104 protein-coding genes and 4 tRNA genes (2 of these 108 only partly in view) are annotated in these 114,802 nt (G+C 56.9%); 64 read left to right on the top strand and 44 right to left on the bottom strand.

The window, feature by feature from the left end; translation table 11 throughout:
• Positions 1-950, top strand: the 3' portion of a protein-coding gene (locus ACR0JI_RS02260) for a PA0069 family radical SAM protein (protein WP_480493089.1). 118 nt of this gene lie to the left of the window's left edge; 950 of the gene's 1,068 nt are visible here — the last part of the coding sequence; its start codon lies off the left edge, out of view; the stop codon is at positions 948-950.
• Positions 951-1,043: 93 nt separating this feature from the next.
• Here ACR0JI_RS02260 and gltA read toward each other — a convergent pair whose 3' ends face one another.
• Both gltA and gltX read right to left on the bottom strand, forming a co-directional pair.
• Complete coding sequence (gltA, locus tag ACR0JI_RS02265; protein WP_480472976.1) at positions 1,044-2,339, bottom strand: citrate synthase; 1,296 nt, start codon at positions 2,337-2,339, stop codon at positions 1,044-1,046.
• 121 nt (positions 2,340-2,460) lie between these two features.
• Complete coding sequence (gene gltX / locus ACR0JI_RS02270; protein ID WP_480472974.1) at positions 2,461-3,861, bottom strand: glutamate--tRNA ligase; 1,401 nt, start codon at positions 3,859-3,861, stop codon at positions 2,461-2,463.
• 78 nt (positions 3,862-3,939) lie between these two features.
• Between gltX and ACR0JI_RS02275 the strand changes: the two genes are divergently transcribed.
• On the top strand, positions 3,940-5,988 hold the full coding sequence (locus tag ACR0JI_RS02275) for a ComEC/Rec2 family competence protein (RefSeq protein ID WP_480472972.1): 2,049 nt from the start codon (positions 3,940-3,942) through the stop codon (positions 5,986-5,988).
• On the opposite strand, the gene lexA is transcribed toward ACR0JI_RS02275, so the two are convergent.
• The 6 genes from lexA to ACR0JI_RS02305 form a co-directional block, all read right to left on the bottom strand.
• Entirely contained in the window at positions 5,982-6,680 is a 699-nt protein-coding gene (lexA, locus tag ACR0JI_RS02280; RefSeq protein ID WP_480493090.1) for a transcriptional repressor LexA, read from the bottom strand. The two genes, ACR0JI_RS02275 and lexA, sit on opposite strands and share 7 nt — an antisense overlap.
• A 78-nt stretch (positions 6,681-6,758) precedes the next feature.
• A complete protein-coding gene (locus ACR0JI_RS02285) occupies positions 6,759-7,931 on the bottom strand; it encodes a molybdopterin molybdotransferase MoeA (RefSeq protein ID WP_480472968.1) in 1,173 nt (390 codons plus the stop codon).
• Positions 7,928-8,401, bottom strand: a complete 474-nt coding sequence (gene moaC / locus ACR0JI_RS02290) for a cyclic pyranopterin monophosphate synthase MoaC (RefSeq protein WP_480493091.1) — start codon at positions 8,399-8,401, stop codon at positions 7,928-7,930. Before moaC ends, ACR0JI_RS02285 begins: the two co-directional genes overlap by 4 nt.
• Positions 8,401-9,213 carry an indole-3-glycerol phosphate synthase TrpC gene (gene trpC, locus ACR0JI_RS02295; protein ID WP_480493092.1) on the bottom strand — a complete coding sequence of 271 codons (813 nt, stop codon included), beginning with the start codon at positions 9,211-9,213 and terminating at the stop codon, positions 8,401-8,403. Before trpC ends, moaC begins: the two co-directional genes overlap by 1 nt.
• Positions 9,210-10,229: an anthranilate phosphoribosyltransferase gene (trpD, locus tag ACR0JI_RS02300; protein ID WP_480493093.1), complete on the bottom strand. Its 1,020-nt coding sequence runs from the start codon at positions 10,227-10,229 to the stop codon at positions 9,210-9,212. The genes trpC and trpD overlap by 4 nt, the downstream gene beginning before the upstream one ends.
• Positions 10,226-10,807 carry an anthranilate synthase component II gene (locus ACR0JI_RS02305; protein ID WP_480472961.1) on the bottom strand — a complete coding sequence of 194 codons (582 nt, stop codon included), beginning with the start codon at positions 10,805-10,807 and terminating at the stop codon, positions 10,226-10,228. Before ACR0JI_RS02305 ends, trpD begins: the two co-directional genes overlap by 4 nt.
• A 199-nt stretch (positions 10,808-11,006) precedes the next feature.
• On the opposite strand from ACR0JI_RS02305, the gene ACR0JI_RS02310 reads away from it, so the two are divergent.
• On the top strand, positions 11,007-12,434 hold the full coding sequence (locus tag ACR0JI_RS02310; RefSeq protein WP_480493094.1) for a divergent polysaccharide deacetylase family protein: 1,428 nt from the start codon (positions 11,007-11,009) through the stop codon (positions 12,432-12,434).
• A gap of 44 nt (positions 12,435-12,478) precedes the next feature.
• On the opposite strand, the gene trpE is transcribed toward ACR0JI_RS02310, so the two are convergent.
• From trpE to fabI, 5 genes are all read right to left on the bottom strand, one after another.
• Entirely contained in the window at positions 12,479-13,990 is a 1,512-nt protein-coding gene (trpE, locus tag ACR0JI_RS02315; protein WP_480493095.1) for an anthranilate synthase component I, read from the bottom strand.
• A gap of 11 nt (positions 13,991-14,001) precedes the next feature.
• Positions 14,002-15,843, bottom strand: a complete 1,842-nt coding sequence (locus ACR0JI_RS02320) for a peptidyl-prolyl cis-trans isomerase (RefSeq protein ID WP_480493096.1) — start codon at positions 15,841-15,843, stop codon at positions 14,002-14,004.
• Positions 15,844-15,923: 80 nt separating this feature from the next.
• Positions 15,924-17,099, bottom strand: a complete 1,176-nt coding sequence (locus tag ACR0JI_RS02325) for an aminotransferase (protein WP_480493097.1) — start codon at positions 17,097-17,099, stop codon at positions 15,924-15,926.
• 21 nt (positions 17,100-17,120) lie between these two features.
• Positions 17,121-17,630 carry a xanthine phosphoribosyltransferase gene (gpt, locus tag ACR0JI_RS02330; RefSeq protein WP_209503823.1) on the bottom strand — a complete coding sequence of 170 codons (510 nt, stop codon included), beginning with the start codon at positions 17,628-17,630 and terminating at the stop codon, positions 17,121-17,123.
• Between the two features lie 4 nt (positions 17,631-17,634).
• Entirely contained in the window at positions 17,635-18,441 is an 807-nt protein-coding gene (gene fabI, locus ACR0JI_RS02335) for an enoyl-ACP reductase FabI (RefSeq protein WP_267365343.1), read from the bottom strand.
• Positions 18,442-18,576: 135 nt separating this feature from the next.
• Between fabI and pdxH the strand changes: the two genes are divergently transcribed.
• From pdxH to ACR0JI_RS02355, 4 genes are all read left to right on the top strand, one after another.
• Positions 18,577-19,182 (top strand): pyridoxamine 5'-phosphate oxidase, encoded by a 606-nt coding sequence (gene pdxH, locus ACR0JI_RS02340; RefSeq protein ID WP_480472951.1) that lies wholly within the window; start codon positions 18,577-18,579, stop codon positions 19,180-19,182.
• Positions 19,183-19,324: 142 nt separating this feature from the next.
• Positions 19,325-19,831: a cold-shock protein gene (locus ACR0JI_RS02345; protein WP_245220458.1), complete on the top strand. Its 507-nt coding sequence runs from the start codon at positions 19,325-19,327 to the stop codon at positions 19,829-19,831.
• Positions 19,832-19,838: 7 nt separating this feature from the next.
• Positions 19,839-20,306 (top strand): DUF192 domain-containing protein, encoded by a 468-nt coding sequence (locus tag ACR0JI_RS02350; RefSeq protein ID WP_480493098.1) that lies wholly within the window; start codon positions 19,839-19,841, stop codon positions 20,304-20,306.
• 43 nt (positions 20,307-20,349) lie between these two features.
• Positions 20,350-20,426: transfer RNA gene (locus ACR0JI_RS02355), tRNA-Pro, on the top strand.
• Between the two features lie 14 nt (positions 20,427-20,440).
• Here the strand turns inward: ACR0JI_RS02355 and ACR0JI_RS02360 are convergent.
• Entirely contained in the window at positions 20,441-20,875 is a 435-nt protein-coding gene (locus tag ACR0JI_RS02360) for a hypothetical protein (RefSeq protein WP_480472949.1), read from the bottom strand.
• 541 nt (positions 20,876-21,416) lie between these two features.
• Here ACR0JI_RS02360 and ACR0JI_RS02365 point away from each other — a divergent pair.
• Both ACR0JI_RS02365 and ACR0JI_RS02370 read left to right on the top strand, forming a co-directional pair.
• A complete protein-coding gene (locus ACR0JI_RS02365) occupies positions 21,417-25,037 on the top strand; it encodes a vitamin B12-dependent ribonucleotide reductase (protein WP_480493099.1) in 3,621 nt (1,206 codons plus the stop codon).
• Between the two features lie 537 nt (positions 25,038-25,574).
• Positions 25,575-25,820, top strand: coding sequence for an EF-hand domain-containing protein (locus ACR0JI_RS02370; RefSeq protein ID WP_480472945.1), 246 nt, complete (start codon positions 25,575-25,577; stop codon positions 25,818-25,820).
• Between the two features lie 52 nt (positions 25,821-25,872).
• Here ACR0JI_RS02370 and ACR0JI_RS02375 read toward each other — a convergent pair whose 3' ends face one another.
• Positions 25,873-27,417, bottom strand: coding sequence for a trimethylamine methyltransferase family protein (locus tag ACR0JI_RS02375; protein ID WP_480472943.1), 1,545 nt, complete (start codon positions 27,415-27,417; stop codon positions 25,873-25,875).
• 414 nt (positions 27,418-27,831) lie between these two features.
• Here ACR0JI_RS02375 and ACR0JI_RS02380 point away from each other — a divergent pair, with 414 nt between their 5' ends.
• Positions 27,832-28,350 (top strand): outer membrane protein, encoded by a 519-nt coding sequence (locus ACR0JI_RS02380; RefSeq protein WP_480493100.1) that lies wholly within the window; start codon positions 27,832-27,834, stop codon positions 28,348-28,350.
• Positions 28,351-28,356: 6 nt separating this feature from the next.
• Here the strand turns inward: ACR0JI_RS02380 and ACR0JI_RS02385 are convergent, their stop codons facing one another.
• Together ACR0JI_RS02385 and ACR0JI_RS02390 are read right to left on the bottom strand one after the other, a co-directional pair.
• On the bottom strand, positions 28,357-29,541 hold the full coding sequence (locus ACR0JI_RS02385; RefSeq protein WP_480493101.1) for a pyridoxal phosphate-dependent aminotransferase: 1,185 nt from the start codon (positions 29,539-29,541) through the stop codon (positions 28,357-28,359).
• A 56-nt stretch (positions 29,542-29,597) separates the two neighbouring features.
• Positions 29,598-29,942, bottom strand: coding sequence for an MmcQ/YjbR family DNA-binding protein (locus ACR0JI_RS02390; RefSeq protein WP_480493102.1), 345 nt, complete (start codon positions 29,940-29,942; stop codon positions 29,598-29,600).
• A 219-nt stretch (positions 29,943-30,161) separates the two neighbouring features.
• Here ACR0JI_RS02390 and cysS point away from each other — a divergent pair, with 219 nt between their 5' ends.
• From cysS to ACR0JI_RS02405, 3 genes are all read left to right on the top strand, one after another.
• Entirely contained in the window at positions 30,162-31,736 is a 1,575-nt protein-coding gene (gene cysS / locus ACR0JI_RS02395) for a cysteine--tRNA ligase (protein WP_480493103.1), read from the top strand.
• A 72-nt stretch (positions 31,737-31,808) separates the two neighbouring features.
• Positions 31,809-33,443 carry a citramalate synthase gene (cimA, locus tag ACR0JI_RS02400; RefSeq protein ID WP_480493104.1) on the top strand — a complete coding sequence of 545 codons (1,635 nt, stop codon included), beginning with the start codon at positions 31,809-31,811 and terminating at the stop codon, positions 33,441-33,443.
• Entirely contained in the window at positions 33,440-34,222 is a 783-nt protein-coding gene (locus tag ACR0JI_RS02405) for a squalene/phytoene synthase family protein (protein ID WP_480493105.1), read from the top strand. Before cimA ends, ACR0JI_RS02405 begins: the two co-directional genes overlap by 4 nt.
• On the opposite strand, the gene ACR0JI_RS02410 is transcribed toward ACR0JI_RS02405, so the two are convergent.
• Positions 34,223-35,449 (bottom strand): MFS transporter, encoded by a 1,227-nt coding sequence (locus tag ACR0JI_RS02410; RefSeq protein WP_480493106.1) that lies wholly within the window; start codon positions 35,447-35,449, stop codon positions 34,223-34,225.
• 97 nt (positions 35,450-35,546) lie between these two features.
• Between ACR0JI_RS02410 and ACR0JI_RS02415 the strand changes: the two genes are divergently transcribed.
• The gene (locus tag ACR0JI_RS02415; protein ID WP_480472929.1) at positions 35,547-36,179 is read left to right on the top strand and encodes a DNA-3-methyladenine glycosylase family protein; all 633 of its coding nucleotides are present in this window, start codon (positions 35,547-35,549) and stop codon (positions 36,177-36,179) included.
• Positions 36,176-36,841: an alpha/beta hydrolase gene (locus ACR0JI_RS02420; RefSeq protein WP_480472927.1), complete on the top strand. Its 666-nt coding sequence runs from the start codon at positions 36,176-36,178 to the stop codon at positions 36,839-36,841. Before ACR0JI_RS02415 ends, ACR0JI_RS02420 begins: the two co-directional genes overlap by 4 nt.
• Before the next feature lie 43 nt (positions 36,842-36,884).
• On the opposite strand, the gene ACR0JI_RS02425 is transcribed toward ACR0JI_RS02420, so the two are convergent.
• Positions 36,885-37,310 carry a VOC family protein gene (locus ACR0JI_RS02425; protein WP_480472925.1) on the bottom strand — a complete coding sequence of 142 codons (426 nt, stop codon included), beginning with the start codon at positions 37,308-37,310 and terminating at the stop codon, positions 36,885-36,887.
• Positions 37,311-37,342: 32 nt separating this feature from the next.
• Positions 37,343-37,948, bottom strand: a complete 606-nt coding sequence (locus tag ACR0JI_RS02430) for an rRNA large subunit pseudouridine synthase E (RefSeq protein WP_480476745.1) — start codon at positions 37,946-37,948, stop codon at positions 37,343-37,345.
• 213 nt (positions 37,949-38,161) lie between these two features.
• On the opposite strand from ACR0JI_RS02430, the gene ACR0JI_RS02435 reads away from it, so the two are divergent.
• Complete coding sequence (locus ACR0JI_RS02435) at positions 38,162-38,749, top strand: HNH endonuclease (RefSeq protein WP_209503840.1); 588 nt, start codon at positions 38,162-38,164, stop codon at positions 38,747-38,749.
• On the opposite strand, the gene ACR0JI_RS02440 is transcribed toward ACR0JI_RS02435, so the two are convergent.
• Both ACR0JI_RS02440 and ACR0JI_RS02445 read right to left on the bottom strand, forming a co-directional pair.
• A complete protein-coding gene (locus ACR0JI_RS02440; protein ID WP_480472923.1) occupies positions 38,746-39,216 on the bottom strand; it encodes a disulfide bond formation protein B in 471 nt (156 codons plus the stop codon). The genes ACR0JI_RS02435 and ACR0JI_RS02440 overlap by 4 nt on opposite strands.
• On the bottom strand, positions 39,213-39,791 hold the full coding sequence (locus ACR0JI_RS02445) for a YqaA family protein (RefSeq protein ID WP_480472921.1): 579 nt from the start codon (positions 39,789-39,791) through the stop codon (positions 39,213-39,215). The genes ACR0JI_RS02440 and ACR0JI_RS02445 overlap by 4 nt, the downstream gene beginning before the upstream one ends.
• 145 nt (positions 39,792-39,936) lie before the next feature.
• Between ACR0JI_RS02445 and ACR0JI_RS02450 the strand changes: the two genes are divergently transcribed.
• From ACR0JI_RS02450 to ACR0JI_RS02465, 4 genes are all read left to right on the top strand, one after another.
• Positions 39,937-40,022 (top strand) — tRNA-Leu (locus ACR0JI_RS02450).
• A 466-nt stretch (positions 40,023-40,488) separates the two neighbouring features.
• Complete coding sequence (locus ACR0JI_RS02455; RefSeq protein WP_480472919.1) at positions 40,489-41,457, top strand: TAXI family TRAP transporter solute-binding subunit; 969 nt, start codon at positions 40,489-40,491, stop codon at positions 41,455-41,457.
• 108 nt (positions 41,458-41,565) lie between these two features.
• Complete coding sequence (locus ACR0JI_RS02460; protein WP_480493107.1) at positions 41,566-44,175, top strand: TRAP transporter permease; 2,610 nt, start codon at positions 41,566-41,568, stop codon at positions 44,173-44,175.
• Positions 44,172-44,603, top strand: a complete 432-nt coding sequence (locus tag ACR0JI_RS02465) for a universal stress protein (RefSeq protein ID WP_480472915.1) — start codon at positions 44,172-44,174, stop codon at positions 44,601-44,603. The genes ACR0JI_RS02460 and ACR0JI_RS02465 overlap by 4 nt, the downstream gene beginning before the upstream one ends.
• A gap of 58 nt (positions 44,604-44,661) precedes the next feature.
• Here ACR0JI_RS02465 and ACR0JI_RS02470 read toward each other — a convergent pair whose 3' ends face one another.
• Genes ACR0JI_RS02470 through ACR0JI_RS02480 form a run of 3 tightly spaced genes read right to left on the bottom strand, consistent with a single transcriptional unit; the run spans position 44,662 to position 48,750 of the window.
• Positions 44,662-45,702: a lipocalin-like domain-containing protein gene (locus ACR0JI_RS02470; RefSeq protein ID WP_480493108.1), complete on the bottom strand. Its 1,041-nt coding sequence runs from the start codon at positions 45,700-45,702 to the stop codon at positions 44,662-44,664.
• Positions 45,692-48,106, bottom strand: a complete 2,415-nt coding sequence (locus ACR0JI_RS02475; protein ID WP_480493109.1) for an FtsX-like permease family protein — start codon at positions 48,104-48,106, stop codon at positions 45,692-45,694. Before ACR0JI_RS02475 ends, ACR0JI_RS02470 begins: the two co-directional genes overlap by 11 nt.
• Positions 48,103-48,750 carry an ABC transporter ATP-binding protein gene (locus ACR0JI_RS02480; protein WP_480472909.1) on the bottom strand — a complete coding sequence of 216 codons (648 nt, stop codon included), beginning with the start codon at positions 48,748-48,750 and terminating at the stop codon, positions 48,103-48,105. Before ACR0JI_RS02480 ends, ACR0JI_RS02475 begins: the two co-directional genes overlap by 4 nt.
• 171 nt (positions 48,751-48,921) lie before the next feature.
• On the opposite strand from ACR0JI_RS02480, the gene ACR0JI_RS02485 reads away from it, so the two are divergent.
• The gene (locus ACR0JI_RS02485) at positions 48,922-49,356 is read left to right on the top strand and encodes an ion channel (protein WP_480472907.1); all 435 of its coding nucleotides are present in this window, start codon (positions 48,922-48,924) and stop codon (positions 49,354-49,356) included.
• On the opposite strand, the gene cls is transcribed toward ACR0JI_RS02485, so the two are convergent.
• The 3 genes from cls to ACR0JI_RS02500 all read right to left on the bottom strand — a co-directional run bounded on the left by cls (position 49,353) and on the right by ACR0JI_RS02500 (position 53,475).
• Positions 49,353-50,765 (bottom strand): cardiolipin synthase, encoded by a 1,413-nt coding sequence (cls, locus tag ACR0JI_RS02490; protein WP_480472905.1) that lies wholly within the window; start codon positions 50,763-50,765, stop codon positions 49,353-49,355. The two genes, ACR0JI_RS02485 and cls, sit on opposite strands and share 4 nt — an antisense overlap.
• Before the next feature lie 24 nt (positions 50,766-50,789).
• The gene (locus ACR0JI_RS02495) at positions 50,790-51,761 is read right to left on the bottom strand and encodes an HAD family hydrolase (protein WP_480493110.1); all 972 of its coding nucleotides are present in this window, start codon (positions 51,759-51,761) and stop codon (positions 50,790-50,792) included.
• 94 nt (positions 51,762-51,855) lie between these two features.
• Positions 51,856-53,475 carry an arylsulfatase gene (locus ACR0JI_RS02500; RefSeq protein ID WP_480472901.1) on the bottom strand — a complete coding sequence of 540 codons (1,620 nt, stop codon included), beginning with the start codon at positions 53,473-53,475 and terminating at the stop codon, positions 51,856-51,858.
• Positions 53,476-53,681: 206 nt separating this feature from the next.
• Here ACR0JI_RS02500 and ACR0JI_RS02505 point away from each other — a divergent pair, with 206 nt between their 5' ends.
• On the top strand, positions 53,682-54,350 hold the full coding sequence (locus ACR0JI_RS02505; RefSeq protein ID WP_480472899.1) for a Crp/Fnr family transcriptional regulator: 669 nt from the start codon (positions 53,682-53,684) through the stop codon (positions 54,348-54,350).
• 99 nt (positions 54,351-54,449) lie between these two features.
• On the opposite strand, the gene ACR0JI_RS02510 is transcribed toward ACR0JI_RS02505, so the two are convergent.
• Positions 54,450-55,538: an AI-2E family transporter gene (locus ACR0JI_RS02510; protein WP_480472897.1), complete on the bottom strand. Its 1,089-nt coding sequence runs from the start codon at positions 55,536-55,538 to the stop codon at positions 54,450-54,452.
• A gap of 171 nt (positions 55,539-55,709) precedes the next feature.
• Here ACR0JI_RS02510 and ACR0JI_RS02515 point away from each other — a divergent pair, with 171 nt between their 5' ends.
• From ACR0JI_RS02515 to ACR0JI_RS02525, 3 genes are all read left to right on the top strand, one after another.
• The gene (locus ACR0JI_RS02515; protein WP_480472895.1) at positions 55,710-56,576 is read left to right on the top strand and encodes a YihY/virulence factor BrkB family protein; all 867 of its coding nucleotides are present in this window, start codon (positions 55,710-55,712) and stop codon (positions 56,574-56,576) included.
• Positions 56,573-58,474, top strand: coding sequence for a multiheme c-type cytochrome (locus ACR0JI_RS02520; RefSeq protein ID WP_480493111.1), 1,902 nt, complete (start codon positions 56,573-56,575; stop codon positions 58,472-58,474). The genes ACR0JI_RS02515 and ACR0JI_RS02520 overlap by 4 nt, the downstream gene beginning before the upstream one ends.
• Before the next feature lie 87 nt (positions 58,475-58,561).
• Entirely contained in the window at positions 58,562-58,753 is a 192-nt protein-coding gene (locus tag ACR0JI_RS02525) for a hypothetical protein (RefSeq protein WP_480472891.1), read from the top strand.
• Positions 58,754-58,755: 2 nt separating this feature from the next.
• Here the strand turns inward: ACR0JI_RS02525 and ACR0JI_RS02530 are convergent, their stop codons facing one another.
• Both ACR0JI_RS02530 and ACR0JI_RS02535 read right to left on the bottom strand, forming a co-directional pair.
• Positions 58,756-59,472 carry an RlmE family RNA methyltransferase gene (locus ACR0JI_RS02530; RefSeq protein ID WP_480493112.1) on the bottom strand — a complete coding sequence of 239 codons (717 nt, stop codon included), beginning with the start codon at positions 59,470-59,472 and terminating at the stop codon, positions 58,756-58,758.
• Positions 59,472-60,584 carry a Ppx/GppA phosphatase family protein gene (locus ACR0JI_RS02535; protein WP_209503859.1) on the bottom strand — a complete coding sequence of 371 codons (1,113 nt, stop codon included), beginning with the start codon at positions 60,582-60,584 and terminating at the stop codon, positions 59,472-59,474. The genes ACR0JI_RS02530 and ACR0JI_RS02535 overlap by 1 nt, the downstream gene beginning before the upstream one ends.
• A 178-nt stretch (positions 60,585-60,762) precedes the next feature.
• Here ACR0JI_RS02535 and ACR0JI_RS02540 point away from each other — a divergent pair, with 178 nt between their 5' ends.
• From ACR0JI_RS02540 to ACR0JI_RS02570, 7 genes are all read left to right on the top strand, one after another.
• Complete coding sequence (locus ACR0JI_RS02540) at positions 60,763-62,649, top strand: PhoX family protein (RefSeq protein ID WP_480493113.1); 1,887 nt, start codon at positions 60,763-60,765, stop codon at positions 62,647-62,649.
• 249 nt (positions 62,650-62,898) lie between these two features.
• A complete protein-coding gene (locus tag ACR0JI_RS02545) occupies positions 62,899-63,195 on the top strand; it encodes a virulence factor (protein WP_480493114.1) in 297 nt (98 codons plus the stop codon).
• A 25-nt stretch (positions 63,196-63,220) separates the two neighbouring features.
• Positions 63,221-64,147: a methylenetetrahydrofolate reductase gene (locus ACR0JI_RS02550; RefSeq protein WP_480493115.1), complete on the top strand. Its 927-nt coding sequence runs from the start codon at positions 63,221-63,223 to the stop codon at positions 64,145-64,147.
• Between the two features lie 9 nt (positions 64,148-64,156).
• A complete protein-coding gene (locus ACR0JI_RS02555; protein WP_480472881.1) occupies positions 64,157-65,212 on the top strand; it encodes a methyltetrahydrofolate cobalamin methyltransferase in 1,056 nt (351 codons plus the stop codon).
• Between the two features lie 125 nt (positions 65,213-65,337).
• The gene (locus tag ACR0JI_RS02560) at positions 65,338-66,165 is read left to right on the top strand and encodes a polyphosphate kinase 2 family protein (protein WP_480493116.1); all 828 of its coding nucleotides are present in this window, start codon (positions 65,338-65,340) and stop codon (positions 66,163-66,165) included.
• Positions 66,166-66,234: 69 nt separating this feature from the next.
• Positions 66,235-66,308, top strand: a tRNA-Gly gene (locus ACR0JI_RS02565).
• A gap of 189 nt (positions 66,309-66,497) precedes the next feature.
• Positions 66,498-68,090 (top strand): trypsin-like peptidase domain-containing protein, encoded by a 1,593-nt coding sequence (locus ACR0JI_RS02570; RefSeq protein WP_480493117.1) that lies wholly within the window; start codon positions 66,498-66,500, stop codon positions 68,088-68,090.
• Here the strand turns inward: ACR0JI_RS02570 and ACR0JI_RS02575 are convergent, their stop codons facing one another.
• The 3 genes from ACR0JI_RS02575 to ACR0JI_RS02585 form a co-directional block, all read right to left on the bottom strand.
• Positions 68,091-69,629: an MFS transporter gene (locus ACR0JI_RS02575; RefSeq protein WP_480493118.1), complete on the bottom strand. Its 1,539-nt coding sequence runs from the start codon at positions 69,627-69,629 to the stop codon at positions 68,091-68,093.
• A gap of 126 nt (positions 69,630-69,755) precedes the next feature.
• Positions 69,756-70,976 carry an APC family permease gene (locus ACR0JI_RS02580; protein WP_480493119.1) on the bottom strand — a complete coding sequence of 407 codons (1,221 nt, stop codon included), beginning with the start codon at positions 70,974-70,976 and terminating at the stop codon, positions 69,756-69,758.
• A gap of 370 nt (positions 70,977-71,346) precedes the next feature.
• Positions 71,347-72,369, bottom strand: a complete 1,023-nt coding sequence (locus ACR0JI_RS02585; protein WP_480472870.1) for a LacI family DNA-binding transcriptional regulator — start codon at positions 72,367-72,369, stop codon at positions 71,347-71,349.
• 134 nt (positions 72,370-72,503) lie between these two features.
• Here ACR0JI_RS02585 and ACR0JI_RS02590 point away from each other — a divergent pair, with 134 nt between their 5' ends.
• The 11 genes from ACR0JI_RS02590 to ACR0JI_RS02640 all read left to right on the top strand — a co-directional run bounded on the left by ACR0JI_RS02590 (position 72,504) and on the right by ACR0JI_RS02640 (position 81,514).
• Positions 72,504-72,689, top strand: coding sequence for a hypothetical protein (locus ACR0JI_RS02590; protein ID WP_480472868.1), 186 nt, complete (start codon positions 72,504-72,506; stop codon positions 72,687-72,689).
• Positions 72,690-72,712: 23 nt separating this feature from the next.
• Positions 72,713-73,858: a TRAP transporter substrate-binding protein gene (locus ACR0JI_RS02595; RefSeq protein ID WP_480472866.1), complete on the top strand. Its 1,146-nt coding sequence runs from the start codon at positions 72,713-72,715 to the stop codon at positions 73,856-73,858.
• A 108-nt stretch (positions 73,859-73,966) separates the two neighbouring features.
• A complete protein-coding gene (locus ACR0JI_RS02600; protein WP_209503870.1) occupies positions 73,967-74,479 on the top strand; it encodes a TRAP transporter small permease in 513 nt (170 codons plus the stop codon).
• 11 nt (positions 74,480-74,490) lie between these two features.
• Positions 74,491-75,819: a TRAP transporter large permease gene (locus tag ACR0JI_RS02605; RefSeq protein ID WP_480472864.1), complete on the top strand. Its 1,329-nt coding sequence runs from the start codon at positions 74,491-74,493 to the stop codon at positions 75,817-75,819.
• 12 nt (positions 75,820-75,831) lie between these two features.
• Positions 75,832-77,139, top strand: a complete 1,308-nt coding sequence (hisD, locus tag ACR0JI_RS02610; protein ID WP_480493120.1) for a histidinol dehydrogenase — start codon at positions 75,832-75,834, stop codon at positions 77,137-77,139.
• A complete protein-coding gene (locus ACR0JI_RS02615) occupies positions 77,132-77,893 on the top strand; it encodes an SDR family NAD(P)-dependent oxidoreductase (protein WP_480493121.1) in 762 nt (253 codons plus the stop codon). The genes hisD and ACR0JI_RS02615 overlap by 8 nt, the downstream gene beginning before the upstream one ends.
• The gene (locus ACR0JI_RS02620; RefSeq protein ID WP_480493122.1) at positions 77,890-78,870 is read left to right on the top strand and encodes an alcohol dehydrogenase catalytic domain-containing protein; all 981 of its coding nucleotides are present in this window, start codon (positions 77,890-77,892) and stop codon (positions 78,868-78,870) included. Before ACR0JI_RS02615 ends, ACR0JI_RS02620 begins: the two co-directional genes overlap by 4 nt.
• Positions 78,871-78,893: 23 nt before the next feature.
• Complete coding sequence (locus ACR0JI_RS02625) at positions 78,894-79,304, top strand: universal stress protein (protein WP_480493123.1); 411 nt, start codon at positions 78,894-78,896, stop codon at positions 79,302-79,304.
• Positions 79,305-79,350: 46 nt separating this feature from the next.
• Positions 79,351-79,857, top strand: coding sequence for a sulfopyruvate decarboxylase subunit alpha (comD, locus tag ACR0JI_RS02630; protein ID WP_480493124.1), 507 nt, complete (start codon positions 79,351-79,353; stop codon positions 79,855-79,857).
• Positions 79,854-80,408 (top strand): sulfopyruvate decarboxylase subunit beta, encoded by a 555-nt coding sequence (gene comE / locus ACR0JI_RS02635; RefSeq protein ID WP_209503877.1) that lies wholly within the window; start codon positions 79,854-79,856, stop codon positions 80,406-80,408. The genes comD and comE overlap by 4 nt, the downstream gene beginning before the upstream one ends.
• The gene (locus ACR0JI_RS02640) at positions 80,408-81,514 is read left to right on the top strand and encodes an alpha-hydroxy acid oxidase (RefSeq protein ID WP_480493125.1); all 1,107 of its coding nucleotides are present in this window, start codon (positions 80,408-80,410) and stop codon (positions 81,512-81,514) included. Before comE ends, ACR0JI_RS02640 begins: the two co-directional genes overlap by 1 nt.
• A gap of 53 nt (positions 81,515-81,567) precedes the next feature.
• Here ACR0JI_RS02640 and ACR0JI_RS02645 read toward each other — a convergent pair whose 3' ends face one another.
• Positions 81,568-83,613 (bottom strand): ASKHA domain-containing protein, encoded by a 2,046-nt coding sequence (locus ACR0JI_RS02645; protein ID WP_480476741.1) that lies wholly within the window; start codon positions 83,611-83,613, stop codon positions 81,568-81,570.
• 217 nt (positions 83,614-83,830) lie between these two features.
• Here ACR0JI_RS02645 and guaB point away from each other — a divergent pair, with 217 nt between their 5' ends.
• The 3 genes from guaB to ACR0JI_RS02660 all read left to right on the top strand — a co-directional run bounded on the left by guaB (position 83,831) and on the right by ACR0JI_RS02660 (position 88,930).
• Entirely contained in the window at positions 83,831-85,279 is a 1,449-nt protein-coding gene (guaB, locus tag ACR0JI_RS02650) for an IMP dehydrogenase (protein ID WP_480493126.1), read from the top strand.
• Positions 85,280-85,372: 93 nt separating this feature from the next.
• Positions 85,373-86,530 carry an RsmB/NOP family class I SAM-dependent RNA methyltransferase gene (locus ACR0JI_RS02655; RefSeq protein WP_480493127.1) on the top strand — a complete coding sequence of 386 codons (1,158 nt, stop codon included), beginning with the start codon at positions 85,373-85,375 and terminating at the stop codon, positions 86,528-86,530.
• A gap of 108 nt (positions 86,531-86,638) precedes the next feature.
• The gene (locus ACR0JI_RS02660) at positions 86,639-88,930 is read left to right on the top strand and encodes an ATP-binding response regulator (RefSeq protein ID WP_480493128.1); all 2,292 of its coding nucleotides are present in this window, start codon (positions 86,639-86,641) and stop codon (positions 88,928-88,930) included.
• 4 nt (positions 88,931-88,934) lie between these two features.
• On the opposite strand, the gene ACR0JI_RS02665 is transcribed toward ACR0JI_RS02660, so the two are convergent.
• Positions 88,935-89,528: a sulfotransferase family 2 domain-containing protein gene (locus ACR0JI_RS02665; RefSeq protein WP_480493129.1), complete on the bottom strand. Its 594-nt coding sequence runs from the start codon at positions 89,526-89,528 to the stop codon at positions 88,935-88,937.
• A 192-nt stretch (positions 89,529-89,720) separates the two neighbouring features.
• Between ACR0JI_RS02665 and recA the strand changes: the two genes are divergently transcribed.
• The 4 genes from recA to ACR0JI_RS02685 all read left to right on the top strand — a co-directional run bounded on the left by recA (position 89,721) and on the right by ACR0JI_RS02685 (position 94,915).
• Entirely contained in the window at positions 89,721-90,788 is a 1,068-nt protein-coding gene (gene recA / locus ACR0JI_RS02670) for a recombinase RecA (RefSeq protein WP_480472844.1), read from the top strand.
• A gap of 169 nt (positions 90,789-90,957) precedes the next feature.
• Entirely contained in the window at positions 90,958-93,630 is a 2,673-nt protein-coding gene (alaS, locus tag ACR0JI_RS02675; protein WP_480472842.1) for an alanine--tRNA ligase, read from the top strand.
• A 1-nt stretch (position 93,631) separates the two neighbouring features.
• A complete protein-coding gene (locus tag ACR0JI_RS02680; RefSeq protein ID WP_480493130.1) occupies positions 93,632-93,919 on the top strand; it encodes a DUF1330 domain-containing protein in 288 nt (95 codons plus the stop codon).
• A gap of 372 nt (positions 93,920-94,291) precedes the next feature.
• Entirely contained in the window at positions 94,292-94,915 is a 624-nt protein-coding gene (locus ACR0JI_RS02685) for a transglutaminase-like cysteine peptidase (protein ID WP_480493131.1), read from the top strand.
• 218 nt (positions 94,916-95,133) lie between these two features.
• Here the strand turns inward: ACR0JI_RS02685 and ACR0JI_RS02690 are convergent, their stop codons facing one another.
• From ACR0JI_RS02690 to ACR0JI_RS02715, 6 genes are all read right to left on the bottom strand, one after another.
• Complete coding sequence (locus tag ACR0JI_RS02690; RefSeq protein ID WP_480493132.1) at positions 95,134-95,892, bottom strand: hypothetical protein; 759 nt, start codon at positions 95,890-95,892, stop codon at positions 95,134-95,136.
• A 301-nt stretch (positions 95,893-96,193) separates the two neighbouring features.
• The gene (gene typA, locus ACR0JI_RS02695; RefSeq protein WP_480472835.1) at positions 96,194-98,011 is read right to left on the bottom strand and encodes a translational GTPase TypA; all 1,818 of its coding nucleotides are present in this window, start codon (positions 98,009-98,011) and stop codon (positions 96,194-96,196) included.
• Positions 98,012-98,087: 76 nt separating this feature from the next.
• Positions 98,088-98,423 carry a DMT family transporter gene (locus ACR0JI_RS02700; protein WP_480472833.1) on the bottom strand — a complete coding sequence of 112 codons (336 nt, stop codon included), beginning with the start codon at positions 98,421-98,423 and terminating at the stop codon, positions 98,088-98,090.
• A gap of 362 nt (positions 98,424-98,785) precedes the next feature.
• Positions 98,786-99,955, bottom strand: a complete 1,170-nt coding sequence (locus tag ACR0JI_RS02705) for an HD domain-containing protein (protein WP_480493133.1) — start codon at positions 99,953-99,955, stop codon at positions 98,786-98,788.
• Entirely contained in the window at positions 99,952-100,197 is a 246-nt protein-coding gene (locus ACR0JI_RS02710; RefSeq protein ID WP_480493134.1) for a hypothetical protein, read from the bottom strand. Before ACR0JI_RS02710 ends, ACR0JI_RS02705 begins: the two co-directional genes overlap by 4 nt.
• Positions 100,197-100,850 carry an alpha/beta hydrolase gene (locus tag ACR0JI_RS02715; protein WP_170424714.1) on the bottom strand — a complete coding sequence of 218 codons (654 nt, stop codon included), beginning with the start codon at positions 100,848-100,850 and terminating at the stop codon, positions 100,197-100,199. Before ACR0JI_RS02715 ends, ACR0JI_RS02710 begins: the two co-directional genes overlap by 1 nt.
• Before the next feature lie 179 nt (positions 100,851-101,029).
• On the opposite strand from ACR0JI_RS02715, the gene iscR reads away from it, so the two are divergent.
• The 10 genes from iscR (at position 101,030) to ACR0JI_RS02765 (ending at position 108,881) form a co-directional block, all read left to right on the top strand.
• Positions 101,030-101,488, top strand: a complete 459-nt coding sequence (iscR, locus tag ACR0JI_RS02720) for a Fe-S cluster assembly transcriptional regulator IscR (RefSeq protein ID WP_209596301.1) — start codon at positions 101,030-101,032, stop codon at positions 101,486-101,488.
• A 51-nt stretch (positions 101,489-101,539) separates the two neighbouring features.
• Complete coding sequence (locus ACR0JI_RS02725) at positions 101,540-102,619, top strand: cysteine desulfurase family protein (protein ID WP_480493135.1); 1,080 nt, start codon at positions 101,540-101,542, stop codon at positions 102,617-102,619.
• A gap of 18 nt (positions 102,620-102,637) precedes the next feature.
• Positions 102,638-104,158, top strand: a complete 1,521-nt coding sequence (sufB, locus tag ACR0JI_RS02730) for a Fe-S cluster assembly protein SufB (protein WP_480493136.1) — start codon at positions 102,638-102,640, stop codon at positions 104,156-104,158.
• Positions 104,158-104,361 (top strand): hypothetical protein, encoded by a 204-nt coding sequence (locus ACR0JI_RS02735; RefSeq protein WP_480472825.1) that lies wholly within the window; start codon positions 104,158-104,160, stop codon positions 104,359-104,361. The genes sufB and ACR0JI_RS02735 overlap by 1 nt, the downstream gene beginning before the upstream one ends.
• A 48-nt stretch (positions 104,362-104,409) precedes the next feature.
• On the top strand, positions 104,410-105,165 hold the full coding sequence (gene sufC, locus ACR0JI_RS02740) for a Fe-S cluster assembly ATPase SufC (RefSeq protein ID WP_480472823.1): 756 nt from the start codon (positions 104,410-104,412) through the stop codon (positions 105,163-105,165).
• Positions 105,165-106,445 carry a Fe-S cluster assembly protein SufD gene (gene sufD, locus ACR0JI_RS02745; RefSeq protein ID WP_480472821.1) on the top strand — a complete coding sequence of 427 codons (1,281 nt, stop codon included), beginning with the start codon at positions 105,165-105,167 and terminating at the stop codon, positions 106,443-106,445. Before sufC ends, sufD begins: the two co-directional genes overlap by 1 nt.
• Positions 106,445-106,930 (top strand): YIP1 family protein, encoded by a 486-nt coding sequence (locus tag ACR0JI_RS02750; RefSeq protein WP_480472819.1) that lies wholly within the window; start codon positions 106,445-106,447, stop codon positions 106,928-106,930. Before sufD ends, ACR0JI_RS02750 begins: the two co-directional genes overlap by 1 nt.
• The gene (locus tag ACR0JI_RS02755) at positions 106,927-107,493 is read left to right on the top strand and encodes a YIP1 family protein (protein WP_480493137.1); all 567 of its coding nucleotides are present in this window, start codon (positions 106,927-106,929) and stop codon (positions 107,491-107,493) included. The genes ACR0JI_RS02750 and ACR0JI_RS02755 overlap by 4 nt, the downstream gene beginning before the upstream one ends.
• 13 nt (positions 107,494-107,506) lie before the next feature.
• Positions 107,507-108,727, top strand: coding sequence for a cysteine desulfurase (locus tag ACR0JI_RS02760; RefSeq protein ID WP_480493138.1), 1,221 nt, complete (start codon positions 107,507-107,509; stop codon positions 108,725-108,727).
• Between the two features lie 77 nt (positions 108,728-108,804).
• Positions 108,805-108,881: transfer RNA gene (locus ACR0JI_RS02765), tRNA-Arg, on the top strand.
• 273 nt (positions 108,882-109,154) lie between these two features.
• Here ACR0JI_RS02765 and mepK read toward each other — a convergent pair.
• Positions 109,155-109,724 (bottom strand): peptidoglycan L,D-endopeptidase MepK, encoded by a 570-nt coding sequence (mepK, locus tag ACR0JI_RS02770; RefSeq protein ID WP_480472813.1) that lies wholly within the window; start codon positions 109,722-109,724, stop codon positions 109,155-109,157.
• A 353-nt stretch (positions 109,725-110,077) separates the two neighbouring features.
• On the opposite strand from mepK, the gene ACR0JI_RS02775 reads away from it, so the two are divergent.
• Genes ACR0JI_RS02775 through ACR0JI_RS02790 form a run of 4 tightly spaced genes read left to right on the top strand, consistent with a single transcriptional unit; the run spans position 110,078 to position 114,319 of the window.
• On the top strand, positions 110,078-111,685 hold the full coding sequence (locus ACR0JI_RS02775; RefSeq protein WP_480493139.1) for a L,D-transpeptidase family protein: 1,608 nt from the start codon (positions 110,078-110,080) through the stop codon (positions 111,683-111,685).
• Positions 111,686-111,719: 34 nt separating this feature from the next.
• On the top strand, positions 111,720-112,811 hold the full coding sequence (locus ACR0JI_RS02780) for a UDP-3-O-(3-hydroxymyristoyl)glucosamine N-acyltransferase (protein ID WP_480493140.1): 1,092 nt from the start codon (positions 111,720-111,722) through the stop codon (positions 112,809-112,811).
• 32 nt (positions 112,812-112,843) lie between these two features.
• Positions 112,844-113,101 (top strand): acyl carrier protein, encoded by a 258-nt coding sequence (locus tag ACR0JI_RS02785; protein ID WP_480472807.1) that lies wholly within the window; start codon positions 112,844-112,846, stop codon positions 113,099-113,101.
• Between the two features lie 9 nt (positions 113,102-113,110).
• A complete protein-coding gene (locus ACR0JI_RS02790) occupies positions 113,111-114,319 on the top strand; it encodes a beta-ketoacyl-[acyl-carrier-protein] synthase family protein (RefSeq protein ID WP_480472805.1) in 1,209 nt (402 codons plus the stop codon).
• A 49-nt stretch (positions 114,320-114,368) separates the two neighbouring features.
• Here the strand turns inward: ACR0JI_RS02790 and ACR0JI_RS02795 are convergent, their stop codons facing one another.
• Positions 114,369-114,802 carry the 3' portion of an invasion associated locus B family protein gene (locus ACR0JI_RS02795; protein ID WP_480472803.1) on the bottom strand. 145 nt of this gene lie beyond the right edge of the window, so 434 of the gene's 579 nt are visible here — the last part of the coding sequence; its start codon lies off the right edge, out of view; it ends in the stop codon at positions 114,369-114,371.

Genomic DNA, 114,802 nt, shown 5'->3' on the forward strand with positions numbered 1-114,802 from the left:
CCTTGCGAACCGAGACGCGGGATGAGGTGGCGCGCAGTGCTATCACCTATAACCGTTCACCTGATTTGCCTTTTGATCGTTCGATCAACCCATATCGGGGGTGTGAGCATGGCTGTGTCTATTGTTTCGCCAGACCAAGCCATGCCTATCTGGGCTTGTCCGCAGGACTGGATTTCGAAACCCGCCTTATTGCGCGCCCCAACATGAGCATCGTTCTGCGCAAGGAACTGTCGGCAAAGTCCTACAAGGTCGCCACGCTCGCGATCGGGACAAACACTGACCCTTACCAGCCCATCGAAAAAAACCGCCTGATTACAAGGTCGTGCCTTGAGGTCTTGCAAGAATTCAACCACCCGGTCGCAATCGTGACCAAAGGAACATTGATCGAGCGTGATCTGGATATTCTGGCTGACATGGCCAGCCGGGGATTGGCGCGGGTTGGTATATCGCTCACCACGCTGGATGCAGGTCTGTCCCGGCGGATGGAGCCTCGCGCACCGTCTCCGGCGCGTCGGTTGCAGACGATCAGAGCGTTGACCGATGCGGGCGTTCCGGTTCGCGTGATGACCTCGCCTATTGTGCCTGGGCTGACAGATCATGAGTTGGAGAGCCTGTTGGACGCTGGAAAAGAGGCGGGCGCAGATGCGGCAAGCTGGATCATGTTGCGATTGCCCCGCGAAGTCTCTCATCTTTGGCAGGACTGGCTGGCAGAGCACGAACCCGCCCGTGCAGAAAAGGTCATGTCCAAGCTGCGTGAAATGCATGGCGGGCGCGACTATGATCCGCGCTGGGGGCACAGGATGCGGGGTGAGGGGGAATACGCCGAGCTCATCGCCCTGAGGTTTGCTAAAACCTGCAAAAGACTGGGGCTTTCGATCAAATCCGCTCCGTTAAGATGCGGCCTGTTTGCAGTTCCGCCGCAACCCGGGGATCAAATGAGCTTGTTCTGAAACCAAATACCCAACCGTCCGCTGCTTCAGTATCGAAAGCAAAAGACCCCGGTTTAACCGGGGCCTTCTGGATTTATTGCGTGCTTTGATGGATCAGCGGTTTTCGATGTCCACGTAATCGCGCAGCGTCTCACCCAGGTACAGCTGACGCGGGCGGCCGATCTTGTTCTGTGGATCTTCAATCATTTCTTTCCACTGGCTGACCCAGCCAACAGTCCGCGAAAGTGCAAAGATTGGTGTGAACATTGAGGTCGGGAAACCCATCGCCTCGAGGATGATACCCGAATAGAAGTCAACGTTCGGGAACAGTTTTTTGTCGGCGAAATACGGGTCTTCCAGCGCTTCGCGTTCCAGCTCTTTAGCAACTTGCAGTTTAGGGTTGTCTTCAATGCCCAGCAGATCCAGAACCTCGTCGGCCGACTGTTTCATCACCTTTGCGCGTGGGTCAAAGTTTTTGTACACGCGGTGGCCAAAGCCCATCAGGCGGAACGGGTCGTTCTTGTCTTTGGCACGGGCGATGAATTCGGGAATGCGATCTACGGTGCCGATCTCTTCCAACATTTCCAGACATGCCTGGTTGGCGCCACCATGGGACGGCCCCCACAAGCAGGCAATACCAGCGGCGATGCATGCAAACGGATTTGCGCCCGATGACGACGCCAGACGCACGGTGGACGTTGACGCATTCTGCTCGTGGTCTGCGTGAAGCGTTAAGATACGGTCCATCGCGCGGCTGAGGATCGGGTTGACCTCATATTCTTCGGCAGGAACGCTGAAACACATGCGCAGGAAGTTCGACGCATAATCCAAGTCATTGCGCGGATACACGAAGGGCTGCCCCGTGTGGTATTTATAAGCCCATGCGGCGATTGTCGGCATTTTGGCGATCAGGCGATGCGAGGCGACCTCGCGCTGATGCGGGTCCGCGATATCGGTCGAATCGTGATAGAAGGCCGACATTGCGCCGACAACACCGACCATAATGGCCATGGGATGCGCGTCGCGGCGGAAACCACGGTAGAAATACTGCATCTGCTCATGCAGCATGGTGTGTCGGGTGATCGTGGTTTCGAATTTCTCCAGATCTTTTGCGACCGGCAGCTCTCCGTAGAGCAGCAGATAGCAGACCTCAAGAAAGTGCGATTTCTCTGCCAGTTGGTCGATCGGGTAGCCACGGTGCAGCAACTCGCCTTTTTCACCATCGATAAAGGTTATTGTGCTGTCACAGCTTGCGGTTGAAGTGAAACCGGGATCATAGGTGAATACCCCTGCCTGACCGTAAAGCTTCCGAATATCAATGACATCCGGACCGGCGGTCGGGGTATGAACCGGCAACTCATACTCTTTGCCGTGAACGGTCAGAGTGGCTGTTTTGTTGCTGTCTGTCATGGTTATCCCTTCTTCATTCATACGCATGCCAAAGAAACCTCGGGCAGTGCGGGCAACGACTGCGCGCTTTCGCGCAGTCCGGGTGTTAGCGGAGCAGCGTTACCCGTTTATGAAATTCGGGTTATTTCGCTGCTTCTGAAAGCCGCGCCAGGGTTTCATCCCGTCCCAGCACAAGCATCATGTCAAAAACCGAAGGCGTGACGGCCCGACCAGCCAAGGCGGCCCTGAGTGGGCCAGCCAGCTTGCCGAACGTGAGCTCCTTTGACTCGGCAAAGGAATTCAGGGTCTCCTCCAGTTCGTCTCGAGACCAGCTAGCATTTTGCAACTGCGGCGTCAATTCTTCCAGTATACCGTCGGATACAGATGCCAGCGCCTTTGCGGCTTTCTCGTCGGGAACGATTGGGCGTTCCGTCAAGGCAAAGTGAGCCTTTTCAAGGAGTTCAGGAAAAGTCCGCGCCCGATCCTTGAGGCAATACATCGCACGTTCCAAATCACTCGATTGTGAATCTGTCAGGGGTGGTAAAGCAGCTGCGGCCAGGTAGGCTCCGATTTCATGCCGCAACGCAGCATCCTCAGAAATGGCGATGTGTTGACCACACAGGTTTTCCAGTTTTTTCAGATCAAACCGGGCAGGGCTTTTGCCGATGCCGTTCAGATCAAACCACTCCTTTGCCTGTGCATCAGTAAAGAATTCATCGTCACCATGGCTCCAGCCCAGACGGGCCAGATAGTTGCGCATCCCGGCGGCAGGATAGCCCATGGCCTGATACTCCTGCGCGCCAAGCGCGCCATGGCGTTTGGACAATTTCTTACCGTCTGGCCCGTGGATCAGCGGAATATGGGCCCAGACCGGAACATCCCAGCCCATTGCCTCATAGATCATCATCTGGCGCGCCGCGTTATTGAGGTGGTCATCGCCGCGAATGACATGGGTAACACCCATATCATGATCGTCGACCACCACTGCCAGCATGTAGACCGGTGTCCCGTCGGAACGCAGCAGAACCATGTCGTCCAGTTGGTCGTTGCGAATGGTCACGTCGCCCTGAACCTGATCGCGGATCACTGTTGTACCGTCCTGCGGAGCCTTGATGCGAATGACAAATGGCAGTTCGGGAAGAGCCGAAGGATCAGCGTCACGCCAGGGGCTGCGGAACAGGGTCGACTTGCCCTCGGCCCGCGCCTGTTCCCGAAAGGCGGCAATTTCGTCCTGCGTCGAGAAGCATTTATATGCCTTTCCCTCGGCCAGAAGCTGGTGCGCGACTTCGGCATGCCGGGCAGCTCCTTCGAACTGGCTGATTACATCGCCATCATGATCCAGTCCCAGCCATTCCATACCCTGAAGGATCGCGGTGGTTGCCTCGGGGGTCGAGCGCTCCCGGTCGGTATCTTCGATCCGCAGCAGGAACTTTCCACCACGTCCGCGGGCATAAAGCCAATTGAACAATGCGGTGCGTGCGCCACCGATGTGCAGAAAACCTGTGGGCGAGGGGGCAAAACGTGTGACGACCTGTTCGGACATGTTGAGGATTAACCTTTTGGTAACCGTATCTGGCATAGTTTGACGCCTGTCTAACGAGCCCGAAGGACGGGGGCAACCATGCGTGTTCTTGCACGGGTCGAGGCCGCGCTGCTGCACCAGACAGGGTACCTGTTTCCGTGGACGCCAGTCATGCTGGCAACGGGGATCGGTCTCTATTTCGGTGCCCGGAGCGAGCCTGGCTGGCCGGTATACGCTGGTCTTTCTTGCTTGTTCCTGGCTCTTGTCGTCCTGAGCCGCCGGCTGCCACCGGGGATGGGAGCGTTAGCGACCGGGGGGGCGCTGATTGCGGTCGGTGTCATACTGGCGGGCACTCGCGCCCATATGGTGGCAGAACCGGTTCTGTCCTGGCGGTACTATGGCCCTGTCGAGGGGAGGGTCGTCGCCATGGATCGGTCTGCCTCGGATGCGTTGCGGTTGACGCTCGATCAGGTGCGCGTAGGGGACGTACCGCAGGAGCGCAGGCCGCAACGCATCCGTCTTTCTGTTCATGGCGCAACAGACCCTTTTGCGCCTGGGCAACGGATCATGACCACAGCGCATCTTTCGCCGCCGCAGGGCCCGGTTGAACCTGGCGGGTTCGATTTTCGTCGCCATGCCTGGTTTCAGGAGCTGGGTGCGGTCGGGTATACCCGCGTTCCTGTATTGACGATTGCGCCAGTCAAGGACGGTATTGGCGGTGTTCGAATTACCGCAATCCGAATGGCCATATCGCAGCGAGTGAAACAAATCCTGCCCGGAGAAATCGGTGGGTTTGCCGCTGCCGTCACCACAGGTGATCGCAGTGGTATGGGGCAGGAGACGCTCTTGTCCCTGCGCGCGTCGAACCTGGCGCATTTGCTTGCCATTTCCGGGCTTCACATGGGGTTACTGACGGGTTTTGTTTTCGTGGCCTGCCGTATTGGTTTGTCACTGATCCCCTTCGTGGCGCTGCGGTTACCTGTCCGAAAAGTTGCGGCTGTGCTCGCGCTGATCGCGGCGACGATTTATTTGCTGTTGTCCGGCGGGAATATCGCAACCGAACGCGCCTATGTCATGGTCAGTGTCATGCTGGGGGCCGTGTTGATCGACAGGCGCGCGATCTCGTTGCGTGCGGTTTCCGTTGCTGCGCTGATCGTTCTGGTTCTTTGGCCCGAGTCGCTGCTGAGTCCGGGGTTTCAGATGTCCTTTGCGGCAACGACAGCCCTGGTTGCCGTCTTCGGCGCATTGCAACAGGTGGGTCCGTTACCCGGCCCGAATTGGTTGAAACCGATTGCTGGTGTGGTGATGTCCTCGGCGATAGCCGGGCTTGCCACGGCCCCAATTGGCGCTGCGCATTTCAATACGATGTCTCACTATGGATTGCTGGCGAACCTTCTGTCCGTACCCGTCATGGGCTTATTAGTTGTGCCTGCGGCGGTTGTCGCCGCACTGGCCGCCCCATTTGGATTGGAGGCTTTTCCGCTGACCGTTATGGGCTGGGCGCTGCATTGGATCTTGGGGGTGTCAAACTGGGTGTCGCACCTGGACGGTGCTCAGGGTTTCGTAGTTAGCCCGCCCTGGTATGTATTGCCACTTGTTGCTGTTGGTGCTTTGTGGCTGGCCTTGTGGCAAGGGCGCGCGCGTTGGTACGGTGTCGGGCCCGTCGTTCTGTCATTTCTGCTTTGGAACTCGGGCCACAGGCCAGATGTTCTGATCGCAGAAAACGGGGGGTTAGTCGGCGTGATGACCGCTCAGGGCCGGGCTTTGAGCAGAAGCAAAGGCAGCGGGTTTGTTGCCAGCGTCTGGCTTGAGAATGACGGTGACGGTGCCGATCAGATCGCGGCAGCAGGCAGATGGCCGGACAGCAGCACCGTTCAGCGGTACCCATATCAGGATATGGAAATCATCCATATCTCGGGCAAAAAGGCCGCGCACGCGTTCGACGAATGCAAGAACAACCAGATCATTGTTTCGACAGTTGCGCTGACCCTTGAGGGAGCGTGCGCCGTCTTCGATCCGGATCACCTGACCGAAACCGGCAGCCTGTCATTGTCGGACGGAAAGTTGACTTCAAGCGCGGAACTGACAGGTCACAGGCTCTGGTCCCCGAAGCCCGTCGGGGACCGTCGTTTGAATCCGGATCAATAGGTTCGGATCAGACCGACTAGGCGACCCTGAACCTTGACCTTTTCTTCAGGTAGAACGCGCGTCTCATAAGCCGGGTTGGCCGCTTCGAGAGCAATAGCGTTGCCGCGGCGGAAAAAGCGTTTCAGCGTCGCTTCCTGATCTTCTACCAGTGCAACCACGATATCTCCGTTATCAGCAGTCGCGGTTTCGCGGATGACAACCACATCACCGTCATTGATGCCCGCGTCGATCATCGAGTCACCGCGAACCTCAAGCGCATAGTGCTGGCCTTTCCCGGAAACCATGGGGCCGGGGACCGCCACGTGATGTGACACGTGACTGATCGCTTCAATAGGGACACCCGCCGCGATCCGGCCCATCACCGGCAATTCCAACGCGTCCACCGCAACCGGTTCAATATTGGCCGGGCGGGGGCCTTTGGGCCGGTCACCTTTGATCACGCGGGGTGAAAATCCGGCAGTTGGTTCACCGCCAAGGCTTTCAGGAAGTTTCACAATTTCAATCGCGCGGGCACGATGCGCGAGGCGACGGATAAAGCCGCGTTCCTCCAGCGCAGTGATCAGCCTGTGGATGCCGGATTTCGACCGCAGGTCAAGCGCGGCCTTCATTTCATCGAAACTGGGCGGAACACCGTCCGCCTGCACGCGTTTTTGGATGAATTTCAACAAATCCAATTGCTTCTTGGTCAGCATTGCTCACACCTCGTCGCTCATGCGTTTTCTTTTGTTCTACGCATGTTCACGTTTTGTGTCAATGAATTTGGGCGAAGCTCAGATCGGCAGGTATCGAACCGTTTCCCCGGCCTTGCGGGCGGGGTCGTTCGGGGGACGGACCAAAAGGGCGTTTGCCTGCGCCAGAACGCTGAGCAGAGAGCTGTCCTGATCTGCACAGGCCTGGATACCCGTTTCGCTTAGAACCGCACGCATGTAATGCTCGCGCGGGCCGTTTTGTGACAGTGGTTCGGTCAACCGGGCAGAGTGAAAGGGTGGCAGAACCATTTCCAGCCCCAGCATCCGCCGCACCATCGGGGCAAGGAACAGATAGCCACAGACCATCGCGCTGACCGGGTTCCCCGGAAGCCCGACCATCGCGGTGTCACCCATGCGACCAGCCATCAGAGGTTTTCCGGGGCGCATTCGGATCTTGTAGAAAGACCGATCCATCCCCAGCCCCTGCGAAACGTCAGACACAAGGTCGTAGTCCCCAACCGACGCACCGCCAATCGTCACGACGAGATCGGCCCCTCGTGCCAGGTGAAAAGCCGTTTCAAGTGATGAGACCGTATCCCGTGCAATCGGAAGGACACGAACCACAGCACCGAGCCCCTCAAGCAATGCCCGCAGTCCAAACGTGTTTGACGCGATAATCTGGTCCGGTCCCGGTTCTTCGCCGGGCATGACAAGTTCGTCGCCGGTCGAGATCAGGGCAATGACGGGTTTTCGAGAAACCGGGACCCGCGCGACATTCATCGCAGCCATCAGTGCAATGTCTTCGGCGCGGATCAAACGCGGTGCCGTGATGGGAGTGCCTGTCATAAAATCCACACCGGCAGGGCGGATGTTCGTTTTGGGGCCGGGGTCGTCTGTGATCGTGATCAGATCGCCACGCCGGTCGGTATCTTCCTGAATCACAACGAAATCCGCGCCCTCGGGAACCGGAGCGCCGGTAAAGATACGCACGGCCTGACCGGGGCCCACCGAGCCGTCGAAACGACGACCCGCAGCGGATTCGCCCACCACTTTGAACATGGCATGAAGCTCGACTTCGTCGGCTTTGACGGCATAGCCATCCATCGAAGATGCCGCAAATGGCGGCTGGTCGCGCGCTGCCACAACCTCGTGCGACAGAACACGTCCCGCAGACTGGGCCAGGGGAACCTGTTCCGAAGGTAGAGGGCCGACAAGATCGAACAGCAGGGCGCGCGCTTCTTCGACGGTAATCATTTCGCCTCGTAACGTCCTGATTTTCCGCCGTCTTTAAGACTTAAATGAATGCCGCCAATTTCCATCGCTTTGTCGACGGCTTTGGTCATGTCGTACACAGTCAAGGCCGCGGTGGAAACGGCGGTCAGGGCCTCCATCTCAACTCCGGTTTGACCTGACGTTTTGACCGTTGCTTCGATCTGAACTCCCGGCAGATCCGGGTCGAGGGTCAGTTCAACGGCAACCTTAGTTACTGGCAAAGGATGGCAGAGCGGGATCAGATCCGGCGTCTTTTTTGCACCCATGATGCCGGCCAGGCGGGCAACGCCCAAAACATCGCCCTTAGCGGCGCCTTGTTCTGAAATGATTTCATAGGTTTCCGGTGCCATCTTAACGTGACCCACAGCCACGGCTAAACGATCTGTGACCTCTTTGCCCGAGACGTCGACCATATGCGCCTGACCTTGAGCATCGAAATGGGTCAGCGGCATCACATCACTCCGGGGATAAGCGGATTGGACAGGATGTGGCGGGTGGCCGCTTCGACATCGTCCTGGCGCATCAGGCTTTCGCCGATCAAAAAGCACCGGGCGCCATAGCGCGCAATATCCCGCAAATCTTCTGGCGTACCCAACCCGCTTTCGCACACGATAGTACGGTCTGCCGGTACCAGTTTGGACAAGCGCCGAGTCGTATCAAGAGTGGTTTCGAAGGTCTTGAGATTGCGGTTGTTTATGCCGATCAAAGGACTTTTCAGTTGGGCTGCGCGTTCAAGCTCGGCTTGGTCGTGAACCTCAATCAGAACGTCCATCTCCCAATCGAAAGCGGTTTGTTCCAACTCGGCTGCCTGATCATCGCTGACGGATGCCATGATGATCAGAATACAGTCGGCTTCCAAAGCACGTGCCTCGACCACCTGATAAGGGTCATACATGAAATCCTTACGCAAAGCGGGCAGAGATGTCGCGTTACGCGCTTGTGTTAGATATTCCTTGGCACCCTGAAAGCTCGGCGTGTCGGTGAGCACGGACAAACACGTAGCACCGCCTTCTTCATAGGCCTTGGCCAAGGCAGGCGGATCAAAATCTGGCCGGATCAAACCCTTGGAGGGGCTGGCTTTCTTGACCTCGGCAATCAGGCCGTAACCTTGCCGGGACGCAGCTTGAAGAGCTGCGGCAAACCCGCGGGTTTCCGAAGCTGCGCGTGCTTCACTTTCTAGCGTTTCCAAGGACTTCTGAGCCTTGTCTGCTGCGATTTCTTCCAGTTTGTAGGCTTTGATCTTGTCCAGAACGGTTTCGGTCATGCGGCCTCCTGAGTCTTGGCGGCCAAGGCCGTGATTTTGTTTTTGGCTTCACCGCTGTCGATGCTGTCGGCGGCCATGGCCACGCCTTCGCGCAGATCACTTGCAGCATCGGCGACAACCAATGCGGCGGCAGAGTTCAGCAACACGGCGTCACGATACGCTGACCGAGCGCCGTCCAGCAGCGCACGAAATGCGATGGCATTTTCTTCAGGGGTTCCGCCGAGGATGTCTTCGAAAGGGTGCACAGGCAGGCCAGCATCCTCGGGGTGCAGCTCGACCTCTTTGATCACGTCATCTTCTAAAGCGGCGACCCAGCTGATACCGGTGATCGTCAATTCGTCTGTCCCGTCTGATCCATGCACCAGCCACGCGCGATCTGACCCCAGCAAGCCGAGTGTTTCAGCCATGGGGCGGATCAACTCGCGGCTAAAGGCGCCAGTCAGTTGCCGTTTGACACCGGCAGGGTTGGTCAGTGGGCCAAGGATATTGAAAATCGTGCGCGTTCCCAGCTCCTGCCGCGAAGGCATAACATGCGCAATGGCCGGGTGATGCATCGGCGCCATCATGAATCCGATCCCGACATCTTTCAATGCGCTTTCAACGACTTGCGGGCCAACCATGACGTTGATGCCCATTTGACCCAATGCATCCGCTGCGCCTGATTTAGAACTTAGGTTGCGGTTGCCGTGTTTGGCGACTGTCACACCAGCGCCTGCGACGACAAAGGCCGTCGCGGTCGAGATATTCAGAGTACCTTTTCCGTCCCCGCCCGTGCCAACGATGTCGATCGCCCCTTCGGGGGCCCGCACGGCATTGCACTTGGCGCGCATGACAGCCGCGGCCGCGGCATATTCATCAACCGTTTCCCCCCTCGTGCGCATGGCCATCAACAGCCCGCCGATCTGGCTTGGCGTGGCTTCGCCGTTGAACAGGATGCCAAAGGCGGTCTCGGCCTCGTCGCGGGTCAAAGGACGATCGGCGGCTGCTCCGATCAACGGTTTCAGCGCGTCGCTCATGCGGGGACTTTCAGTTCTTGCAGGAAGTTCTTGAGAAGTGCGTGACCATGCTCGGAAGCAATCGATTCAGGGTGGAACTGAACACCGTGAATAGGCAGTTCCTTGTGTTGCAGTCCCATGATCGTGCCGTCTTCCAGCTCGGCTGTGATCTCAAGACAGTCGGGCAGCGTCTCTCGCTCGACCACCAGAGAATGGTAACGGGTGGCCTCAAAGGGCGATGGAAGGCCAGCAAAGACGCCTTTTCCGGTGTGGTGCATGATGCCCATCTTGCCGTGCACAATTTCGTGGCATCGAACCACCTTGCCACCGAAAGCCTGTCCGATGGTCTGATGCCCAAGACAAACACCCAAAAGGGGTGTTTTGGTCTCGGCCGCCGCTTCGGTCAGAGCCAGACAGATACCCGCCTGATCCGGGTCGCAGGGGCCGGGACTTAGCAGGATCCCAGCCGGGTTCATGGCCATTGCTTCCTGTACATCCAGCGCATCATTGCGGCGAATGACCATTTCGGCACCAAGTTCGCCCAAATAATGTACCAAATTGTAGGTAAACGAGTCGTAGTTGTCGATCAGCAGCAGCATATGGGCACTTATCTTCGCTTGGGCATTTCGGGCTGGCGATGCAACCCCGGGCCACGGTATAATGTCCGCACATACATGCTCAGGCTTGGGCGGCAGCGTCAAGAGGACATAAGGTTTCTGACGCCTCCAATTGACCGAGCGCCACACCAGATGGCGCAGAGCAGGGCGAGGCAGGGAAAAGAGGCGAAAGGCAGGAAATATGGGCGGATTTTTCGGAGGAATGGTCGCAGGGGCGATCGTTGTTTTGATCTTGGGTGCGGTCGTGTCGCTCAACACGCCGATGGTCAACACACCGGTTGTTGCGACCGAAGCACCAGCGCCGACGATTTCAGAAACACCAGAGGCGCCTACTGAACTTGCCGAGGATGTTTCTGATGCCGATCTGGTGGAACTGGCCCCGCGTGCGCCAGAAGCCGCCGATAATGCCAACGAAGATCTGGCCGATTTGTCCGGGTTGGAAGCGTCATCCGAGCCGCAGCCCAAGGTTGGCAAAGTGGTTGAGGCTCCGAACGAGCCCGCTGCAACGGTGGCGACCGAAGTGTCCGTCATGACTGAAGCCCCCGCTGCGCCGCCCGAGCCCAGCCAGGTTCCTGCAGTTCAGCAGGAACAGTCCGTGCCGGTTGTAATTGATGAAACCCCCACGCCGCCGACCGAGTCTGACACAACCGAGGTCGCAGTTCTTGAGCCCGAACCAAATCCGCTGCCACAGGTCGAGGCTGAACCACAAACAAAAGACACTACGACTGAAAATTCACTTGAAAGCAGTCCGATTGCGGTGGAAGGGGATGAAGATACCTTGCCCCGTGAGCTTCCGCGTATTGCTGCGCTGCCTCAGATCGGGGGAGAACAGGAAGAAAGTGCCAGTTCGATTGTCGGAAAACGTATCCTGCCGTTGACGGAACGCGATGATGAGCCTGTTGCAGAACAGGCGATTTCCGAACAGCCATCTGCGGAAAAACCGATTGAACGTTTTGCTGCCAAGTTCGAGAACCCGGAATCTAAGCCGCTGATGTCGATCATTCTGATTGATGACGAAGGCGCATTCGGCGCCGAAGCGTTGCAGGATTTCCCTTACCCGATCAGCTTTGCCGTGAACCCGTCTGATCCGGATGCGGCGGAAAAGATGGCACGGCACCGCGCGGCTGGGTTCGAAGTTCTGGCCCTTGCGGACTTGCCCGAGGCAGCAAGCGCGCAGGATGCCGAAGTTTCCCTGTCCGTGTGGCTGGATACATTGCCTGAAACAGTGGGTATTCTGGAAGGCGTGAACAGCGGCATTCAGGGAAACCGCAAGCTGGCCGATCAGGTCGCGGCAATTGCTGCCGGAACCGGACGCGGGTTGATCACACAGGACAATGGGCTGAACACTGTCCAGAAGCTTGCGGTTCGCAATGGCATTCCGTCCAGCGTTGTGTTCCGTGATATCGATGGGGCACGGCAGGATCCCAGAATCATGCGCCGGTTCCTTGATCAGGCTGCGTTCCGGGCGGGTCAGGAAGGAACCGTTGTCATGCTGGGGAGGGTACGGCCCGAGACAATCTCAGCCCTTTTGCTGTGGGGTCTTGAAGATCGCGGGAACCGGGTGGCGATGGCGCCGATCTCGGCCGTCTTGATGAAACAGGTGCAGTGACTGTTTGAAACAGGCGGCGATCTCCTGATCAGCCGCCTTGTTCTTTAACCGTTGCCGTTTCCGGTGAACCGTGCGGCATCTTCCGCTGCGCGCCGAATGGCGTTTGACTTATGGACAGTCTCCATGAACTCGGCCTCGGGGTCGCTGTCATAGACAACACCGCCGCCAGCCTGAATATAGAGTTTCTGATCCTTCACGATGGCCGTGCGCAAGGCAATGCACATGTCCATGTCACCGCCCGCACTGAAATAGCCGACACCTCCGCCATAGACGCCGCGTTTTTCCGGCTCAAGCTCGTCAATGATCTCCATCGCGCGCACTTTTGGCGCGCCCGAGACCGTGCCTGCGGGCATACCTGCAAAGAAGGCGTCTAAGGCATCCTTGTCTTCCGCCAGCTCACCCACCACGTTGGACACGATGTGCATCACATGGCTGTAGCGTTCGATGATGAACTCTTCGGTCGGGCGAACCGTGCCGATTTTGGACACGCGGCCGGTATCATTGCGCCCGAGGTCCAGAAGCATGAGGTGTTCGGCCAGCTCTTTCTTGTCGGCCAGCAGGTCAAGCTCGTTCGCTTTGTCTTCTTCGGGGGTCGCGCCTCGGGGACGGGTACCTGCAATCGGGCGAATGGTGACTTCGCTGCCGAACACACGCACCAGAATCTCGGGGCTGGCACCAACGACCTGAAAACCACCGAAGTTGAAGTAGAACATAAACGGCGAGGGGTTGGTGCGCCGCAGCGAACGATAAAGCGCAAAAGGCGGCAGCGGAAAATCCTGGGTCCAACGCTGCGCCGGAACAACCTGGAAGATATCGCCAGCGCGGATGTATTCCTTGGCCTTTTCAACCGCTTCCATATAGCCCGACTTGGTGAAGTTCGACACCGGTGCCGCAACTTCGCGCGCGTCGCCCAGATCACGGGTTTCGGCGGGCATCGCGCGTTCCAGATCGCGGACCGCATCCATCACACGCTCGGCCGCCTGTGCATAGGCAGCTTTGGCAGATTGACCGTCGCTGGCCCAGGCGGGTGAGACCACCGTCACCTCGCCTTTGACACCATCCAATACTGCGACAACAGACGGGCGCAACATGATCGCATCTGGCAGCCCCAGCGGATCGGGGTTCACGTCCGGCAGGTATTCGACCAGCCGGACCATGTCATAGCCCAGATATCCAAACAGCCCGGCGGCAGCCTGAGGCAGGTCGTCTGGCAGCTCAATACGGCTTTCTGCCAGTAACGCACGCAGGTTGTCCATCGGATTGCCGTCCTGCGCGGCAAAGGCGTCGGCGTCGAACCGCGCCGAACGGTTCAACTCGGACGTTTCACCGTGGCAGCGCCAGATCAGGTCCGGTTTCATGCCGATGATCGAATAGCGGCCACGCACCTCTCCGCCCGTAACCGACTCCAGCATGAACGCATCTTTCTGCGCGCCCGTCAGTTTGAGCACCAGCGACACGGGTGTGTCCAGATCGGCGGCGAGACGTGTGTAAACCACTTGGTTTTCGCCCGCTTCATAGGCGCGCGCGAAGGTATCGAAATCGGGTGTCAGGGCCATCTTGGTCTCGCTTAAAAGCTCGCCTGCACGGCGTTCAGCGCCTGCTGATCCACGACCGGGCGGGCGCGGGTCTGAGCGTCCCGTACGTATGCGTCAAAAATATTTTGCGACAGCGCCTGATCCATCTGCGCAGCCAGTGCGTCGCGCAACCGGCGCAGTTCGTCGGAATCCTCGGGAGGCAGAACCTCGTCCAGACGAACAAGCAAGGCTGCACCATTTCCACCAATGACGCGTAACTCACCGAGTTCCATCTGGAACACTTCGTTCATAAAACTGGCGGGAACGTCATCAAGAAACGCGGTACGTGTCAGTGCGTTTTCAATGCGGAAGGGCAGGCCAGTCGCAGCGAAGTCACCATCAGTGGCCAGTTGGCTCAGTGCGGCGTTTGCTTTTTCCAGCAAGGCTTTATTGGTCTCTGCCTGTACCCAGGCAGCGGCGACACGGTCGCGTGCGCTTTCCAGCGGTTCAGGGCGGCGTGGCAGAACGTCGTTCAGGCGCAAGGCAAAGATCGATCCGTCTTCGAGAAATGCGATTTCAGGGAAATCTCCCTCTTGCACGGCTTCGGCGGCCGCGCGGAACCCGTCATAGGCCGCTATGTCCTCGGCGCTGTCGCGGGTCCAGTCAATCTGACCCAGCTCCATTTCAGTTTCATTTGCCAATTCTTCCAGAGTCGCTCCACCAGCCAGCATGTCGTTGACATCTTCGGACTGCGCCTCGATCAGGCGGCGGGCGCGTTCTGTCGCCAGTTCTTCGCGCAGGGCCGGTTCGGCCTCCTCAAAGGGAACGCTGTTTGCAGCCAGGGATCCGTTGATACGGAACAGGGCGGGGCCAAATACCGATGGCAGAGGGCCGACAACGGCGTCAAGTTCTGCCGCGAACACGGCGTCGGCGGCTTCGCCCAGATCCTCACGCGTGAGGTCGCCCAGGTCGATATCCGAAAGCTCCAGATCACGGTCCCGAACCAGTTGTTCAAAAGTCGTGCCCCCGACCTCAAGCTGCGCCTTGGCGTCGTTGGCCGCTTGTTCATCCGGGAAATTCAGGCGCTCGACCAGACGGCGTTCTGGCTGATTATACTCTGCCGACCGCTCTTCAAAAAGTTTTCGCAGAGCCTCTTCGTCAACCTCAACCGTGTCCACCAACATGGCCGGAGACAGGATCGCATACGTCAGCTGTTTCGTGCGGGGCAGGGTGAACTGTTCAGCGTTTTCGTCATAGTAGGTCTGAATCTGCGCGTCAGTCGGTTCGGCCACGGGGGTTTCCAAAGCCTCGGCCCCTGCCGTCGCAACGGTAAAGCTGCGACGGGCACCAATATAGTTGGCCATTGTGTCTGTCACGGTGGCAGGCATTTCCACACCCCCCATGATCGCACCTTGAACGATCGTACGGGCGGATTCTTTGCGCAGGTCCGACTCGAACTCGGAATCCGTCATGCCGACCTGTTCAAGCTGAAAGCGGTATGCCTCGCGGTCGAAATTGCCGTCTACGCCCTGAAAGGCCGGGACAGACACGATCTCATTTTGCAGGTTTTCATCCCCTATGGAAATCCCAAGCTGGCTCACCTCGTTGTCCAACGCCGCCAAGGCCGTCAGGCGGGCAAGCGCATTTCGATCCAGCCCCAGATCGCGCGCCTGCGACATTTGCAGGGGCTGACCCGATTGCGCCTCAACCGCGCGGATCTCGCGCTGCAACTCGCGGACAAAGTCATCGATCGAGATGCTTTCATCACCAACTTGCGCCACGGTACGGACTGTGCCGCTCAGGTTGACGGCGCCGAACCCCGCGAGCCCCAGCATCAACATGCCCATCAGAATCCAGACAAAGGTTTTCGAAAGACTTTTAGCGCCTGCGGCCATGGTGCCCTCTTGTTATTACGGCAGCGTTCTGCCCTGTCGGTTGCCGCCTTGAATACGACGCACACCGCCGGGGGGCAAGCTTAGAAGGACAGGCCCTGCAACCGTTCGAACAATTGGCCCAAACCTGTGCGGTCGAGGTTGGCGAAGGCAATGCGCACTTGCCGTTTCCCGTTCGGGTGGTGATCGGGCATGAACATGGTACCGGGCAATAACAGAACACCGGCTTCACGCACCAAACGCCTGGCAAGTTCGTCGGACGGAATGTCAAACGGGTGCTCCAGATAGGCGAAATACGCCCCAAGTCCCAAAAGGCGCCAACCTTCGGCTTCCAGCGCGGGCATACCCTCAAGGATGGCAGCGCGACGGTCGAGTATTTCGTCGCGTTCGCCTGCCAGCCATTGCGACAAGTTTTGCATACCCCAAAGCGCGGCGAACTGTCCGATCTGACCGGGGCAAATGGCAACGGTGTCAAGAAACTTTTCGACCTCAGCCAAAAGTGCAGGGCCCGTTGCAATGGCACCGACCCTGTGACCCGTCAGCCTGTATGCCTTGGAGAAGGAATACAGGTGGATCAGCGTCTGATCCCAGTCTGGTTGCTGGAACAGGTCATGTGGCGGCCCGCTGCGACTGTCGAAGTCACGATAGGTTTCGTCGACGATCAGGTAAATCCCGGTTTCGCGCGCCAGCTCAAAGAAGGCGCGGACAAGGTCTGCCGGGTATTCAACGCCGCCGGGATTGTTGGGCGTGACCAGAGCAATTGCGCGTGTTTTGTCCGTTATCAGCGCCCGCGCGCGCTCCGGACCGGGCAGCAAATCGTCGCCGGTCTTCAGGTCCACCGCCTGAACACCCGACATATCCAGCCACATTTTATGATTGAAATACCATGGGGTTGGTAGAATAACCTCATCCCCTTCACCGGTGATGGCCGATATCACTGCTGAAAACGCCTGATTGCATCCTGAGGTGATAGCAACCTGAGGTGCCTCGACCTTTGCCCCATAATGCGCGCTGATCTGCGCAGCCAGTTCCGTGCGAAGATCTTCATTTCCCAGCACAGGGCCGTATAGATGCGCATGGTCTTCGCGCACGGTAAATTCGGCCATAGCCTCGCGCAATGCCAGTGGCGGCGGGTCAACCGGCGCCGCCTGGCTTACGTTGATCAACGGGCGTTCGGGTGGGAACGAAACGCCCTCGACCCATCGGCGCGCTTCCATCACTGGCGGCGCGAATGTTGCGGCGGTACGGCTGAGCGTCATGTGCTGCCTACTGATCTGATTTCAATCGGTGCCCCGATAGGGCTCGACATATTGAAGGGCCATATCCCACGGGAAAAAGATCCACGTGTCCTGACTGACTTCGGTGATGAACGTATCCACCATTGGGCGTCCCTTGGGTTTGGCATAAACTGTCGCAAAATGCGCTTTAGGATACATCTCCCGAACCAGCTCCAGAGTTTTTCCGCTGTCTACCAGATCGTCGATGATCAGAATTCCGGTTCCGTCACCCATTAACTTGGCATCGGGTGCTTTCAGAACTTCCGCCTCACCCTGAGCTTGATGATGGTAGGATTTGACGCTGACCGTATCGACAGTACGAATATCCAGTTCCCGGCTGACGATCATCGCAGGGGCCATGCCGCCACGGGTGATCGCCACAACAGCACGCCAGCTGCCATCATCGGGGCCTTGCCCGTCCAGACGCCACGCCAATGCGCGCGAGTCGCGGTGGATCTGGTCCCAGCTGATGTGAAATCCTTTTTCGTGCGGCAGGCGGTCCTTAGCGCTCATGTTCTTAACCTTTTTCCACGTCAGGGGCGTCAACGGCCTTCATTCCGACAATATGGTAACCCGAATCCACGTGCAGATTCTCTCCGGTGACGCCGCTGCTGAGGTCCGACAGCAGGTACAGGGCCGACTTGCCGACATCGTCAATGGTCACGTTGCGGCGCAGCGGAGAGTTGTACTCGTTCCATTTCATGATGTAGCGAAAATCGCCAATGCCGCTGGCAGCCAGGGTTTTGATCGGGCCGGCCGAGATCGCGTTCACGCGAATACCGTCCTTGCCCAGGTCCTCGGCCAGGTATTTGACCGACGCTTCCAGAGCGGCCTTGGCAACACCCATCACGTTATAGTGGGGCATCACCTGCTCGGCTCCGTAATAGGTCAGTGTTATGGCACTGCCGCCTTCGGACATCATCTTTTCCGCGCGCTGCATAACCGCGGTGAACGAATAGACGGAGACATCCATTGTCAGCGTGAAGTTGGCCCGGCTGGTATCCACATAACGTCCACGCAATTCGTTCTTGTCAGAAAACCCGATGGCGTGAACGATAAAGTCCAGCTTGCCCCATTTCTCTTCCAGCGCCGAGAAAAGCCCATCAATTGAAGCCTCATCGCTCACGTCGCAGGGCAGAACGATTTCGCTGCCTAATTGCGCAGCCAGCGGGTCCACACGTTTTTTTAAAGCGTCACCCTGATAAGAAAAGGCAAGTTCAGCTCCGGCTTCGGACAAGGCGCGGGCGATTCCCCATGCGATTGATTTGTCATTGGCCAGTCCCATGATGAGGCCACGTTTGCCGGCCATCAACTGATTTGACATGTTTGGTTCTCCGCCTGTCTTCGCGTTAGATTGGCATGGTTTATGCCATTGGTAGCGCTGCATCAAGGCCGTGCGCTCTTGCTCGCAGCGGGTTCTCGCCTTAGGCTCGTCATTAATACTTTCCAGGGGATGGAAATGACCGAGCGTGATGGCATCTTTGCTGGCTCCGATCCGTTTAAAATTGCGGCCCGGTGGTTAGCTGAGGCTGAAGAAACTGAATTGAATGATCCGAATGCGATTGCGCTTGCAACCGTAGACCCGGATGGTTTGCCAAACGCGCGCATGGTTCTGCTGAAGGAAATCGAAGCGGATTCATTTGTATTCTATACAAACTACGAAAGCGTCAAAGCGAACGAGCTGGATACGTCGGAAAAAGCTGCATTTGTCATGCATTGGAAATCTTTGCGGCGTCAACTTCGCGTTCGTGGTACAATATGTCGTGAAAACGGGCCCCAGGCTGATGCGTATTATGCATCAAGGTCATTGAAAAGCCGTTTGGGTGCCTGGGCTTCAAAGCAGTCACAACCGCTTTCAAGTCGGACAGCTTTGATGGCAGAGGTCGCGAAAGTGACCGCTAAACTTGGGCCGAATCCACCTCGTCCTCCATTCTGGGGCGGGTACCGATTAACGCCGACAGAGATTGAGTTCTGGGCTGATGGAGCATTTCGCTTGCATGACCGGTTCAGATGGAAACGAATTGAGCCGGGATCGGCATGGCATGTTGAAAGGTTGAATCCATGACGTTCACGTGTCGTGAAATGCAACAGGCAGAAAGTAAACGATTTTTTCAGCTTGAATTTGCCCGCCAATCCCATAAACAACAGACCCTTAACGAACTGCTAAAATTCGCGATGGGAAAACCGTGCCAGAAGACCTGAACAACATGTATCGCGTCCGTGGACACGTGAAATGGTTCGATCCCGCCAAGGGATACGGCTTTGTTGTGTCTGACGAAGGCGGCCCGGATATTCTGTTGCATGTGAACGTATTGCGCAATTTCGGCCAAAGTTCCGTCGCGGACGGAGCGGGTATCGAGATCATGACACACCGCACGGACAGAGGTGTTCAGGCGGTTGAGGTTGTTGCAATTGACCCGCCAGCGCGCGCCGAGTCGATGATGCTGGCCGATTTCGCCGAGTTGGATCCGGACGCTATCGCAGAAGCCCCTCTGGAGGCCGCGAGGGTGAAGTGGTTCGACAAAGGCAAGGGCTTCGGGTTCGCAAATGTTTTTGGGCGCGGTGAAGACGTGTTCTTGCATATAGAAGTGCTGCGGCGCTCGGGGCTTGCTGACCTTCAGCCCGGAGAGGCGCTTGCGATGCGCGTAATTGATGGCAAGCGCGGCCGAATGGCGGCGCAGGTTCTCGCCTGGGAAGCCGCGCTGGACGGCTGACGGTTCCATGACTCGTTTTCTGGCATTTTGGACCCTTCTGATCACGCTGTGGACAGGGGGGGCGTTTGCTGCGTGCAGCGCCGACCATGTCACACTCCGAAACGACAGCGCGACAATCCGATTTGACGTGGAAGTGGCGGTTACGCCACAGGAGCGGTCAAGGGGTTTGATGTTTCGCGAGTCGTTGCCGAATCGTTCGGGTATGTTGTTCGTGTTTGATCCACCGCAACCCGTCGCGTTCTGGATGAAGAACACACTGATTCCGCTCGACATGATATTTCTGGACCGTACGGGCACGGTGACACATGTACATGAGAGAGCGATTCCCGGCGATCTGACACCGATTGAAGGTGGTGATGCCGTTTTTGCGGTGCTGGAAATCAATGCGGGATTGTCCGCGCGCTACTCTATCGGCGTCGGCACTCAGATGCAGCACGAAATTTTTTCGCAAGGCCCTGCGATTTGGCCCTGTTAGGGCTTTTCAAATCAGATTGGCATCGTTAGGAAGGCGCACGGTCCGGGGCGTGGCGCAGTCTGGTAGCGCACCTGTTTTGGGTACAGGGGGTCGTAGGTTCGAATCCTGCCGCCCCGACCACTTCCTTCACATTCTCATGTGGGCGTTCCGCCCATCGCCCGATACAACGAGCTGATGGCCTGATCCAGCGTGTCACTTTCCAATGGTACTTCAACGGTCGAACCGCTTTTCTGCCGTACTTTGAAGTACGATCGCGCGTCGACGCGATAGCCGGAACCTGTTTTTGACGCTGTCAGGCGCATGACACTTTGGGGCAGGTCCTGCGGAAATCCGTCATAGTTCAGAATCAAATAGGCCGCCGCTTTTGGGGGCAGATACTCGCTACATTCAAAAGCCTGTGCGCCGATTTTTTTAAAGACCTTGCCGGGACCAGAACAACTGGTTTCGAATGCCTCAAATAACCTTTTGGGATGGGTTTCGAACAGCGCGCTACGTGACGGGGTCGGCGTTTCTTGTGGCGTGCAAGCCACGATGCAGGCCAATGCGGGGATAAAGCGAAGCAACTTCATTCGTTTGGCCTTTCTCAATCCGGAGTGAACCTTTGGTCGTTCAGCGTGGGTTCGACAGACCCGGCGAAGATGATTCCTTTTCAGCCTAACCAGCGCGGCGTTGGTTGATCAAATACAGATAACTATGCTGGTAAAAACGGTAATTCGATTTGAGACTTCGAGTTGTGACCGAAAATTTACCGAAGGCGAGCCTGTGGAGGAATCGGACCTTGAGTTTCACACTCCTCGTGTCTGGGTCTGGTCAACAAAAAAGATTTCAAATTTGGCTGAAAAAGGGCGTTGACCTTCTATGGCAATATACGTCAAATTGTATGAGCCGAAGAGATTGCCACAATATCTGGTGTTCAAGCCGGGACGGCAACAGGCGAGGGTCGGATAAGCACAGTCTATTAACGTGCAGCCGTTGTAACGGCTTTTTCGCTGTCCAAAACAGCGACCAGTACCTTTGCGCGCTTCTGTCGGCGTTGCGGGTGGTGCTCCGCAACTCAAAATGTAGTGCCGTGAACCGAAAATTAGGCGGAATTTAACTAGGGCTGCGGACATGAAGATTGAAAGAAAATTCACCAAACCAGATCAGGATGCCTATTCGGAACTGGATTTTGTGTCTGCGACATCTGAAATCCGAAACCCCGATGGAACCATTGTGTTCCGCCTGGAAGGGATCGAAGTTCCGTCAACCTGGTCGCAGGTGGCAAGCGACGTGATTGCCCAGAAGTACTTTCGCAAAGCTGGTGTTCCGTCCAAACTGACCAAAGTTAAGGAAAAAGACGTTCCTGAATTCCTGTGGCGGTCGGTTCCCGCTGAAGATGCTGAATTCGAGGGCGAAATTTCCTCCAAGCAGGTCTTTGACCGGCTGGCCGGTGCGTGGGCATACTGGGGGTGGAAAGGTGGCTACTTTTCGACCGAAGAGGATGCGCGCGCCTATTTCGACGAGATGCGGTACATGCTGGCGACTCAGCGCGCCGCCCCAAACAGCCCGCAATGGTTCAATACTGGCCTGCACTGGGCCTATGGAATCGACGGTCCGGCGCAAGGGCACCACTATGTCGACTACAAGACCGGCAAACTGACCAAATCCAAATCCGCCTACGAACATCCGCAGCCACATGCCTGCTTCATCCAGTCCGTCGATGATGATCTGGTGAACGAAGGCGGCATCATGGATCTGTGGGTGCGCGAAGCACGGTTGTTCAAATACGGCTCGGGCACCGGAACCAATTTCAGCCATCTGCGTGCGGAAGGCGAGGCATTGTCGGGTGGTGGCAAATCCTCGGGCCTGATGGGCTTTCTCAAGATCGGCGACCGCGCCGCCGGCGCAATCAAATCAGGCGGGACAACCCGTCGGGCAGCGAAGATGGTCATTGTCGATGCGGATCACCCCGATATCGAACAATTCATCGAATGGAAGGTAATCGAAGAGCAGAAAGTGGCCTCGATCGTCGCCGGATCGAAGATGCACGAAAAGATGCTGAACGGTATTTTCGAGGCCATTCGCTCATGGGACGGTGCGGCCGATGATGCCTATGACCCCAACAAGAACGAAGCGCTGAGAAAGGCGATCCGCGAGGCGAAAAAGGTCGCAATCCCCGAGACTTACATCAAGCGTGTGCTGGATTATGCCAAGCAGGGTCACGACAGCATTGAATTCCCGACCTATGACACGGATTGGGATTCGGAAGCCTATAGCTCGGTCTCGGGGCAGAATTCGAATAACTCGATCCGCGTGACCAACGGGTTTCTGACCGCGGTGGAAAAAGACGCGGACTGGCAGCTGATCAACCGCACCGATGGCAAAGTCGCCAAGACCGTCAAGGCACTGGATCTGTGGGAAAAGGTTGGCCACGCCGCCTGGGCCTGTGCGGATCCTGGCATCCAGTTCCACGACACGGTCAACGAATGGCACACATGCCCCGAAGATGGTGAAATTCGCGGTTCGAATCCGTGTTCAGAATACATGTTTCTGGATGACACGGCCTGTAACCTGGCCTCGATGAACCTGCTGACCTTCCTCAAGGACGGTGAGTTCCAGGCCGCCGATTACATGCACGCCTCGCGCCTATGGACGCTGACGCTGGAAATCTCGGTGACCATGGCGCAATTCCCGTCAAAGGAAATCGCGCAGCTGTCGTACGACTTCCGCACGCTGGGCCTTGGTTATGCCAACATTGGCGGCCTGTTGATGAACATGGGCTACAGCTATGACTCGGACGAGGGGCGGGCGATCTGCGGTGCGCTGACCGCGATCATGACCGGTGTGGCATATGCCACTTCAGCTGAAATTGCCGGTGAGCTTGGCCCGTTCAAGGGATACAAGCGCAATGCCGAGCATATGCTGCGCGTCATCCGCAACCACCGCCGCGCGGCGCAGGGTGTGACTGAGGGGTACGAGAAACTGGCCGTCAAGCCGGTACCTCTGGACCATGGCAACTGCCCCGACAAGCGTTTGGTCGATCTGGCCATGTCCGCTTGGGATGAGGCGCTGAGCCTTGGCGAGCAGAACGGTTACCGCAATGCACAGGCCACGGTAATTGCCCCCACAGGCACCATCGGTCTGGTGATGGATTGCGATACAACGGGGATCGAGCCCGATTTTGCGCTGGTCAAGTTCAAGAAACTGGCAGGCGGCGGTTACTTCAAGATCATCAACCGCTCGGTACCATCTGCGCTGGAAAAGCTGGGCTATTCCTCGTCGCAGATCGAAGAGATCGTATCCTACGCGGTCGGTCACGGCACAATCGGCAATGCGCCGGGGATCAACCACACCTCACTGACTGGCCACGGCTTTGGTGCCAATGAACTGGCCAAGGTGGACGCCGCGCTGGAAAGCGCCTTTGACATCCGGTTCGTCTTCAACCAATGGACATTGGGCGAAGATTTCTGCACCGGCGTTCTGGGCATCCCGGCGACCAAGCTGAATGACCCGACCTTTGATCTGTTGCGTCATCTGGGGTTCACTCGCGCGGATATCGACGCGGCCAACGACCATGTCTGCGGAACCATGACTCTGGAAGGTGCACCGCATCTGAAGGAAGAACACTACGCGATCTTCGACTGCGCCAACCCGTGCGGCAAGAAAGGCAAGCGTTTCCTTGGGGTTGGCAGCCACATCACCATGATGGCGGCGGCACAAAGCTTTATCTCGGGTGCGATCAGCAAAACGATCAACATGCCGAATGATGCGACAATCGAGGATTGCCAGAAGGCCTATGAGCTTAGCTGGTCACTGGGTGTGAAGGCCAACGCGCTGTACCGCGACGGCTCGAAACTGTCTCAGCCCCTTGCGGCTGCGCTGGTCGAGGATGATGACGAGGCGGCCGAGGTGTTGGAAAGCGGCTCTGCACAGGAAAAAGCCGTCGTTCTGGCCGAAAAGGTGATCGAGAAGGTTGTGGTCAAGGAAATAATCCGCAGTCATCGCGAGAAACTGCCGCATCGCCGAAAGGGGTATACACAGAAGGCCATCGTTGGCGGCCACAAGGTTTACCTGCGCACGGGTGAGTTCGAAGACGGTCAACTGGGTGAGATTTTCATCGACATGCACAAGGAAGGCGCTGGCTTCCGGGCGATGATGAACAATTTTGCCATCGCCGTGTCAGTCGGTCTGCAATATGGCGTGCCGCTGGAGGAGTTTGTCGACGCCTTCACCTTTACCAAGTTCGAACCGGCAGGGATGGTGCAGGGCAACGACTCGATCAAGAACGCGACGTCGATCCTGGATTACATCTTCCGCGAACTGGCCGTGTCTTATCTGGACCGTACCGATCTGGCCCATGTGAAACCCGAGGGTGCTACCTTTGATGATCTGGGACGCGGTGAAGAGGAAGGCGTTTCCAACGTCTCGGAAATCAGTGAAACTGCGGCGTCCAAGTCGTTGGAAGTGTTAAAACAAATCAGTTCAACCGGGTATCTGCGCAAGCGTCTGCCGCAGGATTTGATGATGTTCAACGGCAGTTATGGCGACGTGGCCGGAATGTCGGAAACAGCAACTGTGTTCGAAGCGCCTGCCACCGAAACGGCAGTGGCAACCGGAATGGACGCCCGCACCAAAGCCAAGATGCAGGGCTATGAGGGCGACCCCTGTGGCGAATGCGGAAACTACACGCTGGTGCGTAACGGCACTTGCATGAAGTGCAACACCTGCGGCGCGACAAGCGGGTGTAGCTGACTTTAACGCCCCGGCACCCCGGGGCGTAGGGGTCGGACGCTGCCCTAAGTAACCGACCCCGACGAATACGGAGAACAGGTCTGTCACCGACTGACCATTCTCCACTCGGCCGACATGCCCGTGTTGGCCGGGAACAGGGTGGGGCGGAATATTTGCTCCTTCCCACTCTTTCACGGGGCGGGTGCGCTCGCCCCATGCGCAGTCCAGGCCGCAGGCAAAAAAACACCGGGCGGTCAACGAAATGAGCCTGGAAGGCGAAACTGACAGGGGGCTTCGGCCCCCTTTCTTTTTACCCGCCGAGTCGTCCCGGATAAGCGCCACATTGCCGGATTGAGGTGGTCCTGTCGGGCAAGAGCCGCCGATACAGGTTTTGCCGCCTTCTTCAGGCGGAGGGCCGCAAACCCGACTCGGGCAAACACGCGAAGATTGGCGTGAAATCACGAAGTTCTACCAAAGCGCGTGACGCGCCGGGGTGTCCATGTGCTTCTGGGCGCTGTCCGGACGTAAACACAAACACACCTTTCAGGAGGCACTGAAATGAAATCGCATTATTTGATCGGGCTTTCCGTGGCCGTTCTGGGCTTGCCCGGCGTTGCTTCGGCCCAATCCTCAGCCGATACCAACGGTGATGGTCTTTTGACCATCGAGGAAATTCAGGCAGTCGTACCGGAAATCAACGCTGACACTTTCTCGGCCATGGATGCCAATGGTGACGGAGCGTTGGATGCAGACGAGGTCGCGATCGCGCAGGAGGCAGGATTGCTGCCGCCCAGCGACGGGTAGGCATCGAATGAACAGGCGGCCCGATCCATTTCGGGCCGCCTTTTCCATCACCTTAGGCGGGAAGATGGATTTTGAATTTTTTCCGAATCTCGGCGTCCAGAACCGGGTCGAACCTTGCAGGGGAAGGGGTGGAAAGGATTTCCTCTTTCCGGGCTACGGCTTTTTCCACCAGATCGGGCTTGCCAAGCTCCACCCACTCTTTCGGCGAGGAGCGATCTCCGAATGTTGGATAGACGTAATCTGACTGCATCCGGCTCAGCGTTGCGTCAGTTCCCAGATAGTGGCCTGGGCCGCCCATGCATACCGCCGCCATTTGATCCAGTGCCAGCGTGTCATCCGTCACCTCGATCCCGCGTACACAGCGTTGCGCCTGTCCGATCAGATCATCGCTGAGGATTAGGCTTTCCAGGCAGAACCCCAGCAACGAGGCATGCATCCCGGCCGCCTCATACACCATGTTCAGACCGGACAGACCTGCCATGACGTTCGAACACATCTGTTCCCAGCCGGCCTGCATATCGGGCAGTTTCGAATCCGATGCGCCAGCCGCAGCTCCGCCCGGCAAGTCATAGAACCGGTGCATCTGGGCGCATCCGGCAGTCAGAAGGGCCTGTTCCCCTGAACCAATCGACATGGCACCGGTCCGCAGGTCCAGACCAAAGGGCCAGGTGCCGAAAATCGCCGGGGCACCGGGACTTACGGCATTAACATAAACCAATCCCGCCAGGCATTCCGCAGTTGCTTGCGTGATCGCACCGGCGATGGTCGACGGCGCTGTGGCACCGGCCATACCGGCAGATAGCAACAAGACAGGCATACCGGCCTTGATGCATGCTTCCATCACTTCGCAGCTTTCGGTTGCGAATTTCATTGGAGGAACAACAAAGCAGTTCGAGTTCGAAACGAAGGGGCGCTCGCGAAATTTGTTTTCACCGCCCGCAATCATATAGATCATCTCCATCGCCGGTGCGACGTGGCTTGGTTCGGTGAAGGATGTCCCGACATGTTTGAAGGACCCAGAACAACAGGCGTAAATTGTGTTGAGGTCCATTTCGAGGTTGTCCGCGATGTCACGACAGACCATTGGCCGCTGCACAAAGTGAATGTTATCAAGCTGTTGGCAGATTCGCGCGGCATCGTGCAGATCTTGCACGGTGGAATGGCGATATTCCCGACCGTGGACGTCGACCATGGACACGGCGGCCCCGGCCGTACCGTAGTGCACTTTGGTGCCCGACAATTCCAGATCGGTGTTTCCATCCCGGCTGTACAAAGTGACTGAGCGGTTCGCCTTAGCAATCGTGTCCTCGACAAGGGCACGTGGGAAACGGATACGGCCATCGTCACCCAAGGTGCAGCCCGCACCGACCAGATAGTCAATGCCACTTTGCGGGGCATCCGCCAGGCCAATGGTTTCAAGCGCGGTAAGTGCTGCTTCGTGGATGCGTTCGATCTGCGCCTGTGTCAGTACATTCAGGACGCCACCTTCCATTCCGGGGCGGACAGGTCGCAGGTGCTCAGGCAGTGCGGTTGCACGGGCAGCACGGCGCGCGGCGCGGCCGCCACTGCGCGAAGAATTGCGGGGTTGGTCGTTCATTTCAAGAATCCGGTCGTTGAGTGATGTCTTAAGGTGTCTGCAAGCACACCTTTACGGCCGTCCTCGTGCGGCACGCCCGCGATCCGCCCCAATAGTGCGGCTGATCAGGCTGATTTTCCAGTCATCGTCTGCCATTTTGCCCCTCAACATCTTGCGCGACAATTCCAAAACGCGGCGACACAATCTGTTCTATTTGCGACCTTTGATGATTATTCATATGGACAATTCTCACGGCTTATGGGGTCAGAGAACCAAACGCCGAGATTTTCGCCCGTTTTGGAAGAAATCTGTTATACTGCATTCACTTACTTCCAAGGTCTGCTGCGCGGAGTTGAATTGTGAGCAGCAGGTCACAGATTGAATTGAAGTCATACCTCTGATCGAAACCAGAGCGGTGTTGCATTGAACCCGACTATGAACCCTATTTCCGTCCTTGTTGTTGCGATATTTATCGCCGGCGCTAACCCTGTTGCGGCGGAGGATTGGACTGGCGGGTATGCCGGTTTCAGTTTTGGATTTGCAGATGCCGATGGTCCGGGTGGTGCGAATGGCGATGATACGGCCTTTGGTGCGCATCTGGGCTATGACCGGGACTTTGGGAATTTCGTTCTGGGCGGTGAGTTGGAGTATAATCGGCTGTCCCTGAACCTCGGACAGTCTCAGGGCAGTCTCGACAGCATGACCAGCTTGAAATTGCGTGGTGGATATGATTTCGGTAACGCTTTGGGGTACGTGGTCGTAGGCGCAGCGCGGGCTGATACATCGGTCGACAGTGACACAGCCGCGGTTTACGGAATCGGATTGGCCTATCCGATTGGCGAGAATTTCGTCATCAGCGGTGAAGCACTGCGGCAGAAATTCGACGATGTCACCCGGTCCAGCGGCAGTCTGGACACCAATGTTTTCAACCTGCGTACAACGTTTCGGTTTTGAATGCGGCTATTCAGCCGCGTGTCGCTTGGCGAGCTGCGCTGAAAACATGCACAGGGTTCTCAAGGCACTGACAAATTTCTCATCATCCACGGTCATGGCAACCCGAATGTGCCCCGCTGCGGCTTTGCCAAAGCTTTCGCCCGGCATGACCGCAATCGCATGAGTGTCCAAAAGGGCGTTCGCAAACCCTTCACCCGTCAGCCCGGTCGCCCGTACATCCAGCATCAGATACATAGAACCCTGCGCCGGGACGAGCCCCACTGTGTTCTGTGCCGCTAATACGTCCATCGCCAATGAACGGCGGCGACGGAACGGCGCGGCGATCTTGTTTTCAAGTTCGTGTCCTGCGGTCAGTGCAAAGCTGGCCGCGTCCTGAATGAACCCCGGTACGCCATAGGTTGTATGAGTAGCCAGATCTATCAGGTGACGGATCACGTATTCAGGACCAACGATCCACCCGCATCGGGACCCGGTCATGGCATGAGATTTGGACATTGATCCAACAACCAAGGTACGGTCGGCCATTCCGGGCAGCACGCGGGCGGACAGGTGCTCGCCCTCCCAGATCTGGGTGTCATAGACTTCGTCTGATATCAGCCACAGGTCACGGCGTTGGCAAACATCGGCAATGGCTTCAAGTGACTGACGGGAATACACCACTCCGGTCGGATTGTTCGGTGTGTTGATCAACAGCGAAACCGCGCCTTCCGCGGCAGCATCAATCAATTCGGCGCGCGGTTGAAATGCATCCTCTGCAGCGGTCCGAACAGCGCGGGCAATGGCCCCGGCACCGCGAATCGTCCCGGGATAGGTGGCATAATACGGGTCCAGAAACAGCCCGGTGTCGCCGGGATCGCACACAGCCATATGCGCCGCGAACAGGGCGGACTGCCCCCCGGGTGTGACCAGTACATTGTTGCGCGTCGTTGGAATACCTGTGCGGGACTGAACCCGGGCAGCAACCGTATCACGCAGCAAATCTGTTCCGGGCACAGTGGCATAACCGGTGTGACCGTTGCGGGCCGACAGGTCCATAGCGTGCAGGATCGACGGGTCGGTACGAACGTCATGCTCGCCGATTGTCAATTCTGTCACGGCATGCCCTTCATTCAGCATCCGTCGGGCCCGATTGAACACCTCCCACCCGTCGCTGCCGCCGGTGATCTGCGTGATGCGCTTGGACAATTCCATGACAAGGGCCCCGGTTACTCTGCGCTGAATGGGACAGAGCGGCAGGCGTTTGTCAATCAGCTTCGCGGCGCTATCGAGGCCTGAAGTTTTTTGGTCAATGATGCGCGGACAAGGTCATAGGACACAGTCAAACGATGGCGCATTTCGTCAGCGCCGGTTTCAAACGGAAGACGCACCCAGCTGCGGTGGAAATAGGGGGCTTTTACGCCGATCCCGGCGTCAATCAGCATCTGCGCCGTCTCGATATCGGGCGTTTTGACGGAAACACCATCATTTGCGATTCCGATACAGGCGAACATCTTGCCACCAATTTTCCAGGCGTCATGGCCACCGCCCCAGGGATCGGACAGTTCAGCGCCGGGAAGCGTTTTGCAGATGGAATTGACGAAATTTCGGTCCATGTTCGGCACTGTGCCCAACGGGGGTGGCAAACTCAACACTTGGCTTGCGAATGATCCCATGCTAACCGATGTCCCATGAACCCGGTGACCTGCATCATTATCTGCTGCATTACCTGCTGATTTATCAAGCGGGCCGGTTTCTTTCGTTTTCATCCCTGAGACAAGTTGCTAAGCCCGCGCCAACGCGCAAGCCTTTGCTGTTTCTTAGGAGCCCGACCGATGACGACGATCAAGCTGCACAACACACGGACGAGGACGAAGGAAGACTTCGTACCGATCGATCCTGAAAACGTGCGGATGTATGTCTGTGGCCCAACGGTCTATGATCGTGCCCATTTGGGTAATGCCCGCCCGGTGGTTGTGTTCGATGTGCTCTATCGCCTGTTGCGCCACGTCTATGGCGCAAAGCATGTGACCTATGTGCGCAACTTCACCGATGTGGATGATAAGATCAACGCGACGGCTCTGGCGCGCAAACAGGCTGGTGCAGAAGGTACGCTTGAGCAATTGGTGCAGGAGCGGTCGGACGAGACCATCGACTGGTACTTGCACGACATGGGGGCGTTGGGGGCGTTGGAACCCAACCAGATGCCGCGCGCGACCCAGTATATCACCCAGATGATCGCGATGATCGAAGATCTGATTGCCAAGGGCCATGCCTATCCCGCCAAAGGTCATGTTCTGTTCGCGGTCGACAGCTGGAAAGAGAGTTATGGCAAGCTGTCTGGCCGGTCGGTCGATGACATGATCGCGGGTGCGCGGGTCGAGGTCGCGCCATACAAGAAGAACCCGATGGATTTCGTGTTGTGGAAGCCTTCGACCGATGAATTGCCGGGGTGGGACAGCCCATGGGGTCGGGGACGTCCGGGCTGGCACATCGAATGCTCGGCCATGAGCTATGAACTGCTGGGAGAGAGCTTTGATATCCACGGTGGCGGCAACGACCTGATGTTCCCACATCATGAAAACGAGATCGCCCAGAGCAAGTGCGCGCACCCGCATGGCGAATTCGCGCGGGTCTGGCTGCACAATGAGATGTTGCAGGTTGAAGGAAAGAAGATGTCCAAATCGCTGGGCAATTTCTTTACCGTGCGCGACTTGTTGGAACAGGGCGTGCCGGGTGAGGTGATCCGGTTTGTCTTTCTGCAGACGCATTATCGCAAGCCGATGGATTGGACAGAGAAGAAGGCCCACGAGGCCGAGGCGACGCTGCGCAAATGGCGGGCGCTGACAGCAGGCATCGAACCTGCCGCCAGCCCGGCACCTGAGGTGGTCGCTGCGTTGAGTGACGATCTAAATACAGCGGGGGCTATGGCGGAACTCCACCGATTGGCCGCGGATGGGGATGCAGCGATGCTTTTGGCGAGTGCGCAATTGCTTGGAGTTTTGACCGAGGAAATGGGTGCTTGGATGGATCAGCGAGCGGTTGTAGATAGATCCTTTTTTGCAAACGAAATTGAGAATTGGATGGTTTTGCGTTCTAAATTCAAAGATCAAGCTAAGGCGTGGATGAAGAGCGGCGAAAAGGAAAATGGTGGTCTACTGTTTAAGTGGGCGGACCAAATGCGGGACAAGGACCTTCCCTATTTTGGCTTCACAGTAAGCGATACACAGAATGGCTATGAGTGGGATATCAAGCCCATTCTCGCGAAGGCATCTGATGTTCGAACTACCGCAGGATCTAGTACTTCAGTGAAGACTCGAGAAGATCAGTGGACGCAAACACTGGAAAAAATGAAGAAACTTCGTGAGGGGTATGAACGCAATTACAATGAGTTACGTGCCGAAGTTTGACTGGGAACTCTGAAGCACGGTTCATCCTCCGTTAATTTAGGTAACCACCGAACAAGCCAAAGAGCCAGTATAATGACCAAGGAACGCCTCTACCTTTACGACACAACCCTGCGTGATGGGCAGCAAACGCAGGGCGTGCAGTTCTCGACCGCAGAAAAAGTGCAGATCGCGCAGGCGCTGGACGCATTGGGCGTGGATTACATCGAAGGCGGTTGGCCCGGCGCCAACCCGACCGATAGCGCGTTTTTCGAGGTGGCTCCGAATACCGCGGCCCGGTTGACGGCATTCGGCATGACCAAACGCGCAGGACGATCAGCCGAGAATGACGATGTGCTGGCTGCGGTGATAAATGCGGGAACGCAGGCTGTTTGTCTGGTCGGCAAGTCGCATGATTATCACGTCACCCACGCGCTTGGCATTTCACTGGAAGAGAACACGGAAAACGTGCGCGCCTCGGTCGCGCATATCGTGGCGCAGGGGCGTGAAGCGCTGTTTGATGCGGAACATTTCTTTGATGGCTACAAGGACAATCCGGAATATGCCGTGGATGTATGTCGCGCAGCGCTTGAGGCTGGCGCGCGGTGGGTTGTCCTGTGCGACACAAATGGTGGCGCTTTGCCGTCCGAGGTCGGGCGGATTGTATCCGAGGTGATCGCAGCCGGGTTGCCCGGTGATCGGTTGGGCATTCACACCCATAACGATACCGAAAATGCCGTTGCCTGTTCTCTGGCTGCTGTTGAGGCCGGTGCGCGGCAAATTCAGGGCACATTGAATGGTTTGGGCGAGCGTTGCGGTAATGCGAACCTGACCGCTTTGATCCCGACGCTATTGCTGAAGGAACCCTATGCGTCGCAGTTTGATATTGGTGTCAGCCGTGAGGCTTTGGCTGGTTTGACCCGCATCAGCCGGATGCTGGATGATGTTTTGAATCGGGTGCCCAGCAAGCAGGCGGCTTATGTCGGGGCGTCGGCTTTTGCACATAAGGCCGGACTGCACGCCAGCGCGATCCTCAAGGATCCATCGACATATGAGCATGTGGAACCCGCAAGCGTCGGGAACTCGCGTATCATTCCGATGTCGAACCAAGCTGGCCAGTCAAACCTGCGTAAGCGTTTGACCGAGGCCGGTTTGCGTGTTGAGGCAGGTGACCCGGCACTTGGCCGCATCCTTGACCAGATAAAAGCCCGCGAGGCTGACGGATATTCCTATGACACCGCTCAGGCCAGTTTTGAACTGCTGGCGCGGGAAGAGCTGGGTCAATTGCCCGAGTTCTTCGAGGTCAAGCGTTACAAAGTCACCGTTGAACGGCGTAAGAACAAATACAACAAGATGGTCAGCCTGTCCGAGGCCGTTGTTGTCGTAAGAGTGGATGGCGAAAAGAAGCTGTCTGTCAGCGAATCCATGGACGAGTCAGGCAGCGACAGGGGGCCGGTGAACGCGCTGGCCAAAGCCTTGGCCAAGGATCTGGGCCAGTATTCGCAGGTACTGTCAGATATGCGTCTGGTCGACTTCAAGGTGCGGATTACGCAAGGCGGCACCGAAGCGGTCACGCGTGTCATCATTGACAGCGAAGACGGGCAGGGGCGGCGCTGGTCTACCGTGGGCGTCAGCGCGAACATAGTCGATGCGTCTTTCGAGGCGCTTCTGGATGCGATTCAGTGGAAATTGGTGCGCGATTGTGATCCGAAAAAGGCAGCAGCCGAGTGAGCGCGATCTTTGACCAAGACGTCAAAGCCTGCGCGGCACTTGTGCAACGGGCTGATCCAGATCGTTTCCGCGCAGCGATGGCTGCACCGGTTGCAGACCGTGCAGTCCTGTTCCCAATTTACGCGCTGAACGTCGAAGTTGCGCGCGCACCCTGGGTGACGCAAGAGCCGATGATCGCCGAGATGCGGCTGCAATGGTGGCGTGACGCGCTACAGGAAATTGCTGAAGGGGCAACCGTACGGCGGCACGAGGTGGTAACACCCTTGTCACGGGTTCTTTCGCCCCATCTGGCAGGCGTTTTGGATGAATATGTGGCCGTAAGGCGTTGGGATATATACCGTGACCCGTTCGAAGATCAGGAACGCTTTGACGCCTATATCGATCACAGTACGGGTTCATTGTTTGTTGCATCCGCTCAGGCGCTGGGGGCAGCGGATGAACCAGCGTTGCGTGACTTTGGATATGCGGTCGGGGTGGCGAACTGGCTGAGGGCTATTCCTGAACTGGAAAGACGCGGGCGGATACCGTTGCTGGACGGCACCTCTGAAGGGGTGCGTGCCTTGGCCGGGGCCGCATTGAATCGTCTGTATAAAGCCAGATCGCATAGGGCTGATATTTCGGTTGAGGCACGGTCGGCATTATATTCCGGGTGGTTGGCCGAACGGATATTGAAGCAAGCCATAGCCCGACCCGAACGTGTTGCCTCCGGTGCTCTGGTACCGGGAGAAATACAGCAGCGATTGTCCTTGATGTGGGCTGTGGGCAGCGGGCGCTGGTGATCAGGCCCGTTCCGGGTCGGCCGGTCGCAGAACCAGCCACAACAGGGCCCCGCCTGCCAGTGTCAGCAATGGGATCATTGCAAGGTTGACTGCTGTCCACCCTTCGACCGGGGACCCACCCGAGCAGTTCATCAATCCACCCGAAGCCAGCGAGGCCATAGTCACTCCGCCAAACACCAGCAAGTCGTTAAGGCCCTGCATCCGGCCGCGTTCCTGCGGCTCATGCGATGCGGCCAGCATCGTGGTCGCGCCGATAAAGCCAAAGTTCCATCCAACACCCAGAAGAATGAGGGCAACGAAAAAGTTCCCCAATTCAACGCCCTGCAAGGCGACCAGGCCAGCGGTTGCAAGAATCGCCAGACCCAGCGCAACAATCCTTTCGATACCAAACCGGGCGATCAGGTGACCGGTGAAGAAACTGGGCACATACATGGCAAGCACGTGGCTGGTAACGATGTCCGCCGCGTCATTGGCCGAGTAACCACAACCAACCACGGCCAACGGCGTTGACGTCATCACAAGATTCATCAGCGCGTAAGATACCATGGCACATATGATGGCCACGGCGATGCGGGGTGTTTTCAGCAACTCCAGTCGCGACCGCCCCTTGGGCTCGGAGCCGGTGGGTTTTGCAGGCGTCGGGATGTCAAGAAAGAAGAACAGGGCGGACCCCAGAACATTGATCCCAATGACAGCCAGATAGGTGCCCAGAAAAGGGATGACATAGGCTTCGGATGTGAGTTTTACGATTTGCGGGCCAATGATGGCAGCCGCCAGTCCACCAGCCATGACATAGGAAATCGCTTTGGGGCGGAACTCGTCCGATGCGGTGTCCGCTGCGGCGAACCGGTAGAATCCGTGGGCGCTCATGTAGATGCCTGTTAACAGGCTGCCGATAAGGAAGACGGGGAAAGAGCCAAGAAACAGGCCATAGGCCCCGATCAACCCGCCCAACGCACCGGATGTCGCGCCAACAAAGAACCCGACGCGACGCCCCCATTTTTGCATGATGGCCGAAATTGGCGTGGCCGCCAGCATCGATCCCAGAACAATCAGTGAAATGGGCAATGTCGCCAGGCAGGGATTGGTTGCCAGCGACTGACCGGCCAGCCCTCCGACGATGAACATCATTGGCATCTGCGCGCCCAGAATGGCCTGCGCCGCCACTAAGACAGCAACGTTGCGTTTGGCCTGACGGTCATTAGGAAGTGTCGAGATCATGGTCATGGCGGAATGGGTATCGGCTAAGTGTTTGCGGCACAACCCGGTTGCATCTGCGGCACATGCGCCTAACGTGCCAGTAACAACTGAGCAGGGGGACTACATGCCCGTTGGCCGCATCATCGAAACGCCGGGTTGTGTGGCGGAAGGGGCTGAATGGCTGGCCCGGAGCTGCCCACGCATGGCCTATGCAATGGAACAGATTGGCCCATTGCCGCTACGTCGCCGTCCTGACGGGTTCGCGCAGCTGCTGAGTGCCATTGTCAGCCAACAGGTCAGCGTGGCTTCGGCCAATGCAATATGGCAACGCCTGCAAGACGCCAAACTGACAGGTCCGCGTAAGATCATGTGGGCAACGGATGACGATCTGCGGGCCGTAGGGCTAAGCCGTCAGAAGATCCGATATGCAAAGGCGTTGGCAGAAGCGCGTATAGATTACAAAGCGTTACGTGATGTTCCTGATGCGGGGGTTGTGACCACGCTGACGCAAGTGCCAGGCATCGGCGTATGGACTGCGGAAATATACGCCATGTTCTCACTTGGTCGCGCTGACGTGATCGCCCCCGGCGACCTGGCGCTGCAAGAGGCCGCGCGCATCCTCTATGACCTGCCCTATCGCCCAACGGATAGAGAACTGCGCAAGATGGCCGAGGCCTGGTCGCCCTGGCGCTCGGTTGCGGCGCGGGTGCTGTGGGCCTATTACCGGGTTGCAAAGCAAAGAGAAGGGATCAGATGACACGGGTTTTGAATGCGCTCCGGAAAGAGCCTGTTTCGGGCGACACGCGCTCGGTTGTGGTGTTCGTGCATGGCTATGGCGCAAACGGTGCCGATCTGCTGGGTTTGGCCGACCCGCTGGGTGAACATCTGCCCGACACATTGTTCGTGGCCCCGGACGCGCCCGAGCAGATCCCCGGAATGCCCAATGGCTTTCAGTGGTTTCCGATTCCCTGGATTGACGGGTCGTCTGAGGAAGAAGCGCGCAGGGGCATGGAAATGGCGGTCGAGGACTTTAATGCCTTTCTGGATGCGCTGATGGTGGATGAAGACGTTCTGCCCGAACAGGTTGTCCTGTTTGGTTTTAGCCAGGGCACAATGATGAGCTTGTATGTCGCGCCCCGCCGCGAAGACCCCGTGGCCGGAATTGTCGCTTTCTCAGGCCGTTTGCTAGAGGCGGACCTTCTGGCAGACGAAACTGTCAGCCGGATGCCGGTATTGCTGGTGCATGGCGACGCCGACGACGTCGTCCCGCCGCAATCCTTGCCCGAAGCGGCGGAGGCCCTGCAATCCGCCGGTTTCAAAGAGGTCTACGCTCATGTCATGAAGGGCACCGGGCACGGCATCGCCCCGGACGGGCTGAGTGTGGCCCTGGCCTTCATGCGCGACAAGCTGAGCCTTTAGCCGGTAAGATTAAATCAGCAGAACACTGTCGTTTCGCATCGGATTAAGACCAAAGATGCGCTTCCGCAAACTCGACTGAGTTTCCGGCCGGGTCGCGCACGTACAAAGATCGTGCGCCTCCGGGCCAGTCAAATTCTGCGTCTACGGGGACATTCCAGTCCAGAAGGTGCTTGCGCATTACCGCGATTTCATCACGGGTCAGTACAAGACACACATGCCCGGCACCACGGGCGCCATGTGGCGGAACGGGCATGTCCGGGTTGAGGGGCGGCTGTTCCGTCTGTTCCGGGTTAAAGATCAGCAGGACCGATCCGCCAATTCGGTAAAACACGTGGCGGTCGGCGACACGCTGAATGCGTTTCAGGCCCAGTACTTCGCCGTAAAACTGTTCTGCTGCGTCCAGATCATCGACATAAAGCGACGCTTCCAGAATCGCCGAAGGGGCCGGTATTCCGGGAGTTAGTTTCATGACTTAAGTTTAGCAGATCAGGGCAGGGTATGTCACCGGCGCGGTCGACGGTCGCGTTTTCGTTGCGGTGTGGTGTTCAGGGATGGCATGGGCAGGCTGTCCCACTGGCCCGGTTCCAGATCGTCCAGAGTCCAGTCTCCGATTCTATAACGGATCAGGCGCAGGGTCGGCAGGCCCACGGCGGCCGTCATTCGACGCACCTGACGGTTTTTGCCCTCGCGTATGGACAGTTCTATCCAACTGTCTGGAACTGTCTCGCGTTCGCGGATTGGTGGGGTGCGGGGCCACAGGTCGTCTGGCTCGTCGATCTGGCGCACCTTCGCCGGACGGGTCAGGCCGTCTTTCAACTCGACGCCGTTTCGCAGCGCTTTCAGGGCGGTTTCGTCCGGGATGCCTTCGACCTGAACCCAATAGGTTTTTGCCATCTTGTGCTTGGGATCCGATATCTGCGCCTGCAACTTGCCGTGGTCAGTCAGCAGCATCAAACCTTCGCTGTCACGATCCAACCGACCGGCGGGATAAACCCCGGGCAGATCGATGAAATCGGACAGTGTACTGCGCGGAGTATCCCCATTGTCGCGGTCGGTGAACTGCGGCAGCACATCATAAGGTTTGTTGAAGCGAATGAACCAGGACATGACCCGCGCATACCCCGAAGAGTGCGTCCCGCGCAAGCTGTGGATAACTGTCATGCGCCTGTTACGGATTCGCATTACCCAGTTTGCGACATATTGTGGAAAATCAGGGCTTGTCAGAGTATTAACACGATATATAGTTATACTAAGGCCGGGGCGGGTGTTCCCCGCTCTGATGTCAAAAACGGGCAGAGCAGAGCGAGGAGCGATTCTGATATGGACGGAGACTTCAGGACCGAATTTGTCAGGGAGCCTGGTGCGCTGAAGCATCATCCGGCATTGGTTTTGAACGCCGATTATCGCCCCCTGTCTTATTACCCGTTGTCCCTGTGGCCCTGGCAGGAAGCGATCAAGGCCGCCTGGCTGGATCGCGTCGACATCGTGGCCGAATACGACGAAGTGGTTCGCAGCCCAAGTACTCAGATCCGAATACCTTCGGTCGTTGTTCTGAAAGACTATGTAAAACCCAGAAAGCGCGTGGCCTTCACGCGCTTTAATTTATTTCTGAGGGACGAGTTCCGGTGCCAGTACTGTGGCAGCCGCGGTGATTTGACCTTTGATCATGTGGTGCCACGCGCCGCCGGTGGGGTGACCAGTTGGCAGAACGTTGTGGCGGCGTGCAGCCCGTGCAACCTGCGCAAAGGGTCGAAATCGCTGCGTCAGGCAGGAATGAGCCTGCGAAAGCCGCCCCGTCAGCCTGACGCCGAAGCACTGCGCAATGTTGGTCGGAAGTTTCCGCCCAATCACTTACACGAAAGCTGGATCGATTTTCTGTATTGGGATGCTGAGCTGGACGAATTCTAGGCCTTGCTTGCCCGCCACGCCGCGAGCCAGATCAGTACCAGAACAGCCGAGGCAATGGCATTCCATCCGGCCATCGAGATGTTGAACATTTCCCACGGGATATCGTCGCAGCGAACCAAAGGCGCTGACATAATCTGGTCGAACAGGTCGTCATTCGACATCCCACTGATGCTGCCGGATGTGCAACTGGTCGGACCTTCCCACCATCCTTGTTCAACGCCGGCGTGGTAAAACCCAATACCCGAAGTGACAGCCGCTGCCATCGCGCCACATAGTGGCAGGATGCTCAGTCTTGGCAAGGCCAGCGCCAAAACGCCAATCGCGATTGCGACCCCATGCGGGTAGCGCTGCCAGATACACATTTTACAGGGGGCAAGGCCGCCCAGATATTGAAAGCCAAAAGCTGCCAGCAGAAGGGCCAGGGACCCAAGACTTGCCAGTGCGATAAGTTGTGAACGTCTCGTCATAGGTATTTCACCACCAGGAAGCCGCCGAACAGGAGGACGATGAACAAGGTGAACATCAGCCCCAAGCGTTTTTCAATAAATTCACGGATCGGCTCGCCAAAGCCCCAAAGCAGGGCCGCAACAAGGAAGAATCTGAGCGCACGTGCCAGTATCGACGTTGCGATGAATGTCCCAAGCGGCATTCCTGTCCAGCCGGACATGATGGTGATGACCTTGTACGGGAAGGGCGTCACTCCGGCGGCCAGGACCGCCCAGAACCCGAAATCGTTGAAGCGTGTGTTGAATTCTTCCATCGCATGGGCCTTGCCCATGGATTCAAGAATGGGCTGCCCCAGACTTTCATAGAAAAACGCACCAATCGCATAGCCCAGCATCCCGCCCAGAACCGAAGCCACCAGAGCAACAGTTGCAATCAGCCAGGCGCGCGACGGGCGCGCCAGGATCATCGGAATCATCAGAACGTCGGGGGGAATCGGAAAGAACGAACTTTCGACAAAGGCCACAACAGCCAGCGCCCACAGCGCATGAGGGTGTTCCGCCAGACGAATTGTCCAGTCATAAAGTGATCGCAACATTAAGCACTCAAATCCCGTTCTCGGCCCCGGAAAGCCAAACCACGCACCTGACGGCCCGTCAACCATCGCGGTCGAAACAAATGGATTATTGGATGATTTTTGCCTCTGGACCTTCCCTCGGATGGGCGCTAATCCAGTGTCCGTGGCCCAAGTGGCGGAATGGTAGACGCAGGGGATTCAAAATCCCCCGGTAGTGATACCGTGCCGGTTCGAGTCCGGCCTTGGGTACCAAAGTAAAAACAGGGGGTTAGGGGAACCTGCTTCCTGTTTTTTCTTTTTGGGCTTATTGCGTGCTCGCACACTTAACTCTCACTTTTCGATCTGGTCTCGTTCTTTTCAGTCCTCTGTTATCAGTCTCATGCTAATACAGGGGCACCGAATACGTCCTGCTGTCGAACCGACCTGAACAGAAAAGGACAGTAAAGTTCCGGAAGACTGATCTGGCGGGTTTTCCTGTGTGCCAGAGGGGAAAATTCAAAACTTACGCTCATATATGCGGAATGGAGCAAGTCAGGCTGGCGCTGGCCTTGACATTGAATGCATCTGGATGAACCCTCAAGGGGGTTGGGAGAAACTGGAAAATTCAACAGGTTGCATCTGCTGTGAAGCGGGCCGATTTTTTTTATCGGCACGGACTCATGAGCAGGGTGATTGATTTGAATGCCAACTGCCAGACAAAAAATGTGGGAGTTCTGAAATGAAAAACAGCAGCAAATTGAGCCTCGGCGCGTTTGTAACCGCAGCCATGTTGGCTCCGGCGGCCTATGCCGAAGAGTTCATTACAATTGGTACTGGCGGCGTGACCGGTGTTTACTATCCGACAGGTGGCGCGATCTGCCGTCTGGTGAACAAGGGTCGGAAAGAACACGGTGTGCGCTGCTCGGTCGAATCGACCGGTGGCTCGGTCTACAACATCAACACCATTCGCGAAGGCGAGCTGGAATTCGGTGTTGCCCAGTCCGACTGGCAGTATCACGCGTATAACGGCACCTCGAAATTTGAAGAGGCAGGTCCCTTCGAAAAGCTGCGTGCGGTGTTCTCGGTCCACCCCGAGCCCTTCACCGTTGTGGCCCGCGCGGATGCCGGTATTTCCAGCTTTGAAGACCTCAAGGGCAAGCGTGTGAACATCGGTAACCCGGGTTCTGGCCAACGTGGCACCATGGATGTGGTTCTGGAAGCGTTGGGCTGGACCGTCGATGATTTCGAATTGGCGTCCGAGCTGAAAGCGGCTGAGCAGTCGGCTGCGCTTTGTGACAACCAACTGGATGCGATGATCTACACCGTGGGTCACCCGTCGGGTTCGATTCAGGAAGCTACGACAGCCTGCGATTCTGTTCTGGTGAACGTCACCGGTGATGCGATTCAGGGTCTGATCGACAACAACTCATACTACCGCACTGCGACTATCCCGGGTGGCATGTACCGGGGTTCGGACAATGACACCACCACCTTTGGCGTGGGCGCGACCTTCGTGACTTCGGCGGATGTGTCGGACGATGCTGTCTATGCGGTTGTAAGCTCGGTCTTTGAAAACTTCGAAGACTTCAAAAAGCTGCACCCGGCATTTGCCAATCTCAAGCCCGAGGAGATGATTTCGGACGGCCTGTCCGCTCCGCTGCATCCGGGCGCCGAAAAGTACTACAAAGAAAAAGGCTGGATTCAGTAAGCCAGACTTTACACGGGGCGTCCTTTTGCGGCGCCCCGGTTCACATCCGGGATAAACCGGGGACAAGAGGGCCAAAGAATCCAAGGCCGCAGGACGGAGAGATTTCACATGAGTTCCGATACACAGGGCAATCGCCCACTCTCGGAAGAAGAGCTTCAGGACCTTGTCGCCTCATCCGATGCAGGGGCGCGAAATCCCGCTGGAAATGTGGGGCTGTTTCTGGCGATTGTTGCCGTTTTGTGGTCGGTATATCAGATCGTTCTGGCCTCTCCCTTGTCGAATTACCTGCTGCCCGGAAGCGTGGTGAATAATTCACGCCAGATCCATCTGGCCTTTGCGATCTTTCTGGCGTTTGCGGCCTATCCGGCGCTGAAATCCAGCCCGCGCAATTATGTCCCTGTTCAGGACTGGGTCATGGGCGTTTTGGGCGCGGGTATCGCGCTGTACGGCTACATCTTCTATGAGAAACTGGTCAATAATGGCCTGCTGGCCGATGACATCGACAAATGGGTGGCTTTGTTGGGGCTGCTGTTGCTGTTTGAGGCCGCGCGCCGCGCACTTGGTCCAGCAATGGCGATCATAGCCACGGTTTTCCTGGCCTATGTGTTCTTTGGATCGTCTTCCTGGGTCCCCGAAGTGATCCAGTGGAAAGGTGCGAGCCTGAAAAAGGCCATGAGCCATATGTGGATCACGTCCGAAGGCGTGTTTGGCATCGCGCTGGGTGTTTCTACGAAATTCGTATTCCTGTTCGTGCTGTTTGGCGCGCTACTCGATAAGGCTGGGGCAGGGAACTACTTCATAAAAATGGCCTTTGGCGCTCTGGGTCACCTGCGGGGCGGCCCTGCCAAGGCGGCCGTTGTGGGGTCTGCGGCAACTGGCCTGATCTCGGGTTCGTCGATTGCCAACGTTGTTACCACCGGTACGTTCACCATTCCGTTGATGAAGCGCGTTGGCTTTTCCAGCGAACAGGCGGGGTCGGTCGAAGTTGCAAGTTCCGTGAACGGTCAGATCATGCCGCCTGTAATGGGTGCTGCGGCGTTCCTGATGGTGGAATATGTGGGCATCTCATATGTCGAGGTGATCACCCACGCCTTCCTGCCAGCGGCGATTTCTTACATCGCACTGGTCTATATTGTGCATTTGGAAGCGGTGAAGCGGAACATGCCAACCTTGGGTGACCGAGACGTGCATCTGGCGCGAACCGTTGTGGGTATGCTGGCCTTCTTCCTGGTGTTTGCAGGACTTTGCTATGGCTCGCAATTCCCGGTTGATGCTGTAACAAGCTTGATTCCGTCCGCGGCGGGCCTTGTGCTGAGCCTGATCGTCTGCGCGGTTTATGTCGGATTGCTTTTTCTGGCGGCACAAGTGCCGGACCTTGAGCCTGACGATCCGAATGCAAAGGAAGTCACGCTGCCGGTTGTCGCAGATATCTACAAGGCAGGTTTGCACCACCTTCTGCCGATCGTCGTTCTGGTTTACTTCCTGATGATCGAACAGAAATCACCGGGGCTGTCGGCCTTCTGGGCAACCGCATTGCTGTTCGTAATCCTGCTGACGCAGAAACCGCTCAAGGCGCTTTTCCGGGGGCAGAGCAATTTAATCAGTACCTTCGTCGACGGTGTCGCTGACCTGTGGCAAGGTCTGATTGACGGAGCGCGGAACATGATCGGTATCGCACTGGCAACTGCAACTGCGGGCGTGATCGTGGGTACCGTGACCTTGACGGGTGTTGGTCAGGTTATGGCTGATCTGGTCGAGTTCCTGTCGGGCGGCAATCTTATCCTGATGCTGATCATGGTTGGCCTGCTGAGCCTGATTCTGGGCATGGGCCTGCCGACCACGGCGAATTATATCGTTGTCAGCTCGTTGATGGCCGGAGTGGTCGTTGAACTGGGGGCGCAGAGCGGACTTATCGTGCCGTTGATTGCCGTGCACCTGTTCGTCTTCTACTTCGGGATCATGGCGGATGTGACGCCACCGGTGGGTCTGGCCAGTTTCGCCGCTGCCGCTGTATCAGGCGGTGATGCAATCAAAACCGGCTTCACAGCATTCTTCTACAGCCTGCGCACCGTGGCACTGCCTTTTGTGTTCATCTTCAACACTGATCTTCTTTTGATCGACGTTACATGGCTTGAGGGGATCACTGTGGCCGTTTTCGCGACCATAGCGATTCTGGTCTTTACGGCGGGTACGATGGGGTATTTCCTGACCCGCAGCCGTATCTATGAAAGTGTCGCGCTCGTTCTGGTGGCATTTGCCCTGTTCCGACCGGACTATTTCATGGATCGCATCTCGCCTCCGTTCGAATCGGTTGAACCCGCTGCATTTGAAGAGACCATTGGTCAGACACCGCCGGGAACGGATGTCCGCCTAGTGGTCGCAGGCCCCGATTACGATACGCTTGAAATGGTGGACACAACCGTTGTTGTTACTGTGGGCGACGAAGAAGGAGGGGCCGCACGGGTCGAGGCGATGGGCCTGCTGCTGGTTCCCGAGGACGGGCTGGTCAAGCTTGACGAGCCGCTGTTCGGCGCGCCGGTGGCCGACGATCTGGCCATCTTTGACTACTATGGCGATGAACCCGTACGCCTGACGTCGGTCAGCTTGCCGTCCGACCAGCTGCCCAAGCAGCTGGTGTATATCCCAGCGATGATCCTCTTGGGTCTTATCGCGTTCCTGCAACGCGGCCGTGCCGCCAGACAAGGGGTGCCCGCATGACACGTTCTGTTCTGTGTGCCATTGATATCAGCAATGGCGAGATTGATGCTCCGGTCCTGCAAAAAGCCGCTGCTTTGGCGGATCTGGAAGGGGCACAGTTGGATGTCGTGACTGTGCTGCCCGATTTCGGGGAAAGCTGGGTGTCCGGGTTTTTTGAATCAGGTTTTCACGACAAGGCGTTGGCCGAGGCGCGAGCCAAACTGACGGCGCTGTGCATTTCCGCATTGGGGGCAGAGCGCAATGAAAGCATCCGCCATGTAGTCGCGACAGGCACAGCCTATCAGGAGATCCTGAAAACCGCCGAAAGTGCCGGTTCCGACCTGATTGTGATCGGCGCGCATAGGCCGGATTTCAAAGACTATCTGCTTGGTCCGAATGCGGCGCGTGTGGTGCGGCATTCCAACGTCTCAGTTTATGTGGTTCGCTGACTGATTTTCCAGCGCGCAAAAGATCGCGTCGCCGGTCGTAGAGAAAAGTCGGGTTGGTTCAGTAACCTGTCATCTCAAGATAGCCAACGCCTTTATGGCTGCCGTTTACGGTGACAGGGCCTTCCCAGTATTCGAAACTGGTACCCATCCACGCATCAGGTGTCAGGGCTGAGATCTGAATATCTATGCCCCGATCCGCTAGGTCGACTTGCCAGTGTGTCGGGATATTGCGTCCGGCAACCTCGTCGGTACTCAGCGGCAAAAGGCCGATTGTACCGTTGGGGATGGCCTCAGTACTGCCGTCAGAATTGATCCAGGTGGCCGAGGTGAAATCGCCTCGATCCCCGCGCAGGCGAAAAGCCATCAGCTTATCGCCTCCCTCAAAACTGAGCGAGAACCAATCCCAGCCCCTTTGATCCGCCGCCAAGGGTTGTGAGGACCATTCCCGATCCAGCCACCCCTGACCGGTTACCTGCACCTCGCCATCCGGCAAATGCAGCACGCCTTCGACTGTGTAAAAGGGCTGCGAGTAATAGTAACTTGCCTGTCTATCGGCGGATTTAACCGAATAGCCCGCGTCGCCGTGAAATACCAATGGCCCTTGCGCAGTCAGTGAAAGATCATAGCCGAATTCATCACCATTGGCCGTCAGTGACAGGCTGTCCAAATCCGATCCGGCCATGCGCCATTCATCAATCCAGGCCTCAAACGGTTGTGCGGTTACACCGGCCTGGCCAATCCCCCCGCGTGACAATCGCTCGGTAAAAAAATGATCCTTGGGGGTCGTAACAGCAGCATGACCCATCCAAAGTTGCGGGCTTTGCCACCCGTCGCTGTCATAGGGTTTCAGGGCTGACCGGAACAGGGTCCATTGAATGCCATAGTCCAGGCCGTCGTCCCCTTGGAGATTGGCGGTCAGATACCACCATTCGATGCGGTAGGCCGGGTGGGGGCCGTGATCCTTTGGGAAATCAAATTCATACCCGGCTGCCGGCACTTCAAAACCTTCAGCGGTTCCGCCTAGACCTGCATAGCCCTGCGCCCAAAGCGGTATCGGGTAGAGCCACATAAGCAGGATTAGTAGGGTCCTAACGTTCATTGGCGAACACTTTCAGTAGATCGGCGGGTGGCAGGCGCAGCATCCGTAGCGCGGGCAGGGCGGCGGCAAGCAGGGCAGCAAGAAGGGTCAGTAGAAACAGCCACAGCCAATCCCAGGGGAAGACGAACATCGGCAGGCGCCAACCAAAAGCCTGAACGTTGATCACCGTCAGCAGAACCCATGCCAGAACAAGCCCAAGTGGCAACGCCAGACAGGCGGTCAATGCCGCCAGCAATAGGCTGCGCAACAGTTCCAGCCCTGCAAGTTGCGCCCTGTTCAGCCCCAGCGCCCAGACCGGTGCGATCTGTGGCAGGCGCTGGGTCCACAGGGTCAGAAGACTGGTGAGAATGGCAAATCCCGCCACGCCGAGGGTCAGCACATTCAAGGCCGAGGTCACGACAAAAGTCTTCTCAAATATCGACAGCGACTGCGCCTTCATTGCAGCTTGCTGTACGACAGCCTGACGTGGAAGGTTGAACCGTTCCCTCAAGGTTTGCGCCATTTCGGTTGCGTTTTCGGGGTTTAGACGAATGCCAAAACGGCGGGCCTCCGTACCCGGAGCGATCTGGTTCAGTTGGTCCATCGAGACGATGGCTTGCCCGGTCGGATTCCCATAATCCGAATAGACCCCGGCGATGGTCAGGATGTGGTCCGGCGATAAGGCCAAAGCACCGCCGGGCCAGAGATCGGCACGCCGGGCCAGTTGCTCGTTGATCAGAACCGCACGTCCGGCCATGACGTCATCCCATGCATTCGGGCTTGAGGTGATCACTGGCCAGTTCTGCCGATAGACCGGATCATCCACGACACCGTAAAGAAACAGAGGCCCCTTTTCGTGCGACAATTCCACATTTCGGATTGGCAGAATGGCTTCGACCTGAGGGCGCAGCCAGTCGGTAATCTCCTGCCCCTGATCGTCGTCGCTGGCAGTTAGGTAGAGTTCTGACGTCAGGCGCTGGTCAAGCCACCCGACGAATGTCAGCCGGAAGCTGGACACCATCGTGCCTACGCCGACATTCGCTGCCAAAGCCAGCAACAGGGCCATCAGGGCAAGTGACAATCCGGGCAGTTGTGCCCGCATATCCGCCCAGACCCATTGGGCAATAGGCCCCCGCGCTGTGCTGGCGCAGAATGAAAGCATTACTGACAAAAGCGCAGGCAGCATCAGCGCTGCACCGGTCAGCAAGCCAGCCAACAGGGCAAACCCGGCGATCAGCCCCCCGAAACTGACATAGGCCAAACCGCCACCCAGGATCATCACCAATCCGAATGCCGCTGCAAGATGGCGCGCACGGGGGTCGCCCCGCCACGCTTGAACGCCCGGACTTGTCAGCAGGGGCATACGCGACAGGCGCCACAATGCGTGGCCGCTGGCCAGCAATGTGCCAAAGACTGCCATGGCAATCCCAGCCAAAAACCATTCCAGTTGCAGCGTCAGTTGCCCTGTTACTGGTGCGCCGTAAAGGCCACGCAACGTGGCCGCGACATCGGGCAGAAGTGCTCCGGCCAGAAAGAAGCCCAAAAGCAACCCGACGAGCCCACCGATCAAGGCCAGAAATGTCAGCTCGGCAAGGATCAGCCAGACCAGTAATCGCATCGAAACACCCAGTGCCCGCAGCGTGCGGATAATGCCCCTGCGTTGGGCAAATGCCAGCCCGACTGTGCCGTTCACGATAAAAAGGCCGACTGCAAAGGACAGCAATCCAAAGGCTGACAGGTTCAGGTGGAAACTGTCGGTCAGCCGAGCAGTGTCGATCTTTTGTGACGGGCTGATGCGTTCCAGCTCTGGCGCGATCGTGGTCAGGGGCTGAAGCCCGCGGGGTTGATCGGGCAGAATAATGAGCCGCGAGACTGAACCGGGCTGATTCAGAAGACGTTCGGCAACGCCGATATCCGTCAGGATCACATCCGGCGGCAGCGCTGAGGTACTGAGAACCGGGGGCAGAGTATCGTGACCGCGCAACAAGTGCTCCAACTCTGTCGAAACCAGCAGGCGGCCCGGAGCAGTCAATATGTCCGCCGGGTCGGGCGGCGCACCGCTTTGCTGGGCCTCGGTAATTGCGGGCAAGGCGGGATAGGCCACCATATCCACGCCCATCAAACGCAACGTACGTCCAGCGACCCGATAAGGGCCTTCCAGTACGGCGGCCACCTGCCACCCCGCGCGACGCAGGTCGACATAACGGGACATGGCGATGAAACCGGCTGGATCGTGCAATTCGTCAAACTGCCCAAGTGCCAGTTGGGCGTTGGCACGGGAATAGCTGGCGCGGGCCTCGGTATTGATGGCCTGTACAGCGGACCACAAACCAGTTGCCAGGGCGATACCGATCAGCAGCGTTGCCAGTAGCAACCAATGCACCCGCCAATGGGACAGCAGGGCCTGGACGACGGCCAATGTCATTGGATGCGCCCGCCGCTCAGGCGTAGGTGCGTGTCCAGACGGGCCGCGATTTGCGGGGAATGCGTCACCAGCAGCAAAGCTGCACCAGTATCAGCCACAAGTGACAGCATCAGGTCCAGCACTTTGGCGCTGGCGGTTTCGTCAAGATTGCCTGTCGGCTCGTCCGCCAGCAACAGTTTCGGGCGCGCGGCCATGGCCCGTCCTATGGCCACCCGCTGCTGCTGGCCGCCCGACAAGCTTTCGGGGTAGCGGTCCAGCAGATCCGAAAGCCCAAGCCGGTCTGCCAATTGCCCGGACCATTGGGCATTTTCGGTACCTGCAAGGCGGGCATGAAAGGACAGGTTTTGCCCCACGGTCAGCGATGGGATCAGGTTGAACTGCTGGAACACAAGCGAAACCTTTCTGCGCCGCAACCCGGCCCGGCCCGCATCATCCAAAGGGGACAGGGGCGTGCCATCCAGCGTAATCTCGCCTCTGTCGAAACTGTCCAGGGCGGCGGCCAGATTCAGCAAGGTGCTCTTACCGCTGCCGCTTTCACCGGTCAGAGCAAGCGTTTGTCCCTGATCCAGTGTCAGAGACACGTCGCGCAAAACGGGCCGCCCGCCGGGATAAGTCTTTTGAACTCGGTCGATGATCAACAGCATGAAGCGCCCTTTTTGCACAGGATGTGCGCCGGACTTCCCAACTGTCCAGTGCAGACCTTTCACCGGTTCCTTTCGCCGCAGGCTACCTTATCCGGTGGCGGGGTTGTGCCTTGCGTTTTGAAAGGTCATTGTGCCCTGACAGTTCGTGGCCGAAAATCAGGGTGTAAATACATGACGTTGCTGCATCAGATCGTTTGGGGCAGTACCTTTCTGGGTATTTGCATCCTGATCGAGATTCTCTTTCTGACCTGGTGCACGATGTCCATTATCAAGATGGACAAAAAATGGGTCACACGCGGGGTGTTTGTGGCAACCGCGGGGCCGATTGCCGTTGCCTTGGGCTTCATTATCGCAACGCACACCATTCAGGTCTGGATCTGGGCTATCGTCTGGGTGTTGCTAAATGTTCTGCCGGACTGGAACTCGGCCATCTATTTCTCGTTGGTGACGTTTACGACGCTCGGATACGGCGACATCGTTTTGGGTGAAGGGCTGCGCATTTTCGGCTCGTTTGCTTCGGTCACCGGGCTGTTGGCGTTTGGATTGTCGACCGCGTATCTGGTCGCATTGATGACCCGCGTTTTTCAGGAGAAGTTCTTTTCCTAAAGGATCGGTGCAAACAACCGTGCCAGCGGCGCACCAAAGCGGATGTGGGCCGGTTGTTGACGCAACCTACGGGTCAATTCGAAACTGGTTTCGAAATCTTCTTGTAGCATCTGGTCGACGGCCTGGGCAGCCCGGGCATCAAAGAACAGCGCCATTGCTTCGAAGTTGAGGCGGAAGGATCGGTTGTCGAGGTTTGTTGTTCCAACAGCGGCCAGCGTATCGTCGACAACGAACGCCTTTTGATGCATGAACCCGCCGGTATAGCGGAATACGCGCACGCCACAGTCGCGGATTTCATCGAAATAGGCAAACGCGGCCAGCCATGGCAGGCGATGGTCGATCATGTCAGGAACAAGGATGCGCACATCCACACCGCGCATCGCGGCATGTTGCAGCGCTGTCATGACATCGATGTCGGGTACGAAGTAAGGCGACGCAATCCACAACCGTTCTTTTGCCTCGGCGATAGCTGCAAAAAACATCATGGCGCCAGTTTCGGTTTCGTCTCCGGGTCCGGTCGCGACCAGCAGGGCATTCATGTTCTGTTCGGATTCACTGCCCGCCCAGTCAAGTTCATCAATCAGGTCTTCGTTATGCGCCCAATGCCAATCTTCAGTGAAGATAAGCTGCAATTGCCGGACGACATGACCGGACATCATTATGTGAGTGTCGCGCCAATGACCGAAATGCGGATGTTTGCCCAGATATTCCTCGCCAACATTGTGGCCACCGATAAAGCCTGTCTCGCCATCGATAATGACAGTTTTACGATGGTTTCGGTAATTCAGCTGAAACCGGAAATTTGGGCCGCGTTGCTGACGCGGGTCGGCTACATCAATTCCGGCTTCACGCATGGTATCCAGATACGCGCGCGGCAATCCGTAACTGCCGACTGCATCGGTCATGAAACGGACGTGAACCCCACGTTTCGTCGCCTCGATCAGCTTGGATTGCAGTTTGCGGCCCAGTGCGTCGTCTCTGATGATGTAGAACTGAATGAGGATATAGTTCTTGGCCTTGTCGATGGCGTCGAAAATGGCGTCGAATGTGGCTTGCCCGTCAACCAGTAGCCGGGCACCGTTTCCGCTGGACACAGGAAGATGCGCCAGAAACTCGAACGGGCGCGGATTGATGGACATTGAGGAGGGATCGGGCCTTGAGTAATCGGCAAAGGTTTTGATCCCTTCAACAACCCGCTCACTTTTCTGGCGCGCGATGCGATATCCGTGAAAGCGATGGTGTCCCAGAAAAAGATACAACGGCACCGCTAGGAAAGGGGCTGAAACCAAAAAAACCACCCAACCAACGGCACCTTGCGGTGTCCGCGCGGTTTGTGCCGCTCGGATCGAAAACACAAATGCAGCCACGTACAACGTGAATACAAAGATAGATACCAGTGCTGTCCACATGGGGTCTTACATCTTTCGGGCCGTTTAGTTTGCCCCAGTGTAGATGCGTGACCAGTCTTGCGCCATATCGACAATGATCCATCCCTTGTCAGGACCCCGATCCAGCCCATCTGCCAGCTTTCCGATCGGGCTTTCGCGGTCATAAGCCCATTCGCGTTCGGCGTCCGTGTGGTGGATCAGAATTCCCAAACGCGGACCATCACCCGACGTTGTCCAATCCAGCATAGCGAAATCTCCGTCCGAGTTGCCTGCGGCCAGAATAGGGCGTCTGCCAATCGTGCGTTCGATATTGATCGGCTTGCCTTCTTTGTCATCGATGAAGGCTAGCCCCGTTGCCTTGATGATCGTCGGGTTGCCGTCGATCACCTTATAGGTGCTGTCTGCATAGCTCCCCAATATCTGTTCCGGCGGGATACCATAGGCATCCTCGGCAAAGACGCGCATGAAATGAATGCCACCGCCGGATACGATGTAGGTCTTGAAACCTTCGTCACGTAGATAACGCAGCAACTCGACCATCGGCTGATAGGTCATCTGGTCATAACGAAGGCCGGTGTTGGGGTGGCGTTCGGTTTCCAGCCACTGCGCAACAGCTGCCTGAAATTCTTCGACGCTGGTGCCAGAATGCGATGCGTTGACAACTTCGATCAGCGCCTCATGCCCGCCTTCAAGAACGGTCGCTAGATCACCCTTTGCAGCAGCTTCCAGAGCAGGAGTTGTCAGGATCGACGGGTCCCGCTTGGCCAGATCGGCCAGACGATCCATGGCGAAAAGGAACTGGAAATACACCGGCTGTTCGGCCCAAAGCGTTCCGTCATTGTCGAATACGGCGATCCGATCATCAGGCGTCACGTAATGAGCTGAGGCAGGGTCGGTTACATCGTCAACAAACAAAACGATTTTCGCTTTGGATTCTAGATTGTTCCATGAGGGCAAGGGGTCAGCGATGGCGACCGTCGCTCCTAGCACACTGCACAATATCAAAAATAGACGCACGGATTATTCCTCAATTTTCAACCGCTAATGAGAAGGGCCGGGGCCCCGGTATCGGGACTCCGGCTTTGCTGTGTCTTGGATTAAACAGCCAGGTTCACGGTGCGCCCGGAGGTGACGTCAACTTCTCCATCACTTTGTCGAGGCTGAAGCTCGCCGCTTCCTGTCGGGGTGGGTATTCCTTGAAGGTTTCAAGGAACTGCGCGACATAGGCCTGCGCAGGTACCAGCATGTAGGCACGGTCGAGCATCCAGTCATAGTAGGTGTTCGATGTGCGGTAGCCACGCTCGTACGGGTCGCGTCGCAGGTTGGTGATCAATGGCACGCGCAGAGGGGTCAGTGGCTCCATCCAGGCGCGCAAGGTTGCCCATGCCTTCTGTTCCAGGAAGGTGATTTTCCAATCACCGAAGCGCAGTGCCGCAAGGTCACCATCGTCCGTGAAATAGAAGATTTCCCTGCGCGGACTCTTGTCTGTTTCGCCGGTCAGCAACGGCAAGATGTTGTAGCCATCCAGATGCACGCGATAGTCACGCCCGCCGCCAACTTCGGCCACGGTGACACCTTCCAGAAGCTCTTCTTTCACGGTTTCGTTGCCAGCTGCAGCCAGGAATGTCGGTAACCAATCCATATGGTGCACGATCTCGTTCGACACAGCGCCTTCGGTAATCTTGCCGGGCCACCGAACCATGGCAGGTACGCGCCATGCGCCCTCCCATTGGGTATTCTTTTCACCCCAGAACGGGGTCATCGCGGCATCTGGCCAGGTATTCATGTGCGGACCATTGTCGGTCGAGTAAAACACGATGGTTTTGTCGGCGATGCCCAGCTCATCCAGCGCAGTCAGGAAGTCGCCAATATGCATATCATGTTCGATCATGCCAGCCGTATACTCATCTACCTGCTTGCCGACGATTTCATTGGCCTTTGCCCATTTCTCTTCGGAAACATGCGTGCGGAAATGCATCCGGGTGCCTGACCACCAGACGAACCACGGCGTGCCGCTTTCCTCTTGTTTGCGGATGAATTCAATCGCAGCCGCCGCGGTTTCATCGTCGACCGTTTCCATACGCTTCTTGGTCAGCGGGCCGGTATCCTCGATCTCGCCACCCGCTGTCGACTTGATTACACCGCGCGGGCCAAAAGCTTGTCGGAAGGTTCTGCCATCGGGCAGAACAGCATCATTGGGATAGTCGATGTTTTCCGGCTCTTCCTCGGCGTTGAGATGGTAGAGGTTGCCAAAAAATTCGTCAAAACCGTGGTTTGTCGGCAGATGTTCATCCCGGTCGCCCAGGTGGTTTTTTCCGAACTGACCCGTGGCGTAGCCTTCCGCTTTCAGAAGGCCCGCAATGGTCGGGTCTTCGATCTGCATGCCTTCCTCAGCGCCCGGCAGGCCAACTTTGGACAGGCCCGTGCGGAAAACGGATTGCCCCATGATGAAAGATGATCGCCCAGCCGTGCACGACTGTTCACCGTAGTAATCCGTGAACATCATACCTTCTTCGGCGATACGGTCGATATTGGGTGTCTGATACCCCATCAACCCCCGCGTGTAGGCCGAGATGTTGGACTGACCAACATCGTCGCCCCAGATCACAAGGATATTCGGTTTCTGGTTCTGCGCCCAGGCGGGTATGGCCAGTGTCAACGTGGCGGTTACCACGGCAAGTCGGCGCAAGTTACTGCGCCAGGTGCCGGATAGCGAACGTGGAGGTAACATGGTTTGCTCCTGATCTGAGAGGATCTTGGGGACCCCAAAGGAAATGAATCACCCGGCGTTCAAATGCATGAACAACGCGGCAGCAAAGTGTTGATTCCCATATTGAAAATCTTTGGTAGCAGGAATCGAGCACCATTAGCATAGGTTACTTCTTGCGTCGGAAACTCATCATATGATTATATCGCAAAGTACAAATGTGAGACAAAATGAATAATCTGAAGCTATTACGAAACACCGGATGGTTCAGTGAACGCTCGTCAGAGTTTCAGGCCGATTTGGCAGCCCTTGGCATACCGAAATCGGTAGAGGCGGGAGAGACGCTGTATCACTATGGTGATCCGGCAAATGGTATCTACGCGATTCTCAGCGGTGGTGTGCAGATAACGGCCCCAGCGGATGATGGTCAGGAGTTTGTGCTTCACCGCGACGGCGCTGGGTTCTGGATCGGCGATCTGGCTTTGTTTGCAGGTGCGCTGCGTCTGGTCAGTGTTATCACGACGCAAGCCACTCAAGCCTTGTTTTTCCCAAATTTAAGCATCTCGCGGTTGATTCAGAACAATCCTGACTACATCCGGGATTTCTATGCGTTGACGCATGAGAATATGCGGACCGCTTTGCGCATCATGGCAAATCTGGCTGTGACGGGAACGGAAAAGCGGCTGGTCTTGAGGTTGCTTCACTTGGACGAAGGGACCTCGAAAACCGATGGATGGATTGATGTTTCCCAGGACGATCTGGCGGCGATGATTGCTGTATCGCAACCGACTTTGCACAGGAACCTTCACCGGCTTGTGGATTTGGGGTTAATCGAACTGGGGTATGGCCGGGTTCGACTGCTGGATCGGGGCGCATTGATAGCCAGTTGTCAGACCTGAGGTTTCGGGTCGTGACACCGGTATGCGGTTCAACATTCGTAGACAGGCTGGCCGCTGTGTACGGCACCCGACGAACTTAAGCCTACGCCACGCCGCAGTTCAGTTATTAGCACGCGCCTGACCGTCCTCCTCGCCCAATTGGCCGTCCAGAGACATCAGGATCGCGACCGGGCGTAAAGCAGGGATGTGGCTGAACACGATCAGAATACAGACCGTCAGTGGCACGCTCAGGAAAGCGCCGATCAGGCCCCAGACAGTTGTCCAGAATGTCAGCGCCAGAATGACAAGGAATGTCGACATGTTCAGCGAGCGGCCCAGCATGGCCGGATCAAGGAAGTTACCGATCAGGAATTGAAGGGTGCCGCACCCAAATAAGATGATCAGAAACGGAACGATCGTATCAAACTGAACAAGCGCGATCATGGCCGGAAAAAACACCGCTATGATCGACCCGATCGAAGGAATGAAGTTCAAAGCAAAGGTCAAAACGGCCCAGGTTTCCGCATATTCCAAACCAAGGGCCCTGAATACAAAATAACTGATGCCCGCTGTGATCAGGCTGATCAGGGTCTTAACCCCAACATATCGTTGCAGGCTGATCGATATGGCATCAAGCATGGTCGCAAAATCAGCGCCAGTTTGGGGGTCGCCAGCCGCAAGTTGAATTTTCTTGCGAAAGGCCAGACGCTCGGCCATCAGGAACGCGACATAGAGGCTGATCAGAAAGAACTGGTTCAGCAGGGACGTAGCGCTGCCCAGCAACAGGCGTGCGACATAGGTCATGTCGATGCTGACCAGATTGTCGCGGATGAAAGTGGTGACGTCGTTGCCGACAAGACCGGTTATGCGCTCAACCGCCCCGTCGAACTGGTTTTCGTACGTGCTGACGGACCGTGCAAACTGCGTTGCCTGACTGCCCAGCACGTACATGATCATGAACAAACCCGCCAGAACGATGGTCACACCAGCGATATTTGCCAGCCAGACTGGAGCGCGGGTTAGCGCGACGACGCGGTCGCTCAGCGCAATGATCAGAACGTTGACCAGCAGTGCCATGGCAAGCGGGATCAGGAAGTTCGCTCCCGCATAAAGCCCCAGCACCATCAGCGCCGCGATAATGCAGGTGTCGCGGACAACAGACAGTTTTAGCCTGGGGCGAGCCGTGAAATCTTCCTGATCCGGGATCATTCAGTATCCTGTTTATCTGTTCTTAAGCAGGCTAGTGATCGTCCCGCTTTGCCCAATCCTGCACCTGCATTCCGGTTTTAGCAATGCAGTCAGCGGTTTGCAGACCGGCTTTTGTCACTTTGATACCGATGACGGGTTCTGTGTTTTATTTCGGCGGGTTAGGGTTGCAGGATGACAAAACCCACGATTCCCCCATTTGGCCGCCCGCTTCAGGCGTTATGGCTGGCACTTCGCCGGTTCGTCAGGAAAAACGGACCTGTCATGAGCAGCCATGTCGCCATGTCGCTGATGATGGCCCTGTTTCCCTTTGTGTTGTTCACCGTGGCGCTGGCAGGGGCATTGTCGCAGGACTATGTCACTGATGAGTTGATTGATCTGCTATTCGGGGCATGGCCCAAGGATGTTGCGGACCCGATCGTGGCCGAATTGCGTGCGGTTCTGGCCGGTGCCGGGTCGGGCGTGATTACGCTGGGTGGCCTGCTTGCGATCTACTTTGCTTCCAACGGGGTTGCCGCAGTACGCGCAGCGATGAATCAGGCCTATCACGATCAGGACAGTTGGCCTTTTTGGAAAACCCGGCTTTTGTGTCTGGTTCTGGTTATCCTTGGCGGTTCGGCAATCCTTGTTATTGCAACGGTCGAGGTGGTCTTGCCAGTCTACACGAAACTGGTGGCAGAGCATACCGAAGCTCCGGTAGCGGACTGGCTGTCCGTAGATCGCCTGCGGTGGACGTTTACCGTGGCCGTTCCGGCAGGCACTGTCCTGCTGGCACATCTAATTCTGCCAACCCGCAGGCACAGCCTGACCCAGATCCTGCCCGGCGTCATACTGACATTGGTTTTGTGGGCAGCTGGCGGATGGGCATTTTCAGTCTATATCAGCCAGTTCGCCACCTACAGTGCCACATATGCGGGTTTGGCCGGGGCAATGGCCGCGTTGATTTTCCTGTATCTGTGTTCTGCGATGCTGATCCTTGGCGCTGAATACAACGGCGCATTGATCGACCTTCGGAACGCCGCTGAAGGAGATATGGCATGAGATTTGCCATTCTGGCGGCTTGTTTAACCCTCGCAAGTGAAGGGCAGGCGCAGTCACTGGAATATGTGGGCTCAGATCGGTGTTCAGACTGCCATCAGCACGAGGCCGAGGCATGGGCTTCGTCTCATCATGCCTTGGCCTGGACGGAAGTTGGCGACGGCCATCTGGTCGCCGATTTCGATGGAACCCGGTTCGTGCAGAACGGGATGACGGTTGAATTTACTAAACAGGCAGACAGGTTCACAGCTCGTGTAACGGAAAAAGACGGAGCGACGACGGCATATGATGTGCATTCCGTCGTTGGACTCGCACCTCTGCAACAATATCTGTTTGAAACCGAACCGGGGCGGTTGCAAAGCTTTGATGTGGTTTGGGATACCGAGCAGAAGCGCTGGTATCACTTATACCCCGATCAGGATCTGCCACCAGAAGACGGGCTGCACTGGACGGGCCCTTACAAGAACTGGAACGCGCGCTGCGCCGAATGTCACGCCACAGGGTTTGAAAAGAACTACGACGCGCAATCCAGAACATACTCTTCTCGACAGGCCGAGATTGGTGTTGGCTGCGAGGCCTGCCATGGACCGGGGTCAGCTCATATCGATTGGACCAAAGGGCAGAGCGTTACTGAGGGGCTGAGTGATACAGGCTTTTCGATGAGCTGGGGCAAAGGCCAGACCGAGGCTGAGATCCAGCAATGCGCCGGGTGTCATTCGCGGCGCGAGGCACATGGCAACGGAAACCCTTTGCCGGGAACCTCGTATCATGATGCCTATAACCTGGCTGTGTTGCGGCCCGGTTCGTATCATCCAGACGGGCAGATACTGGATGAGGTCTACGTTTACGGCTCATTCCTGCAATCCAAAATGTATGCCCGAGGGGTCGGGTGCATGAACTGCCACGAGCCACACAGTGCGCAGTTGAAGGCCGAAGGCAACGGTATTTGTACCCAATGTCATTCCACGGCCGGAAACCCTGATTTCCCGACGCTGGCGAAACAGGAATACGATACACCCAATCACCATCATCACGTTACGGATAGCGCGGGTGCCCAGTGCAAAAGCTGCCACATGATCGAACGTACATATATGGGCGTGGACGGTCGCCGGGATCACAGCTTTCGCGTGCCGCGACCGGATTTGGGATTGGGGGCTGATGCCTGCACTGATTGCCACCAGAATAAGGATCAGGTCTGGGCTGCCAGCCGGATAAAAGGCTGGTTTCCTGACACAGCCAATCGGGCCCCGCATTATGGCACGGTGTTCAAAGCTGCTGCCGATGGCCATTTGAACACGCCAGAGGGTTTGATTGCTGTCGCAACGGACCCCTCGCAACCCGCTATCGTGCGGGCAACAGCAGCGTATCTGCTGCAACCTTTTGGCTCGCTTGAGGTTGCCGCGTATACAGCGCCACTGTTGCAGGAAGGCGATCCGCTGATACGCGCAAATGCAGCAGCCTTGCAGCGTCAGGCGAGCGCTACGGATCGTGCTCAAAGGTTAGAACCCCTTTTGTCTGATCCGTTTCGCAACGTTCGCATTGCCGCCGCCAAGGAGTATCTGAGTATCCCTCCTCAAGCCCTGACACCTCAGCAACAGGATCTGACCGAGCAGGGGATGGCCGAATGGCAGGCGGCGATCTCGAACAGGCTGGATGCCCCGGAAACACATCTGGTTCTGGGGGGGATGGCCTTGACGCTGCGCAACGCCCCGGCTGCCGAACGGGCATTTCGTGAGGTTGTAGCGCTGGATCCTCAGCGCGCCGAAGCGTGGCCCATGGTGGTGCAGCTGGCACAGATCAATCGCGGCCCGGAAGCCGCACGTATCGCCCTGCGAGAAGCCTTGGGCAGATTGCCCGATGACCCGGCCTTGCTGCAATTGCTGCAACAACTGGGGCCCTGATCCGGCACAGGTTTGCCCGATTTGTTCCAACTTCACGGCAAAATTTCACGCTAACAGCATTTCAGATTTGCTGTTTTGAGGTGATGTATGTCCGCGGATTCAACAAGACAGAAAGCAACCGGGACGAACCCCGCTACGCTGGCGCAGCGCATTGAAGAGCTGCGCAATCGCGAGCCTGTATATGTTTCGCACGGGGATACACTGATGTTGCAGGGTATGGCCGCGACGTCGCTGCGCGAACAACGGCTGACCGGGAACCGTATCCGATTGGAAGATTAAGTTTAGCCGCGAAACCCTGTTGCAACAACGAATTTTTCCGAACTGTCCGAACGGGACGCGGGCGGTTTCACATGCGCCACTTTCTGAAATTTCTGCTTCAGAAGTTTTTGCAATTCGCCCTCGGCACCGCCGGCAAGAACCTTGGCTACGAATGTGCCACCTTCTTCCAGCACATCAAACGCGAAATGGGCCGCAGTTTCACACAGTGCGATGATCCGAAGATGGTCGGTCTGCTTGTGACCCGAGGACGCCGCTGCCATGTCCGACATCACCACATCCGCTTTGCCACCCAGCCAGTCCTTGACCTTCTGGTCGGCGTCATCCTCCATGAAGTCCAGCACATGAGTATCGGCACCCGCAACCGGTTCGACTTCCTGCAAGTCGATGCCCAGCACAGTTCCGATCCGTTTCCCTGACTTTTCGCCAAGCGCGTTTACGCGTTTGACTGCAACCTGGCACCAGCCACCGGGCGCGCACCCCAAGTCAACAACCCGTGCTCCGGGTACGAGAAAGCGGAACTTGTCGTCTAGCTCCATGATCTTATACGCGGCCCGCCCCCGGTATCCTTCGGTCTGGGCGCGCTTGACATAGGGATCGTTCAGCTGTCGTTCGAGCCAGCGGGTCGAACTCAGCTTGCGACCACGTGCGGTTTTTACCTTTACCTTCAGGTCACGCTGACCGCGCCCCGAGTTGTTTTTGCCAGTTGGTGTCTTCGCCATCAGAACGGTCCGTCTTCCAGTACCCCGTCCGCGCTCATCTGTGCATAAAGCAGGCCCTCGCGTAGCCCCCGATCTGCCACGGAAAGGCGATCAGTGGGCCAGCAGCGCAACAATGCCTGCAAAATGGCCGAGCCGGACATGATCAGGGCCTGCCGGTCTTCACCAATCCGAGGATCCCGGCGGCGCCCATGAGGGCCGAGTTCTAAATACCCGCGTATCACTTTGTCAATCTGATCACTGGTCATACGCAGCCCGTCAACCTTGGTCCGGTCATAGCGCTTCAGGCCAAGATGCGATGCCGCAACCGTAGTGACAGTTCCGCTGGTGCCGACGATCTGAAAACCTTCGCGGGTCTGTTCATCTTTGTAAGGTGCGAAATCGGCCAGGTTTTCTTCGAAAAACCAGCTCATCAATGCAAAGCGAGCGGCGTCGTTTTCGACGTCATTGAACTGATCCCGCAACGTGGCAACACCCAGCGGTACGCTGATCCAGTCTACAACTTTTGCAGCCGGAAAAGGGCTGTCGACCGTGTGAAACCCGTTGTGCAAACGCATGATCGCAGCCGGGCGGTCACGGCGAGGGACGGACGAAATGTCGATCCAGACCAGCTCGGTCGAACCGCCGCCAATATCGACAACCAACAGCTGTTCGGTCTTGGTGGACACCAGCGGGGCGCATGAAATCACCGCCAAACGGGCTTCTTCTTCGGGTTGGATGATTTCAAGCGTCAGCCCGGTTTCGCGTTTGACCTGTCGGATGAATTCGCGGGAATTCTTAGCGCGGCGGCAGGCCTCGGTTGCGATCAGACGCATCCGTTTTACTTTGTTCCGCTTCAGCTTTTGTTGACAGATTCTCAGCGCCTGGACGGTGCGTGCCATCGACGCCCGCGACAGACGTCCGGTGCGTTCCAGACCCGCGCCCAATTGCACGGACTTGGAGAAGCTGTCAACCACATGAAACCCGCTGCCCTTGGGCTGGGCTATTAACATGCGGCAACTATTTGTTCCCAAATCCAGAGCCGCATACAGGGCATCCGGATCGGGTCTTGCCGGCGCGGGGCTTTCGACCGCTTTCGGGAACGCGCCCGCACCTTTGGGACGCTTGGGCGCCATCGTAACGCCCTCCGATTTTCGAGTTGATTTGACCCTAGGCGGGGCGTCGTCGACGTGCAAGCGATTTCCATTTCAAATTTGGCTTGGATGTCACACGCCGTTCATACTGAGGTGCGATTTGATCTTTGATCCCGGTTGAGGGATTCTTGATCGCAATCAGCCGCAGACGGAGCCTGCCATGAAAGATAAACGTGTCCTGACCTTTGACGAATTCGATGAAATGGTGAACCCGCGCCCAGAGGAATGTGAGTTTGACCGCGTCGTTGAACGTGCCCTGTCACGTCGTGGATTTCTGGGCGGCGTATTGGCGGTGGGAAGTTTCACGGCTTTGGGCGGGTCGCTGCTTCCGACTGGTGCGCGCGCAGCCGCAGATCGATTTGCGTTTGAGGCGATTCCGGCGTCAACTGCCGATGACGTCATCGTGCCGCCGGGCTACAAGGCCGAGGTGATGGTGCGCTGGGGCGACCCGCTTTGGTCTGATGTGCCCGAATTTGATCCGGCCACCCGTGGAACCGCTGCCAGCCAAGAGCGCGCATTTGGTGATAACACCGACGGTCAGGATGTGTTTTTGCACGAGGGTCACGTTCTACTGGTCGTGAACAACGAATACACCAATCGCGATATCCTTTGGGGCAACAACCCGGACGCCAAAGCCGCCTCGGATGACGATGTCGCCAAAGGCATGATGGCGCATGGTGTGACGGTGGTCGAGATTGCGGTTACCGACGGCAAATGGGGCATCGTCAAGGATAGCTCGTATAACCGCCGCATCACGCCGCAGACAGACATGTCATTGACGGGGCCTGCCGCTGGCCATGATCTGCTGAAAACTGCCGCCGATCCGACAGGCACCATCTGTAAAGGCACCTGGAACAACTGTGGTAATGGCATGACCCCATGGGGGACGTATTTGGCCTGTGAAGAGAATTTCAATGGTTACTTCTCGACTGAGGACGAAAACCATGAGGTCAGCGCCGAACTTCAGCGCTACGGCGTTTCGTCCAAGGACTGGGGATACGGATGGGCCGGAATTGACGAGCGTTTCGACGTCTCGAAAAACCCTAACGAACCGAACCGCGCAGGCTATGTTGTCGAAATCAATCCGACCGAGCCAACCTCGACCCCTCGTAAGCTGACCGCGCTCGGTCGGTTCAAGCACGAAAACGCCGAGGCCATTGTGAACAATGACGGTCGTGTCGTTGTCTACATGGGTGATGATGAACGGGGCGAGTTCCTGTACCGCTTTGTCTCGGAAGGTTTTTATGCCGCTGGGGTGGACACGCATGCGCTGCTTGAGAACGGTACGTTGTCGGTTGCAAAGTTCAACGACGACGGGACTGGTGAGTGGCTGGACCTGACCCCCGAAACAACTGGTATGACGTCGCAGGCCGAAATCTGCATCCATACGCGGCAAGCAGCATCGGCTGTTGGCGCGACCACCATGGACCGCCCGGAATGGGTTGCGGCCAACCCGAACGCGCCCGAGGTCTATTGCTGCCTGACCAACAACAAGAACCGCGGTGTGAAACCGAATGCCGGTGGCGACGACACTTCGGTCAACGGGCCGAATCCGCGCGAGGCGAACAAATACGGTCAGATCGTGCGCTGGCGCCCTGAAGGCGGAGACCATGGCGCATCGGGTTTCGAATGGGACCTGTATGTACTGGCCGGAAACCCGACCGTGCATCAGGATGCGTATGGCGGTTCGGACAATGTCAACGCCGACAACATGTTCAACTCGCCCGACGGTCTGAAGTTTGACAGCAACGGCCTGCTGTGGATCCAGACCGACGGCAAATACAGCAACGAGGGCGACTTCGAAGGGCAGGGGAACAACCAGATGCTGGCAGGCGACCCGGTTACCGGTGAAATCCGTCGTTTTCTGGTTGGCCCGAACGAGTGTGAGATCACTGGGCTCAGCTGGTCGCCGGATCGCCGCACCATGTTTGTTGGTATTCAACACCCCGGTGAAGACGGTAATAGCCACTGGCCCGACGGTGGTAACTCGGTTCCACGTTCAGCCATCATTGCGGTTACTCGTGAAGACGGTGGGTTGGTCGGTTAACCTTGGCAAGACGCGTTGAAACAAGCCTCGGGCGGGTCATGCCGTCCGGGGCTTTTTGTTCATTATGCAATGCTCTCATAGTGACAATGAGAATTTTGGTATGCGTTTTTGCCGCGAGACGGGTTAAAACCCCGCCACGCCACCGTGGGCGAAAAGGTCGCTTGAAAAGCGCCGGGTGTCGAAAACCGACCGACCAATCCCCACATTGAAGTTTAGAACCGGCCCATCGGGTTAGGAGGAATCACAGTAATGCCTGACGTCACCATCGTGTACTGGCGCGACATTCCCGCTCAGGTCATCGTCGGCAAAGGCCGTCGCGGCGCGAAGCGGCAACTGGAAGAACGGTTCGAGCAAGCCATCGACCGCGCCGCCATGAAGGTAAACGCAAAGGACAGTGATGCCTATCTGGCTGAATGGCGCAAGGCCGAGCCTTTTGTGGTTGATGGCGACCCGGCAGAAGTAGCCGAGGCCGAGGCCCTGCGTCTGGAAAAGGAATACGATCAGGACCGCATTAAAGCGCTGATCGCAAATGACGGTTGGGCATAAGCCCGGATCTTAATGGGAGGCCTCAATGGCTTTGCTGAACTTCAAGAAACGTGATGTGGTCGAAAACAGCCCTGTGAACCCGACTGTCGAAGCCTTCCTGCAAGGCTATTCGATCGAGGTCATGCCGCGGACCGCCGAAAAGGTCGAGGATTTCCGCGCGCTGCTGCCCGAAGGCACACGCGTCTACATTGCCCATATCGAAGGCACCCCGATTGAAGACATGGTCAAGACAGCCAAGCGGATTGCGGCCGAAGGCTATCCTGTCATGCCCCACTTCCCGGCGCGGATCATCAAGGATGCGGCGACGTTGGAAAACTGGATCTCGATGTACCAGGGCGAGGCGGGCGTCGAGCAGGCGCTGTTGCTGGCCGGTGGTGTGACAAAACCGCATGGCGATTTCGACAGTTCCATGCAGCTGATGGAAACCGGTCTGTTCGACAAGGCAGGGTTCAAGCGTCTTCATGTTGCCGGTCACCCCGAGGGTAACAAGGACATCGATCCCGATGGGTCCACCAAGAACGTCGATGACGCCCTGCGCTGGAAACAGAAATTCAACGAAACCACGGATGCCGAGATGGCCCTGGCAACTCAGTTTGCCTTCGATGCCAAGCCGATCATCGCCTGGGCGGATGGTCTGAAAGAGGCAGGTATCGACCTGCCCATCCACATTGGTATCGCCGGTCCGGCCAAACTGCAGACCCTGATCAAGTTCGCAATTGCTTGCGGCGTCGGCCCGTCGCTGAAAGTTCTGCAAAAGCGCGCCATGGATGTGTCGAAGCTTCTGTTGCCCTATGAACCGAACGATGTTGTGACTGAATTGGCCAACTACAAAGCGGCCAACCCGGATTTCAACATCACCAACGTGCACTTCTTCCCGCTGGGCGGGATCAAAACCAACGCCAACTGGGCGATCAATAATGGCGGTGCCTCGGCGCAGCCTGCAAACTCCTAAGGAACGGACATGACCCGTACAGTCTTAGAATCAAAAACAAAAACTGCCGTTCTGGGCTTTGATGAACCGTTCTGCGTGATCGGAGAGCGGATCAACCCGACCGGTCGGAAAAAGCTGGCGGCCGAACTGGAAGCAGGCGATTTCTCGACCGTCGAGAAGGATGCGCTGGCGCAGGTGATGGCGGGCGCGACCGTTCTGGATATCAACGCGGGCGTCGTCTACAACTCGAACCCCAACCCGAACGAGACCGAACCGCCACTGATGCGCAAGATCGTTGAGCTGGTACAGGGTCTGGTCGAAGTTCCGCTGTGTATCGACTCGTCGGTACCCGGTGCTCTGGAGGCGGGTCTTGAGGCGGCGGAAGGTCGCCCGCTGCTGAACTCGGTCACCGGTGAGGAAGAGCGTCTGGAACTGGTTCTGCCGCTGGTCAAAAAATACAATGTTCCTGTTGTGGCAATCTCGAACGACGACACAGGTATTTCGGAAGACCCCGATGTCCGTTTCGAAGTGGCCAAAAAGATCGTTCAGCGTGCTGCCGATTTCGGAATCCCTGCGCATGACATCGTTGTTGACCCGCTGGTCATGCCGATTGGCGCGATGGCAACAGCTGGTCAGCAGGTGTTTGCTCTGGTTCGCCGCCTGCGCGAGGAACTGGGTGTGAACACCACCTGTGGTGCATCCAACATCTCGTTCGGCCTGCCGAACCGCCACGGCATCAACAATGCCTTCCTGCCGATGGCAATGGGTGCCGGCATGACCTCGGCGATTATGAACCCGGTGGCTCTGCCAGTGACGCAGGCAAAAATTGCCGAGAAAAAAGAAGCCCTTGCCGCAGCTGGCATCATTCTGCCAGAAGGTATGGATGACGAGGCGTTCGTTCAGATGTTCGGCCTGGGCTCCACCAAGCCGCGCGCCGGTAAAGAGATGGAGGCCATCCGCGCCGCCAACCTGCTGACCAACAACGACCCGCATGGTGGTGAGTGGATCCGGTTCAACAAATCACCTGACGAGGCTGGTGGCGCAGCCAGTGGTCGTCGCGGCGGTGGCCGTCGTCGCCGCGCCTGATTGCATCAACAAAGACAGCTAAGGCCGGGCACTGCGCCCGGCCTTTTCGTTTGACCCTGATCAATGTCGATTTTGCGTAATGGTTCAGGATATCCTGATCCGGGACGCAACGATCAGGTGGCACGATGAGCAAACATCACCCCCCGAAACTCTCAGAAGCGGATCTGACCAAGCGGTTGGGCAAAAAGGAGTATTTCGAGCAACTGATTGATCTTCAGGCCAAACTGGCCAGGATTCAGCAAGCTTATCTGTTTCACGGGCTAAAGGGTGTGCTGGTGTTCGAGGGTTGGGATGCGGCAGGCAAGGGGGGAACCATTCGCAGGATCAGCCAGGCTCTGGACCCGCGCAGCTTTAAGGTCTGGCCAATTGGGGCACCCCGGAACTACTACCTCAACCGGCATTACCTGCTGCGGTTTTGGGAACGTTTGCCACCGTCCGGAGCGATATCAGCATTTGACCGCAGCTGGTACGGGCGCGTGTTGGTTGAGCGGATCGAGAACCTGACCCCGGAAACACGCTGGCGCGCTGCCTATCAGGAAATCAATGATTTCGAACGCATGCTGGTCGACGATGGTGCCCGGATCGTCAAGCTGTTCTTCCACATCTCTGAAGATGAACAGATGCAGCGGTTTACAGAACGGCTAAGAAACCCGTTGAAGCGCTGGAAGCTGACGTACGAGGATTTCAGGAATCGCGAGAAATGGGATGTTACCGAGGTCGCCGTGGATGAAATGTTGGCCCGGACGTCAACCGATCTGGCGCCGTGGCACGTAATACCGGCCAATAACAAAAGATATGCGCGCATCAGCGCCATGAAGGCCATTGTCAAAACGTTTTCAGCAGGGGTCGATCTGAACCCGCAACATCTGGACAGCCGCACGCTTGAGGCGGCCATCCAGGCTTTGGATGTTGATGACTCGCTGATCGACAGCCTTCGTGCGCGGACTGAGTGATATTTTCCGGGCGAGCTGAAACGATCCGGCTTGCGCGTCAGGGAACTCTGGTTATATCTCAGAGGTGCGGCGGGTATGATGTAATGGTAGCCTGTCAGCTTCCCAAGCTGAACGCGCGGGTTCGATTCCCGCTACCCGCTCCAGAACTCTCAGGTCAGACGGCGATTTCCGGTGAAGGCCTGCTCTGGCAGGCATGGGGGTCTTTTCGGGACGTTCCACCAAATTGATTTATGCCTGTAGATAGTCCCGGTTTGGGGCATCCCCCTTGCGATTGGTAGGTTCCGGGCGTCTTATGATAGAGTGACCCCATCACTGTTGAGCAGAGCCCAACTATGCGGGAAATTGATCAGACCGGCACGAGAACCCCCCAAGAGCCTTGCGCAGGTGATGTTCATGCCTTTCTGGAGAGCCTGACCGGCCCGTCCCGTGGAACGGTTTCCTGGCTTGTCGACAGCGCATTGACTGTTTCTGTTGGCGAAGGCCGTGCGCTAGGCCTACGCCTGAAAGACAACACACCGCCCCATGACGAAGATATCGCAACGCTTCAGTGGACCGAGGGGGGCTATGTGCTCAACGCGCTGGCAGGGCAAGACATCTGGGTCAATGGCCACAAGATTGTGTCGGCAACGCTGAAACACGGCGACATGATCGAGTTTGGCGAATTGGGCCCGATCTCCCGATACCGCATATGTACTCAGAGGTTTCCCATTCGTCATACGGTCGAGGATATCCTGAGCGACGCCTATGCCTATGCGCGGTCAAGTCGCCGACCCTTTGCCCAAAGAATGTCGGGTGCGCTGCGTGAGAGTGGGCGAAGGCTTGTTTCTCAAACCACTATGTTCTTCAGGATTACGGTAGTAGCCGCGATTGCGCTGATCGCAGGTCTGCTGTTCCTGCTTTATCAAAACGACCGGAGACTGGCCGACAGCCTGCAACAGGAAGCTCGCAAGATTGAAGCTGTGGCGACCATGCTTAGCCAGACGCGGGAAGATGTTCTAACCCCCGAAGATCTTGTGGCGTTGAGGGAAGCCTTTCAGAACCAGCTGATATCAACTGAGCAGCGGTTGGGTACCCTTGAACAACGCGCGGGGGCGTCTACGCGGGTCATCACCGCCTCTACTCAATCCGTGGCTTTCATTCAGGGCGCCTACGGATTGCGTCATATCGAAAGCGGTAAACTGCTGCGCCACGTGTTGGGGCCGAACGGAGAGAAGTTGCAAACACCCTTCGGACAACCCTGGATCGAACCGGACGCAACGGGTGAGCCCGCAGAGTTCCAGTTCACTGGCACCGGATTTCTGCTGGAGGGTACGCCGCTGATGGCCACCAACCGCCACGTTGCCTTGCCCTGGACATCCGGCGACCAAGCTCAGGCACTGAAAAACGCAGGTCTTGAGGCCGAGATGCTTCGGTTGCTGGCCTATCTGCCAGGTCAGACCGATCCGATCGAGGCTACTTTGGACCGGTTCAGTGAAACCGCTGATCTGGCACTTTTGTCGGTTGATCCAAACCGTATCGAGGGGCTGGGATTGCCACTGGCGGAAGATCTTCCACGAAGCGGTGACGAAGTCTTTCTGCTGGGGTATCCTACTGGCCTGAAATCATTAATTGCGCAGGCGGGGCCGGAGTTTCTGAATACGCTCGAAAAAGACGGGTCCGTCAATTTCTGGACGATCGCCGCACGGTTATCTGCGCAAAACCAGGTTCAACCTCTCGCCAGCCGAGGAATTGTGGCGCAGACAAGCCCGGGTGCAGTCGTTTATGACGCTGAAACAACGTCAGGAGGAAGCGGAGGGCCGGCCCTGAACCGCAAGGGAGAGGTGGTCGCGATTAACGCCGCGATCCTGCCAGAGTTCGGGGGCTCGAACATCGGGGTTCCGGTTTTGCACCTGAAAACCTTGCTGAGAGAAACTGTCAGCCAGTAATCAGTCGTTGGTCTGGAACGGCGATTTTTGAACAAGGAATACGACCACCAACGGAACGATCACAGAAATCAGGCCCACGGCGATCAACAGGTGCCCAAGTTGGCCGTAATCGGCAATCGATGTGACGACACCGGTTTCCGGGTCGGTTACCGCGCGCGACACCACGAAAATCTGGTTCAGGTATTTCGTTGCCAAACTGCTGGCCGACAATGCCATGTTGGTGAATGACGCCATGACGGCAAAGAAAGTTGCCTTCAGATGCACAGGAGCATTACGTGCGATCCAGGCCAGCATCGGAACCATCGCGATTTGACCCAGCGGAGATTCAACTGCGGTGTCGAGGACTGCGATGAACCTTGCGTCTACGATCCCGCCGGTATGCGCAGATGTCCATTCATGCACGCCGTAATACAGCGCAAGGTTGGGCAGGGCGAGGACCCCCGACGCGATGGTCAGAATGATGACGACCTGCGCAATCGAGCGGTTGGCCATAAACGGTCTCAGGACGATGAGCCCCACCAATGCAAGCAGGGACGTCAGAAGCGCCAGGATTGCCAGGAACTGCTCGTCAAACCCCAACTCGTCGATTTCGAACCAGGTCAACCCCGGCCCGGGCAGAGGAACCGCACGAAACACGAAAATGATTATCGCCGTACCAATCAGGGCCTTTGCCTGATTTGGGTTCAGTTCCTTCACCAAGCGTGACATCAGGTACAAGATCACACTCAGAGAGACTGCAAAAATAGTTTCCTGGGCGAGTTGGAATTTCGATGTTCCTAACACGATACTCAATACAACAAAGGCGAGACCGCCCAGCAGGATCGGCCATTTGACCTCGGTGGTTTCGTCATGGGTATGAGGGGGATGACCTTGGCGAAGACGTTGACGCTGTATCAAACTATGCAAAACCACACCGCTGACGGACAGCAGTGGAATGACAAGCGCGATCAGGTAGACGTTGCCATACAATGCAAGGCGGTCTGATTTCTGCATGCCCTCGGTTCCCGAGAACACCCAGATATTGACCGCGGCAACGGCTGCAAAACCGGAGAAAATGGCGATCCTGCCCAGTGTTTGCATAGTTGTATGCTGTGCACGGGTTTCCTCGGGCGAAAACGGCTGCCCGTCGGGATTGATCTTTGGAACGGCTTCGACTGTCATCGCGTCGGCGACAACATCCTGAATGGCATAGCCGGAAGGCGCCAAGAGCAGGGCAATGATGTACCAGTGTTCCAGCGGCATGACGTCAGCCATATGTCCGGGAAAGGCTACAAGCCCATACATGGTGAGCAGGGACAAGGTGATCAGGGTTGCCCCCAATAGGATCAGCAATGACTTCCACCGCCAAAACAGATCAACAATATGACCCAGCGGCATTTTCAGGATCCAGGGAAGCCCGGCCCAAAATGCCAGCCCGGCAACAAAGGATGCGGATAGGTTAAGGTAGTCCTTAAGAAAGAAGGCGCCGACGACTGATGTCAGGCCAGAAACACCGGCGGCAAAATAGACCATGAGCGGTGGCAGGTAGGACCATTGCATCTGTCGGGCCAGATCAACAAAGGTTCTATGCCACCATGCAGAAAGCCGCACTCTTGTAGAAGGCTGGTCAGTGGTCATGTTCACGTAAATCGCATCGCAGGATTTCCTTGACCTAATGACACAGGGTTACAGAAATGCGGATGCAAAAAGCAATAAACTGGTCACCACCCCAAAGAGGGGAACAACAAGCGGCACGCGGAACTGCGGTTCATCGGTTTCAGCCTGGGTCTTCAAAAGGATCAGTGACAGATTGACCAGCACAAAGACTCCCAGAACAATTTGAGACGTCCGCTCGGCCAGAATGGCGATTGGAAGCGTTTGGGTCAGCAACAGGATTATCGCCGTGACCATGATTGTCGCTACCGTTGGCGTCTGAGTGACCTGAGATACCTTAGCCAGGAACTTTGGCAAATGATCCCGATCCGCGAGCCCGTAAATCACGCGGGATGCCATGATCATCTGGATCAGAACACCATTGATCGTCGCAACGATGGCAATGGCTGAAAACCCCTGCTGGATAACATCGGGCGCGTCCGTAAAAATCAGGGCCAGCGGCGCGGCGGACTTCGAAAGGACATCGATCGGCACCACATACAGAACAGTCATGGACGTACCAAGATACAAGATCGTAGCCAGAATAAGCGTCAACAGGATCGCTTTCGGGATTGTTCCGGCGGGGTCTTTAACTTCTTCAGCGACATTCGCCATGTCCTCGAAACCCACAAAGGCGAAAAACGCCAGAAGCGAAGCGGCCAATATCCCTCTCCAGGCGTTTGGGTCCAGCCCGGGAACCATCTGGGTGAGCGCATAGCCCTGAGGCTCAGGAAGGGACAGGCCCCAACCAATAACGACGAGTAGCCCGCTGATTTCTATGATGGTAATGACTGCCGCCACCATTACCGACTGCGTGATCCCCCATAGGGCGATCAGCCCCATGACCAGAACTACACCGATTGTCAGACTTGAAATGCCTAAACCTGTAAGCGTTTGAAGGTACGACGCGGCCCCGATAGCCACGGCCGAGGCCGAGATGATGCCCGAGGCGGCCACGGCGAGACCGACCAGCACGGCCATCCAGCTTTTCTGAAACCCTGCTTCGACATAAGCGGCTTCACCCGCACTCACAGGATATCGGGTTGCCAGTTCTGCGTAGGACAGGGCAGTCAGCGCAACAACAAGCGCGGCAATCAGGAACGAAACAGCGGCAAATGGGCCCGCAATCCCGGCCGTCGCACCAACAAGCACGTATATTCCAGCGCCGACGGTTACCCCAAGCCCATAGAGCGTGAGCAGCGGGGTCGTCAGCGCCCGTCGCAGCTTTGGTGTATTTTGTTCAACGATGGACATCATCTATCCGCCAATTGGAATGCGTTGCGTGTCTTGGGTTGGCATTAAAGTTTCTCTGCTTGGTCCCGTTGCCTCGATCATATGAGTGACTGACGTGCGTTTTGTCCCGAGAAGCCAGAGCGTAGTCGGCAGAAGAGCGCGCCTCGCATTTGCCGCGCCCGTGGAGTGAAACCTTCGCGCCGTTGAAATACTGATCACCGGTAAATTTGCTTGGGGTCAGGCAGGTGAGCGTCGGGCCCGTTGATATATTCGTACTTCACTATGTGGTCGTATTGCGTGCTTTGATTCAGGTCAATGAAAGCGGATCGTCACACTGAATCGTAGACCGGTGCGCCTTTTACACGCAATGAACCGCCGAACTTTCTGAGCCTTAAGGAATGCGGTCAAGCAGGGAGTCTCGGGTGACCAAATAGGTCGAAAGCTCCAAAGACTGGCCCGCAGAGTTCGTTTCGATCATCCGTATCAACTCCTGCGCAGCTTTTTGACCCATTTCACGGTGGGGTACGTGAACCGTTGTCAGGGCAGGGCTGACAATGCGCGCGATTTCGATGTCGTCAAAGCCGGTAATCGACACGTCTTCGGGCACTCGGAGCCCCATTTTTTGCGCCTGTCTCAATGCGCCGACAGCCAGAACATCGTTTCCGCACAAAACGGCGGTCGGCGGCGTGTCAGTCGCCATGAGATCCCTGAACGCCGTCGCGCCATTTTCGAATTCATACGTGGTTTCGATCACCATTAGGTCATCCGGCTGCAAGCCGTGGTCAGCCATGGCGCTTTTTATCCCTGCGATCCTGAGCCGCGCCCGATCATTGCCCGAACTGATACCCGATATCGTCGCAAGACGCGTATGCCCCTGTCTGATGATCTGGTCTGCCAGCGCTTTCATGGCTTTGCGGTTGTCAAACCCAACGGACGGCACAGGTTTGTCCGGCAGAAAGGACCAGGCAACCAGCGCGGGCACTTTCCGTCTATCCAGGTAATCATAGATATCTGCGTCCCTGTCATGACCGATCAGCAACAGCCCGTCTGCACCCCGTGCAACCAATGTTCGGATCTGATCCTTTTCCGCTTCGGGCTCATAGGCTGAACTGGAGACCAGCAATGTGTAGCCACGCTGATGTATCGCTTCCTGAAACGCTTGCAACCCCCTTGCGAATATAGCGTTTTCCATGGTTGGGATGATGGCGCCAATGGTAAATGACCGCTTGGCCGCCATCACGCGGGCCGCGAAATTTGGCGTGTACCCCAATTCTTCGACCGTCGACAGGACACGCTTGCGCGTTGCTTCAACAACTTGCTGCGGGTTGTTCAGACACCGGGACACTGTCGCGGTCGAAACGCCCGCGGCCTTGGCAACGTCATCCAGTGTCGGAGCAGACCGATGTTTTGACATTCTCGAACTCTCAATTCTGGTTGGCTTAAGTTAATCGCATTTTTCAGATGATGAAAGGGTCAATGTAAGCGCTTGCAATATTGATGTAAGCGCTTACAAAGGTGTTGAGCCGATTCTGAAAGGGAGTCCCGGAAATGGTCCTTGCTGCATCTATCGTCGTTTTCGCGATCTATTTCGCCAACGTTGCTTTGGGTGCTTTCGCAGGCCGCGCGTTTCTTGGCGACGTAGGAGAGATGTTGGTTCTGTTCGCGGCGTCGATTTTGTTCGTTGTCGCAATTCTGAAAAAGGAAGCTGACCGAAACGCAACGAACGGCAGCTGAACTTTTGTTTGGGAGGGCAATTCATGAACAACGACAAGATTGAACTGGCGTCAGCAGAGCGTCGCAACTTTCTGAAGCTGAGCGCAAGTGGCGCGTTCACAGCCGCATTGGTTGCCGGGGCTGGGGGTGTTTTGTGGTCTTCAGAGGCCGCCGCGCAAACCGCAAAAGAAGAGAGTGAGCGTGAGAAGGCCGCTGACCATGTTATGACGGTGGCGACAGCCTATGTGCTGGGCGCGTCGCGCAGCTATCCCATCATGCAGTTGGACCTGAAGGAAAACATCCAGAATGCCACCAACGGCAAGGTCTATGTCAAATTGGCCCCCGGTGGCCAGCTAGGCGCGGGCGGCGCGCTGGTGCAGAAAGTACAGGGTGGAACGATTCAGGCCGCGCAGCATTCTCTGTCGAATTTTGCGCCTTTTGCGTCCACGGTCGACCTGATCAACATGCCGTATCTGTGCGGGTCGAACCAGCGCTTCACCAACCTTGTCCATTCAGACACGTGGAAAAGCGAAGTCCACCCCAAGGTCGAGGCGGCTGGCTTCAAAGCCTTGTTCTACGTGAATATCGATCCGCGTGTTGTCGCAGTCCGGCAGGGTGGCAATGCGGTCATAACACCGGGGGACATGGGCGGGATCAAGTTCCGCGTTCCCGGTTCGAAGATGCTGCAACAATACTATCGCATGGTTGGTGCCAACCCGACGCCTGTGGCATGGGGTGAAACACCTTCGGCGATCAAGCAGGGTGTTGCCGACGCGCTCGACCCGTCAGTTGGAGCACTGTATGTCTTTGGTTTCAAGGACATCCTCAGCCATGTGACCTTCACGCAGGCCGTTCCGGACAGTCAGGTTTATTCCTGTAATCTGGAGTGGTTCAACTCGATGCCTGCAGACGTGCAGGAAGGCATCATGTGGGGTGCCGAGATGACCGGGCATCAGAACCTGTCCAAAGTTCCGTCGGCCCGCGCCTATGCCATGGCCGAGTTGAACAAAGCTGGTGTTGAATTCCATTCGCTCAGCGATGATCAGCTGGCGGAATGGCAGGATGCCGGTGGGTATCAGCGTTCGGAATGGGATCCGTTCAAGACGGAACTGGCCGGTTCGATGGACAACTTTGAGAAGCTGGTCGAAGCGGCTGGTACGCAGGGCAAATACTACGTCCACGACGCCTAAGGTGAAACCCGTGGGCGCCTGTCGGCGTCCACGATTCTTGTACCGCGCGGCCGACAGTGGCCCGTCAAGGCAGGTACGGACTGGGCTGTCCCATCGCCGGAGGATCAGATGACCGTTCTTCAGAACATTGACCGAAACGCCGAACGCTGGTTGCTGCTGGTGTTCTACGTGATGCTGGTGATCACCATGGCCATCGAGGTGCTGCGGCGCGAGATATTCGCCTATTCCTCGATCTGGGGCGAGGAAATCGTGCGGTATTCCTTTATCTATCTGGCTTGGATCGGTGCTGCTGCCGCGGTGAAAGAGCGCGCTCATATCCGGATCGATGTGATCATGCACTATGTCGGGCCGCGCCCCAAGGCACTGCTTTATATCTTCGGCGATCTGGTGATGTTCCTGGTGGCGATCATCGCACTCTATTGGTCGTATGAAGCCGTGCACGTTTCAGCCAAGTTTGGTTCCGTTACGGACGGATTGCGGATTTCCAAGGTTTGGTTCCTGATGGCCGTGCCGACCGGGTTTGCCCTGATGATCTGGCGGCTGATCCAATCCCTGTTGCGCGATCTGAAATGTCTTCGCGACGGCACGCCCGTCTTCGAAGGCGACAAACTGTTTGACTGAGGAGAGACCGGATGCTTTGGAACTCCCTCAATCAAACCGTTGAACTGGGCTGGGATTTTTATCTGCCGGTGATCCTGTTTGTTGCCCTGATCGCTTTGGCCGTACCGGTTTGGGCGGCCATTGGAATGGCTGCGATCGTAATGCTGATCATGTCCGGTGACCTTCCTCTCAGCCTTGTCGGAGAGAGCCTGTTTACCGGCATCGACGCTTTTGCCCTGACTGCCGTGCCCCTGTTTATCCTGACCGGGGATGTTCTGGTTCGGACGGGGTTGTCACGCAAGTTTCTGGATGTTGCCGAGGCTTTGACATGCTTCGCCAAGGGCGGCTTCGGATCGGCCACGGTGCTGGTCTGCGGAATGTTTGCCGCGATTTCGGGATCGGACGCCGCCGGGGCTGCTGCGGTTGGCAGGATGACCATCAACCGGTTGGTGGAAAGCGGGTATCCGCGCCCCTACGCCTGTGCTCTGGTCGCGGCCGGTGCCTGCACCGGCATCCTGATACCGCCCTCGATTGCCTATATCATCATCGGCCTTGTGCTGGGTATTTCCGCATCGACTCTTTTTCTGGCCGCCCTGATCCCGGGTCTGGCTATCCTGGTGTCGATCCTGATCACCAATATCATCATGAACCGCCTTTATGCATACGAAGGCGGCGGCATGATGACCATGGGGGAGTGGTTGGCCAATCTGGGCAAGGCGCTCAGGTCTGGCTGGTATGCCTTTATCGTGCCGGGGATTATCTTTTATGGCATCTTTTCGGGCCGACTTACGCCGACTGAGGCTGGTGCCACGGCTGTTGTTGTCACCATCATCATGGGCTTCATCTTGCGTACGCTGACATTGGCGGATTTTCCGTCGATGCTGGTCAGCTCTGCAAAGGTGAACGGGGTGATCCTGCCGATCATCGCGTTTTCAGCTCCGCTGGCCGAGGCGCTGGCGATCATGGGTGTTCCTCAGGGGTTTGTCACTTCGGTGACCTCGCTGACAGACGACCCATATCTGCTGATCCTGTTGATGATCGGCATCCTGATCGCAGCGGGCTGCGTCATGGAGACGACGCCGAATATCGTCATCCTGGCACCTATCCTGAAACCACTGGCGGACAATATCGGCATGAACGAGATACAGTTCTGCATCATGATGATCACCGCGCTGGGAGTGGGTTTTATCACCCCGCCGCTGGGGCTGAACCTGTTCGTCGTATCTGGCATTACCGGTGAATCCATTCTGAAGATTGCCGCCCGAGCCGTGCCTTTCGTATTGACCATGCTGATCGTGGTGATCCTGATCGCCTACGTGCCAGCCGTGTCGACAACATTGCTCCCTGAAATCTACCAATAGGACCTGCTGAACATGCCTCGTGAATATCTGAAAAAGGCAACTTTAACGGCTCAATCACACGCCTCAGAGGTGCATGATACGGTGAAGACAATTCTGACCGATATCGAGGCGGGCGGTGATGCAAAGGCAAGAGAATACGCCGCCAAGTTCGACAAGTACGAAGGGAATGTCTTGCTGACCCCGGCTGAGATTGAGGCCGCCTGTGCAAAAGTTTCCGAAAAGTTGAAAGCCGACATCCGTTTCGCTCACGACAATGTTCGGCGCTTTGCCGAGACGCAGAAAGCGACCGTTTCGGACGTCCAGACCGAGATTGTGCCAGGCTTCGTTGCTGGGCAGAAGGCAATCCCAGTGGACGCTGCGGGGTGTTACGTGCCGGGGGGGCGATACAGCCACATCGCCAGTGCGATTATGACAGTGACCACCGCGAAAGTTGCGGGATGTCGCCACATCACGGCCTGTTCGCCCCCGCGTCCCGGCGAAGGGGTCGCGCCTGCCATCGTTTATGCGGCGCATATCTGCGGGGCCGACAGCATTCTGGCCATGGGGGGCGTGCAGGGCGTTGCCGCCATGACCTACGGCCTGTTTGGTCTACCGCGCGCCAACATCCTTGTGGGTCCCGGCAATCAGTTCGTGGCCGAAGCCAAGCGCATCCTTTACGGCAAGGTCGGTATCGACATGATCGCAGGTCCGACCGACAGTTTGATCCTTGCCGATCAGTCCGCCGATGCGCATGTCGTCGCCACTGATTTGGTCAGTCAGGCCGAGCACGGATACAACTCGCCGGTCTGGCTGGTCACCGATGATCACGACCTTGCGCAAAAGGTGATGGAACTGGTGCCTGCGCTGATCGCCGATCTGCCGGAATTGAACCGCGAAAACGCCTCGGCCGCATGGCGCGATTATGCTGAGGTTATCGTCTGTTCCAATCGCGAAGAGATGGCCGCCTGTTCCGACGAATACGCACCTGAGCATCTTACGGTTCAGGCTGAGGATCTGGATTGGTGGCTGGAACGGCTTACCTGTTACGGATCGCTGTTTCTGGGCGAGGAAACAACCGTGTCATACGGAGATAAGGCGACCGGTACGAACCATGTTCTGCCAACCTCGGGCGCGGCCAGCTATACTGGCGGGCTGAGTGTCCATAAATACATGAAGATTGTGACGTGGCAGAGGGCCACCCGCGAAGGGTCAAAGCCCATAGCCGAAGCGACCGCGCGGATATCGCGGTTGGAAGGAATGGAAGGTCACGCCCGTGCCGCAGATGTGCGTCTTGCAAAGTATTTCCCGGACGAGCAATTCGACTTGACCGCCGATGGATGACCCGCGCTCATTGTTTGACCTGACAGGCCGGGTGGCGTGTATCACCGGTGCCAGCTCGGGGCTTGGGCGGCAAGTGGCTCGGACTCTTGCCGCGGCAGGTGCGCGTGTTGTCGGCGTGGCCCGGCGCGGCGAGGCATTGGCGCAGATGCAGGCCGAGATTGGCACGCGCGCTGCAGCGGTTGTTGCAGACGTTGCAGATCGCGATGGGGTGAATGCGCTGACGCAGGCCGTCGCTTCCAAGTTTGACCCCCCCGATATTCTAGTCCATGCGGCTGGGGTGAACACGCGTGAGGCTGCGGATGATGTTACTCCTGAGGGGTGGGATGCCACGCTTGCCCTAAACCTCAGCGCACCGTTCTTCCTCAGCCAGGCGATGGTTCCGGCGATGAAGGAAAAGGGGTGGGGGCGTATTGTCAATTTCGCCTCGCTGCAAACAACGCGCGCTTTTCCTGGTGGTATCGCCTATGGCGCATCCAAGGCGGGGATCGGGCAGTTGACACGCGCCATGGCCGAGGCCTGGTCGCCCTTTGGCATAACCGCCAACGCCATCGGGCCGGGGTTCTTCCCCACCGAACTGACGCAGGCCGTGTTCGACGACTCCAAGCGCGCAGAACGGAACGCCGAGCAAACCTGTATCGGACGCAATGGGCGGATGCAGGATATTGACGGGCCGATCTTGTTCTTATGCTCTCGGGCGTCTGACTATGTCACGGGGCAGGTTTTGATGGTTGACGGAGGGTTTACAGCCAAATGAAGGCTCTGGTTTACAAAGGTGTTGAACAAATGGTGTTCGACGATGTGCCGAATGCCGAACCGGGCGCATCGGAACACCTGATCCGGGTCGAGGCGGTTGGCATCTGCGGATCGGACATGCACGCTTATCTGGGCCATGATACACGTCGCCCAGCGCCTCTGATCCTCGGGCACGAGGCAGCCGGTGTCATCGCTGATGGTATCCGCGCTGGTGATCGGGTGACGATCAACCCGCTGGTAAGCTGTGGTCAATGCGATGCATGTCGGACGGGTCGCGAGAATCTGTGCCCGAACCGACAGATCATCTCGATGCCGCCGCGCGAAGGGGCGTTCGCGCAATATGTCTCGATGCCCGGCAGAAATCTTGTCGACGTGCCCGAGGATGTCTCTTTCGCCAAAGCTGCGCTGGCCGAACCTCTGGCGGTAAGCTGGCACGCAGTCAGATTGGGGATCGAGGCTCTGCATTCTGCGATGGACCGCCGCGCCTTGGTGATTGGCGGTGGGGCCATTGGCCTTGCGGCGGCCTTGGCCCTGCGGGCACAGGGCATTGAAGACGTTACAATCGCGGAACCAAACGCGTTGCGCCGGGCTTTTCTGGCGGAAATCGAAAGTTTTGCACTCGTGGATGCGCCCAATGGGTCTTTCCCGTTGGTCATTGATGCTGTCGGATATGCCGCGACACGGTCGGTCGCTTCGGCCATGGCCGCGCCGGGCGGCGTGATCGTGCATGTCGGATTGGGTGAAGATGCCGGAGGTCTGGACGTGCGTCGCATGACCTTGCAGGAAATTACCTTTATCGGATCCTACACCTACTCCGCGCAGGATTTCCGCGACACCGCTCAAGCGATCTTTGACGGCCGTCTTGGCGCCCTGAATTGGGTTGAAGAGCGTGCATTGGCCGATGGCGCCCAGGCGTTTCGCGATATCCGCTCTGGCTCCGTAGCCGCACCGAAGATTATCCTGAGACCCTGGGGATAAACCCGACAGAACTGGAGGCCACCATGTACAAGAAAATTCTGGTCCCGATGGCTTTGGATCACGGCATTTCACAACATACGCTGGAAGTCGCGCGTGCCTTATCGGAAAACGGGTCCGAGATCATAGGCTTACATGTCTACGAAATGCCACAGGGATCGGTCAGCGCCTATCTGGACAAGTCCGCAGTGGCCGAAGGGTTCGAACGTGCGAGGGGGGCATTGTTGCAAAAGGTTGACGGGCTCGACGGTGTGAAAGCCGAAATCATCAAAGGGCACACCGCCCGCACCATCATTGACTACGCGACCAGCAACAATGTGGACTGCATTGTTATAGGTTCCCACAAACCGGACCTGAGCGACTATTTTTTGGGATCGACAGCGTCACGCGTCGTTCGTCATGCCCCCTGCGCTGTACATGTACACCGCAGAACCTGATTTCCTTCATCGCGCCATGCGCCCCAACAGGACCAACAGCCCGACCATGAACATAGACAAGAAGATAACCGACGATCTGGTGGCCAACGATATCTCGTTCGTCACCACCGTCCCCTGCAAGCAACTGGCAGGCGTAATCGCTGAAATCGACCAGCGAGAGGACATCTATCACATCCCGTCCAACAAGGAAGACGAGGGGATGGGCCTGTGCGCTGGGGCATGGATGGGCGGCAAGCGTCCCGCGATCATCATGCAAAACACCGCAATCGGAGTGACGATCAACACGCTGGCGACACTGATCCAGTATTATCGCATGCCTTTGCCCATGCTGATTTCCTATCGCGGAGAGCTGCGCGAACCGGTTGCCTGCCAGGTTGAAATGGCTGTGCATACAAAAGCGCTGTTGGCTCAGTTGAATATCCCGACTTATCACTTCCACCATCAGTCAGATGTTGAGGAACTCGACGCGATCCTCAAATACACCTTTATGTGCAACAAACCGGTCGCCATTTTGACCGATGCCAGTTTCTGGGGAGGCTATGGCGACCAATGATCCGTTCTGAAATTCTGAAAGAAATCGCTCCGATCCTGCGCGATCAGCTTGTTGTTTGTAACATCGGCATTCCAAGTCAGGAACTGCATGCCATCGACGACCAGCCCACCAATTTCTACATGCTGGGCACGATGGGGCTGGCCTCATCCATCGGTCTGGGTCTGGCCTTGTCGCAGCCCAAGCCTGTTATCGTGATCGATGGGGATGGGTCGGTCCTGACCAATCTGGGTACCTTGCCGACCATCGCCAATAACGTGGCGGACAACTATATCCTGTTGATCGTCGACAATGGGTCGTACGGGTCCACTGGGGATCAGCCGACATATGCGGGGCAGAAGACCTCTCTGGCGAAAATGGCGGAAGCCGCAGGATGCGAGCGCGTAATCGAATGTCAGGCCGAAGATACCGGCCGCGTGCTGCAAGAAGCGCTGGATTCGAAACAGATGACCATCATCGTGGCCAAGTGTGAAAGCGGAAATGCCAAGATGCCGGTTATCACGATGGATCCGGTGGTGATCCGCGACCGGTTCATGAAGGCCGTACAGGCCTGATGCTATCCAGCGCTATCCACAGTTCCGAAGACGCGCGCCGCCTGGCCCGGCGGCGCCTGCCGTGGATGGTGTTTGACTATATCGATGGGTCTGCCGGGGCCGAGGTTGGCGCAACCCGAAACAGGGCTGCACTGGATGCGCAGATCCTTCGTCCACGGATTCTGAAAGACGTCAGTGAAAGGTCGCTTGCTTGTTCCGTCTTTGGCAGGTCGACCCAGCGCCCGTTTGGCATCGCACCGATGGGTATGTGCAACCTGTCGGCCCCCGGTGCAGACCTGATGCTGGCACGTCTTGCGGCGCGGTACGAGGTGCCGCTTGGGGTATCAACCGTCGCATCGACTCCGATGGAAGACCTGATTCTCGAGGCAGAAGGACATGCCTGGTTTCAACTGTATTTCAGCGGTGATGGCAGTGGTACATTCAAGCTGGTCGAGCGCGCAAAGTCAGCGGGGTACGAAACACTGGTGCTGACGGTGGACGTGCCCGAAGTGGGGCGTCGCCCGCGTGAATTGCGCCATGGGTTCAGGATGCCGTTCAAAATGGGCCTGAAACAGGTGCTTGATTTTGCGCTTCATCCGCGGTGGTCGCTGTCCACGCTGCTGCGGGGCAAGCCCGGTATGGCGAATTTCCTGATGGGCGGATATGATTTTGATCGTCGGGAAAGCCGGGCCAAGGCGACTTGGGAGACTTTGGCCCGTCTGCGCGAACAGTGGGCCGGGAAGCTGGTGGTCAAAGGCGTTCTGGATGCTGAAGACGCGTTGCGCCTCAAGTCGGCAGGTGTCGATGCCATTCAGGTCTCAAGCCACGGAGGGCGCCAGTTGGACAGTGCGCCAGCGCCGATTGCCGTATTGCCGGAAATTCGGAACGCCGTCGGTCCGGATTATCCGCTGTTTTACGACAGCGGTTTGTGCTCGGGCGAGGATGTTTTGAAAGCCTTGGCAAACGGGGCAGATTTTGCCTTCTTCGGCCGCATCCTGCAATTTGCAATCGCGGCAGAAGGGGAAGAAGGGCTTGAGCAGCTGTGGTCTGTGCTGAGTGATGAAATGAGTATTGCCATGGCGCAGATGGGCGTTTCGTCGCTGGACGAGGTGCGACGCGCAACCTGAACCAAATATGGAGAACGACCCGAGGCGTACCTTCGAGTCGTTCCTATGCTGGTTTAACCGCGGCGTCTGCGGCGGCGTCCACCGCCTGTTTCGCTTTCTCCGCCTGTGTTGAAGCTTGGATTGGGCAACGTGACAACCTGCGCCAGTTCCGGGAACGGATCGGTCTTGTGCGGGATCGCGTTGGCGGCCACGAAATGATCTTGGAACTTCGGCTCAATTGCGGTTTCGATCTTGGTGATCTCGCGCACGACGCGTTCGATTTCAGCGCGTGATCCGATATTGCACAGCGCAATCCGCGCGCCTGTACCAGCGGCGTTACCCGCGCTGGTGACCTTGTCCAGCGGAGCATCAGGGATCATGCCCAGAACCATTGCGTGCTTGGTTGAAATATGGGCGCCAAAGGCACCGGCCAGAACCACTCGATCCACCTTGTCGACTTCCATCTCGTCCATCAGCAGACGCGCACCGGCATAAAGCGCGGATTTGGCCAGTTGGATGGCGCGGATGTCGCCTTGCGTGACAGTGATGCGGGGGCCACCTTCGGCGCTGGCATCGTGAATCAGGTAAGCGTGAGTGCGGCCTTCGGGGATGCAGCGGGCCGTTCCAGTCTGCTCGGCCGATCCGATCAGGCCGCTTTCATCCAGAAGGCCGGCCATACGCATCTCGGCCACAGCTTCGATAATGCCCGAGCCGCAGATACCGGTGATACCAGTGGTGGCGACATCAAGGTCAAAGCCGTCTTCGTCCGACCATTTCTCGGACCCAATGATGCGAAAGCGGGGTTCCTTGGTGAGGGGATCGATTTCGATCCGCTCGATCGCGCCGGGTGCTGCGCGCTGGCCAGAACTGATCTGAGCGCCTTCAAACGCAGGCCCGGTGGGTGAGGAACAGGCCAGAACTCGGCTGGTGTTGCCCAGCAGGATTTCGGCATTGGTGCCCACATCGACGATCAGAACCAAATCCTCGGAAATACCGGGTTCCTCGGACAGGGCAACCGCCGCACAATCCGCGCCTACATGGCCCGCGATGCAAGGTAGGATATAGACCTGCGCGCGAGGGTTCATGTTGGTCAGTTCCATCTCGCGTGCGGGCAGGGACATCGACTCGGACGATGCCAAGGCAAAAGGCGCCTGACCCAGCTCCACCGGGTCCAGACCCAGAAGCAGATGGTGCATGACCGGGTTGCAGACAAACACCGTTTCCACGATCAGCGCGGTGTCAATGCCGGCTTCTTCAGCGATTGAGGTGGTCAGATCATTGATCGCCTCGCGCACGGCTTTTGTCATTTCCTGATCCCCGCCGGGGTTCATCATGGAATATGAAACACGGCTCATCAGGTCTTCGCCAAAGCGGATTTGCGGGTTCATCAGGCCCGATGAGGCCTTGACCTCGCCGGTTTCCAAGTCGGTCAGGTGAGCCGCAATCGTAGTTGAGCCAAGGTCGATGGCCAGCCCATACAGCCCGCCTTCGTGCAAGCCGGGCCAGATTTCGACAATGCGTGCGACGCTGTCCTTGTGACCTTTGTGAACGGCCACAGTGACTTCCCATTTGCCTTTGCGCAGAACCGGTTGCAACTTGGACAAAAGTGACAGGTCCGCCGTGACCGCGTCAATATTCCACTGTTCGCGCAGCGCGCGTTCAAGGCGCTCCAGATCACCGGTTGGCGAATGCATGTCGGGTTCTTCGACCACCACGAAATACAGACGAGTTGCCGGATCCATGGTGATGGCGCGTGCGGTGGCGGCTTTGCGAACGACCTGACGATGTACCTGGCTTTCCGGCGGCACGTCGATCACGACATCGCCCTGAACCGAGGCCTGACAGCCCAGACGACGACCGGGTTTCAGGCCACGCTTGTCGTCATATCGCTGCTCGACCGCGTTCCATTCGCTCAGCGCATCCTGGGCCACCGTGACGCCGTGCTTGGGAAACTCGCCATAGCTTGGGGTGATCTGACACTTTGAACAGATACCACGGCCCCCGCAGACCGAATCCAGATCCACTCCCAATTGGCGGGCTGCGGTTAGAATTGGCGTGCCGACAGGAAAATGCCCGCGTTTGCCGGACGGGGTAAAGACGACAAGTGGGTCGGTGGTCATGAGTGACATGCCTTTTTGTGTTCGCGCGTTTTCCCGGCAAGATATGGGTTTGAGCGCAAAGGGAAAGGGCCAACAGCGGCACGATTTGCGCGGCATGCGTCGTTTTCTTTGGCTGTATAGGCAACTGGAGCCACAGAGTTGCCCCCAAGGGCTTTTCCTTTGGTTCAATCCATGCAATAGGGTCACCGCCAAACGGGCTTTTGCATGGGGTATTCAGATGCAGATTCGTGAGGCACTCACCTTTGACGACGTTCTTCTGGTTCCGGCCGCATCTTCAGTGCTGCCGGCAACAGCGGACACAACCACGCGTGTTACGCGTGAGATTACCATGAACATCCCGCTGCTGAGCTCGGCTATGGACACGGTAACCGAGGCGCGCATGGCCATTGCCATGGCACAGGCAGGCGGTATTGGGGTCATCCACAAGAACCTTTCCGTAGAAGAGCAGTCTCGCGAGGTTCGCCGCGTCAAACGGTTCGAGTCGGGTATCGTCTATAGCCCTGTTACCTTGCGCGCGGATCAAACCCTGGCCGATGCGAAGGCTCTGGTCGAGCGCTATAATTTCACCGGCTTCCCGGTAGTTGACGCGGATGGCCGCGTGGTTGGTATCGTAACCAACCGGGATATGCGCTTTGCCAATTCCGACGACACGCCGATCAAGGCGATGATGACCTCGGAATACCTGGCAATGCTGAAAGAACCCGCCGATCTGGAAGAAGCCAAAAGCCTGATGCGGGCCCGTCGTATCGAAAAGCTGCTGGTGGTCGACGGCACGGGAAAACTGACAGGTCTGCTAACGCTGAAAGACACCGAACAGGCGGTTCTGAATCCAACTGCGTGCAAAGACCGGCTTGGCCGCCTGCGAGTGGCTGCCGCGACTTCGGTTGGGGACGCGGGTTTTGAGCGGTCCGAGCAGCTGGTGGCTTCGGGCGTGGATATCATCGTCGTCGATACGGCGCATGGTCATTCTCAGGGCGTGCTGGATGCGGTCAGACGGGTCAAGACTCTGTCGAACGAGGTTCAGATCATTGCCGGAAACGTGGCCACAGGCGAGGCGACCAAGGCGCTGATCGACGCGGGTGCTGACGCCATCAAGGTGGGCATTGGCCCCGGCTCGATCTGTACAACTCGCATGGTGGCGGGCGTTGGTGTCCCTCAGCTGACCGCGATCAGTGATTGTGCGGCTGCGGCGGGGGATGTTCCAGTCATTGCGGATGGTGGCATCAAGTTCTCGGGCGATTTTGCCAAGGCAATTGCGGCCGGCGCGTCTTGCGCCATGGTCGGTTCGATGATCGCGGGCACAGATGAAAGCCCGGGTGAGGTCATTTTGTATCAGGGCCGGTCGTTCAAATCCTATCGCGGTATGGGCAGTCTTGGTGCGATGGCGCGCGGATCGGCGGATCGGTATTTCCAGAAGGACGCGGCAAATGACAAGCTGGTACCCGAAGGGATCGAAGGGCAGGTTCCGTACAAAGGATCAGCCAGCGCAGTGATCCACCAGCTTGTTGGTGGTTTGCGCGCTGCGATGGGATACACCGGCTGCGCGACTGTCGAAGAGATGCGCAGAAACTGCCAATTCGTAAAGATCACGGGCGCAGGTCTGAAAGAGAGCCACGTACACGATGTTCAGATCACACGTGAAAGCCCGAACTACCGGCTGATGTAAGCCGTTGCGCATGACATACGGCACCCATGCACGGGGTGCCGTAGTGATTTTGGATTGGCCTGTCACGGCCTGTTTCAGCCAAGGTAATCCGTGATGACACCTGCTGCCCGCGTTCAGGCCTCGATTGAAATTCTGGATGAAATTCTCGCCGGGGCCCCGGTTGAAAAGGCGCTGACTGGCTGGGCGCGGCGCAGCAGGTTTGCGGGCTCCAAGGATCGGGCAGCTATTCGCGATCATGTGTTTGACGCTTTGCGGTGCAAACGCTCGTTTGCTGCGTTGGGTGGTTCCGGAACTGGCCGCGGCCTGATGATCGGCGCCATTCGCGCATCGGGTGAAGATTCGATTGAGTTGTTTACCGGCGACCGCCACGCGCCCGAAGCCCTTCAAAATAACGAAGTATCAAGGGATTTTGCATCCGAAGCCGAGAGATATGATTTTCCCGAATGGCTGTGGCCAAAGTTCGTCGCATCCTTGAACGATGCCGCCGTTCCTTGCGCATTGGCATTGCAGGAACGCGCCCCGGTTTTTCTGCGGGTCAATATGTTAAAAACGGATGTAACCCGGGCGATTGATGCTTTGGCAACCGACGGTATTTCAGCCCGTCCAACGCCAATATGTGACACCGGGCTGGAGGTGACAGAGGGCGCGCGCCGGATCGCGCTAAGTCAGGCATACGCTCAGGGCCTGGTCGAGCTTCAGGATGCGGCAAGTCAGGCGGTTGTTGCTGCCTTGGATCTGCGCCCGGGAATGCGCGTTTTGGACTATTGCGCCGGGGGCGGTGGCAAGTCGCTTGCGATTGCGGCCAACAAGGGTGTCGAGGTTTACGCTCATGATGTGAACGCGCGCCGAATGAAGGATATTCCAGCGCGGGCAGAACGGGCAGGGGCCAGAATAACCATCCTGAACAACACAGAGCTTGCCAATCACGGGCCTTTTGACGTCATTTTGGCCGACGCCCCGTGTTCCGGCAGCGGTTCGTGGCGGCGCGCACCAGCAGGTAAATGGGCATTGACTGAAGAACGTTTGCAAGATCTCACGCTCATCCAAGCTGACATTCTTGCACAAATCACGCCGTTCGTCCAAGCAGGTGGAGTGCTGGCATATGCGACATGCTCGGTTCTTGCCGACGAGAACGATGCGGTTGTCGACAGGTTTCTGGCGCAACATGCGGGCTGGCGTGAAACCTTCCGGCAGGCATGGCAGGTAACACGCGGGTCCGACGGGTTCTTTACGTCACACTTGACGCGCTGATCTTTCGGTAAATACAACCCAGGGTAGCTGATTTGTTTTTTAGCGCCGTTAGGCGAGTGTTAACCAATTCTACCTGTTATTACCGCAAAACCTGTGCCCGAGCCGTTTATGCCTGACATCACTGAATTTGTTCCAGCCCCTTCAGCCGCCAATACTCCATCGGTGTTTCGGATCGGGTCGTTAGTGTTTGTGGCGCTGTTGATCAGCCTGGCACCTGCGGTTGGGTTTCTGCCGTCGGATTGGACAAAAGGTTTGCTGGCAACAGGCATTTCCCTTTTGGTTGTGGCGCTCTTGTTTGGGATCAAGGGGGCGATTACGAACAGGCATTTGCAACAGATATCAGCCCTTTTGGCCGCTTTCGCAGAGCGCGAGGATGCTCCGGTCGTGATCTCAAACGGGTATGGTGACATATTGGCCGCGAACGTCCTGGCGGACAAAAAGCTGGGGGCCATACGAGGCGAAAACCTAGCCCGCTGTTTGCGCTCCAGGTTTGCTAACCCTTCGGCGATCTTGTTGAGCCTACAATCGCGGGCGCAATCCACAGGAAGCGCCCAGAGCGAGTTTCCCGGTGGCGATCGGACTATTTCGGTTTCCGTGCACCGATTGCGGCCGGGACTGTTCTACTGGAACTTTAGCTGTGTTCAACAGGATAGCTGGCAAACCCTTGGCTTGCCGGTCGTAACCCTTGGACGCGCAGGTGACGTATTGCGCGTCAATGCCACGGCCGAGCGTTTGTTTGGTGCGCACCCTGCCAGGGCGCAGGATATTTTCAGCGAAGCCGAACCGCGGACCGGGGCTGTCAACGCAGTCAGGACCCGCGATGGTCATATTCTGGCAGCCGTGTCCGAATTTTCTCAATCCGGGTCGGAACGAAGCCTTTGTTTGTTACCGATTACGCAGATGCCCGCACAGGATGCGGTCATGTCCTTCTCTGACCTTCCGGTTCCAATCCTCAGACTTTCCGAGGACGGCATCATTCTGGACAGTAATCGGCTGGCGGCGAAACTGTTGGGAAAGAAGCAGCTTGAAGGCAGTAACATCAGCGACATCATGCGGGGCGTAGGGGGCCCTGTGCTGGATTGGTTGAAACGAACCGAGGCGCATGAAGAAACGCAGCGATCAGAGTTTTTGCAGTTCATTAGGGACGACAAGGAAATCTTTGTTCAAGTCACCCTGAGCCGTGTGTTTGTCGATGGAAAGATATGCCTGATCGCGGTTCTGAACGATGCGACTGAACTGAAGACTCTGGAAGCTCAATTCGTTCAGGGCCAGAAGATGCAGGCCGTAGGGCAATTGGCCGGAGGTGTTGCACATGATTTCAACAACCTGCTGACGGCCATTTCCGGTCACTGCGATCTGCTGCTGTTGCGCCATGACCAGAATGACCCGGACTACGGGGATTTGGTGCAGATCAATCAGAATGCCAACCGGGCCGCCGCGCTGGTCAGTCAGCTTTTGGCGTTTTCGCGAAAACAGACCCTCAGGCCGGAAGTGTTGGATCTGCGTGACACGATCTCGGACCTTATTCACCTGCTGAACCGTTTGGTTGGCGAGAAGGTGCAATTGACGCTGAGCCACGATCCGGTGCTCAAACCCGTGCGGGCGGACAAGCGTCAACTTGAGCAGGTGCTGATGAACCTTGTCGTTAACGCACGAGATGCCATGCCGGACGGTGGTGAAATTCGCATTGAAACCAGTGTGTTGACCCTTTTGCAGCCTCTCATGCGGGACAGGGCAACCGTACAACCGGGCGACTATGTGACAGTCAAGGTTGTGGATGGCGGTGTTGGTATCCCAGCAGATAAGCTGCAGAAGATTTTCGAACCCTTCTACACCACGAAACGAACTGGTGAGGGCACCGGGTTGGGGTTGTCAACAGCCTACGGGATCGTAAAGCAAACCGGTGGGTTTATCTTTGTCGACAGCGCAATTGGACGGGGCACCGAGTTCACTGTCTTTCTTCCGGTTTGCGCGACGACGTCCGAGGTCGAAACTGAATCGCCAGTCCAGCCCGAAGCCCGGAGCGCCAGGCAGAGCGAAGGCGTGGTGCTGCTGGTCGAGGATGAGGCGCCTGTTCGCGCCTTTGCGACCCGCGCCCTGCGACTGAAGGGTTACACCGTGCTCGAGGCGGACTCGGCGGAAGAGGCGCTTCGACTGCTTGAAGATTCCGCGTTAAGTGTTGATATATTCGTCACAGATGTTGTCATGCCAGGAATGGACGGGCCCACTTGGGTGCGCAAGGCCATGGAGACGCGCCCGGATGCGCGTGTGATTTTCGTGTCCGGGTATACCGAAGGCGTTTTCGGTGATACCGGTCCGGATATTGCCAACTCAACCTTTCTGCCCAAACCGTTTTCCCTCAGCCAACTGACAGAGGCCGTGTTTCAACAACTTAACTGATGGATCACAATGCGGCTTTGTGCAGCGCAAATTCTTCCGGGCAGGCATTTCGAAACTTCTGTTCGGTAGCAGGTGACAGATGCAAATCTCCCGGAGGCGATACGTTTTCGCGCTTCAGGTCGATCTGCATGTCCAGACGTGCTTGCAGAAAGTCTAACACCTTGTCTTGATGTTCGTATTTGAAGATATGACGAGCGCCAGAACTGTCGTTGCGGGTACGGAAGAATTGCGCCTGGCTGCCGACATTGGCGAACTCGGGACGTGTGTCCAGCAAATAGGCTTGCACGAATGCGTCAAAACTCATGTCACGTGTCGAGCGCGGTTGACCTATCAAGTCTTCACGACTGCGAAACCGGTACCAGCTGCCCAGCCAATCCAACGGTTCGCGCACAATGGCCATAATTTCCATCTCGGTATCAAACAGTTTTCGAAACATGGTCTGGAAAAACCGGTCATACCGACGCACCGGGGCGTGTTTCAGCTCAGGTGGATGTGTCACGATGAGATCGGCCCGGTCACGCAACGCCGTGTGATAAGCCGTGCTTCCGGTCTTGGGGACTGAAAGAAAAGCAAGTCGTTCTTTATAAAAAACAAGCATTTATTGGTTCCCAAGGTTGCCATGTTACTTGTGCAGATTGTCGTAAACGACTCTTTAACACAATTGCAGAAGACTGATATCTGTAAGTTTTAGTTGAAATGTTCTCTTTTTGATCTCATAAGGAACAAGAGGCGAACAAAGCAGCGATTGCCGCCCGATTAAGGGTGTGACAAAAGGGAAGGCGACAGGACAATGGCGGATCTTCTGACAATGAGCGACAAGAAAAACGCAGACAAGCAAAAGGCGCTCGACAGTGCGCTGGCCCAGATCGAACGGCAGTTCGGCAAGGGGTCGATCATGAAGCTGGGAGAAGATGCCCGGCAGGACATCGAGGCGAGCTCGACCGGGTCGCTGGGTCTGGATATCGCGCTGGGTATCGGCGGACTGCCGATGGGGCGTATTGTTGAGATTTATGGGCCTGAGAGCTCGGGCAAAACCACTTTGACCCTTCATTGTATAGCTGAGCAGCAAAAGCGGGGTGGAGTTTGCGCGTTCGTGGATGCGGAACACGCTCTGGACCCGCAATATGCCCGCAAGCTGGGTGTTGATCTGGATGAGCTTCTGATCTCGCAGCCCGATACCGGTGAGCAGGCGCTTGAAATCACGGATACTCTGGTGCGCTCGGGCGCGGTCAATATGGTTGTTGTCGACTCGGTCGCTGCCCTGACGCCGAAATCGGAACTCGAAGGGGACATGGGCGACAGCAGTGTCGGTGTGCAGGCCCGGCTGATGAGCCAGGCAATGCGCAAACTGACAGGCTCGATCAGCCGCTCGAACTGCATGGTCATCTTCATCAACCAGATCCGGATGAAGATCGGCGTAATGTTCGGCAGTCCGGAAACCACAACTGGTGGCAACGCGCTGAAATTCTATAGCTCGGTTCGGCTGGATATCCGCCGGATTGGCGCGATCAAGGACCGGGATGAGGTGGTCGGGAACCAGACCCGCGTAAAAGTTGTGAAGAACAAGGTGGCCCCGCCGTTCAAGCAGGTCGAGTTCGACATCATGTATGGCGAAGGCATCTCGAAGATGGGCGAATTGCTGGATTTGGGTGTCAAAGCCGGTGTTGTCGAAAAGTCCGGGTCTTGGTTCAGCTATGGTGATGAGCGGATCGGGCAGGGGCGTGAGAACGCCAAACAATACCTGCGGGAAAACAGCCGGGTGGCGTTGGATATCGAAGACAAGATCCGCGCGGCGCATGGGCTGGAATTCGACTTGTCGCCAGGGTTTGCCGAGGATGACGATATTCTGGAGGCCTGATGCCCTGAGGCGGGTGATCCGTAGCCTCTGCGTAAAGACTGCAACAGTTGTAACAAGGCGGCCTGATCGGGTCGCCTTGTTTCGTTCCAGAGTGCCTCTGCTGTGGACACTCACTTGACGGGGGGCTAAACCAACGGAGACCAAGATATATGTGCGCCGAGAGAGCCCTATGCCAACCCTGAACGACATCCGATCGACTTTTCTGAACTACTTTGAAAAACAAGGGCATGAGGTCGTCGCGTCCAGCCCGCTGGTGCCGCGCAATGACCCGACGTTGATGTTCGTGAACTCAGGCATGGTGCAGTTCAAGAACTTGTTCACCGGTCTGGAAACCCGCGATTACAAACGCGCCACCACGGCCCAGAAATGTGTGCGTGCGGGCGGCAAGCACAACGACCTTGACAATGTTGGCTATACGGCGCGTCACCACACGTTTTTTGAGATGCTGGGGAACTTCTCATTCGGGGATTACTTCAAACATGAAGCGATCCCTTTTGCATGGGAGCTGATCACCAGGGAATTCGGTATCGACAAGACCCGCCTGTTGACCACGGTCTACCATACCGACGATGAAGCCTTTGAAATCTGGAAGAAGGTCGGTGTGCCCGAGGACCGGATCATCCGCATCGCCACCAATGACAATTTCTGGCAGATGGGCCCGACCGGACCTTGCGGTCCGTGCACTGAGATTTTCTATGATCACGGCGATCACATCTGGGGTGGCCCTCCGGGATCACCCGAGGAAGATGGCGACCGGTTCATCGAAATCTGGAACGTCGTTTTCATGCAGAACGAGCAGTTCGAAGATGGCTCGATGGTCGAGCTTGACTTGCAGTCCATCGACACCGGTATGGGGCTCGAACGGATTGGGGCGCTGTTGCAGGGCAGCCATGACAATTATGACACCGACCTGTTCAAGACCCTGATCGAGGCTTCGGCGGATGCGACCGGTGTCGATCCCTATGGCGACCAGAACGTGCATCACAGGGTGATCGCGGATCACCTGCGTTCGACCTCGTTCCTGATTGCAGACGGTGTGATGCCCAGCAATGACGGCCGCGGATACGTTCTGCGCCGGATCATGCGCCGTGCCATGCGCCATGCGCACCTGCTGGGTGCCAAGGATCCTGTCATGCATCGCCTGGTGCCTACACTGGTGCAGCAGATGGGCGGGCATTATTCTGAACTGAAACAGGCGCAACCGCTTATCGAAGAGACGCTGCTGCTGGAAGAAACCCGGTTCAAGCAGACACTGGACCGTGGTCTGAAGTTGCTGGATGATGAGGTTTCGGGGCTTTCCGAGGGGGCACCCCTGTCAGGTGAAGCGGCCTTTAAGCTTTACGACACTTATGGCTTCCCACTGGATCTTACGCAGGATGCGCTGCGTGAAAAGGGCCTGAGCGTCGACACGGACGGTTTTGATACCGCGATGGCCGAACAAAAGGCCAAGGCACGTGCCGCATGGGCCGGGTCAGGTGAAGCGGCGGATCAGGTCGTATGGTTCGATGTGCTGGATACCGCCGGTGCGACGGATTTCCTGGGCTACGATACCGAGAAAGCCGAAGCGCAGGTTGCTGCCCTCGTTGTTGATGGTGCACTGGTCGACAAGATCGACGCGGGCAGCAGCGGTTGGGTCGTCGTGAACCAGACCCCGTTCTATGGAGAGGCCGGTGGTCAGGTCGGTGATACTGGCGCGTTGCGTCGGCTGGAGGATCGCGATCACCTGAGCCGCGTGGAGGACACGAGGAAGTTTGCTGACGGCAAGGTCTATGCTCATAAGGTGGCGGTTCAAAGCGGAGTCATTTGCAAGGGCGACGCGGTAGAGCTTGAGGTTGATCATGCCCGCCGTTCCGCCATTCGCGCCAATCACTCGGCCACGCACCTGCTGCATGAAGCATTGCGCGAAACGCTGGGTGATCACGTGGCGCAGCGCGGTTCGCTGAACGCGGCGGATCGTCTGCGGTTCGACTTCAGTCATTCCAAAGCGCTGAGCCTGGAGGAAATCCAAAAAGTCGAACGTGAGGTGAACGATTTCATCCGCCAGAATTCGACTGTTGAAACCCGGGTCATGACACCCGACGACGCGCGCGCATTGGGTGCCCAGGCCCTGTTCGGCGAGAAATATGGTGACGAGGTTCGTGTTGTCTCTATGGGCAAGGCGCCAACAGGAAAAGGTCATGACGGAGATACGTGGTCGATAGAACTCTGTGGCGGCACACATGTGAGCCAGACAGGTGATATCGGCACCTTTGTTGTGTTGGGTGACAGCGCCAGCAGTGCTGGTGTGCGCCGGATCGAAGCGCTGACCGGCGATGAAGCCTTCCGCTATCTTTCGGCGCAAGATCAACGTCTGGCTCAGGTCGCATCGGAACTGAAAGCGCAACCGGACGACGTGGTGGCGCGCGTGAAAAGCCTTCTGGACGAACGCAAGGCCTTGCAGAACGAAGTGGCTCAGTTGCGCCGGGATCTGGCTATGGCTGGCGGGGCCGGTCAGGGCGGTGGTGCCGAGGCGCGGGATGTAAATGGCGTGAAATTCCTAGCGCAAGCCCTCAGCGGTGTTTCAGGCAAGGACCTTCCTGCGTTGATCGACGAACACAAAAGCCGACTTGGATCGGGTGCGGTGCTGCTGATTGCGGATACGGGCGGCAAGGCGGCCGTTGCGGCAGGTGTGACAGAAGACCTGACCGGACGGATTTCGGCGGTGGATCTAGTAAAAGCGGCCGTGATCGAGTTGGGCGGAAAAGGTGGCGGCGGCCGTCCTGACATGGCCCAGGGCGGTGGCAAGGATGCATCAAATGCAGATGCGGCAATCAAGGCCGCACAACAGGTTTTGGGAGGATAATATGCCTGCTCTTTGGATTGCGCATGTCACGGTGACAGACGCCGAGGCTTACGGCAAATACGCCGAACTGGCCGGACCGGCCATCGCCAAGCACGGGGGCGAGTTTATCGCCCGTGCTGCGCGATACGTTCAGCTGGAAGGCAAGGAACGTCCACGAAACGTAGTGGCGCACTTCCCGTCGCTGGAGGCTGCGGTTGAATGCTATAACTCGGATGAGTACCAGCAAGCCCTGAATCACGCGCGCGGCGCAAGCGAGCGTGAACTGATTGTGGTAGAAATCACTGAGTGACATTTGGGCCTTGCTTCCAAGGCACTGATAATTTCAAGAAAACCGGCAGTGGATAAGCAAGATTCGGCTTATGTCATGTTTGGTTGATGCCGATCAGCCCGCGATAGCGGGCTGTTTTTTATATAATTGTTAGGTTTCAATATCTTATCTTCCGGTTCTCACGTTCTACCGAATGGTTCCTGACCAAATTGTGGCCGCGCCAACAAATTTCTTACGTAAAATTGTCAGATTCTCGGACGAATTTTTGCCCTGTTTCCCTTGCAGGTTCTCAAAAGATTGCGCGTAACACCTGATCACAGATAGTTTCAAGAAACAGAATGTGGTGCAGTTGGACATGCAATCGCTCGAAGAACATCGGATCGGGGACCTCGCATGATTTCATTAACGAATTTACCCAAGAGGTGTGTTGCAGTGCTTGCATTGGTTGCGTCGCGCGCATTGGGCATCTGCACCGTGTGTATCGGTGTCATAGCGTCCGCACCTGTCGCGCAGGCATCCGACGGCGTTTTTATCCCTACCGTTGCGTCTTCGCCTCCGCCTTCAGGTGCAATCAACCTATGCAACCAATATAACTGGGCTTGCACTGCGAAACGTTCGGTAACGTTGTCCAGCCACCAAGAGCTGACGGTGGTAAATCAAGTGAATCGTCGCGTGAATGCGTCGACCCGGGAAGTTACGGATCAGTCTCAGTACAAAACGCGCGAGCGATGGGCATTGCCAACACCCAGAGGCGGTGATTGTGAAGACTTTGCATTGTTGAAGAAAAGAGATCTGATCCATGCGGGGGTTGATCCAAGTAAGCTTTTGATTGCAACCGTACTGGACACACGCCGGACACCTCATGCGGTTCTGGTTTACCGCTCGGCGCAGGGCGACCTGATCTTGGACAATCTCACAAACCGGATCAAGCCCTGGACAGCTACGCGCTATCTGTTCCTGCGCATGCAAGACCCGAAGCGGCCCAGTCAATGGGTTGGCGTTTACGGGCGCAGCTGATCTCAGCGGAATCTTCGACATACACAAATTCCTGCCCTTGGACGCAGATTTAATCTGCGCCCAAGAGTGTAGTCTTTGACCTGACGTTTGGACGGATTAATCCGAACGTTTTGCGTATCGACGTATTCTAGCCCCGAAGCCTTGACCAGCAAAGCTTATGCTGTCGAATACGCTCCGCTTTCCTAGGCCCGGTTCGCTGATACTCGGTTTCGTCCCTATCAGTCTTCTTCGTGCTCTTCACCGCCTGGCTTTTCGCCACCGGGCTTTTCGCCACCGGGCTTTTCACCGCCGGGCTTTTCACCGCCGGGCTTTTCACCGCCGGGCTTTTCGCCACCGGGCTTTTCGCCACCGGGCTTTTCACCGCCTGGCTTTTCACCACCGGGCTTTTCACCACCGGGCTTTTCACCACCGGGCTTTTCACCGCCAGGCTTTTCGCCACCGGGCTTTTCACCGCCGGGCTTTTCACCGCCTGGCTTTTCGCCACCGGGCTTTTCGCCACCGGGCTTTTCGCCACCGGGCTTTTCACCGCCGGGCTTTTCGCCACCAGGCTTTTCGCCACCGGGCTTTTCGCCACCGGGCTTTTCACCGCCGGGCTTTTCGCCACCAGGCTCTTCGCCTCCGGTTGGGTTACCGCCGCCGCCATTGGGGGGCGTGCCGTTTTCCTGGGAAGGTCCGTCCCCGGATCTCTGGTCTGAGACACCGATTGATGCGGTCGGGAAGTCACTTAGCAGGCCTGCCAGCGGGGCGCATTCTGCACCGACGCGCGCCAGGATCTGATCGAAGTCATGCCGACGTTGAATGTAGCGGATCATGCCGGATGTCACAGCATCGCATTCGCACAAAACCTGAGCGGACGCAGCGGATTGCCGTGCTGTTGCAACCGTACATGTCCCAGCGGCAAAGGTTTCACCGGCAGGTGAAAGCAGAAAAGTTGTCGCAACAAAAAATAGTGGAAACTTGCGAGCTCTATTACCCATTTTTAACTCCTTGGAACTCGATAACTAAACTACGACCCTCTATGCACCATTCCCGTATCGGTGTTTGTGAAGGACGTCACACTTCTGACGTGTTTTGACCATAATTTGAGGGCGTCTACAATATCTTGTTGATGAGGTTTGCGTCAGAAGTCTTCAACCATGTAGAGAAAAGTGTTATTTTTCAAGTAAAAACCGGGCAGGGCGCCCGGTTTTTCTGATTTCGTCTTTTGTCATACTGGAAGCAAAAATGCCACAATAATGCCATTGTTTCCGTTTGGTCAGTTTGCAACCTGAGGGTGTTCTAGGCGGATTTGGCCATCCGCTTACGCTCGTGCGGGTCAAGAAAACGCTTCCGCAGCCGCACCGCGTTTGGTGTGACTTCCACCAGTTCATCATCGTCGATATAGGCAATTGCCTCCTCCAATGAGAACTGGATATGCGGCGTCAAGCGGACCGCGTCGTCGGTTCCACTGGCGCGCACGTTTGTCAGCTTCTTGCCTTTAAGAGGGTTCACTTCCAGATCGTTGTCGCGTGAGTGTTCGCCGATCACCATACCCTGATACACGTCTGTTTGCGGACCAACAAACATGCGGCCACGCTCTTCCAGGTTCCAAAGCGCATAAGCCACAGCCTGACCTTTCTCCATCGAGATCAGAACGCCTGCGCGACGGCCCGGAATTTGCCCTTTATGTGGCGCCCAGTCATGGAACACACGGTTCAGTACACCGGTACCGCGCGTGTCGGTCAGGAATTCGCCGTGGTAACCAATCAGACCACGGGACGGGACATGGGCGATGATCCGCGTCTTGCCCGTACCGGCCGGGCGCATCTCGACCAGTTCACCCTTACGCGCGCCGGTAACCTTCTCAATAACGGAACCAGAATACTCGTCATCCACGTCGATGGTGACTTCTTCGATGGGCTCAAGCCGCTGCCCGTCTTCCTCACGGAACAGAACCTGCGGGCGCGAGATGCTGAGTTCAAAGCCTTCTCGGCGCATGTTCTCGATCAGAACGCCCATTTGCAGCTCGCCGCGGCCCGCAACCTCGAACGCCTCACCGCCCGGGGTGTCGGTGACACGGATGGCGACGTTCGATTCGGCTTCCTTCATCAGGCGGTCTCGAATGACGCGTGATTGAACTTTCTTGCCATCACGGCCCGCCAACGGAGAATCATTGATACCGAAGGTCACGGTGATGGTCGGCGGATCGATGGGCTGCGCGGGCAGGGCCTCAGTGACCTGAGGAGCTACCAGCGAATCCGCTACGGTGGCTTTGCTCATGCCAGCGATGGTCACGATGTCGCCTGCTTCGGCCACGTCAATGGGCTGTTGACCCAGGCCCCGGAACGCCAAGATTTTCGTGGCACGGAAGTTTTCGATGACCGAACCATCGCGGCTAAGCGCCTTGAGGCTGTCGCCAGCCTTCAGCGTTCCGCTTTCGACGCGGCCAGTCAGGATACGGCCGATGAAGGGATCGCTTCCCAGCGTCGTGGCCAGCATCCGGAAGGGTTCATTTTTGTGTTCGATCTGTTTCGGGGCAGGGACATGATCGACGATCAAGTCGAATAGTGCGCTCAAGTCCTTGCGGGGGCCGTCCAGCTCCATATCCGCCCAGCCAGAACGGCCCGAGGCGTACATTGAAGGGAAATCCAACTGGTCGTCATCCGCACCGAGATTGGCGAACAAGTCAAAGCACTCGTCCAGCGCGCGGTCAGGTTCGGCGTCCGGCTTGTCGACCTTGTTCAGGACCACGATCGGACGCAAGCCCAACGCCAGTGCCTTGGACGTTACAAACTTGGTCTGGGGCATCGGGCCTTCTGCGGCGTCCACCAACAGAACAACACCGTCGACCATGCTGAGGATGCGCTCGACCTCGCCTCCGAAATCGGCGTGACCAGGGGTGTCTACGATATTGATGCGTGTGTCTTTCCACTCGACCGACGTGGCCTTTGCCAGGATGGTGATGCCGCGTTCACGCTCCAGGTCGTTACTGTCCATGGCACGTTCCGCGACGGCCTGATTTTCCCGGAATGCACCGGATTGTTTGAGCAGCTCGTCGACCAGGGTTGTTTTGCCGTGGTCCACGTGAGCGATGATTGCGATGTTGCGCAGGTCCATGAGAGGTCAGCCTTTGAACGGGAAGTTGCCGCGCGCATAACGTGGCGCGGCAAGATATACCAGCCCTAACCGTGGTTCAGTGTCCGGCAGTCCTTGAAAAGAGGTGAATGATCAGGATTCCGGACAAGATCAACGTCAACCCCAGGATCGCAGGCCAATCCAGCCTTTGGCCGAACACGATGAATCCGATCACGGCGATCAGGAATATACCGAGACCGGACCAGATTGCATAAACGATACCGACAGGCATGACCTTCAGCGTCAGCGCCATGAGGTAAAATGCAAACGCATACCCAACGACAACAATCACGGATGGCCAGAACCGCGAAAACTGCTGGCTGGCTTGCAAGGCCGTCGTGCCAATGGTTTCCGCCAGCACAGCCAGCAACAAATACAGATAGGCTTGGGGCATTTGAGTACCTCGAAAAGGGTGGGTCGGGTGGCTAGATGGCGATTTGCGTGAGTGAAATACGTCGACCGCCATGCAGTCTACAAGATTACCTTGGGTCAGGTATACCTGACTGTTTTTTCAGTCGAATGAATGTAATATTTGCCCCATATTTTTTAATTTTGTTAACGAGTTTTGAGCGATGACGTTATTTGCGAAATCAATGATATTTGCTTCGGCTCTGATAGTGGCGATTGGGTGGCTTGCTGACGGGGGGTCCGTCGAAGTGAATGCAGCCAACTTGGTTCAACAGTTTGATGGTAGTAGTGTTTTTTGAACGCCGCTAGAAACCAAGCAAGAAAAAAGGAGCCTTCAGGCTCCTTTTTTTATGCCTGAGGGTCGCGTGTTTCACAGTATTCAAAATGCGCAACCAGTTGGGGTTGCAGCCAGTCCCACAGCTGAGGCGCTCCCGCTGCAATTGCGGGTCGGACACGCGTAACAATCTGATCGAATTTAACGCTGTATTCGACCCATGACCCGCCACCTGTTTCCAGATTTGCTATGGGTGTCTGAAAACGATCAACAGCCTTTGCAAATCTGGCTTCTGTGGTCTCAGCCGCCTCAAACTCATGCCATAGTTCAGTAAATGACCGGTGTTGACAGTCAGGCAGAAGGCCAAACAATCGTTTGGCGGCGGCCTGTTCCTTGGCTTCCTGTTCCGCGTGGTCGACATGACCGTGGATCGGGTGGTCGCCCGCGTCGATTTCGACAACATCGTGCAAAAGCAACATCTGTAGTATTCGGTCCAACTGAACATCCGAATGCGCGTATTCCGCCAATACCCAGGCATAGAGCATGACATGCCAAGAATGTTCCGCCGAGTTTTCGAACCGGTCGCTGGCCATCAGGCGTGACGCGCGCAGAACGGATTTCAACTGGTCCGCTTCTGTAAGAAACGCCAATCTTCTCGTGAATGCGTCCTCCTGAGGGTCCGAGTTATTCAAGAGGTTTGTGGCATGTTGGTGGGCCAGCGGAAACGCAAGGGCCAGATACGATGCGCGCCCGTCCGCCAGGTTCGACCGCGCAATTTCTACATGATCCTGCCGCGGGTCGGTGGCGCACAGAACCTGAAACAGCGGCTGGCAGCGATCCAGAATCTTGGCAAACCGGGCATCCGGGGTCTGATCCGCCTCAAACTCACGCCAGAGCGAAAGAAATTCCTGTGCTTGTTCGTCGGGCAACAGGCCAAACAATTCCTGTGCGGCGGCCTGTTCAGCCTCAGCCACGTTGCCCCAATCCGTGTCGAGGTGAATCGGGTGATCACCTGTCACGATCTCAACCAGATCATGCAGCAGCAACATGCGGATGACCCGGTCGACCGAGATGTCCGGCCCGGCCAGTGGTGCCATGACCATTGCCCACAATGCCAAGTGCCAGCTGTGTTCGGCGGAGTTTTCGGGCCTCGATTGGTCAAGCAGGACATTTGCCCGCTCGACCAGTTTCAGACTGTCGGCCCGTTTCAGAAACGCGACCTGCGCAACAAGGCGGTCGGTCATTGCTTTTCGATCGCCTTGAGTTTCGCGCGATGCGCGGCGAGGCGTTTGATCACGAATTGTCGTGCCTTGCGTTCAGCCAGACGCACGCGAATTTCCGTCAGGAATGCCTCTTCCAAAGATTGAGACGCCGCACCAAGAACCTGACCCACTTCTACAAAGAACCGGTCTTCGCCGGTTTCGTCCATAACCTTCATCGTATCTTCGGCCAGTTTGGCCGCAAGCGATGTGATGGTGTCGGACATTAGCGGGTGTTCTCGGTCAGCCGACGTTTCACATAGTCGCTGACATCTGTGATCAGCGTGTCCATGTGGCGATCCTGGAAGAAATGATCCGCGCCCTCAACCTCGTTATGGGTGATCGTAATCCCTTTTTGCTCGTGCAGTTTGTTGACCAGCGCGGTGGTGTCTGCTGGTGGTGCCACACGGTCAGCCGATCCGTTGATGATCAGGCCCGAAGACGGGCAGGGCGCAAGGAAGGAAAAGTCATACATGTTGGCAGGCGGCGACACGCTGATGAAACCCGTGATTTCCGGGCGGCGCATCAGCAACTGCATTCCGATCCACGCCCCAAACGAAAAGCCCGCAACCCAGCAGTGTTTCGAGTTGTTGTTCATGGATTGCAGGTAATCCAGCGCAGATGCCGCATCGCTCAGCTCGCCAACACCTTGATCATATTCGCCCTGACTGCGACCGACGCCGCGGAAGTTAAAACGCAGCACTGTGAAGCCCATGTTGTAAAAGGCATAGTGCAGGTTATAGACCACCTTGTTGTTCATGGTCCCGCCGAACTGAGGATGCGGGTGAAGCACGATGGCGATCGGTGCGTCTTTTTCCTTTTGCGGGTGGTAGCGGCCTTCCAGGCGGCCTTCGGGTCCGGGAAAAATCACCTCGGGCATGTGTGCTTTGGTCCTGTCATTTTCGTGCGGGCATCCGGATATACTTGACTATAATCGTCGGACACCTTAGAACGGTTCTAATTACATTGCTTGGCGCAATCGCGCTGCCAGTCGGAGATACGCACTGGCAGCGTCGGCGTCAATGATTTCGCGCAGATCCGTCTAAAAAGGGGCAGAGAATGAAGCTTTCGACCAAAGGGCGTTACGCAATGGTCGCCTTGGCGGATATCGCGCTTCAGCCAACAGACCGGCTGGTAACCCTGGGCGAAATCTCGGAACGGCAGGACATTTCTCTGCCGTATCTTGAACAGCTCTTCGTCAAGCTGCGTCGCGCGGAACTGGTTGCATCTGTCCGTGGGCCCGGGGGGGGGTATCGTCTTGCACGTCCCGCGTCCGAGATTCGCGTAGTCGAGGTTCTTGCGGCCGTGGATGAGACGGTTGACGCCCTGCAAAAAGGGGCCGGAGCATCCGGTGCGTCATCGGGCAGCAGGGCGCAATCCCTGACGAACCGTTTGTGGGAAAGCCTGAGCGCGCATGTTTATGTCTTTTTGCACCAGACGCGTCTGTCGGATGTGATCAGGAATGACCTTGCGCCTTGCCCGGCAGTTCCAAGCCTGTTTTCCGTCGTCGATGAATGAGCTGGGCAAGTCGAACATGCATATGACTACTGTGCGAGAAAAGATGTATCCATGAAACGTGTTTATCTGGATCATAATGCGACCGCACCGCTGCGACCCGAAGCACGCGAGGCGATGATCGCGGCGATGGATGTGGTCGGGAACCCGTCATCTGTTCATGCAGAAGGGCGTGCCGCAAAAGCGTTGGTCGAACGCGCGCGGGCGCAGGTCGCCGAGTCCGTCGGTTGCCGTCCGCAAGAGGTCATATTTACCTCTGGCGCGACCGAAGCAGCGCGGGTTCTGCAAAACCGCCCCGAAGGCTGCGACGTCTTTGTCGACAGCACCGCCCACGATGCGCTGTGGTCGCATTTCGACTTGACCCATTGCAGCGAGCATCCTTTTGGCCCCGGGCACATATTGGCGATGGGGCTAGCGAACTCTGAGACCGGAGTCATCACGCAGCCGCCTCAGAAAGTTGAGAACCAGTGGCCCTATGGCACGCGGCGCGCTGATTGGCTGTTGCTGGATATTACGCAGGTTGTTGGACGCATTCCGTTTTCCTTTGCCTGGAGTGGCGCAGATATGGCGATCCTGTCGGCGCATAAGATTGGCGGGCCAAAAGGTGTTGGCGCTTTGATCCTGCGGCAAGGTATCGATATCGAACCTTTGGCCAGCGGTGGCGGTCAGGAGATGGGGCGAAGATCCGGCACTGAAAATGTGGTGGGTATTGCCGGTTTTGGCGCGGCTGCCGAGGCAGCTCAACGCGATCTGGCTGATGGAGTATGGGAAAAAGTCAGAGAACTTAGAAATATTCTAGAAAACGCCCTTGAGGCTGGTGCAATATCTACTATTTTTGTCGGGAAAAATCAGGAGCGACTCCCGAATACCCTGTGTTTCGCGACGCCCGGCTGGAAAGGCGAAACGCAGGTGATGCAGATGGACTTGTCTGGCTTTGCCATCAGTGCGGGATCCGCCTGTTCCAGCGGCAAAGTCAAAACCAGTCGGGTTCTGACGGCAATGGGATTTGATGAGACGGTGGCCTCATGCGCAATCCGCGTTTCGTTGGGGCCAGAGACGACGGAAGAAGATGTGCTGCGTTTCGCCGAAACGTGGCTTGAAAAAGAGAAAAAGCATCGCGCGCGGGCTGCGTGATCTGACGGAGGGTAAGTCATGGCCACTTTGGACCAGACCCAGGTGAAAGAAGGTGTCGATCAGGAAACCGTGGATGCGGTTCGTGAGGTCGGCACATATAAATATGGCTGGAATACCGATATCGAGATGGAATACGCCCCCAAAGGCGTGAACCCTGATATCGTCCGTCTGATCTCGGGGAAAAACGATGAGCCTGAGTGGATGACCGAATGGCGTTTGGCCGCGTTCGAGCGTTGGACCAAAATGGAAGAGCCCAAATGGGCAATGGTTCACTATCCGCCAATCGATTTTCAGAACCAGTATTACTATGCCCGCCCCAAATCGATGGAAGAGAAACCCAAATCTCTGGATGAGGTTGATCCAAAGCTGCTCGCCACTTACGAAAAGCTTGGTATCCCTCTGAAAGAACAGATGATTCTGGCTGGTGTCGAAGGTACAGAGGATGCACCTGCCGAAGGCCGCAAGGTAGCGGTCGATGCAGTGTTTGACTCGGTTTCCGTGGGTACCACCTTTCAGGCCGAACTGAAAAAGGCAGGCGTGATCTTCTGCTCGATCTCTGAGGCAATCAAAGAGCATCCTGAGCTGGTCAAGAAGTATCTGGGCACTGTAGTTCCCGTATCGGACAACTTCTATGCAACGTTGAATTCAGCTGTATTCTCGGATGGCTCATTCGTCTACATCCCGCCGGGCGTTCGCTGCCCGATGGAACTAAGCACGTATTTCCGCATCAACGCCGAGAACACCGGTCAGTTCGAACGCACCCTGATCATTGCTGACAAGGGCTCGTACGTCTCATATCTGGAAGGCTGTACCGCACCCCAACGTGACACGGCACAACTGCATGCTGCCGTGGTCGAGATCATCGTCGAAGAAGATGCCGAGGTGAAATACTCGACTGTTCAGAACTGGTTTCCGGGGGATGAAAACGGCAAGGGCGGTATCTATAACTTCGTGACCAAACGCGCCGACTGCCGGGGTGACCGGTCGAAGGTGATGTGGACGCAGGTGGAAACCGGATCGGCCGTGACATGGAAATACCCGTCCTGCATCCTGCGCGGCAATGAAAGCCAGGGTGAGTTCTATTCGATCGCTATTGCCAACAATTATCAACAGGCCGACACCGGCACCAAGATGATTCATCTGGGCAGGAACACCAAGTCGCGCATCGTGTCCAAGGGCATCAGCGCGGGCAAGGCCCAGAACACCTATCGTGGGCTTGTGTCGATGCACCCGAAAGCCAAGGACAGCCGGAACTACACACAGTGTGACAGTCTGTTGATCGGCGACAAATGCGGTGCACATACGGTTCCCTATATCGAGGTCAAGAACAACTCGAGCCGCGTTGAGCACGAGGCGACGACGTCAAAAGTGGATGACGATCAGCTGTTCTACTGCCGTCAGCGCGGCATGGACGAGGAAGAAGCCGTGGCCCTGGTGGTCAACGGGTTCTGCAAGGACGTGCTTCAGGCGCTTCCGATGGAGTTTGCGATGGAAGCACAGCAGTTGGTGGCCATCTCACTTGAAGGGTCGGTTGGGTGATGACGCAGTCACCCAGAACCCGCATCCGTAAGGATGATGTGTTGACTTGGCTTGGGTACGCATTGCCGGTTCTGGGCGGTCTGCTTGGCGTGGCCTACGTCAACACCCATTACATGGAATTCATCAACCCGGTTTGGGCGGTAGGTGGCGGGGCGGTCCTGGGTTGGATCCTCGCCAGACTGATCCGCAGATTACTGGGCTAGAACAATGCGGGGCCAAGACGCCCCTTGCGATACGCAAAAGGACAAAAAATGCTGGAAATCAAAAACCTGCACGTACAGCTTGAAGAAGAAGACAAGCAGATTCTCAAAGGTGTGGACCTGACGGTCGAGGCTGGCAAGGTACACGCGATCATGGGTCCAAACGGGTCGGGCAAATCGACCCTCAGCTATGTTCTGTCGGGGCGCGACGGGTACGAAGTGACCGAAGGTTCGGCCACTCTGGACGGTCAGAACCTGCTGGAGATGGAACCGGAAGAGCGCGCGGCAGCAGGTGTTTTCCTGGCCTTCCAATACCCGGTTGAAATCCCCGGCGTTGGCAACATGACGTTCCTGCGCACCGCGGTAAACGCGCAGCGCAAGGCCCGTGGAGAAGAGGAACTGTCTGCCGCAGACTTTCTGAAAGAGGTGCGTGCCAAGGCAAAGACGCTAAAGATCGACGCGGATATGCTCAAGCGCCCGGTCAATGTTGGTTTTTCGGGCGGTGAGAAAAAGCGCAACGAAATCCTGCAGATGGCCATGCTTGAACCCAAGATGTGCATCATGGACGAAACCGACTCGGGCCTTGATGTGGACGCGATGAAACTGGTGGCCGAAGGTGTGAATGCCCTGCGGGACGAAGGCCGTGGGTTCCTGGTGATCACGCATTATCAGCGCCTGCTGGATCACATCAAACCGGATGTTGTGCATATCATGGCCAATGGTCGCATCGTTAAGACGGGCGGACCTGAACTGGCACTTGAGGTTGAAAACAACGGTTATGCCGACATTCTGGCCGAGGTGAACTGATGGCTTTGCCGCAAGCGAAACAATCCGCAACCGAGGCGCGTCTGGCTACGTTGATCATGCCCGATGCGGGCTGCACCCGTGGTGCACGCGAAGACGCTTTGGCGCGTGTTCTGGAATCCGGCCTGCCGGGGCGCCGGGATGAGTATTGGAAATACACTCAACCCGATAGTCTGATTTCTGCCGAGGCTTTGCCTGCGGCGGTGTTTATCAATGATGAACCGGTGCTTTTCAACGACCTTGACCGTTTGAAAATTGTTTTTGTCGACGGGGTGTTCAGCGCCGAGGAATCCGATGACCTGTCGCTGGACGGTGTCAAGATCGACCGGATTGAAGACATCTGCTGCAAAGACATTCATTGGGCAAAAGACCTGTATGGCGTTCTGGAAGCGCGCGGCCAGTCCCCGGTTCAACGCCCGTTGGCTGCATTGAACACGGCTTTTGCGTCGGACGGCGTTGCCATTCACGTTACGGGCAAACCCTCCAAACCGATCAACCTGATCTATCGTCATGCCTCGCCGACATCCGACGCGATCCTGCATCACGTTATTCGCGTGGAAAGCGGGGCCGAGGTGACTATTCTTGAATCCGGCCCGGCGGCGTCGCGTTTCAACAAATGTACAGAGATTGAAATTGCCGACAAGGGGACGCTGCATCATGTGCGGGCGCAGGGCAGGGACCATGAACGTCGCGCCGCGACCCATATGTTCACTCGTTTGGGGGCAGAGTCGGTCTACAAGTCCTTCACCTTGACTGCGAATGGGGTGCTGACCCGTAACGAACAGGTCGTTGAACTGACCGGCGACAATGCGGTGGCGCATGTGGCCGGGGCCTGTGTTGGGGATGGTGATTTCCACCATGATGACACGGTGTTCATCACCCATGACGCGGTGAATTGCGAAAGCCGTCAGGTCTTTAAGAAAGTGCTGCGCAACGGTGCGACCGGAGTGTTTCAAGGCAAGATCCTTGTAAAGCAAGGGGCCCAGAAAACCGATGGCTACCAAATCAGTCAATCGCTGCTTTTGGATGATGACAGCCAGTTCCTCGCCAAACCGGAACTTGAGATCTACGCCGATGACGTGGCGTGTTCCCATGGCTCAACTTCGGGTGCGATTGACGATACGGCGTTGTTCTATCTTCGGTCACGGGGTGTACCGGTCAAGGACGCGACCAACATGTTGACGCTGGCATTCCTGGCCGAAGCAGTGGACGAGATCGAAGACAGCACATTGGCAGATGAAATCGTAAGCCGTCTGGAAGGGTGGCTGGCGCGCCGAAGCTGATGGCCCTGTCGTCGGATATCCTGGCAACGTACAAGGGGCCGGGGCGCGTGGTGCGCAGGCTTCTGGATATGGGTCAACGAGAAGACCGTGCGCTGATCTTTGTCATGGCGTTTTGTGTGGTGGCATTCATCGCCCAGATGCCTGGCCTTGCGCGCAAAGCGCATCTGGAAGGCGTTGAGCTGAACATGCTTTTGGGTGGTGCTCTGCTCGGATCCGTGTTCATTCTGCCCTTGGTCTTTTACACGCTGGCACTGGTGTCTCATTGGGCGGCGCGCTTGTTTGGCGGTCAGGGAAGCGCTTATGGTGCGCGCCTGGCGCTGTTCTGGGCGCTGTTGTCGTCTGCACCGCTGGTTCTGCTGAACGGCCTTGTCGCCGGGTTTATCGGACCAGGGCCTACATTGACGATTGTGGGTCTTGTCTGGGTTGCTGTTTTTGTCTGGTTCTGGGTATCCGGTCTCAGACAAGTGCAAAGGTCCGTCGCATGAATTCGAGTTTTCTGGGAAATCTGGCTGTCCTGACGATCAGGAACCCGGCCGAAGCGGCGCGACGGCTGATGGCGCTCAAGCTGGGGCGAGAAGTGCTTTGGCTGGCATTTGCACTGGCGGTCGTTTTGAACTGCGTTGTCCAATTGGGAATAGGTTTGTCAATAACAATGGCGGCAGGCCAACCCTCTCCGGCGCTCGAAAGCATTCCCATGGTTTTGGTGCGCTCGGCCGGGGCCATGATGCTGAGCATCGTCGCATTCCTGCTGGTCGGGCGAATGCTTGGAGGTCTGGCGAAGTTCGATGATCTGATGGTTTTGACGATCTGGCTGCAATTCTTGCAAATAGCCGCCTTGGTCGTGACGCTGATCTTGAGCCTGACCCTACCGTTCCTGATGATGATGACATTGTTGGCGACAGCAATCCTGAGCCTTTACGTCACGCTTCATTTTCTGAACGAAGCGCATCAACTCGGGTCGCTCTGGAAATCCTTTGCGGTAATTGTGTTGTCAGCCCTTGTCGCCATCCCCTTCGTTCTGTTTCTAAGCCCAACCGGGCCCGTCTAGGAATACCTCTCTTATGTATGATGTGCAGAAAATCCGCTCTGACTTTCCGATCTTGTCGCGTCAGGTGAATGGCAAGCCTTTGACGTATCTCGACAATGGTGCTTCGGCTCAGAAACCTCAGGTGGTCATTGACGCGGTGACGCGGGCCTATGCCGAGGAGTATTCGAATGTCCATCGTGGCCTGCATTTCCTGTCCAATCTTGCGACAGAGAAATACGAGGCCGTTCGTGGCACGATCGCGCGGTTTCTGGGGGCATCGAACGAGAATGAGATCGTCCTGAACTCTGGTACGACCGAAGGGATCAACCTGGTCGCCTATGGCTGGGCTATGCCGCGACTTGAAGCGGGCGATGAGATTGTTCTGAGTGTGATGGAGCACCATGCAAACATCGTACCCTGGCATTTCCTGCGCGAACGACAGGGCGTCGTACTGAAATGGGTCGATGTCGACGCAGAGGGCGGGCTTGACCCGCAGGCGGTAATCAATGCAATCGGACCGAAAACCAAGCTGGTTGCAGTGACACACTGCTCGAACGTGCTGGGTACGGTCGTGGATGTGAAAGCCATAACTGATGGTGCCCACGCCAAGGGCGTCCCGGTTCTGGTTGATGGCAGTCAGGGTGCCGTTCACATGCCGGTAAATGTCGAAGAAATCGGGTGCGATTTCTACGCGATCACAGGCCACAAGCTTTATGGGCCGTCAGGGTCGGGTGCGATTTACATCAAATCCAAACGCATGGCCGAAATGCGCCCCTTTATCGGTGGCGGCGACATGATCAAAGAGGTCAGCAAGGATCAGATCATCTATAATGACCCGCCAATGAAGTTCGAGGCCGGCACGCCGGGGATCGTTCAGATCATCGGTCTTGGCGTGGCGCTGGAGTATATGATGGACCTGGGGATGGAAAACATCGCAGCTCATGAATCCAGCTTGCGCGATTACGCGATGCAACGTCTGACTGGGCTGAACTGGTTGCAGGTTCAAGGCACTCGCCCGGACAAGGCCGCGATTTTCAGCTTTACGCTGGACGGTGCTGGCCATGCTCACGACGTCTCAACCATTCTCGACAAGAAAGGTGTAGCGGTTCGCGCCGGTCACCACTGTGCCGGGCCGCTGATGGACCATCTGGGGGTGACTGCAACATGCCGCGCCAGCTTTGGTCTCTATAACACTACCGATGAAGTTGATACACTGATCGAAGCGCTTGAATTGGCGCATGATCTGTTTGCCTGATTTTGGTCTTGATAAGGGTGCGGCAATCGCGATTTGCAGTTGCACCCGGATTGGAACAAGGTTAGCTAACGGCCAAGGCACCTGTAGCTCAGCTGGATAGAGCGCTGCCCTCCGAAGGCAGAGGCCAGAGGTTCGAATCCTCTCAGGTGCGCCACCCTATATTCAACGTCGGATTGAATTCGGAAGCCCTGAACAGTGGGCTTGTCATTTGGCTTTCTTAGCGCATTGATCGTGCAGTCATTGCAACGGCTCGCAAGCTAATAATCATAGCTGAGTTGCAGTGCTTGAGGGAGAGATATTCTGTCAGGTGCCGAGAATAACAAATTAGCACACTTGGCGGCTCTGCCGCCAATCGCTACGACTACGAGAAAACCGACCGGAAGATACAGTCAGAATAGGTTCTGAACAGACCAAAAGCGTCCGGGCGTTACCCGCGCCAGGTGCGAACCACGCCACAATCCATGTGTACGAAGTTCGATCCATAATACTGACCAACTCCGCCTGCGCGGCACGACATCGCTGCCTTGGCCATCTGTGAAACCGAGCGGGAGGCAAGGCGCAGATCAGCTGCTTGCCCTTCCATATGAAGCGAATTGCGCGCCACACGGCGCGACCGGGAACGCAGCATTGCGTTGGTCTGAGGAGAGCGATAGCCTGACAACAGCATATAGGGTTCGTTGACATCCAGCAGGTTGTGTGATGCCGCCATGATATCAATCGTGCGCAAATCGATGGATTTTACCTGATCTGTGCGCCAATCACGCATGAAGTTGTTCACTTCTTTGACAGCGTCCTTGATATACTTACCATCGACCCAATAGATCATATCCAACCGTTCGCCAGTGCGACCGGAATACATACGAATGCGACGAATATCGCCGCCACCGCGTAAAAAGCCTGCTGCGTTGGAGTAGGTGGGTGCTGCTACGACTGCCGTTGCTGCAAACGCTCCCAATAGGGCACGCCGGGTCAAGCCCGAGGAACTGCTCTCTGTCATTTTAGTTTCGTCCCGTACTGTTCCTGCCTGCACACGATGTTACGTGCACTGTCTTAATTATTCCCATCCCAGATGCGGAATGTATGGCACAATCGGAATCGACGGCCAAGAAGTGTTTCAATTGCACCTTTTCAAGGGGGAAATTTCGGCAGTTTTTTGCGCATATGTCACAGCGAATCACGAAAATTTCGCAGTTGTGGGCTTTGGGTCACCCTGCCGATGCAAACGCGCATCAGGCCCACGAAGAAGCGAATTGGTAAGGATTTCGTGAGTGGACAAGCGTTCTGACGCGACTGCATAATCGTGCGACGTATCAATCACCAGTTCAAGCTATTGAATTTCAAGGCCATCCTATGCTTTCCGTTCTCCGCACCAGTACCAGCATCCTGTTTGCCGCGTGTTTCGTGGCTACTGCATCTGTCGCCAATACGTCGCCTGAAGCGGTGCCAGGGACTGCGTTTCAGATGGCGATTGCTGAACATACGCCGCAGGCGCCGCAATTGGTCGAATTCTACCGGGCGAACGGGTTTTCGCCAGTTTGGGTGGGTGATACGCCCGAACACACACGGCGCCGGGCGGCGCTGATCAATGCGCTTACGAATGCGCATCTGCATGGCCTGCCACAGGCCGAGCCGACTGTTGCCGCCGTGATGGAGAAGATGGAAAAGGCCCGTTCGGTGCGCGATCTCGGTGCTGTTGAAGCAGAGCTGAGCCGTATCTTTGTCGAATACGCCGACGCGCTTTACGCAGGCATAATCCGGCCCAGCAGTGTCGATGAGGGGCTGGTTCGATCCGTAGATCGTCGCAGCGCGGCCGAGCATTTGCAGGGAATAAACACTCAGGGCGCGGCCTACTTTGCAGCCCTGTCACCGCAAACACACCAATACCGCGCGCTGATGAAGCAGAAGCTGGTTCTGGAAAAACTGGTGTTCCAGGGCGGATGGGGGCCAACAGTGCCCGAAAACAAGCTGGAATACGGTGATACCGGACCGAATGTTGTCAAGCTGCGCGACCGTCTGGTGGTGATGGGTTACATGAAACCATCCGCCAGCCCGTCTTTCGACAACGCGTTGTTGGAAGGTGTACGCACCTTTCAAACAGCGCATGGGCTTGAACCCGATGGCGTGGCGGGCAAGGGGACGATTGCCGAGATTAACCGTCCAGCCACAGACCGGTTGAAAGCCGTTTACGTTGCGTTGGAACGCGAACGCTGGCTGCCTCGGGAACGAGGTACGCGTCATATCCTTGTGAACCAAGCCGATTTCTCAGCCAAGATCGTGGACGACGGGCAAGTCACTTTTGAAACCCGCGCAGTCATCGGTAAAAATGCTCATGATCGCAGAAGTCCGGAGTTTTCGGATGAGATGGAGCATATGGTGATTAACCCAAGTTGGCATGTTCCCCGCTCGATCGTGACCAAGGAATACCTGCCGAAGCTGCAATCAAACCCGAATGCCGTGGGCCATATTCTGATAACTGACAGAAGCGGCAGGCAAGTCGATCGGAGTGCGGTGGATTTTACCCAGTTTACGACCAGAAATTTTCCTTTCGCAATGCGCCAACCGCCCAGCCAAAGCAATGCGCTGGGTCTGGTGAAGTTCATGTTCCCCAATAAGCACAACATCTATCTGCATGATACTCCACAGAAAAACCTGTTCTCGCGTGAGGTTCGGGCCTTTTCACATGGGTGTATCCGCTTGGCCCAGCCCTTTGAATTTGCTTACGCCTTGCTGGCCAAACAGGAGGAAGATCCAAAGGCATTCTTCCATCGCGTTCTGAACACCGGAAAAGAAACCAAAGTCAATCTGGAGCAGAAAGTTCCGGTGCATCTGATTTATCGCACGGCCTATATCGGGCCCAAAGGCGAAGTGCAGTATCGCCGCGATGTTTATGGGCGGGACGGCAAGATTTGGGAAGCCTTGCAAAAGGCAGGGGTGGCCCTGCCGGACGTTCAGGGGTAAGCACAGGGCAAATCCTGCCAAAAGGAAGCCCGCCATGCAGTTTACCGTACAACAGATCGCCGAGTCTCTGGGGGCAGAATGTCAGGGCGATGGCGGCCTGACGATCGTGCGCGCCGCCGAACCGGGCGACGCAGGTCCGACAGATTTGGCGATGGCTATGTCTCCGAAATATGCCGAGGCGCTTGCCAACGGAGCCGCACGTGCGGCTGTCCTTTGGGAAGGGGCCGACTGGCAGGCGATGGGATTGCGTGCCGCGATCTTTGTCAAACGTCCCCGCATGGCCATGGCTGGCATCACGGCCATGCTGGATCGGGGGCAGGGAGTTGAACCCGGGATTCACCCCTCGGCCGTGATCGACCCGACCGCTGAAATCGGTCCGGATGTGGCGATTGGTCCGTTGGTTGTTGTGGGCGCGCGCGCCCGGATCGGCGCAGGCTCTGTCATAGGGGCACAGTGCGTGGTGGGAATGGACGCCATATTGGGCGACCAAGCGGTGTTGCGCGAAATGGTCAGCATTGGCGCACGGGCGCGGATCGGAGATCGCTTTATCGCGCAACCCGGTGCCCGGATCGGAGGGGACGGGTTCAGCTTCGTAACACCCGAAGTCTCGGGCGTCGAAAATGTACGCAAGACAATGGGCGATCAGGGTGAGGCCAAAGCACAGAGCTGGCTGCGCATTCATTCGTTGGGTGCGGTGGAAATCGGTGATGACGTCGAAGTCGGCGCGAATTGTACAATCGATAATGGCACGATCCGAAACACTTGTATCGGCAACGGATCCAAGTTGGATAATCTGGTCCATGTCGGGCACAACACTCGCGTCGGTCAGGACTGCCTGCTGTGCGGTCAGACTGGTGTGTCGGGATCGGTTGAGATCGGAAACAACGTGGTTCTGGGCGGTCAGACCGGCGTTGTCGACAACATATTCATCGGGGACGGGGTTATTGCCGGAGGCGGCACCAAGATACTGTCCAATGTTCCCGCCGGCCGCGTGATCATGGGGTATCCCGGCGTCAAAATGGAAACGCATACGGATATCTACAAGGCGCAACGACGCTTGCCCCGCATGGCCCGCGACGTCGAGGCACTCAAAAAGGCTGTTTTCAAACAGACCCCGAGCGATTAAATCAACTTCAAACTGATAATCAGGGGATCGACATGAGCATCAGCGACCGCGTCATCGCGATCATTGCAGAGCAGGCCGTTCTGGAGCCATCGGATGTAACGCCCGAAAGCACGCTGGAAGATCTGGGTATCGACAGCCTTGGACTGGTCGAAAGCATATTTGCCATCGAGGAAGAGTTCGACATTTCGATTCCTTTCAATGCCAACGAACCCGAGGCCAGTGATTTTGATATCTCGAATGTGGCTGCGATCATCTCTGGGATCGAAAAGCTTGTGTCGGAAAAGGTCTGACAAACGCTCATGAAACGCGTTGTCATAACCGGAGCGGGTACGATCAATTCGCTGGGCCATTCGGTCCCTGACACGCTGGAAGCCATGCGCGAAGGTCGTTGTGGTATTTCCGATCTGGAATTTCGGGATGTCGACCGGTTGGCCATCAAGATCGGCGGACAGGTCCGGGGGTTCGAGGCAGAAGGGCGGTTCAACCGACAGCAGATGTCGCTGTACGACCGCTTCACCCAATTCACCCTGACGGCAGCCAAAGAGGCGATTGAGCAGTCGGGTATCGAGTTTCATGGCGAACTTGCAGCCAGATCAGGTGTTGTTCTGGGGACTGCGGGCGGTGGTGTTTCGACTTGGGATGACAATTACCGTTCGGTTTATGAGGATGGAAAAAACAGGGTACATCCCTTTGTCGTTCCAAAACTCATGAACAATGCTGCCGCAAGCCACGTTTCCATGGAACACAACCTGAAGGGCCCAAGTTTCACGGTCTCGACAGCATGTGCGTCGTCAAATCATGCGATGGCTCAGGCTTTTCAGATGGTGCGTAGTGGCGCGGCTCCGGTCATGGTAACGGGGGGCTCGGAATCCATGCTGTGTTTCGGCGGTGTCAAAGCCTGGGAAGGGTTGCGCGTGATGTCGAAAGACGCATGTCGCCCTTTCAGTGCCAACCGCAACGGAATGGTGCAGGGTGAAGGGGCAGGTGTCTTTGTTTTTGAAGAATACGAACACGCCCGGGCCCGAGGTGCCGAAATTCTGTGCGAAGTTGTCGGCTTTGCCATGTCATCGGATGCCTCGGACATTGTGATGCCCAGCAAACAAGGGGCCGCGCGTGCCATGGCTGGTGCTTTGGCCGATGCGAAGCTGAACGCAAAAGATGTGGGCTATATCAACGCTCATGGCACCGGAACGGCTGCAAATGACAAAACCGAATGCGCAGCTGTGGCCGACGTATTTGGCCCACACGCCGACGATCTGATGATCTCGTCCACGAAATCCATGCACGGTCATCTGATTGGCGGGACCGGCGCGGTTGAGCTGCTGGCCTGTATCATGGCGCTGCGGGACGGTGTCATTGCACCGACGATCGGATATGAGGAACCGGACCCGGAATGCGCGTTGGACGTCGTACCGAACGAAGCGCGCGAGGCAAAGGTCGACGTCGCTCTCAGCAACGCATTCGCCTTTGGTGGGTTAAATGCCGTACTGGCCCTGAAGCGGGTTTAGTGAAAAAGCCGCCGTTACTAATACGGCGGCTTCCACGGATGTTTTTTTCTTAGTTTGTGTTGACGTTCAGAGCGTCAAAGCCCGATGTGAAGCCGGAGAGCGACATGTCCATTTCAAGAACCTGATCCGGGAAACGGGCTGGAACCAGCGAAAACGTCGCTTTAGTGCCAGCTTTCATCGCATCGATATCCCCTTGGCTAAGACCTAATTGCGCGATGCAGCCCACGGGAACGCATTGGTGATAGTTGTACAATTTACGCGGAGCGCCATCGATTGACAGGGCCAGTTGCGCTTGCAGCAGTGTTTCCAGGGGTACGATGACGTTTGCCCAAGCAACGGCGGCACCACCTTCCGGCAGTTTCCCGATCGATACTTCTGCGATCGGATCACCATTGTTGCCTTCCAGAACCTGAACGATGGCACAAGGATCCTCGCCTTCCTGTGCCTTGATACAGGATACGTCCCAATCGCCGAATTCTTCCT

The organism is Ruegeria sp. N10 (assembly GCF_056531545.1).

Coding starts and splice junctions, on each gene's coding strand:
- gltA (WP_480472976.1), bottom strand. CDS start 2,339: ATGACAGACAGCAACAAAACAGCCACTCTGACCGTTCACGGCAAAGAG.
- gltX (WP_480472974.1), bottom strand. CDS start 3,861: ATGTCCGAACAGGTCGTCACACGTTTTGCCCCCTCGCCCACAGGTTTT.
- ACR0JI_RS02275 (WP_480472972.1), top strand. CDS start 3,940: ATGCGTGTTCTTGCACGGGTCGAGGCCGCGCTGCTGCACCAGACAGGG.
- lexA (WP_480493090.1), bottom strand. CDS start 6,680: ATGCTGACCAAGAAGCAATTGGATTTGTTGAAATTCATCCAAAAACGC.
- ACR0JI_RS02285 (WP_480472968.1), bottom strand. CDS start 7,931: ATGATTACCGTCGAAGAAGCGCGCGCCCTGCTGTTCGATCTTGTCGGC.
- moaC (WP_480493091.1), bottom strand. CDS start 8,401: ATGCCGCTGACCCATTTCGATGCTCAAGGTCAGGCGCATATGGTCGAC.
- trpC (WP_480493092.1), bottom strand. CDS start 9,213: ATGACCGAAACCGTTCTGGACAAGATCAAAGCCTACAAACTGGAAGAA.
- trpD (WP_480493093.1), bottom strand. CDS start 10,229: ATGAGCGACGCGCTGAAACCGTTGATCGGAGCAGCCGCCGATCGTCCT.
- ACR0JI_RS02305 (WP_480472961.1), bottom strand. CDS start 10,807: ATGCTGCTGCTGATCGACAACTACGACTCGTTTACCTACAATTTGGTA.
- ACR0JI_RS02310 (WP_480493094.1), top strand. CDS start 11,007: ATGGGCGGATTTTTCGGAGGAATGGTCGCAGGGGCGATCGTTGTTTTG.
- trpE (WP_480493095.1), bottom strand. CDS start 13,990: ATGGCCCTGACACCCGATTTCGATACCTTCGCGCGCGCCTATGAAGCG.
- ACR0JI_RS02320 (WP_480493096.1), bottom strand. CDS start 15,843: ATGGCCGCAGGCGCTAAAAGTCTTTCGAAAACCTTTGTCTGGATTCTG.
- ACR0JI_RS02325 (WP_480493097.1), bottom strand. CDS start 17,099: ATGACGCTCAGCCGTACCGCCGCAACATTCGCGCCGCCAGTGATGGAA.
- gpt (WP_209503823.1), bottom strand. CDS start 17,630: ATGAGCGCTAAGGACCGCCTGCCGCACGAAAAAGGATTTCACATCAGC.
- fabI (WP_267365343.1), bottom strand. CDS start 18,441: ATGTCAAATCAGTTGATGGCCGGCAAACGTGGCCTCATCATGGGACTG.
- pdxH (WP_480472951.1), top strand. CDS start 18,577: ATGACCGAGCGTGATGGCATCTTTGCTGGCTCCGATCCGTTTAAAATT.
- ACR0JI_RS02345 (WP_245220458.1), top strand. CDS start 19,325: ATGTATCGCGTCCGTGGACACGTGAAATGGTTCGATCCCGCCAAGGGA.
- ACR0JI_RS02350 (WP_480493098.1), top strand. CDS start 19,839: ATGACTCGTTTTCTGGCATTTTGGACCCTTCTGATCACGCTGTGGACA.
- ACR0JI_RS02360 (WP_480472949.1), bottom strand. CDS start 20,875: ATGAAGTTGCTTCGCTTTATCCCCGCATTGGCCTGCATCGTGGCTTGC.
- ACR0JI_RS02365 (WP_480493099.1), top strand. CDS start 21,417: ATGAAGATTGAAAGAAAATTCACCAAACCAGATCAGGATGCCTATTCG.
- ACR0JI_RS02370 (WP_480472945.1), top strand. CDS start 25,575: ATGAAATCGCATTATTTGATCGGGCTTTCCGTGGCCGTTCTGGGCTTG.
- ACR0JI_RS02375 (WP_480472943.1), bottom strand. CDS start 27,417: ATGAACGACCAACCCCGCAATTCTTCGCGCAGTGGCGGCCGCGCCGCG.
- ACR0JI_RS02380 (WP_480493100.1), top strand. CDS start 27,832: ATGAACCCTATTTCCGTCCTTGTTGTTGCGATATTTATCGCCGGCGCT.
- ACR0JI_RS02385 (WP_480493101.1), bottom strand. CDS start 29,541: ATGGAATTGTCCAAGCGCATCACGCAGATCACCGGCGGCAGCGACGGG.
- ACR0JI_RS02390 (WP_480493102.1), bottom strand. CDS start 29,942: ATGGACCGAAATTTCGTCAATTCCATCTGCAAAACGCTTCCCGGCGCT.
- cysS (WP_480493103.1), top strand. CDS start 30,162: ATGACGACGATCAAGCTGCACAACACACGGACGAGGACGAAGGAAGAC.
- cimA (WP_480493104.1), top strand. CDS start 31,809: ATGACCAAGGAACGCCTCTACCTTTACGACACAACCCTGCGTGATGGG.
- ACR0JI_RS02410 (WP_480493106.1), bottom strand. CDS start 35,449: ATGACCATGATCTCGACACTTCCTAATGACCGTCAGGCCAAACGCAAC.
- ACR0JI_RS02415 (WP_480472929.1), top strand. CDS start 35,547: ATGCCCGTTGGCCGCATCATCGAAACGCCGGGTTGTGTGGCGGAAGGG.
- ACR0JI_RS02420 (WP_480472927.1), top strand. CDS start 36,176: ATGACACGGGTTTTGAATGCGCTCCGGAAAGAGCCTGTTTCGGGCGAC.
- ACR0JI_RS02425 (WP_480472925.1), bottom strand. CDS start 37,310: ATGAAACTAACTCCCGGAATACCGGCCCCTTCGGCGATTCTGGAAGCG.
- ACR0JI_RS02430 (WP_480476745.1), bottom strand. CDS start 37,948: ATGTCCTGGTTCATTCGCTTCAACAAACCTTATGATGTGCTGCCGCAG.
- ACR0JI_RS02435 (WP_209503840.1), top strand. CDS start 38,162: ATGGACGGAGACTTCAGGACCGAATTTGTCAGGGAGCCTGGTGCGCTG.
- ACR0JI_RS02440 (WP_480472923.1), bottom strand. CDS start 39,216: ATGACGAGACGTTCACAACTTATCGCACTGGCAAGTCTTGGGTCCCTG.
- ACR0JI_RS02445 (WP_480472921.1), bottom strand. CDS start 39,791: ATGTTGCGATCACTTTATGACTGGACAATTCGTCTGGCGGAACACCCT.
- ACR0JI_RS02455 (WP_480472919.1), top strand. CDS start 40,489: ATGAAAAACAGCAGCAAATTGAGCCTCGGCGCGTTTGTAACCGCAGCC.
- ACR0JI_RS02460 (WP_480493107.1), top strand. CDS start 41,566: ATGAGTTCCGATACACAGGGCAATCGCCCACTCTCGGAAGAAGAGCTT.
- ACR0JI_RS02465 (WP_480472915.1), top strand. CDS start 44,172: ATGACACGTTCTGTTCTGTGTGCCATTGATATCAGCAATGGCGAGATT.
- ACR0JI_RS02470 (WP_480493108.1), bottom strand. CDS start 45,702: ATGAACGTTAGGACCCTACTAATCCTGCTTATGTGGCTCTACCCGATA.
- ACR0JI_RS02475 (WP_480493109.1), bottom strand. CDS start 48,106: ATGACATTGGCCGTCGTCCAGGCCCTGCTGTCCCATTGGCGGGTGCAT.
- ACR0JI_RS02480 (WP_480472909.1), bottom strand. CDS start 48,750: ATGCTGTTGATCATCGACCGAGTTCAAAAGACTTATCCCGGCGGGCGG.
- ACR0JI_RS02485 (WP_480472907.1), top strand. CDS start 48,922: ATGACGTTGCTGCATCAGATCGTTTGGGGCAGTACCTTTCTGGGTATT.
- cls (WP_480472905.1), bottom strand. CDS start 50,765: ATGTGGACAGCACTGGTATCTATCTTTGTATTCACGTTGTACGTGGCT.
- ACR0JI_RS02500 (WP_480472901.1), bottom strand. CDS start 53,475: ATGTTACCTCCACGTTCGCTATCCGGCACCTGGCGCAGTAACTTGCGC.
- ACR0JI_RS02505 (WP_480472899.1), top strand. CDS start 53,682: ATGAATAATCTGAAGCTATTACGAAACACCGGATGGTTCAGTGAACGC.
- ACR0JI_RS02510 (WP_480472897.1), bottom strand. CDS start 55,538: ATGATCCCGGATCAGGAAGATTTCACGGCTCGCCCCAGGCTAAAACTG.
- ACR0JI_RS02515 (WP_480472895.1), top strand. CDS start 55,710: ATGACAAAACCCACGATTCCCCCATTTGGCCGCCCGCTTCAGGCGTTA.
- ACR0JI_RS02520 (WP_480493111.1), top strand. CDS start 56,573: ATGAGATTTGCCATTCTGGCGGCTTGTTTAACCCTCGCAAGTGAAGGG.
- ACR0JI_RS02525 (WP_480472891.1), top strand. CDS start 58,562: ATGTCCGCGGATTCAACAAGACAGAAAGCAACCGGGACGAACCCCGCT.
- ACR0JI_RS02530 (WP_480493112.1), bottom strand. CDS start 59,472: ATGGCGAAGACACCAACTGGCAAAAACAACTCGGGGCGCGGTCAGCGT.
- ACR0JI_RS02535 (WP_209503859.1), bottom strand. CDS start 60,584: ATGGCGCCCAAGCGTCCCAAAGGTGCGGGCGCGTTCCCGAAAGCGGTC.
- ACR0JI_RS02540 (WP_480493113.1), top strand. CDS start 60,763: ATGAAAGATAAACGTGTCCTGACCTTTGACGAATTCGATGAAATGGTG.
- ACR0JI_RS02545 (WP_480493114.1), top strand. CDS start 62,899: ATGCCTGACGTCACCATCGTGTACTGGCGCGACATTCCCGCTCAGGTC.
- ACR0JI_RS02550 (WP_480493115.1), top strand. CDS start 63,221: ATGGCTTTGCTGAACTTCAAGAAACGTGATGTGGTCGAAAACAGCCCT.
- ACR0JI_RS02555 (WP_480472881.1), top strand. CDS start 64,157: ATGACCCGTACAGTCTTAGAATCAAAAACAAAAACTGCCGTTCTGGGC.
- ACR0JI_RS02560 (WP_480493116.1), top strand. CDS start 65,338: ATGAGCAAACATCACCCCCCGAAACTCTCAGAAGCGGATCTGACCAAG.
- ACR0JI_RS02570 (WP_480493117.1), top strand. CDS start 66,498: ATGCGGGAAATTGATCAGACCGGCACGAGAACCCCCCAAGAGCCTTGC.
- ACR0JI_RS02575 (WP_480493118.1), bottom strand. CDS start 69,629: ATGCAATGGTCCTACCTGCCACCGCTCATGGTCTATTTTGCCGCCGGT.
- ACR0JI_RS02580 (WP_480493119.1), bottom strand. CDS start 70,976: ATGTCCATCGTTGAACAAAATACACCAAAGCTGCGACGGGCGCTGACG.
- ACR0JI_RS02585 (WP_480472870.1), bottom strand. CDS start 72,369: ATGTCAAAACATCGGTCTGCTCCGACACTGGATGACGTTGCCAAGGCC.
- ACR0JI_RS02590 (WP_480472868.1), top strand. CDS start 72,504: ATGGTCCTTGCTGCATCTATCGTCGTTTTCGCGATCTATTTCGCCAAC.
- ACR0JI_RS02595 (WP_480472866.1), top strand. CDS start 72,713: ATGAACAACGACAAGATTGAACTGGCGTCAGCAGAGCGTCGCAACTTT.
- ACR0JI_RS02600 (WP_209503870.1), top strand. CDS start 73,967: ATGACCGTTCTTCAGAACATTGACCGAAACGCCGAACGCTGGTTGCTG.
- ACR0JI_RS02605 (WP_480472864.1), top strand. CDS start 74,491: ATGCTTTGGAACTCCCTCAATCAAACCGTTGAACTGGGCTGGGATTTT.
- hisD (WP_480493120.1), top strand. CDS start 75,832: ATGCCTCGTGAATATCTGAAAAAGGCAACTTTAACGGCTCAATCACAC.
- ACR0JI_RS02615 (WP_480493121.1), top strand. CDS start 77,132: ATGGATGACCCGCGCTCATTGTTTGACCTGACAGGCCGGGTGGCGTGT.
- ACR0JI_RS02620 (WP_480493122.1), top strand. CDS start 77,890: ATGAAGGCTCTGGTTTACAAAGGTGTTGAACAAATGGTGTTCGACGAT.
- ACR0JI_RS02625 (WP_480493123.1), top strand. CDS start 78,894: ATGTACAAGAAAATTCTGGTCCCGATGGCTTTGGATCACGGCATTTCA.
- comD (WP_480493124.1), top strand. CDS start 79,351: ATGAACATAGACAAGAAGATAACCGACGATCTGGTGGCCAACGATATC.
- comE (WP_209503877.1), top strand. CDS start 79,854: ATGATCCGTTCTGAAATTCTGAAAGAAATCGCTCCGATCCTGCGCGAT.
- ACR0JI_RS02640 (WP_480493125.1), top strand. CDS start 80,408: ATGCTATCCAGCGCTATCCACAGTTCCGAAGACGCGCGCCGCCTGGCC.
- ACR0JI_RS02645 (WP_480476741.1), bottom strand. CDS start 83,613: ATGACCACCGACCCACTTGTCGTCTTTACCCCGTCCGGCAAACGCGGG.
- guaB (WP_480493126.1), top strand. CDS start 83,831: ATGCAGATTCGTGAGGCACTCACCTTTGACGACGTTCTTCTGGTTCCG.
- ACR0JI_RS02655 (WP_480493127.1), top strand. CDS start 85,373: ATGACACCTGCTGCCCGCGTTCAGGCCTCGATTGAAATTCTGGATGAA.
- ACR0JI_RS02660 (WP_480493128.1), top strand. CDS start 86,639: ATGCCTGACATCACTGAATTTGTTCCAGCCCCTTCAGCCGCCAATACT.
- ACR0JI_RS02665 (WP_480493129.1), bottom strand. CDS start 89,528: ATGCTTGTTTTTTATAAAGAACGACTTGCTTTTCTTTCAGTCCCCAAG.
- recA (WP_480472844.1), top strand. CDS start 89,721: ATGGCGGATCTTCTGACAATGAGCGACAAGAAAAACGCAGACAAGCAA.
- alaS (WP_480472842.1), top strand. CDS start 90,958: ATGCCAACCCTGAACGACATCCGATCGACTTTTCTGAACTACTTTGAA.
- ACR0JI_RS02680 (WP_480493130.1), top strand. CDS start 93,632: ATGCCTGCTCTTTGGATTGCGCATGTCACGGTGACAGACGCCGAGGCT.
- ACR0JI_RS02685 (WP_480493131.1), top strand. CDS start 94,292: ATGATTTCATTAACGAATTTACCCAAGAGGTGTGTTGCAGTGCTTGCA.
- ACR0JI_RS02690 (WP_480493132.1), bottom strand. CDS start 95,892: ATGGGTAATAGAGCTCGCAAGTTTCCACTATTTTTTGTTGCGACAACT.
- typA (WP_480472835.1), bottom strand. CDS start 98,011: ATGGACCTGCGCAACATCGCAATCATCGCTCACGTGGACCACGGCAAA.
- ACR0JI_RS02700 (WP_480472833.1), bottom strand. CDS start 98,423: ATGCCCCAAGCCTATCTGTATTTGTTGCTGGCTGTGCTGGCGGAAACC.
- ACR0JI_RS02705 (WP_480493133.1), bottom strand. CDS start 99,955: ATGACCGACCGCCTTGTTGCGCAGGTCGCGTTTCTGAAACGGGCCGAC.
- ACR0JI_RS02710 (WP_480493134.1), bottom strand. CDS start 100,197: ATGTCCGACACCATCACATCGCTTGCGGCCAAACTGGCCGAAGATACG.
- ACR0JI_RS02715 (WP_170424714.1), bottom strand. CDS start 100,850: ATGCCCGAGGTGATTTTTCCCGGACCCGAAGGCCGCCTGGAAGGCCGC.
- iscR (WP_209596301.1), top strand. CDS start 101,030: ATGAAGCTTTCGACCAAAGGGCGTTACGCAATGGTCGCCTTGGCGGAT.
- ACR0JI_RS02725 (WP_480493135.1), top strand. CDS start 101,540: ATGAAACGTGTTTATCTGGATCATAATGCGACCGCACCGCTGCGACCC.
- sufB (WP_480493136.1), top strand. CDS start 102,638: ATGGCCACTTTGGACCAGACCCAGGTGAAAGAAGGTGTCGATCAGGAA.
- ACR0JI_RS02735 (WP_480472825.1), top strand. CDS start 104,158: ATGACGCAGTCACCCAGAACCCGCATCCGTAAGGATGATGTGTTGACT.
- sufC (WP_480472823.1), top strand. CDS start 104,410: ATGCTGGAAATCAAAAACCTGCACGTACAGCTTGAAGAAGAAGACAAG.
- sufD (WP_480472821.1), top strand. CDS start 105,165: ATGGCTTTGCCGCAAGCGAAACAATCCGCAACCGAGGCGCGTCTGGCT.
- ACR0JI_RS02750 (WP_480472819.1), top strand. CDS start 106,445: ATGGCCCTGTCGTCGGATATCCTGGCAACGTACAAGGGGCCGGGGCGC.
- ACR0JI_RS02755 (WP_480493137.1), top strand. CDS start 106,927: ATGAATTCGAGTTTTCTGGGAAATCTGGCTGTCCTGACGATCAGGAAC.
- ACR0JI_RS02760 (WP_480493138.1), top strand. CDS start 107,507: ATGTATGATGTGCAGAAAATCCGCTCTGACTTTCCGATCTTGTCGCGT.
- mepK (WP_480472813.1), bottom strand. CDS start 109,724: ATGACAGAGAGCAGTTCCTCGGGCTTGACCCGGCGTGCCCTATTGGGA.
- ACR0JI_RS02775 (WP_480493139.1), top strand. CDS start 110,078: ATGCTTTCCGTTCTCCGCACCAGTACCAGCATCCTGTTTGCCGCGTGT.
- ACR0JI_RS02780 (WP_480493140.1), top strand. CDS start 111,720: ATGCAGTTTACCGTACAACAGATCGCCGAGTCTCTGGGGGCAGAATGT.
- ACR0JI_RS02785 (WP_480472807.1), top strand. CDS start 112,844: ATGAGCATCAGCGACCGCGTCATCGCGATCATTGCAGAGCAGGCCGTT.
- ACR0JI_RS02790 (WP_480472805.1), top strand. CDS start 113,111: ATGAAACGCGTTGTCATAACCGGAGCGGGTACGATCAATTCGCTGGGC.